Genomic DNA, 115343 nt, shown 5'->3' on the forward strand with positions numbered 1-115343 from the left:
ATGAGAGAAATGGTAATTGGGACATCTATCTATATGATATCTCAACAGGGACAGAGACCCGGATCACTAATGATCCCGCAGATCAGTATCAACCGGTCATATCAGGTGATTACATCGTCTGGCCAGATACAAGAAATGAAAACAATGATATTTATATGTATAACATCTCAACAGAAATTGAGACACGTGTAACTACCGATCTATCAGAGCAGGGATCTCCTGATGTCTCAGGAAACAGAATAGTTTTTGATGATGAGAGAAATGGTAATTGGGACATCTATCTATATGATATTTCAACAGGGACAGAGACCCGGATCACTAATAATCCCGCAAATCAGTATCAACCGGTCATATCAGGTGATTACATCGTATGGGTAGATACAAGAAATGGCAATGAAGATATTTATATGTATGACATCGCAACTGAGACAGTGACTCCTATCACCTCTGACTCTGCAGATCAGCACCAACTAACCATATCAGGCAATTACATCGTCTGGAAAGATACAAGAAATGGCGATGATGATATCTACATGTATGATATCGCAACTGCGACAGAGACACAGATCACCTTTGATCCTGCAGATCAGTATTTACCTGCAATATCAGGAGAGTATATCGTTTGGATAGATAGAAGAAATGGCCCTCGAGAGATTTATATGTATACAGGTTCAGGTGACGGCATAGGAGATAACGCTGACAACTGTCCTGATGTCTATAACCCTAAAGCTGATTGGATAGATATTAATGGTAGTCCTCATATTGATGAACAGCCTGATTATGACCTTGATAATATAGGTGATGCATGTGATCCTGATGATGACAATGACCTAATGCCTGATGATTGGGAGGTGGAAAATGGCCTTAACCCGCTCATGAATGATGCAGGCCTTGATCCTGATAGGGATGGTGCTACTAATTTGGAGGAATATCAGAATGGAACTGACCCGCAATTAAATGCTATGGATGCAGATAATGACGGCATTTTGAATGACATTGATGGTAACGGCATAAGCGGTGAAAATCCATGCAGAGGCGGCAATACTGATAATTGTGATGACAACTGTATTTACGTTGCAAACCCTTTACAGGAAGACAGCGATAATGACGGCTATGGTGATGCATGTACCATTTCTCATTGCGTGAATAACAGCGCAGATCTTCAGCTGGCACTGACCGACGCAGAAAGTAATGGTTCCAATAATCTCATAAAGCTTGTAAAAGGAACTTATAGAACAAGTGAAAACGATAATAGGTTTTTCTATTATTATTCTGATAAACCTTATGGTTTAATTGTCCAAGGAGGATATTCGAGTGATTGCACTGTCAGGGACAATGATGCCTCAAGTACTGTTCTTGATGGTGTGAATATGAGTGACGGGGTTATCGGGTTAGAGGCATATCCTGATTCTGCTGTTCCCACACATGTGAAACTGCATGTAGATGGAGTAGCTATTAAAAATGGATGGTACGGGCTTATGATGTCTTCTGGCAGCGCGCAGTTAGAAATAAGCAACAATATTATCAGGAATAATTATGAAGACCCTTTAGGAGCCTGGTCTGACAGTGGGAATATTGTCGTAACAAATAATTTGATCTATGACAATAACGTGACCATGAAAGGAGAAGCATGTGAGTTATCGATTTATGAAGCAGGAAAGTTATATGTAGCAAACAATACAATTACAGAGAACAATAGTGATAATCGTACTTTTAATGGCCGTTATAGAGGAGCTTTGAATATTTACCTGAATTCCGAGAATGCAAAGGCATCCATTTTAAACAATATCGTTTTCAATAATGGAAGTACGGATATCACTATTAATGGTGTATCAGGAAATACGCCGGACGTGGCTTATGTTTACAACAATTACTATAGATTGTTAAGGCCTTATGGAATAAATATAAATCAGGCGCCAAATATTAACTTAAGTATTATCACTGACCCATTTTTCCAAGACCCGTTATTTGTGAATAAGTTAAATAATGACTATCATCTGTCATCAACCTCACCTTTAATAGATAGAGGGAATGACTCTGCTCGTTTACTTACTGAGGTAGACTTTGAGGGCGATAATAGAAAATTTGGCAATTCCGTTGACATCGGTGCTGATGAATATACATTGTATGATTCGGACGGTGATGGATACCGTTCTGACGAAGATTGCAATGATAACGATATACTGACTTACCCCGGAGCACCGGAAATTTGTAATGGCATTGATAATGATTGTGACGGCATTATCGATGTTGCCGGATGCTCTGTTACATGGGACGGCTCTGAATCAACTTCATGGGATGATCCACTGAATTGGAACCCTGAATTTATACCCTCTGCCAATCATACCGTGATCATTCCTCAAAATGCGTCCGTTTCTCTTAGCGAAGATGTTGAAGTCAATATGTTAACCATCGGGACAGGCAGCAGTTTAATCTTGAACGGCTACAACCTGACAGTCAATGGGGATATCATTATCAACGGCACATTGGATGCTTCAAGCGGAACTTCTGACATCACCATAACAGGCAACTGGGAGAATCATGGTGATTTTATTGCAGGGCTATCTACTGTCAGGTTAGTCGGAACAGGCCAGTCAATATATGGCTCAACCACATTCCACAATTTAGAGAAGATTTCAGATACAGGAGATACCTTGACCTTTGAGGCCGGAAGCACGCAAACCTTTACTGGGGAATTGACGCTCAATGGTACAGATGGCAATCTCCTCTCATTGGAGAGTTCTGAACTGGGTAGGCAGTATACGATTGATCCGCAGAGCACATATCAAATATCTTTCGTGAACATGAGTGACTTATCGAGTACAACTCAGATCATCGCCTATGACTCAGAGAATTTAGGCAATAATGACCATGTAACCCTTGACATACCTCCAATGGCAACAACTAATCCTGCGAGCAATATCAATGGGGATTCTGCTGTCTTGTACGCATCAGTCAATCCAAATGCATCACAAACAACAGTCTATTTTGATTGGGGGACAGATACATCTTACGGACACTCAACTCCCGGCCAGTCCATAGGCAATGGGACAGTGAATACAACAGTTGCCGAGTTCATAACAGGGCTGGCACCAAATACTGTTTATCACTTTAGGGCAAGAGCTGTGAATGCTGCCGGTGAAGTCACTGGTTCAGATGCAAGTTTCAGGACATCTCTGATTGTTTTAAATATAACCTACCCTTCTGACATTGCCGCAATAGAAAGACCGGATACTATGGTCAGCGGAACGATTATCAACGGCACTAATTACGAGACTGGTGTTACCGTCAACGGAGTTGTTGCAGTTGTTTATGGGAATCAGTTCTTTGTGAATCATCTGCCTCTTGTTCAAGGGTCAAATACTATTACTGTAAATGCAGTCGATGTTAATGGTAATACTGTCCAAAAAGAAATAAATGTAGTTGCTGATATAGCACAACCGTATGTGACATTGAACTCAAATATCGAATCCGGCATTTCGCCTATTGATGCATATTTCTCCGTTGATACAGCGATACCGAATTCCGTATCAACCTATCAGTTGGACAATAATTATAATGGGACAACTTTCCATCTTGATTATGATGACGTTAACTTTAATAACGTCATGGTTCAATATACTACCGAAGGAGTTCATTATCCAACCATTGCTGTTACAGATGATCAAAATCCCGGCACTACATACTTTGATATGATTGCAATAGTTGTTCAGAATAAAGCACAACTTGATGAGTTGTTACATGGGAAGTGGGAGGGGATGAAGACAGCACTGGGGAATCAGGATATAGAAACATCTCTTAATTATTTTGTTTATGATGTTCGAGACACTTACAGGCAGATGTTTAATCAATTTGGTTTTGCAAAAATTAGTTCTATTTTATCAAGAAACACTGATTTCAAACTATCTGTAAATTACGGAAGAGTTTTGGAATGCGGAGCCATAAAAACAGAGGATGATGGCACTTCATACTCTTATCCTGTCCATTTCGTTCTTGATGAAAATGGGCTATGGAAGATTGGGGGATTTTAACATGATTATTTTGAGGAGGATTTTCAATATGAGAATTTTATGTCTTGTGCTGATGATGGTCATATTCATGGCTACCGGGTGTTCGGCAGAGCCGAAGATAATTACAGGCACAGTCGTTGATGCTGAAACCGGTTCCCCTATTGAAGGAGCAGTTGTTCTTGTTGAATGGACAAAGGCGGAGGGAGTGCCGGGATTGGCAAGTACAAAATCGGATAAGGTTGTGGAAGTTATTACTGACAAAGATGGGCAGTTTACCGTTGAAGATGTGAAGAAGCTGCTTATTGGCCAGCCGGATGTTGCTGTTTACAAAAAAGGGTATGTGACATGGAGCAGCAGATGGGTTTTTCCTGATCGTCAGAATAGAACAGATTTTAAGTGGAGATCAGGGAATATATATAAACTTGACAAATTTAAGGATACATATAGCTATGTTGACCATCAAGGATTTACTATGAGTGCGGTCAATAGCACTATTGGTGGTCCAAATGATAAACAACTTTTTTTGCGGACATATTCAGATGTCGAAGAGAAGCAGGTAATTCTTGAGCTAAGCGAAAGAGAAAAGAAGAAACGGAGACGTCCATGATAATCAGAATTTATGCAATAATATGTTCTCTCATTATTTTTCATCAGGGTATTGTGTTTGGGTATGACGATCAAACAACACATCCTGATATCACTAATAAAGCAGTGATAGATGCATCCAGTCTTGATACATTTATGAGGACTTCTCTCGGCTTTGAGAAAGGCGTAAATTCACGTTTTCCCTCTAATTCTCAAGATCCAACAACTTCAGCACTTGAACTGCTTATGACTGGCTCCACTGACGAAGACTCCCCAGCCTGTCGCGCATCCAACCATTTTCATGACCCACTAAAAACATGGAACCAGTCAGGCATGAGCGATGAGCCATCGTGGCTGGATGCCAAGTGTTTATTCTGGCTACCCAAGTTTTCAAACATAACATGGGCCACCGGATATTTATCACCACCGCCGGTTGGGCAAAAACAGACATTTTCATCAGATCCTTACTATGCCCCGATTAATTGGGATAAGGCAAGAAATTATTTTTATATGGCATTAACTGCTACTGCAAAAGAAGATAGAGAGGCTAACTTTGCAAGCACATTTAAGACAGTGGGGCATGTCTTGCATCTTTTGGAGGATATGGCTGTGCCTGCGCATGTCAGAAACGATTTCACATCACATGTCGCATTTAACAAAATAACATCTGATGATTTTGTAAAATGGTTCGGTAATCACTATGAATATTATGTTCAGACACACACAAATACTGTAACAAGCATTCCTGCTTCCGATATTAACAATAACTATCCATCCTTTACCAATCCTCGGCTTACAGATTTTTGGGATACGGATCAATACACGGGGGATAATCCTTCTTCCGGGTTAAACATTGGCTTGGCTGAATTTACAAATGCAAATTACCTAAGCGATTCTACCATTCCTTACACACTAAGGATGCCTTATCATATGTACACATATCCGAAAATTGACGACCCAAATAAACTACAGATATGTAGTGATTATGAGCCAGGATCACTTGATAAGAGAGTCTACCTTAGCAGAATCGATAGAGGTCCTTGTCCCCTGATAACCGAAGCACGAACAGTAGATCATTTTGCAGCTCTCGGGTTTTGGAATGATTTTTCTGTAAATACAATAATAGATTCTTTTTTGCATAACGATCCAACTATGCTTGTAACACCCATATCACTTGATGATAATGTACATAAAACTTATGCAAACGATCTCATCCCCCGAGCCGTCGGCTACTCCGCTGGGCTGTTGGATTATTTCTTCAGGGGTGATATCGACCTTATAGAAACAGATCAAGGGAATGTAATAGTTAACAATACCAATGAAGAGATAGATGGAACGTTTGAGCTTTATTATGATGATAACAGGGATGGCTCAAGACATTTTTTGTGGAGCAGCTACCTTTTTATAGAGGGAGATAACAGAAGCACCGACTTCAACTTAATCCCTCCCCCATTTGCAGATCTATCGGCCCAATACACCCTTGTCTTCAGAGGAAGACTTGGGAGTGAAGAAGGTGCGGTCTTCGGCAAGGTCGTTGATCCTTTTTTTGATGTATCAAAAGTGCACTTCATAGTTTTCAGGGATCATGACCGTAAGATAAGAGACAATCAAACACACGAATATAAATACCCCGGATCTATAAGCGCGCCTACACCATATGTGGAGTCAGGTGACGACAGAAGCGGATATTACAACACCCAAAGCATTTTAATGATAACAGCCGCAACAAGGACCGTGCCGGAAAGCTGGGGCTTTGCTAACAACACGCAGTATTACTGGAACGTGCAGCCGGTTTCTGGGCAGGCAATACTCGTTCAGGAGGGAACAACGCCGGGGAATAGGCGGTTATATCATAAAGCGATAGTCAATGTAGGAGATCATAGTTTCACTGTTAATAGAATCGAGAGATCTACTCGTGGATTTCTTAATCATCCAACAGATAGTCACTATGTATATGTCAATTCTACACATACAAGCAGCCCGCTGCATAGCACATATTTTAATGATGGTTATGACGCAATCCCCGATAAATGTGACAGTTCAATTATATTCATGCAGCCATTCTGGTCAGGAGGTAATGCCAATAGTGTAATATGGTTATTCGGGGACCCCTACACGTCTCATTTCACTCCCAGCTATACAGATGTATATGGCGTGGATCGTTTTGGTAGAAATCCAGAATTTACCGGAGATCCTTCATATAGCGCTTTTCCTGGGGAGCTTTGGTTTGGTAATGAAAGCGAACCATGGTTTGTCCATGAGAATGGTAGCGATGTAGGTTGGAGGCAACTATCAACTGAGGAGATCAACGCAGATTGGGTTGAGATGTATTCGGGGCATAACCTGATGTATCCGCCGTTGCCATTTTAAAAGAAATAAGGACGGAGGATATGAACTTATAACTCTATCTCCATACCCGGATATGCGGCAAAGCATTTCAGGTTTGAATTGTTTTCGAGAATGATTTGCTGACAATCATTGACAATACCATCAAGCTCATCATCTGACCTGTTCTGATTATGATGAAAAAGGCCGAACATCTTTGCGTTTGACTCAATAGCAAGTTTAAGCGCATCCTTGTACGTGGAATGGCCGAATCCCCTTGTTTTTATATATTCCCCTTCAGTATATTCCGAGTCATGTATCAGTAAATCCGAGTCTCTCGAAAACTCAAGGTAATCATCGAACTGAAGCCCTCCCGGATGATTGAATGTGAATTCGTTGTCAGTAATAAAGACAAATGATTTTCCATCCTCCTCGATCTTGTAACCAACCCCGAGGTTCGGGTGGCTGAGCTTTATGCGGCTTATCTTTGCCGATCCGATATGAAGAATGCTTTCATATATTTTAGTGAAGCTGATATTGGCGGCAAGGTCTTTAAAGCAGACGGGGAAGAAAGGAGGCCTCATCGTCTTTGACAGGAACCTGTGCATGTCAGCCTGCGCTGTTGGAAATCCGTACAGGTTTATCTGCGACTTTTTCAGATAGATCGGCTTGAAGAATGGGAATCCCAACATGTGATCCCAATGCGAATGAGTAAAGATGATGTGAAACTTGCGGCGGCCTTCAGTTATAAATCTGTTGCCTAACCTTCTGATGCCTGTTCCGGCATCTATGATTATGACCTCATCGTCCTTTGTCCTGACCTCAATACAGGTGGTATCGCCTCCATATTTCAGATACTCTTTTCCTGAAACAGGGATTGAGCCCCTGGCTCCCCAACATCTTATGATCATTATTCAGTCCTTAATAAAACAATTTTAACGCGGCTTCCAATTTTGACAAATCAAAGGATTGATTTACAAGAGGGCTTTCTTTAATGACCGGTATCATATCTTCATAAGTGTGGCGGTTATTCCTGTATATAATTCCAAGCGGTATTCTATCTCCCCACTCCAGCGACCTTTCAAACGCCTTTAACCTGTCCTCAGAATTGTATTCAGGCTCAATGTGATAGACCCTTTCAGCATACCATTTGTACGTATTAACTTTATTAAAAGAAACACAGGGTTGCAGTATATCAACTAAGGTAAAACCTTTATGGTTGACAGCCTCTTTTATCAATCCTTTAAGATGCTCTGAATCGCCTGCATATCCTCTTGCTACAAAGCTGCAATCCAGCGCCACGCCGAGCGCCATCGGGTTAAGCTGTTCCGAGAAGACTCCGAAAGGCTGGTTCTTTGTCCTGGTTCCTTCGGCAGTTGTCGGGGACGCCTGCCCCTTTGTTAATCCGTACACCTGATTGTCATGCACAAAGAGCTTCACATTGATGTTTCTTCTTATGGCATGCAGCAGATGATTGCCGCCCTCTCCATAGCAGTCGCCGTCGCCTGCAACCGCCATGACGATCATCTTATGATTAGCAAGCCTGATACCTGTAGCAACAGGAAGTGTGCGGCCGTGAAGCCCGTTAAAGGTGTTGCATTTTGTGTAATGCGGAAACTTCGCTGCCTGCCCTATCCCTGAGACGATAGTGAATTGATGAGGCTCTATCCCCATCTCCACCATGGCCTCATTAAATGACCTGAGGATATTAAAGTTGCCGCATCCCGGACACCATGCCGGCGTCTGTCCTTTATAATCTTCCAATGCGGGCATTCACCTCTCCTAAAAGTCCGTCTAAAGTAAAAGGCCTTCCGTCGTACTTCTTTATCTCGTTCTCAAAAAAGATGTAACCTGTCTCTGACTTTATCAGTCTGGCAAACTGTCCTGTGGCATTATTCTCAATGCAGACCGCCAGTTTGGAATTATTCAGTAAATTTAAATAATTTAATTTCTTCTCTAAAGGAAAAGGATATATCTCGCTGAAATGAAGCATGGCTATCTTATTTTCATTTGACAGAATATCAACTACCTCTTTTATCACGCCGTATGTCGAGCCCCAGCCGACAAGCAGAATGTCAGGATCCTTATCACCATACAGAAGAGGCGGAGATATCTCTTCTCTTATCAAAGGCATTTTTTTGAAAAGCCTCTTCTCGATCATCCTGTTCCTCGTCTCAGCATCCTCTATGATATGTCCTTCTTCATCATGCTCATCACTGTCTGTGACAACGAGATGTTCTGACGCGCCGGGAACCGCAAGAGGAGAAATACCGCTTTCTGTAAAAGCATGCCTTCGGTACTCAGAGAGTTTTACAAGTTCTGCACCGCGCAGCCTGCGGTCAATATATTTGATCCTGTCAGCAGCAAAACTGTCATACGTCCATTGAGTATCAGCAAGATACTGATCAGAAATAATAAATGCTGGTACCTGATATTTATCAGAGAGCTCAAACGCCTTGTTCGTGAGATAGAATGCCTGCTCGGGGGTGCCGGGCGCAAAGACTATTTTGGGGAATTCACCATGCCCGCTGTGAAGAAGAAAGAGAAGGTCGCCCTGCTCTGTCCTTGTCGGAAGGCCTGTCGCAGGCCCCGGCCTCTGTCCAAGGGCAATGACTATAGGAGTTTCAGTCATACCGGCAAGCGAAACGCCTTCCTGCATCAGTGCAAAGCCGCCGCCTGAAGTGCCTGTCATCGCCCTCACACCGGCAAACGATGCGCCGAGCGCCATGTTTATCGCTGATATCTCATCTTCCGCCTGCTCAACAATTATTCCGTACTCTTTCTCTTTATCGGCAATATAGTTCATTATTCCTGTTGAGGGCGTCATAGGATAAGCTGAATAAAATTTACATCCTGATGATATCGCGCCCAGCCCGGCCGCCTCTGTGCCGGTGATGAGCATTTTACTATTTGACGGTTTCTGTAATGTGAAAGAGCATTGAGCACATCTGGTTTTTGTATACTCATGTCCGGCAACTGCTGCCTTTATATTTCCGCTGATGACATCATCGCCCTTTGTCCTGAACTCTTCCCTGATCAGCCCGATAAGAATATCAGTCTCAATTCCTAACATTCCGAGTATGGCTCCTGTAGCCGCGGTATTGAGCATGACCTTATTGCCGCCATGCTCTAAAGCCAGATCAGAAAAAGGCACATCAAGAAAATACGGCTTATCATGTTTCTGCTTGTGAAATGAGGAGTCATATATAAGGATCCCGTCAGCGGCAAGCTCTGCCTCATGTCGGAGAATGCTCCCGGTATCAAGGGCAACAAGTATGTCGATATCCTCTCTGCTTGCAGAAACAGGTTTATCAGAAAATCTTATCTGATAGAAATTATGCCCGCCCCTTACACGAGATTCATAGTCCTGATGGGTAAATACATGATAGCCGGACCTGGAGAATGTCTTTGCCAGAGTGCCGCCGATGGTCTGTATGCCCTGCCCTGCCTCGCCGCCGATCTTTATCGAATAATCCATTCTTATAATTATTTCATCAACTGCGCGATCAGTTTTATATGGGACTTCTCCTCATTGATTATTTCGTCCACGACCTTCCACTCTATCACAAGGTCGCGCATGCTGTAAAAGTAAAGCAGCGTCTCCTTCTCAAATAAAATCGCATGGCGCAGTGCATCATTGCTTGTCTTAATATTCTGCAGTGACGGCAGCGCTTTTTTGCTTCCAAGAAAGAACTCAGACTCAACAATGGCCCTAAGATAGTGCGATGCCTCATCCCAGTCAACAAGGCTCTTGGTAGAAATCTGATCTTTCAGGCCGATGAAGACCTGCTCATGCTTAAGCTCCTGCCCCGCCAGCAGTTCAAAAAGCCCGCAGAGCTTACTATCATCCCTGAACTTCTCAGCCAGTTTTGTATAAAACTCATACCCGAGTTTCTCTGTCTGCACCGCCTGTTCAACTATCTCCTGAATGGAATAATTCATGTTCATCTCCTCCTGATGAATGTTTATTTAATTTTAAATCAATTGCAATATTTTATCTCAATAAAATTCTTTAACCCTGCCGGATCAGTGATCGGATCAAAACAGGTATTGCCGATACATGGGATGATGCGGCTGTTATCAGCCTCAAAGCTGATTGCTTTATATGGATAAAAAGCTGTTAACGCGGACTTTGCCAGTTCACTTTCAGGAAGAGACTGAACCGTGAGTTCAAGCATGTTAAAGCCTGCGTCCAGCGCTGTGAAATAATGAGCTGAATGAATTCCCGTCTCCTTTGCTCCTGAATAGAAGTATTTCAGTGAACGGTCAGAATATTCCTTATATTTTATATCGCCGGTTATATGATAAAGCTTCATTAAAAGGATGGCGGCTATCGAATTGGCTGAAGGATGAGGAATATCATCAATGCTCTTAATTCGTATATCAAGCAGGCTGTCAGGTGAATCAAGAAATCCGCCCTCTTCCATGTCCCATAACCGTTCAATACATTTATTCATGATCTCTTCAGCAAGTGAAATGTATGAGCCGGAAGCGGTAACTTCATAAGCTGATATAAGTGCGTCTGTAATATGGACATAATCTTCAAGAAAGGCATTAACACCTTCAATGTGATACAGCTCCCTGTCTTTGTAATGCATGAGCATTATCTTGTCGAGGCTTTTTATCGCAATGTTTCGGATATCTTTGTCATTAAGCACCTTGTAAGTATTTAAGAGCGAAGAGATTAGCATGCCGTTTATCGAGGTGTACATGGCCTTGTCAATGAACGGCATAACCCGCAATTCTCTTTGTGAAAGAAGCTTGGCCTTGCCGGCCTTTATAATATCAGCGGCCTTTTTAATGTCAATACCGGTAATTGAAGATATCTCTTCCAATGTCATTGATAAAGACAAGACCATCCTTGAAGGGTCATGATGCATCGCCCCGCCTTTATGCAGGAAATAGAGGGACAGGATCTTGAACTCTTCATCATCAAGAACCTGTCTGAATTCATCTTTCGTCCATGTGAAGTACCCGCCTTCGTCATCAGGAGAGACGTCAGCGTCCTGGCTTGTATAAAATCCGCCCTCAGGGTCATATAGCACTTTCTTTATAAAACCTATGATGCCCTCTGCGATCTCCCTGAAATGTTCATCCTTAAATAGCGCATATGCATCGGCGTAGTTTCTTAAAAGCCACGCATTGTCATCTGCCATCTTTTCAAAATGAGGGATATTCCATGAAGCGTCAACGGAATATCTGTGAAAGCCGCCTCCGAGCTGATCATAAAAACCCCCGTTTGCCATGGAGAGGAGCGTCTTTCTTACCGCGTTAGAAACAGACTCATCCCTTGTAAAAAAATACCTGTTCATGAGTAAACCTATGGCGCCTGGCATGGGGAATTTCGGGAAGGTCCCGAAGCCTCCGTTTACAGGGTCAAGCTCATTAAGAATTTTCAATACCGCGTCATTAATGCTCTTTCTGTCCGGTTCACCCGAAGCTGACAGCCTCTCTTTCAGAAAATCAAGCACCTTAACAGTATATTCATTAACTTCATCTCTTCTGGTTCCGTAGAACTCGGAAACCGCTGCAAGCACCTTCTTGAAACCGGGCCTTCCAAAGCTGTCGTCCTGGGCAAAATATGTTCCGCCGTAGAATGGTTTTTTATCAGGCGTAAGAAAGACGCTTAACGGCCATCCCGATCCGTAGCCCATTGAAGAGACAGCCTGCTGGTATCTCCTGTCCACATCAGGCCTTTCATCACGGTCCAGTTTGATGCATATGAATTTCTCATTCAATATCTTCGCAACCTCATCATCCTCAAAGCTCTCCTTTGCCATTACATGGCACCAGTGGCACCAGACAGCGCCTGTGCTCAGAAATACAGGTTTGTCCTCTACCCCAGCTTTAATAAAAGCTTCATCTGACCAGGGATACCAGTCGATCTTATGGTGAGATGCGTGTTTCAGGTACGCAGAGTTTTCTTTTGAGAGTCTGTTCATTCAGGCTTATATCTTTTTTCAAGCAGATTACCCGTATGTTTCAGGCCGGTTATCTACATCTATATCAGTACAGGATCGGCTATCTCTTAAAATTCTTTATAAACTCGCCTATCTTGATGCCGAGCGAAACACATTTAACGCCGTCCACGCAGTCGTCAGCATCCTTCTTGTCAAGGTAGGCATTTAATTCATGCGCGTCTTTTTTCAGCCTGATGACGTATACATTCCTTTCTTTATCAAAATTAAGATTTACCGATATCCCGTTCTCTGATATCTCCGGGTATATCTCTACCACCTTATCCTTTAACGCAACATTTGAATACCCCATGTGCCCTCCTTTTGATAATTATGGTTTAACCCTCGACAATGCTGTGTTCATCCCACATGAACCAGTTCCCTGTATCCAGCAGAAATGAGTATGTCTCTGCAAAGATATCATAATGATGCCTCTCTTCTTCAATCAGCCTCTTAAATAACTTTTTCTCTATTTGGGACTTGGCCTCAAGTTCCGCTTTTTTGTAAAACTCAATCCCGTCCTTTTCCATCTGCATGGCAATTTTAAAGGCCTCAAGTTCATCATCAGTCGCTTTGATCCTCTGCATCATCTCGTCCTTCATGGCCTCAAAGATAGTCCTGATATTATCTTTGGGATTAACATCTTCTATAATGATCTCCTCGCCTTTAAATATTTTGGAAAGCATCAGCAGATGTCTTTTTTCATCTTCTGCTACTGACAGGAACATCTTCTCTCCGACCGGCGAAGATGTCCTGGCCGCTGCCTCTTTGTAAAAATTAATCGCGTCAGTCTCCATCTTTATCGCTATTTCAACCGCTTTCATGATTCCTCCTGGTTTAGTTTATGATTTAATTGTTAGTTCATAAAGCGTTTTTCCAATAAAGAAATCACCCCAGGCAATGCCGATATCAGGAAGAGTTGATTTAAATATCCAGTCCTGAAGCGGCGCGGATCTTGCGACAAGGTCCGCTATGCTGAAGTGAGCCATAAATACGGTGCCGTATATCACTATCATCCCGTTCAGAAGAAATCCATAAACAACGGTTTTCCTTGAGAGGTAAAGCGCTGTTACGGCAATGACATCGATAAGCGGAAAGATAAATGAGAAAAATCTGGTAATGTCAAAATGCGTGACTCCGGGATTTAATTTATCCGGCACCATAAAGTAATGTATCCTTAAATGCAGCAGCAGGCCTGAAACGGCGAGCAGGAAAAGCGCTGTCAATAATGTTCCTTTTTTCATTTGATCCTAAAAATGGGCTATATGGCCGAGATACAATGTAAGGTAAATTACGATGATATGAAGCACCCACCATCCCGGTTTAAATCTCATAAAATATTTCAGCATCTTACCTCCAGAGCAGGTTCCCTAAAGAATATACCGCGGCAATCCCCGCAAGATGTATCAGCCACCACCATGGTTTTAAAAAACTTGTCAGCTCAAGCAGCTTTTTCCACATATACGCCTCATTTATAGGATTCAAAACTCATGAATTCGTCAATCTCACGCCTGAAGGCCCTTGGGAGAAGAGTTATGCCTGACTTGAGATGCCCGACAGCTATCAGCATCGGGATTATCTTGTCAGCCGGAATACCGAACTCCTTCTTAACCGCCTCCCCGTCAAAACCATCCATAGGGTGCGTCTCAAGCCCAAGCCCTTTAGCCGCCAGCATAATATTCATCCCGAAGAGAGCGGCATTTTTTGCGGCAAATATCTTTCTCGTGATGCTCTCAACTGTGCCATAAAGATTCTTCATCATCCCGAGATATGTCTCGCGCATCTCAGGTTTCATAAATCCAAGCTCCTGCCAGCTGTCAAGCACCCTGCCGCTGTTCTTTTCAACACCGTCAGGATCTGCGATGATTATCAGGACAGCCGATGCCTCCTCAACCTTGGGCTGGTCAAACGCGCACTTTCTCAATGCCTTTTTCCTTTCAGCACCCTTCACTACAACAACCCGCCACGGCTGGAGGTTGAATGAAGATGGAGAAAGGTTTGCCAGTGTGATGAGATCCCTGAGCTTTGCGTCGGAAATATCCTGTCCCGGTTCAAAAAAGTTAATTGAGCGTCTTTCCCTGATCGCCTGAAGTATATCCATTTTACCCCTCCCGTAGTTATCTTTCATCTAAAGGCCATTAGATTAAACAGACAGTAAATAAGATCAATGTCATATAAGGAATTTTATCAGAATATAGATGAAAGTCAATCCGGCATTAAAGGCCGAGATATGCCTTCTTGACATCTCCATTGGAAAGCAGTTCACCGGCTGTTCCCTCAAGAACCACACTGCCATTCTCCATTACATATCCCCTGTGAGCCGTCTGAAGCGCCAGGTTAGCGTTCTGTTCAACAAGAAATACGGTAGTTCCATGCTCTGAGTTGATCTTTATTATGATCTCAAATATCTGTTTTACTATCATTGGAGCAAGACCGAGAGAAGGCTCATCAAGCAGCAGCAGTTTCGGCCTTGCCATGAGCGCCCTTGATATGGCTAACATCTGCTGCTCCCCGCCGCTCAGAGTTCCTCCTGCCTGATGCCACCTTGATGTGAGTATCGGAAAGAGGCCGAATATATATTCAAGGTCTTTCCTGATGCCGTCTCTGTCCTTGCGTAGAAAAGCGCCCATGCGCAGGTTTTCCATTACGGTCAGCTGCGGGAATATATGTCGTCCTTCGGGCACCTGTGATATACCGAATGATACGATCTTATCAGGACTCATCTTATGAATGGACTTGCCGGAGAAGAGTATCTCGCCTGATTGTGGAGGAACAACGCCTGAGATCGACATCAGGGTTGTGGTCTTGCCGGCTCCGTTTGCGCCGATAAGTGTTATTATCTCTCCCTCGGAGATCTTGATATTAACGCCCTTGAGCGCCTGAATATTTCCATAATATGTTCTGACATCAACAAGCTTAAGCAACGAATTCCTCTCCAAGATATGCCTTTATGACGACAGAGTTATTCCTTATCTCATCCGGCGTGCCTTCTGCTATCTTCTTGCCGTAATCCATGACAGCTATGCGGTCGGAGATGCTCATCACAAGCTTCATATCATGCTCAATAAGAAGAATGGCTATGCCATCTTCATCCCGTATCGTCTTTATCATACTGTCAAGCTCCTGAGTCTCACTGCTGTTGAGCCCTGCCGCAGGCTCGTCAAGAAGCAGAAGAAAAGGCTCCGTTGCAAGGGCTCGCGCGATCTCAAGCCGCCTCTGCGCGCCGTAGGGAAGGTTCTTTGCAGCCTCATTCACATATGAACCTAAACCTGTCTTCTCAAGCATCTCGTAACTTCTTTTGACCGTTTCCCTCTCTTCATTCATTGCAGAGCTGCCTCTGAAGAGAGCACCGATAATGTTTGAATGAGTCCGGCAGTGGCGGCCTATCATAACATTCTCAAGCGTTGTCATATTCGGGAAGAGGCGGATATTCTGAAATGTACGCGCCATGCCAAGCTTTGTAATGATGTTCGGCTTCAGCCCGTTTATCTTCTCTCTCTTTTGTTCAGGCGGCGATATGAAGATATCTCCTTTTGATGGTTCATATAATCCGGTTATACAGTTGAAGAAAGTTGTCTTGCCTGCACCGTTTGGGCCGATAAGCGCAAGTATTTCGCCCCTCTTAATATTAAGACTGAGATGGTCGAGTGCCCTTATCCCGCCGAAATCCATAGTCAGATTATTTACTGAGAGCACGTTTTCCATTAAATTAAGATCCATTACCGTATTAGTGTCATTCCGGCTTGTCCGGAATCTTCCCCTAATACACTTGAAAGATAGATTCCGGACAAGCCGGAATGACAGAATTAATATGTAAATGAATTAAAATCAGACTTATTAATCATCCGCCTTTTCAAATTTATAAGTACGCCGCACATTGCTTATTAACCCCTGCGGCCTGAATACCATCATGATGACAAGCACAGCGCCGAAGACTATCATCCTGTATTCAGAGAAAGCCCTCAGGTACTCCGGCAGGAGTATAAGAATTAAAGCCGCTGTGATAACCCCGACTATCGAGCCCATACCGCCGAGCACTACGATGCACAAGATTATCGCTGATTCATGAAATGTGAAGCTGGCAGGATTTATAAATGTCGTCTTTGCCGCGAACATCACTCCCATCATGCCCGCCCATGTCGCGCCGAGGGCGAATGCAGAGAGTTTTGTCTTTGTCTTGTCTATGCCCATCGCCTGGCAGGCTGTCTCATCCTCCCGCAACGCAAGCCATGCCCTGCCTATGCGCGAGTCCGAAAGCCTGTTAACAACGATAATGGTAAAGACCGTAAGTCCGATCATCAGGAAGTAGATATATGTTGTCGTAGACTGAAGTGATAACTCAATGCCGAAGAAGGAAGGCCTCGGAATATTTGCTATCCCGCTCGGCCCGAATGAGAACGCATTCCAGTTCTCAAGTATCAACCTTATGATCTCGCCGAAGCCGAGCGTCACTATCGCAAGGTAATCACCTCTCAGGCGAAGCACCGGAAATCCGAGCAGTATGCCGAAGAGAGCGCCAAGTAAGGCCCCGACAGGCAGGACGGTCCAGAAACCAAGTCCGAAGTGAAGATTAAGAAGCGCGTAACTGTAAGCGCCCACAGCGTAGAATGCAACATATCCGAGGTCAAGCAGACCGGCAAGCCCGACAACTATATTAAGTCCGAGCCCGAGCACAGCGTACATCAGCGCGGTGGTCAATATATTTACCTGATAAGTTGAAAAGAGGAATGGAAATAATGCGGTCAATAATATAAAAGCTATAACAGACGGGATAAAGAAAGCCGTCTTCTTGAATTTATAAAATATTGTAATACCTGCCGCCTCTCCTGATGCTTCACTTTGAACGTCCGCTTCTTTCCTCTTTATCATCCATCTCCATAGAAAAGATAATAAGAAGCTCCCTCCCCCGACAAACGCCATATTCCACCATCTCCATTCAATGGCATTCTCAAGCGGATTGACCCGTATCACCATAATGGGAAATGTCAGGAACATGAACCAAATGGATGCGAGAAGCGATCTTTTTATTTCAGTGATATTGATCATTTATTTAATTTTTCATACCTTCTGCGAACCTGATTTCCCGAGTATCCCCGCGGGCCTGAATATGAGAACCAGAACCAGCAGGGCGAATGCGAATACATCTTCATAGTCGCTTGATACATATCCTGTCGCAAGGCTCTCGACCCATCCGAGGAAGAAGCCGCCCAGGACAGCGCCCGGAATGCTTCCGATACCGCCGAGCACGGCAGCTGTGAACGCCTTGATGCCGACTATAAATCCTATGTTGAAATTTATCTGCCCTATATGGGATGCGATAAGCACCCCGCCGATAGCTGCAAGTGAAGAACCGATAATGAATGTTATCGAGATTATCCTGTTCACATCTACGCCGGCAAGCATCGCCATCTTCTTGTCCTGTGCAGTAGCTCGCATAGCCATCCCGATCTTCGTATATTTAATGACGAGTGTAAGTATCAGCATGACCACAGTTGTGGTGATGAGTATGGCAAGCTCTGCCGAGCTGAATATATGCTCATAATTCTCCATGAACTTGAACTCAGGTATGAGCGACGGAAAAGGGAGAAAGTCAGATGTCTGGGCAAGGCGCACATAATTCTGCAGAAATACAGACATCCCTATCGCGCTGATAAGCGGTGAAAGCCTGGGCGCGCTGCGAAGAGGTTTATAAGCTATCTTCTCAATCGTAAATCCGTAAGCGGATGAGTATATGACAGCTGCTGCAGAAGCGAGAAATAGAATGGATATCTCATTAAAACCCAAGACAGTTAGGACGCTCGCGATGATAAGCGCAGTGAAGGCGCCGATCATGTATATCTCGCCATGCGCAAAATTGATCAGCTCAATAATGCCGTACACCATCGTGTACCCGAGAGCGATAAGCGCGTATATGCTCCCGCGCGTCAGCCCGCCGAGCAGAAGCTCAAAGAAGTATTCCATAACCTCCCTGCACCAGATTGAATTTCAGTATTATATCACGATGTAAACCGGATGATGTTTCACTTTATTCCCATACAATCTGAACCCTCGCTGTGATAAGATTTAAATATGAAGATCAGGGAGATCACCGCAAAGAGTATCCTTTCTAAATCACAAATCTATGACTACGCAATAAACCCATATGTTGGATGCGCGCATAACTGCGCTTACTGCTACGCCAAGTTCATGAAGAGGTTCACCGGCCATACCGAGCCCTGGGGGGATTTTGTCGATGTAAAGATAAACGCCCCTGAACTTCTGGCAAAAGAGATTAAGAAGAAAAAGATCGGCCGCGTCTGGATAAGCGGCGTCTGCGATGCCTATCAGCCTCTTGAGAAAAAGTATATGATCACGAAGCAATGCCTATACATCCTCGCTGAGAACAACTGGCCTTTTACCATTCAGACCAAGTCCCCGCTTGTACTCAGAGATATTGAGATACTGAAGAGAGCAGGCGATGCCGAGGTCGGTTTCACAATAACAACTGCCGATGACAAGATTAGAAAGATATTCGAGCCCGGCGCCCCGCCCATTAATAAGAGGATAGAGGCATTGGCAGAACTTCACTCCGCAGGGATCAAAACCTTTGCCATGATAGCGCCGATTCTGCCGGGCGCTGCGGGGCTGGTCAGCAAATTAACGGGCAAAGTGGATAATGTGCTCATAGACAGACTGAACTATCATTACGCTGACAGGTTATTCAAAGCACACGGGATGATGTGGGCGATGGAGGATGGTTGTTTCCTGAAGACGGGGAAAGAGTTAATGAAAGGATTTAAAAAAGAAGGAATCCCATGTGAGATGCTTTTTTGATTTGATTCATATTTATTGTCATCCCTCTTCCTTACGTCATTCTCGTGCTTACGAAGGCACTTTGACAACCTTATATATCTGATATACAATATATACAAAAGATACAAATTATATCAGGAGGAAAGATATGTCAACTCAGATGATCATAAGGATAGACGATGAGGTCAAGAGCAGGCTTAATAAGCTTGCCAGGATAGAAGGCAAGACTACAAGCGAGGTGGTACGGGAGCTTATAGAAGAGCGTATAAAGGAACGCGACATCGGCGCATATGTTGAGGACCTTTGGAGCAGGATCGGAATTAAATTGAGATCAAAAGGAGTAACGCCCTCGACGATAAATAAGGCGATTAAGGCATCGCGGAAGAAACTGGCATGAGGGTTGTTATTGATACAAACATCTTTGTCTCATCTTTTTTCGGCGGGAATCCAAAGAAGATAACAGACTTTTGGAAGAATGAAAAGATAACACTCTGCCTGTCTCATGCAATTTTAAATGAATATATAGACGTGCTTCACAGGATCGGCCTTAAGGACGAACAAGAACTTGAGGAACTGTTATCCCTTTTCTCAAGAGGTTTCAACATTCTGTTTACTACGAAAACACCAAAAATAAAGATTGTTATGAATGATCCTGATGATGATAAGTTCATCGAATGCGCTGCGGCATTAAAGGCAGATGTTGTTATATCCGGGGATAAAGAAGTCCTTGCAGTAAAGGAATACATGGGTATCAGGATATTGACACCAAAGCAGTTTTTGAAAAACTATCAGGGTTAGTTAAATCCCGCCCTACTTAACTTCCTCATACCCCCCCTTATTCACCTTATACATCGAGAAGCCGACACCCACTGCGTCGCCTCGTTCATCAAAGCGTATCCTCCCGAGCGGAGTATCAACAAACTCAGTTCTCAGTGCTTTTGTGACCGCTGCATAATCTGTGGAGCCTGCCTTTTGGATGGCGTTCATAAGCGCCTGTGTCGCTGCATATGCATTCAGAAAAAATGCGCCGGGGTCTGTTCCATACGCTGCCTTATGGTCGCTGTTTGCCTTGAGCGCGAGCGGGTTCTTTGAGACATCCTTCGGGCCTGTAGCGTAAACTCCCTCTGCGTACTGCCCTGCGACCTTGATGAATGTGTCATCCTTTACGCCGTCGTCAGAGATGAAGTATGTATTCATCTTCTTCTTTCTCATGAGCGTGACGATCTTTGAAGCCTCGGGGTGGTAACCGCCGAATATGACAGCTTCAGCGCCTGAACGTTTGATCTTCTGTACAACAGCGGAGTAGTCGACCGCGCCCGGAGTAATGCCTTCAAACAGCACGACCTCTGCTTTGCCTGAATCCTCAAGGAACTTCTTTGCGAACTCTGCAAGCCCCTTGCCGTAATCTCCCTTGTCATGAAGCACGGCTATCTTCTTTACCTTAAGCGTATTGAGAGCAAAATCAACCTCAAGCTTTGCCTGCGCGTCATCAGATGCTATTGTGCGGAAGAAGTTGGGATAGTCGCCGCTCTGCGTGAGCGGAGGGTTGGTGGCGGACGGAGACATAAGAACTATCTTAGAATCTCTGTATATCCCAAGCGCTGCCTTTGTGGCGCCGCTGCATATATGCCCCATCACAACATCCGCATGCAGAGAGATCAGCTTTGCCGCTGTGTTGGCAGCAATCTCAGGTTTGCACACATCATCTTCGATCAACAGCTCAACCTTTCTGCCGAGTACCCCGCCTTTTGCATTTATATCCTTGATAACAAGTTCAGCAGCATTTACAGACGGCAGTCCGTATGAAGCAAGGTCGCCGCTGTGAGCGCCGGCTATGCCGAGCTTTATGCTCTCGGCGGTATATGCTGATGAAGAGAGGCTTAAATAGGCAAAAATTAGAACTGCAAAAGCGAAAGAAAACCTGATGAAAAGCTTCCTCATAATAATGATATCTCCTTGTTTTTATTGCTTTTAGTAAATAATTATGAAGAAGTGAATGATAAAAGTCAAACACTATGAAGAACGGTTCTGTTATAATTTTAAAGATTTTTTCAAGGAGAGCAATATTGACCAAGATAATTATTGTTGGTTCCGGCGGTTTTTTGGGCTCTGTCGCAAGGTATCTGCTCAGCGGCTGGGTTTATGACACCATGCCCTTTGCAGGATTTCCTTACGGCACGCTCGTGGTCAATGTGCTTGGATGCCTTGTAATAGGTTTTTTAGGCGGGCTTGCCGAGGCAAGAAATGTATTGGGGCCGGAGATCCGCCTCTTCCTGTTTATCGGATTCCTCGGCGGCTTCACGACCTTCTCGACATTCGGCCATGAGACGATGGCGCTCTTCCGCGATGCTGAAAATATAAAAGCCTTTGCAAATATCATTTTTCATATTACAATCTGTCTATCCGCAGTCTGGATCGGCAATGCGATATCACGCGCTATTTAAGGAGGAATGTGATGGAACTTACAGAGACAGGGCATCTGCTGCGAATCTTCATAGGCGAGAGCGACAAGCATGAAGGCATACCGCTTTATGAATGGATAGTGAGGATGGCGCGTGAGAGCGGGCTTGCTGGCGCGACCGTGCTTAGAGGGCTTGAAGGGTTCGGCGCCCACAGCAGGCTTCATACCGCCAAGATACTGAGGCTTTCAAGCGACCTGCCGATAGTGGTTGAGTTAATAGATACCGCTGAAAAGATAGAAGAGTTCCTGCCGATGATAGACGGCGCTGTGAAGGAAGGGCTTGCGACGGTTGAAAAGGTCGGCATCAGATTTTACAGAAGCGGCGAGCGGCTGTAGTTCTTCCCTACTTCTCTTTGCTTCCTCTGTACCTTATCTGAAGATTGTCAGGGATAATATTATTTGCGGCATCCACTACCTTCAGCAGATAAGGAAGAGTCACAGACTTCTTTAACACATCGCTCTCTGACTGCACGAATGTTGAGATAACCCCTGCGATAACCGAGACTATCAGAAGGCCTTTAAGAAATCCGAGCCCGCCTCCTGCGATGCGGTTAGCCCAGCTTAGCCCGACTGCTTCCATAAACCTGTCTATCAGCTTTGAGCTTAACGCGGCAAGGATGATGCAGAAGATAAAAATAGAAAGAAAGATGACTATTCTCGCGGCGCTGTTATCCGGCCCGAAGAAATAGTTTGTGACAGGTTCATACAGTTTTACCGAAAGAAGATATCCCGCAACGATACCGACGATAGAGAACACCTGCTTCACAAGGCCTTTGATAATGCCTGATGCAATAGTGACCCCCATTATTACAAGAATGACTATGTCGAATGAGTTCATAAGATCACTGTGTGATTTTTGATAGCTGATAAGAAGATGACCACATTCTTTTTTATATCTCCTCTGAGTATGGCTGAGCCGACCGCAACTGCGTCAGCGCCTGAACTTAATAACTTTGCCGCAGTATCAGGTGTGATGCCGCCGATGGCGGCTATGGGAATTGAAACATTCCTTCTGACATCTTCCAGCATCTTCAGCCCCTTCGGCCTGCCTGCGTCTTTTGTGGATGTGTGGAATACGGGGCCGAAGCCGATATAATCTGCGCCTTCTTCCTGCGCCTTCAGAGCCTGCTTTACTGAATGCGTGGATATGCCGATGATCTTTCTTTTGCCTAATATCTTTCTTGCCTCTTTCACAGGCATATCATCCTGCCCCAGATGAACTCCGTCGGCATCAACGGCAAGTGCCATGTCTATATAGTCGTTGATGATGAATGTAGCGTTATAACTGCGGGTAAGGGTTCTGATTGATACTGCTTCAGAAAATATCTCTTTTTTGCTGAGGCGCTTTTCTCTGAGCTGAATTACTCTCACTCCTGCTGAGAGCGCCGTCTTCGCGATCTCTGAATGCGAGATGCAGGCTGTATCCCTGTCTGAGATGAGGTATAACGCACGTTCTTTATTGAAGTGTATCTTCAACAGTATCAGTAATGAGCGGCTTCCTGGGGTTTAGGTTTTTCTCAAGAAAATCAGTATTAAAGTTTCCTGCGATAAATTCCGGATTTTCAAGTATTTTGAGATGCAGAGGTATCGTCGTCTTGATGCCTTCTACAATGAATTCTTTGAGCGCGTTCCTGAGCTTGTTTATTGCATCGGCCCTGTCTCTGCCGTGAACTATGAGCTTTGCTATGAGAGAATCATAGTGGGGCGGAACTGTCCAGCCTGTATATGCTGCTGTATCTACCCTTACTCCGCGGCCTCCCGGCGGGATGAAGAGCGTTATCTTGCCCGGTGACGGAATGAACTTCTCCGGGTCTTCGGCATTTATCCTGCACTCGATGCAATGGCCTGTAAATCTGATGTCAGACTGTTTATAAGAAAGCGGAAGGCCTGCTGCAAGCTTTATCTGCTCTTTGATAATGTCAATGCCGGTCACCATCTCGGTCACTGGATGCTCCACCTGTACTCTGGTATTTATCTCCATGAAGTAGATGCTTCCGTCCTTGTCATAGATAAATTCTATCGTCCCGGCATTTCTGTACTTGAAAGCCCTGGCAGCAGCGATCGCAGCCTGCCCTAACTTCGCAGTAAATGCTTTATCGGAAAAGATGAAAGGCGCCTCTTCAAGGAGCTTCTGATGCCTTCTCTGTATGGAGCAGTCACGCTCTCCGAGGTGTATTATCTTGCCTTTATTGTCAGCTAATATCTGTACCTCGATATGCTTCATCTCAGTGATGAACTTCTCTATGTAAAGCTCGCCGTTGCCGAATGCCGCAAGCGCTTCTTTCTGCGCTGTATGGAACATCTTCACCACCTCGCTCTCATCATTCACCACGCGCATGCCTTTGCCGCCGCCGCCTGCCGAGGCCTTTATGATAAGAGGGAAGCCGATCTTCTTTGCCACTTCGACCGCGTCTTCTTCGCTCAGGACAGGGTTATCGCTTCCAGGAACTACAGGTACATTATGCTGCTTCATCAGCTGCCTTGCATTTGCCTTGTCGCCGCCAGCTCGGATATTTTTTGCTGACGGGCCTATGAATGTGATATTTGAGGCGTTGCATGCCTCAACAAATTGGGCATTCTCCGCAAGGAAGCCATAGCCCGGATGAATTGCTTCGGAATCTGTGATCTCGGCAGCGGTTATGATCGCGGGAATATTGAGATAGCTGTGCGTGGAAGAGGCCGGGCCTATGCATACAGACTCGTCAGCGAGCCTTACATGAAGCGCGTTCCTGTCGGCGTCAGAGTATACTGCGGCAGTGCTTATGCCGAGCTCGCGGCAGGTCCTGATTATCCTTACTGCGATTTCGCCCCTGTTTGCTATTAAGACCTTATTGAAGAGTTTCATGAAAGGGGTTCGATGAGAAAGAGTGTCTCGCCGTATTCAACGGACTGGCCGTTTGAAGGGAGTATCTTCTTGATTATTCCGTTGGTATCGCTCTCTATCTCGTTCATGAGCTTCATGGCCTCAACGATGCAGAGTATCTGGCCTTTTTCAACCTTGCTGCCTACCGTTACAAACGGAGGCGCATCGGGAGATGGAGCCGGATAGAAAAATCCAACAATGGGTGATGTGACAGGGACAAGATTCTGTTCCGCAGCTGCCGCAGCTGCCGGTTTCTCAGGTTCAGGCGCTGCATGAAGGGCCGGCTGCATCATCGGCTGCACGGCTCCTGCAGGGCGAAGGTGGCTCTCTTTCTTGATCTTGCACTTTGTCCCGTCTTTTTCAAAGGAGAATTCCGTTACGTCTGTATCCTTCAGCAGGTCTATCAGTTTTTTTATTTCATCAAGTTCCATTATTTCACCCTTTCGATATATTCGGATGTCCTTGTGTCCACCCTTATAACATCGCCTTCATTAATATGGAACGGGACCTTTACAACAGCCCCTGTCTCAAGCACCGCGGGCTTGCTCCCTCCGCTTGCCGTGTCGCCTTTAAATCCGGGGTCGGTCTTCTCTATCTTCAGCTCGACAAATAACGGGATATCAACCGTGAGAGGCTCGTTTTTATAATAAAGTATCTTGACGGTCATATTCTCTTTAATGAACTTAAGCGCGTCCCCAAGCTGCTCCGGGGTAAGAGGAAACTGCTCATAACTTTCAGTATCCATAAAGTAGCACAGATCATCCTGCTTATAAAGATACTGCATAGACTTCTCCTCGAGATTCGGTGTTTCAACCTTCTCCCCGCCCTTGAAGGATTCCTCAAATATGCTGCCGGTCTTGAGGTTCCTGACCTTTGTCTTGACGATAGCGCCGCCTCTTCCCATCTTTATATGCTGAAATTCTACTATCTCATGCGGAGCCCCTTTTATCTCTATCCTGGCTCCTTTTCTAAACTCGCTTGTAGTTATCAATTCTTCACCCCTGTATTATTCTTAATTTCTTCGGCAGCCCGGTCAATACCTCAGCGCCGCTCTTTGTCACAACAACCATATCCTCGATCCTGGCCCCGCCGAAGTCCGGGATATATATCCCCGGTTCCACAGTAAATACCATACCATTTTCCACGGCATCTTTGCTCCGCCATGATACTACAGGTTTTTCATGAATTGCAAGACCTACGCCGTGCCCTGTTGCATGGCCGAAGAAATCATCAAGGTCTTCCAGTTTGATATAGTCCCGGGCTGCCGCGTCAACGGCAGACGCCATAACTCCCGGCCCTACAGCCTTGATAGCCCTCATCTGCGCCTCTAACACGACAGAGTATACAAATTTCTGGTTATTAATATTCCTGCCGTTGAGCAATACCGTCCTTGATATGTCGGAAAAATACCCTTCGCATTCACCGCCCCAGTCAAATACGACCAGATCACCGGCTTTGAGCTTTCTGTTGGTCGGCCTGGCATGAGGAAGCGCAGAGATCGGCCCGGATGCAACTATCGCCCCGAATGGAAGTTTTTCGCAGCCTTCCTCCCTCAGATAACCCTCAAGACGCAGCGCAAGCCCTCTCTCGTTTTCCCCCGTCTTAATATGGGGCAAAAGCCTTTTAAATGCCTTTTCAGCCCTTTTTACAGCTATCCTGATGTTGGACAACTCATTATCGGATTTAATGATCCTGAGCGATTCTACGGCATCACTAAGCGGCTTAAGCTTTATTTTGTTCTTTAAAAGTTTTTTATAAAAAGAATACTTCAGGTCATCCGCCTCAAAACCGAGGGTATTTATCCCGAACTTCTCACAAAGGGCTTTGATCTCTTTTGGCCTTTCGCTATTTTCAATTATTATCCTGAAACCTCTAACCTCTTTTGCAGCCTGCTCTTTATAGCGGAAGTCGGTTATGAAGAGTGAATACTTTTGTGTCAGGATAATGAACGCGGATGAGCCGGAGAAACCTGAAAGGTATCTAATATTGACGAGGTTGGTAATGAGCATCCCGTCAACACAAAGTTCAGGGATAAGTTTTTTAAGAGCTGCCTTTTTTTGCATTTATAATTGATACCGCAGCCCTTAAAGCAAGAAGGTAACTGTTAAATCCAAAACCCGAGATCTGGCCGCATGCAACAGGGGCTATCAGCGATTTCTGCCTGAACTCCTCACGGCTGTGGATGTTGGAGAGATGCAGCTCTATCGCAGGCACATTCACTGCTGCAATGGCATCCCGTATGGCAACGCTTGTGTGAGTGTATGCGGCAGGATTTATGATGATCGCTCCGAACTCTTTTGCGCCCTGGATAATATCAACGATCTCTCCCTCATGGTTGGACTGTCTGATAGATATCTCCACGCCGAGCTCAGCAGCAAGCGCTCTAAGCATTTCATCTATATCATGAAGCGTCTTTGTGCCGTATATCTCTGATTCACGCTGGCCGAGAAGATTAAGATTCGGGCCGTGTATCACTAAAACCTTCATGTTGTCTCCCATAACTCCATCATCCTGTTAAGTATTATATCAGCTATACCGCTCTTCATCATCTTCGGATAGTCTGCCGCATTGCCGTTTCTGTCTATTATCGTAACAATATTGGTATCAACATTAAAACCCGCGTCTTTCTTTGTGATGTCATTAAGGACGATCATATCAAGGTTTTTCTCTTTCAGCTTCTTTTTTGCGCTGGCTATGTCTTTACTGCTTTCTGCCGCAAAACCGACCAGCATCCGCCCGCCCTTCTTCTTTCCAAGCTCCTTAAGTATATCCGGTGACTGCTTTAATTTCAGAGATGCAAGTCCGCCTTTTTTAATCTTGCTGCCGCTCGCTGCATAAGGAGTGAAGTCAGAAACAGCCGCGGTCATTATTAGAGCATTACAGGAACGGAACTTTTTATCGACTGCATCCTTCATATCAGAAGCGCTCTCTACCTTATAAAAAGATACACCGGCCGGAGGCTTGAGCGCTGAGGGGCCGCTGACAAGAGCCACATCCGCGCCGCGCCTTGCTGCTGCGCGCGCTATCTCATAGCCCATCTTGCCGGAAGATCTGTTGGATATGAATCTTACCGGGTCTATAGATTCTATAGTAGGCCCGGCTGTAACAACTATCTTCCGGCCTTTCAGATCCTTGGGAGATAGTTCATTCAGAGCGGCTTCCACTATATCTTCGGGATCAGACATTCTGCCCACGCCGGTGTCGCCGCAAGCAAGAGATCCTGATTCAGGCCCGATAAATTTCACCCCGAGGCCGGAAAGATATTTTATGTTCTTTTTTACAATAGGGTTGTTGTACATCTTTGAGTTCATGGCAGGAGCGATGAGAAGAGGCCCGTCATAGGCAAGCAGTATGGTGGTCAGCATATCATCTGCTATGCCGGCAGCGTATTTACCTATTATGTTTGCGGTAGCAGGCGCGATAAGGATCAGGTCAGTATTTTCCGGCAGGCTTATATGGCTCAGCGGCTCAGCGAAAAGGCCGGAAAATACCTTGTTGCCTGTTACCGCCTCAAATGTAAGTGGAGTGATAAAACGCTCAGATGCCCCGGTCATTACAACACTGACCGATGCGCCGGATTCTGTCAGGCGCCTTGCTATGCCGACAGATTTATATGCGGCGATACTGCCTGTGACGCAAAGGAGTATATTCTTCCCCATCAGTCACTATTCTTGCCGTCTCCGAAGATCTCTTCAATGACCTTTTTACTGTCCCTCTCGCCTTTTTCCGTAAGATAGACCTTAAGGTCTTTCTCGAGCTCGGTAAGGTCTTCAGGGAACTTCTCTGTCTCTCTGGATTCCTCAACAGCGCGCTTCTGCTCAAGTTTCTTTGCTTTTTCCTTTGCCTCTGCCGCTTCCTTGCCGACAAGGACATCAAGATTGCCGGTAGTTATTTCTTCAATGGCGATAGTCGTTACCTTCTGCGATGAGGTGTATATTTCGTGCGGCACCCCTTTTGCAAGTTCCTTGGCCCTGAGAACCGCGGCAGCGACCAGCCTGTAATTCCCTTCTATCCTGGTTTTATCAACATCAATCGGTAATGAAATTATGTCCATTATTCTCCTCTTTCTATAACTGCAGATATTTATTTTGTGATCTTATTTATTCTTCCGAGGTCAGCCCTCTTAATTCTTAATCTCGATGAAACAATAATGCTCTCAAGTTCTTTTAAAGCATCTGCGAGCTTGTCGTTAATAATAATGTAATCATACTTATTGTAGCTTGCCATCTCATCTATCGCCCTTTCAAGGCGTTTTTTTATCTCTTCCCTGGAGTCTGACTTCCGCCCGCTCAGCCTCTCTTTAAGGGCCTTGCCGCTTGGAGGCAGAATGAATATATAATAAGCATCCCGGAACCTGCGCCTCATCTGGGCAGCGCCCTGGATATCAATGTCAAGTATTATATCATACCCTTTATTATTTGACTCTTCCAGCTTTTTGATAGCGGTTCCGTAGAGGTTCCCATGAACCATCGCCCACTCGGCAAACTCATTGTTCTCTATCATCTTCATAAACCTCTTTTTCGTCACAAAATGATAATGAACCTTATCGACCTCCCCCCTTCTTGGAGGCCTGGTTGTATATGACACTGAATGCCTGAGATTCGGGAGTTTCCTCAGAAGTTCATGGCAAAGGGTGGTCTTGCCGGCTCCGGACGGAGCTGACACAATAAAAATATCCCCTTTTTTTTCAGATGCCGCTGTTTCTCTGCTCATATCCATGATCAATTACTGTAAATTTTGCACCTGTTCCCTGATCTTTTCAAGTTCGTCCTTCATCTCTACAACAGAGACTGTGATCTCTATATCAGCGCTCTTGGAGCCTATGGTGTTGACCTCTCTCCGGAGCTCCTGAATAACAAAATCAAGTTTTTTCCCGACCGTGTCCCCTGACCTGATTATATCCTTCATATAATTAAGATGGCTTTTTATCCTGACCGCTTCTTCGGTAATATCTGATCTCTCTGTCAGAATGGCTGCCTCCTGAATCAGGCGCGCCTCATCGATCTGGGTATCCTTCATGATATCTTTTAATCTGTCACGAAGGCTGCTTACGGCAGTTGATGTGATCTTCTTTCTCCTGCTCTCGATCTTCAGCAGGTATTTATTTATTGCCAGCGCCCTCTTATTAATATCAGCCACAAGGGCCTTCCCTTCCTTGCATCTGGAGACCTTCAGCTTCTTCAGCGCTGAATTCAGCGCTGAATTAAAATCAGAAACATTCAGATCAGGATCATCAGACGAAAAAACATCTCTTAACGATGCGAAAAAACTCAATCCGAGATCATCCTTAAGCTTTAATTCTTTCTTTAATGAGAGCAGGGCTTTTTGATACTCCTGCGCCAACCTGGTATTGACATGTATCTTCTTCTCATTGCCGGAACGCCTTGAAACATGAATATCAACGCGGCCTCTGCTGAAACTGTCCTTGGCAAGTTTCCTTATATCAGGGTCAAGGCGGTAAAGATATGAAGGGGCGTTAAAATGAATATCAAGGTTCTTATGATTAACTGAACGCACTTCAACGCTGAAATCACCCTTTTCAGCGCTGCCGAAACCTGTCATTGATTCTATCTGCATTGGACCTCTCTGTCTTTAATAAAAGAATATAAAATAAAAAATATAATTACCTATGAAGATGCTGACACAAAAAGATTTTTATCAGGAAAGGGCATCGGGAACAATTAGCTGGATACAAGCGCTTCAAGGCCGCTCTCAATAAAAACAGGCCTGCCGTCTTCAATAATAACCCTGATATTCTTCAATTCCCTGAATCTTCCCCTGAGTATCTCTTCTGACAGGGGGTCTTCTATATACTTCTGGATCGCCCTTCTCATAGGCCTTGCGCCGTAAGCTGTTTGATAATTATTGTCGATCAGCCACTCTATGGTATCATCGCTCAGTTCTACCGTGATGTCCTGCTCAATAAGCTGCTTATTGAGTTCTATCATCAGAAGGTCAACGATCTTTACAAGATGTGATTTCTCAAGCTGATGAAAGACCACAATATCATCAATGCGGTTCAGGAACTCCGGATTGAATTTTTGTTTAAGCTCGCTGAGAACCCTGTCTTTGATCTCTTTGTATTTATCTTCTGGAGCAGCGTTCTGAAAACCGAGCGGCGTCATATTATCGGTGAACCTGGTGCCTACATTTGATGTCATTATTATTATCGTGTGCTTGAAATCAACTTTCCTCCCGAGATTATCAGTAAGCACACCTTCGTCAAGCACCTGCAAAAGCACATTAAAGACATCAGGATGAGCCTTCTCGATCTCGTCAAAGAGGATTACTGAATAGGGCCTCCTCCTTACAGTCTCTGTAAGCTGGCCGCTCTCCTCATAACCTACATATCCGGGAGGCGCGCCTGTCAGCCTGGAGACATTGAACTTCTCCATATATTCAGACATATCAACTTTTATCAGCGCATTCTCATCATTAAAAAGGAATTTCGCCAAAGACTTGGCAAGCTCTGTCTTTCCCACTCCTGTAGGGCCGAGGAAGAAGAAGGAACCTATTGGACGCTTCCTTGCCTTCAACCCCGCGCGTGAGCGCCTTATCGCCTTTGAAATAACATTAACGGCATCATCCTGCGCGACTATGCTTCTATGAAGCTCTTCCTCCATGCGGAGAAGCTTCTCAGACTCATTCTCTTCAAGCCTGTAAAGCGGGATGCCTGTGATCTTTGATACCGTGTATGCTATATCATCCTCATATACGACAGGGGTCTCATTTTGCTGGTTCTCACGCCATTTTTCAAGAAGGCTGTCATAGAGTTCCCTTATCCTGTCTTCCTCTTTCTTGGCAGCGGCACCCTTTTCAAAATCGTGGATCTTAATATACAGGCCTTTTTCTTTATTGACTTTTTTAAGCTCAGATTCAAGTTCCCTGAGCTCCGGAGACATCATGAACATCTTCAGTTTCATCCTTGCGCCTGTCTCGTCAAGTACATCCACAGCCTTATCAGGAAGCGATCTGGCGGTAATATATCTGTCTGAAAGGTTGACACATGCCTTGATGGCCTCATCACTTATTTTAATTTTGTGATGCAATTCATAGTTACTCTTCAGGCCGTTAAGCATGTCAATTGTTTCCTCAACAGAAGGAGGCTGAACGAATATCGGCTGGAAACGCCGCTCAAAGGCGCCGTCCTTTTCAATATATTTCCTGTACTCATCAGATGTCGTGGCGCCGATGCACTGGATCTCGCCGTTTGACAGAGCCGGTTTAAGCATATTAGACGCGTCGACAGAACCTTCTGCTGCGCCTGCACCAACGAGGGTATGAAGTTCATCGATGAAGAGTATTATATTGTCGGATTGGGTTATCTCCTTCATCAGAAGCTTCAGCCTCTCCTCAAACTGTCCCCTGTACTTGGTGCCTGCTATCAGAGCGCCGAGATCAAGGCTTACTATCCTCTTGTTATAAAGGTTCTCAGGAACGTCTTTGTTGATTATCCTTTGGGCAAGCCCCTCAACAATAGCGGTCTTTCCAACTCCGGGATCTCCTATAATGACAGGGTTGTTTTTGAGCCTCCGCCCCAATATCTGAAGCACCCTCTCTATCTCATTGGTTCTGCCGATAACCGGATCAAGCTTGCCCCTTCTTGCGAGCTGGGTCATATCCCTTCCGAATTCATCAAGTGCGGGTGTCTTGCTCTTCTTGTCCTTGACAGCCTGCTGCACTCCGCGTATTGACAGGTTAATGGCCAACTGGCGGGCTGCGAGAAGGTTAGCGCCCAGGCTTCTGAGTATCTTCCCCGCGATGCCCTCATCTTCCCTGATAAGGCCTGTCAAAAGATGTTCGCTTCCGATATAACTGTGGCCCAGAAGACGGGCTTCTTCTACCGCAAGTTCGAGCACCTTTTTAGCTCGTGGCGTAAAGGGTATATCACCAAAGGCGAGGACACTGGAGCTTGCGGGAAGGTTACGCTCAACTTCGATCCGCAGTTCGCCCACAGAAATTCCCATCTTCTTGAGGATAATTAAAGGGAGCCCGTCCTCATCTTTGAGAAGGCCCAAGAGAAGGTGCTCGGTACCGAGGTAGTCGTTTTGACGTTTCTCAGCCTCGTCCCGGGCATTGATAATGACCTTTCTGCCTTTTTCCGTGAACTTTTCAAACATATATTACCTGTATAAATAATATCTTTATATGATTTTCATTGTCAAGGAAGACAGCATTAAATGATCAACAGCGGATAAGGCAGCGGTGATACGGGGACAGAAAAGCTTATTTATGAAAATAAAGATCCTTTATCTCTTCCATGAACTCTTTTATATCTTTGAACTGGCGGTAGACCGATGCAAACCGCACATAAGCCACCTCATCTATATCTTTAAGCCCAGACATTATCTCTTCTCCGATGAGGGAACTCGGTATCTCCTTCTCGCCGAGCGCCTGGAGTTTCTTTTCGATCCTTGCTGTAAGGGCTTCCCATTTCTCGACGCTGACAGGCCTCTTCTCGCAGGCCTTTTCAAGGCCGTGTATGATCTTCTGCCTGTCAAAGGCCTCGCGCCTGCCGTCTTTCTTGACCACAAGCGGAAGTATCTCCTCTATGCGCTCATAACTCGTAAAACGGCTTGCGCACTTCAGGCATTCCCGCCTGCGCCTTATGACATCGGCCTCTTTGCTTGAACGGGAGTCGATAACCTTGTCTTCGACAAAACCACAGAAAGGGCACTTCATAATTAGTTAGTAAAGCGATCAGAGTTAAATGGTTAAACCTTCAGGTCGCTGTACGCAGGAAACTTCCTGCATAAAGCCTTGACCTTATCTCTGACACGCCTGATATTATCTTTGTCATTTGGTGCCTGCAGCACTGAGTCTATCAGGCCTGCGATAATTATCATCTCAGGCTCTTTCATGCCGCGGGTGGTCACCGTAGGAGTCCCGATCCTGATACCGCTTGTTATTGCAGGCGGAAGCTTGTCATGAGGGATAGCATTTTTATTAAGAGTGATACCTGCAAGGTCAAGCGCTGTCTCCGCATCTTTGCCTGATATCTTCTTGTTGGTAAGGTCAATAAGCATAAGGTGCGTATCTGTCCCGCCTGATATTATCTTGAAGCCTCTCTCTATCAGGGCTCCGCTTAACTCTTTTGCATTCTTGACTATCTGTATCTGATAGTGCTTGAAGCCCGGAGATAACGCCTCTTTTAAAGCAACCGCCTTAGCGGCAATGACATGCATCAACGGGCCGCCCTGAATGCCAGGGAATACCATCTTGTCTATCTGCTTGGCGTACTGCTCTTTGCACATGATCAGCCCGCCTCTCGGCCCTCTAAGGGTTTTGTGCGTGGTAGACGTGACAAAGTCCGCGTAAGGAACGGGTGAAGGATGAACCCCTGCGGCAACAAGGCCGGAGATATGTGCTATATCAGCCATCAGATACGCCTTGCATTCTACGGCAATTTTTGACAGCTTCTTAAAATCGATTATCCTTGAATACGCGCTGGCGCCTGCAACAATGATCTTCGGCTTGATCTTCTTCGCTATCTTTCTTACCTCATTGTAATTTATAGTCCCGGTCTTTTTGCCGACTCCGTAAGAAGATCCTTCATAAACGATCCCTGAAAAGTTTACATGTGAGCCGTGAGAGAGATGGCCGCCGTGGCTGAGGCTCATGCCAAGTATTTTATCTCCGGGCTTTAACATCGCGCAGTAGACAGCCATATTAGCCTGTGTGCCGGAATGAGGCTGAACATTGACATGCTCGGCGCCGAAGAGTTCCTTGGCCCTGTTAATGGCAAGTGTTTCAGCTATATCAACATATTCACATCCGCCGTAATACCGCCTGCCGGGATATCCCTCTGCATATTTATTTGTAAAGACTGTGCCCTGAGCCTCCATGACAGCCCTGCTGGCATAGTTCTCAGAGGCTATCAGTATAAGCTGCTCTTTCTCTCTCCTGATCTCATTGACTATCGCGTCGTATATCTCGGGATCGGCCTTCTGCAATTCAGACATATTTAACGGCATAGCAGTTTATCCTCTATCGCTTTTATTTTATCAAGCCTTCTCTGGTGGCGTCCGCCCTCAAAATCGGTCTGAAACCAGACCCTGACAATCTCAAATGCGGTCTTATTATCCAATGACCTTCCAGGAAGTATCAGCATGTTCGCGTCATTATGCAGCCTGCTCATCCTTGCAGAATCAACATCATGGCAGAGCGCAGCTCTTATGCCCGGGAATTTATTCGCCACGATCGACATCCCGATACCTGTCCCGCAAATAAGTATCCCTCTTTCCGCCTTGCCGCTTGAGACCATCTCAGCAGCTTTAGCTCCGAAATCAGGATAATCAACTGACTCCTCATCTTTAGTGCCGACATCCTCACAGCTTAATTCAAGTTTATCAAGCGCAGGCAGCAGCGCGTCTTTCAATGTAACTCCGGCATGGTCACAGCCAATTGCAACGATCATCATTCCCCCTTAAATAATATCTCTTGAAACACCGGCACGAACAACTCACTAATGGACAGGATTTAAAGTGTTTTTACAGACAAAATATATTATCAGCATCATATATCTAAGTCAAGAAATCGATCTGTCATTCCAGCTTGTCTGGAATCAGTTTTAAGGCAAGATTCTGGACAAGCCAGAATGACACTAATAAGCGAATATGATTACACCCTAAATCTGCTATAATCCACTTATGCCTACCATAGGACTGACAGGCGGATTCGGAACAGGCAAATCAACTGTGCTGAAGCACTTCAAAAAGCTCGGCGCGCATACCGTTGACAGCGATAAACTTGTAGCTGATATTCTCAAACGTCCGGTTATCATTAATAAGCTTGCTAAAATACTTGGCAAAGAGATAACTCAAAAAAGAAACGGCAAACTTATCCTGATAAAAAGCCGTATTGCCAAGATCATCTTTGCTGACCCTGAAAAAAGAAAGGCAGTTGAAAAGATCATTCACCCTGAAGTGCTGAAAGAGATCAAGGCCATCACTAAGAAAATTTACAGTAAAGACAGAACAGCAACCATCGTCATTGAAGTCCCTCTGCTATTTGAGACCGGCTTTGATAAGTATTTTGACAAGACAGTTGTCGTGTACTGCAACAGAGAAATTGCAATTGAGAGGCTCATGGAGAAAGACTTTTCAAAAGAAGAAATCCTCAAACGCATCCGCGCACAGATGCCGCTCTCCAGAAAAAAGAAGTTGGCTGATTATTCGATTAATAACAATAGCTAACCCCTCCCCTTTTCAGATTTACGTTTGAGCATACATCAATATTGATGTTGACATGGTTATAAACTTTACGCTATAATTTTATGAGAGCGCATCATATGAAAAAAACAAATTTCGATCGTTACATGGAAGAGCAGATGAAGGATTCGGCATTTGCCGCCCGCTTTAAAGACGCTGGCGAGGCATGGGATGTTGCTCTGCAGATTACTGCACTCCGCGAGCAGGCCGGGCTTTCACAGAAAGATTTAGCGAAGATACTCAAGACATCACAACAGCAGATCAGCCGACTGGAGTCTCCAAACTACGAAGGACACTCCCTCAGCGCCCTGCGCCGTGTTGCCGAAGCACTTCATGCCAAAGTCCGCGTCATATTCGAGCCGGAGAAAAAAGGGAGCGGGATGCGCGTAGCTGAAGTTGGCGTAACGTACCATTCCAAACGCTCCAAAGCTAAACGGACATAAAGGCTGATAGCTGCCTATTCAACTGATGGGTGAGAAAAGATATAGATGCTGATTGGCTTGAGTTTTTAAGGGCTAACGACTTGTCAGACTATTTTTTATTACTCGGTGAACATGTTACGTTACTTTCAGTTCTGTGACAATCAAAAGCTCGATTTTGTGTCTCACATAATCGCCCTTCAAGAGTCATCGTAATATCTTGACGGTCAATGTACTTAGTAAATTCTTTTAAATACCATTCACCGCAAGCTTCTCTATTAGGAATGGAAAACAATATAGGAACCTTTACCAACTCATTCTTGTTTTCTCTAATCCATGCATAATATTTATAGTTATCTTCATCATCTTGTACAACGAGATATTTTACGTTCTCGTGACGTCCTGTGCTATTGGTTAAAGAAAGTCCATCCCTGATTATATTTTGACCAATTCTCAATGGCCTGTATGAATCTAATCTTCCAATATATTTTCCATTCTCGGAATAAAACCTGATAACATCTGGTTCTGTACAGCATCCGTATTGAATAGTTCCTAAAATTAGGATGTCCTCAAAAGCATCAACAATAACAATATCTTCTCCTGTGACTATTGAAAGAGTTATGTTCGTTGGTTGGATACTAATATCATGAACACATTTACCATAGGTTCCCTCAGTTAGACAAGGTTTTTGACATTGACTAACGACAGTGATTCGCCTCTCTGGTTGTAATTGCGGATCACTAACAAGCAAATATGATCTTTTTGATTTTTCAATGCCGTCTTCAACAGAATATGACCAACCAGAACTATCTTTATGATTCTCGGCTATTGCTATTTGTGGAATAAAAGACCACAGAATAAATGTCAGTATTACATAAAATATTTTCTTCATCGTAGTGTATGTCAAGCTGTTATTATTTAAACATATTGATGATTCCCTTATCGTCTAACAACTAAAATACAGCCGTCCGTATTTTCTATACAAAAAAACTTAATTCCCCTACCCTAAATCCTCAAAATGCGTCAGCCTCTTGAACTCTCTGTACCGCGCTTCTATCTCAGGATAATCAAGTGTCTTGAGCCTGTCCAGGCTGAATGATTCTACATTGAATGATGCCATGACGCTGCCGAAGATTATCGCTTTGCGGATGTTTGCAGGCTCAAAGTTCATCGTGTTGGTGAGATAACCCATGAAGCCGCCTGCGAAGCTGTCGCCTGCGCCTGTGGGATCGAATACCGCCTCAAGAGGATATGCAGGCGCTGCGAATATCTCCTTGCCCGTGAACATCAGTGCGCCGTATTCACCGCGCTTTATTACAAGCGTTGTCGGCCCCATCTTCATGATTATACCTGCGGCCTTCACAAGGTTCGGCTCATTCGCAAGCTGCCTTGCTTCGCCGTCATTGATTAGAAGTATGTCAACGCTCTTAAGCGTTTTAATGAGTGAGTCCTTCTTCCCGCTGATCCAGAAGTTCATTGTGTCGCAGGCAACGAGCGCGGGCTCATTAACCTGGCTGAGGACATCTCTCTGAAGGTCAGGGTCTATGTTAGCAAGAAAGACGACCTTGCGGTTCCTGTAGCTTTCAGGCAGGTTCGGCTTGAATGATTCAAAGACATTAAGCTGTGTATCAAGCGTCTTTGCCTCATTTAATTCATAACCGTATTCGCCCTTCCACCTGAAGGTCTTGCCCTCTTTCCGTTCGATGCCATCAATGTTTATGCCATGACTCTTTAAGGATGTAAGGTGCTTTTCAGGAAAGTCAGTACCCACAACCGCAACAACAGCAACATCCGTGAAGTAGCTTGAGGCTGTTGAGAAGTATGTTGCTGAACCGCCTAATGCCTCATCAACTTCACCGAATGGTGTCTTAACAGCATCAAATGCGACAGAACCTACAACGAGTAATGACATATTATTATCCTCCGAAATTAATTAGCAATTTATATCCGGCTCAAGAATGACCTTTATAGACTCTTTTGCCTCTGCAACAAGCCTGAATCCATCCTGCGCTTTTTCAAGCGGCAGCCTGTGGGTGATCATATCGCTGAAAGATATCCTCTTGCCGCGCATAATATCTATCGACATCTGAAGGTCATCAGGCCCTGCGCCGTATGAGGTCATGAGCGTTATCTCATTTCTCCAGAGATCATTCATCGGGACAGGCACCATCACCTCAGGCTCCGGCACGGCAAAGAAGAGTACTGTTCCTCCGCGCTCTACACATTTGATCCCGTCAAGCGATGCCTGAAGCGCGCCTGCGCATACTATCACGAGATCGGCAAGATGTCCGTCATTGGCATCTTTGATACGGTCATGAATGTTATCTTTAGCATTAAAGACAGCATCAGCGCCAAACCTCTTTGCGGCATTGAGACGATACTCATTTATATCAGTTGCGAAAATTCTGCCTGCGCCGCTCGCCCGTGCAAGTTTTACATGCATCAGCCCGGATATGCCGCTTCCAATGACCAGAACACTCTTGCCCGGCTTCAGTCCTGCGAGCCTCTGCCCGCGCATAACGCAGGCAAGCGGTTCGATAAAGGTTCCTTCTTCATAGGTCATATCATCAGGCAGAACATATACACCGTTCTGAACATTGATCTTTGGAATGCGGATGTACTCGGAAAATCCGCCGGGGTCATAGTTGGTGTTGTGAAGAGTGTCGCACGCTGTATGAGCGCCGCTGAGGCAGTACTGGCATGTATTACATGGGACATGATGGGAGACAAAGACCCTCTGCCCGACATTGTAATCGTCAACACCGTCGCCGACCTCTGCGATATATCCGGTAATCTCATGGCCGAGAACGCGCGGCGCCTTCTTGACGCGGTACCATTCCATAACATCACTTCCGCAGATACCGCTGGCGACAACACGCACGAGTATCTCTCCCTGCCCGATCTTCGGGATCGGCCTTTCTTCTATTCTGACGTCTTTGTTGTTGTAATAAACTGCAACTTTCATATGACTATTACTTCTTATTCTTTATCTCATTGAAGATATCATTTGCTTCTTTAGGTGTCGCCTTCTTGTGGACAACCGCATGCAGCGCCTTCATCATCGCAACCGGGTATTGATGCTGCCAGACATTCCTGCCGAGGTTTATTCCGATGGCGCCTTTCTGAAGGCCGTCATAAACAAACTCCATCACCTCAAGCTCTGTCTCGCACTTCGGCCCGCCTGCCATAACAACAGGTACAGGGCAGCCGTTAACTACCTTATCAAAATCCTTGCACCAGTAAGTCTTTACAACCCTGGCGCCAAGCTCAGCAGCGATCCTGCAGCAGAGGCCGAGATAACGCGCATCCCTCTTCTCAAGCTCTTTCCCGACAGCGGTAACAGCCATTACAGGTATGCCAAAGTCTTCACACTCATTGACGAGCTGTGCCAGATTAAGAAGCGTCTCTTTCTCGTATGGAGTTCCGACAAAAATGGACATCCCTACGGCAGAGACGTTCAAGCGTATCATCTCTTCTATGGATGTAGTGAGCCCCTCATTTGCAAGGTCTTCGCCGACAACACTTGTGCCTCCTGAAACCCTGAGAATGATCGGCTTGGTCTTAACAGGATCAATAGCGTTTCGCAGCACGCCTCTTGTAACGAAGAGTGCATCTGCGTAAGGCAGGAGCGGTTTTATCGTCTCGCCCGGCTTCTCAAGTTTTGATGTAGGCCCCAGAAAATAACCGTGGTCTATAGGCAGGAAGAAGCAGCGGCCGTCAGGCTTGATTATCTGTGCGAGTCTGTTTTCCATTCCCCAATCCATAAAACATCCTCCTTAAGTGATTCAAATAAGTTACGTCATTCCGGACAAGCCGGAATGACAAATTGGTAAACTATTTTATTTACCGGAACTGTCTTTTTTAGTTAAATGCTCGTCCTTTACCTTAAGCGACTGCTCAAGCATCATCACATACTTGATATACATGGCGCCGAATTTGATAAGCGCCACATCATTATTCCTGATATCTTCAACAACAGTTTTATCTATATCAAAGATATCGAGGAACCTGCTTTCAAAGATATATCTTCTAAACCTGTCGAGGTCATAGCTCGCCATGTAGAACTGGAACTGCTTCTTTTCATCGAGCCCCGGTTCATTCGGGAGGTTCTTTCTCATCTGGATGGACTTCCACTCTCTGTTGACCTCATCATACTTATCAACCTCCTGGTCATTTCTCCAGGAAGCGACAGTCCATTCTTTATCCTCTTCAAAACCAAGGCAGTGAGCCTCATTAATTAAAAAATAAAACTCTTCATCAACAGGCCCGTTCTTGCCGTCAACCTTGAGCGTGCCCTGCCCTACAGGATAATAACGGCAGTTTGCCGGCCGGTCTGCATAAACACTGCATCCTTCCTCTGTGACAAAAGGGCACTTTCTCTCCTTGTCATTATTCATCATAAGCATGGCGTAAGGGTGCGAAGAATTATCATCGACCTTCATATATGTATACTTGTCCAGAAACTCTTCTGAAGACAGGCCGAGCCTCTTCTTCAGCCTCAGTACATCATATGGAGTAAGGAGTATATCTATATTGCTGCAGCATTTTGTAAAACACTTGATATCCTTATGGCATCTGAATTTGAATTTGGAACCAAGCGAAAGTTTGGTTTTGACAACAGCATCCATCTTTGACATATAAGCCTCCAGCCCGGAGTTCGGGATCATTCAGGTATTTTATGAAGAGTTTATTTTACTATAACCCCGGCGTATCCTACAACGTGCTTATAGTCACCGCTGACATCACCGGAGGTCATGTACTTGACAAGGCGCGCCTCTTTTGCGCCTAATCTGTTGGCAGCATGAAGCATGGCCGTTACAGGGGCATACCCGCACATTGAGATGTGTTCTTTTTTCACTGTCCTGTAAAGGCCTTCGGCATCAAGGCTCATGATCTTTTGAATCGCCATATTGTCCTTTGCGCGGGCAACAGAGTCTTCCTCGTAATGGCTCATGTCTGAGCTTGCAATGATCGTGACCGGATAATCCGTATCATGTATGGCATCGGCAAGGCTCTCTCCCAACATCCTGCATGACTCAGCCGAATCAGACATGATCGTGACAGGCACGATATTCACCTCTGATGAAAAATGGATGATAAAAGGAAGCTGTACCTCTATAGAGTGTTCCATCGTATGTGCGAGCGTATCTTCTTCAACAAGGCTCGAAGCTTTTAATATTTTCTTTGCAAGGCCCTCGTCTATCTTCAGGCTGCCTGTGGGCAGCTGCCATTCACCTGAAGCCATCATGGAGACAGCGCTTCCAAGGCCGGTGTGGTTAGGACTGAGGATAATGAAGGTACTTGGGAATTTTATCCTTGAATAGACCGCGCCTGCGACGGCGCCGGAATACATGAGCCCGGCATGCGGAGATACTATCCCGATCGCTTTGTCCTTAACCGCGTCATGAACCACATACCCGTTCACTTCTTCTGTGAGATCTGACGGAGATGAGGGGTAAAAACTGCCTGCAACAGCTGGTTTCCTTATCATAATTTGATGTAAACCTTCCGCTGTTTTATTTAAAAGTTTTCAATACCGATAAAGTCTTTGAATTTTGTGTACTTGTCAATAAATGTAAGCTTTTCTCTTCCTGTCGGGCCGTTTCTCTGTTTGGCTATATCAAGCTCTGCGATACCCTGATCAGCAGAGCCCTTACTGTAATATTCATCCCTATAAAGGAACAGGATTATATCCGCGTCCTGCTCGATCGCCCCGGACTCTCTGAGGTCTGCGATCACAGGGCGTTTGTTCTCTCTCATTTCACAGCTCCTGTTCAACTGGCTGATAACGATAACCGGCACTGAAAGGTCTTTTGCAAGCGCCTTGAGCGAACGTGAAATTTCTGATATTACCTGTTCCCTTGCGAAAGGCGTGCCTACGCCGCTCATAAGCTGAAGATAGTCGATAATTATAAGCGCCAGGCCGTGCTCTTTTTTCAGCCTCCTGCACTTGGCTCTGATATCAAGCACCGAGTTGAATGAATCATCGATGTATATTGGAGCCTCAGCAAGCCTGCCTGCGGCATTGACAAGCTTTCTGTAATCTTCTTTACTGTGGTAACCTGAGCGGACGCTGCTGGAACTGACCTCGCCTTCTGAACATATCATTCTTAAGGCAAGCTGCTCCTTGGTCATTTCGAGGCTGAATATCGCGACAGTGGCCTTAACCTCTATACCTACATGCGTCGCGATATTAAGGCAGAAGGCGGTTTTGCCCATACCGGGACGGGCGCCTACAACGATAAGATCGCCCGGATTAAAGCCGGTTGTAAGCTTGTCAAGATCAATAAATCCAGTGGGCAGGCCGGTGATAAGCTCCTTTTTATCGTAGAGCCTGTCTACAAGATCTATCGTATCCTTGAGCACATCCTTAATATGAGTATAGGATTTCCCCGTCTTCTTCTCATTGATGGCGAACATCTTTGTCTCTGCGATATCAATAAGCGCTCCGACATCCTGATCGCCGTCATAGCCCATTGAAATGATCTCAGTGGAGGTCTTAATGAGATTTCTGAAGATAGCCTTCTCTTTGACTATCTTTGCGTGGTATCTGACATTTGCCGCGGTAGGGACTATGCTGACTATGTAGCTTATGTATGAGGCTCCGCCGACTTCCTTGAGCTGGTTCTGTTTTGAGAGCTGCTCAGTAAGTGTTATAGAATCTATCGGTTCGTCTTTCTCGTAGAGATCCAGCATAGCGCTGTAGATCTTCTTATGAGCATCCTTGTAGAAGTCATCTGCTGTAATAAACTCTAAGGCTGAACCGATAGAATCCTTCTCTAACATTATCGCGCCTAACACGGACTGTTCCGCCTCGATATTCTGAGGAGGCACACGGTCGGAAGGAAATTTTATTATCTTATCGTCCTGAGCGCGTTCGAGCATTTATGTTTCTGTTCTTTTGACTTCCAGCTTAATGGTTGTGGCCACATCCTTATAAAGTTTTACAGGCAGTTCATAAGAACCGAGGCGTTTGATCGGCTCGCCGAGAACGATCTTTCTTTTATCTATTTCAACTCCCTGCTTTAAAACAGCTTCAGCAATATCCGCAGCTGTAACCGCGCCGAAGAGCTTGTCCTCCTCACCGGCCTGTGCCTCGATTGTAACTGATATGGAAGAAAGCTTTGAAGCAAGGTCCTTCCAGTTCTTGACAACCTTTGCGGCCTTTGACTCGATCTTCTTCTTCTCATGTTCAAACTGTTTGATATTCTTAGGATTCGCCTCTACCGCAAGGTTTTTGGGTATAAGATAGTTCCTTCCGTAACCCTTTGCTACCTCAAGGACGGCGCCAATCGTGCCAAGATTCTCTACATCTTCTCTTAAAATAACTTTCATGTCATATCTCCTGTTTATGTGATTTATCTGATCTTGCCAGAAAAGAGTATTTATTATACCCAAGAAGGTAAAAAAAATAAAAGAATTCAAACAAGGTAAAAAAACTGAGATCAGGCAGACGGGAAGATCTTCCCCGGATTCATAATGCCACGCGGATCAAAAACATCCTTTATTGCCCTCATTAAACCGATACTTGCGTCAGACAGCTCCATGCGGAGATATTTTGACTTTGTAATGCCAACCCCGTGTTCGCCTGATATTGTGCCGCCCAGTTTCAGTGTCTCCGCAAATATATCCTTAACAGCATAGTTCGCTCTCTGATACTCTTCCTTGTTATTTCTGTCTGTCATTATATTCACATGAATATTGCCGTCACCGGCATGGCCGAAGTTCACGATCTTTAAGTTATACTTTTCTTCAATGAGCTTAATTGACCGGATTATTTGCGGTATTTTAGTTCTCGGCACAACTATATCCTCATTTATCTTGTCAGGCTTAAGGTAATAAAGGGCGGGTGAAAGCGCTTTTCTTGATTCCCAAAGCCGCTCTCTTGCGTATATGCCGTCTGCAATGCTTACATCTGCTCCCATACTGGCGCAGATTGATGCGATCTTGTCAGCGTCTTTCCTGACGAGGTCTGAAGCACCGTCCACCTCTATCAGCAGAAGCGCCTCAGAGTTGCCCGGCAATCCGACAGGCCTGTAGCTTTCCACCGCCTGTATCGCTCCAGAATCCATAAACTCAAGCGTCCTTGGTATTGTTCCTGATGCGACTATCATCGGAACAGATTCAGAGGCTTTCTCAAGGCTGCTGAATGAACATAGCATTGTAATCACCTCTTCAGGCAGCGGGAGCACCTTTAAAAATATCTTTGTGACAGTACAAAGCGTTCCCTCAGACCCGACGATAAGCCATGACAGGTCATACCCGACAACGCCCTTGTGTGTCTTCACGCCTGTCGTGATTACAGCGCCGTCAGAAAGAACGACTTCAAGCCCAAGCACATAGTCTCTTGTCACTCCATATTTTACCGCTCTCGGCCCGCCGGCATTTTCAGCCACATTCCCGCCTATCGTGCAGAAGTTCATGCTTGTCGGGTCTGGAGGATAAAAAAGCCCTAAAGGCTCAAGCTTGTCCTGAAGGTGTTTATTGATAACTCCCGGCTCGAGAGTAACAACCATATTCCGTTCGTCAATATCTATTATCCTGTTCATACCTTCAAGAGAGATGACCATAGAGTCGTTCAGCGGGACAGAGCCGCCTGTCATCCCTGACCCGGCTCCTCTGGGCACAATAGAAATGTTGTTCTCAAAAGCGTACTGCGCCGCCTTTGAGACCTCCTCAGTATTTACAGGCCTGACTACTGCGGAGGGAATCCCTTCTTCTTTTGAAGCATCAAAACCGTAACAGAAGAGTTCCTCTGCCTCAGTGCTGACCCTGCCGGGAAGTATGTCTTTAAGGTCTTTCATGGTTATATCTCAGAAATAAATAAAACTGGAGGATTACAGGATGAAATCAGATAGCTTTCAAGTCATGGATCAGCTTCAATAAATACTGCCTTTCACTCCTGTCGCCCTGAAATGAAATATAGGCTTTTTCAGTTGTAAGATACAATTCCTCTATGTATCCGTCATTATAATCCCTGTTAAATCTGAGCCTTATACATTCCCTGCCTGAGATCTTACACGGACTCTTTTCTACTGTGCCGGGGCTCATGTCACATATATTACTTGCCGGTTCATAATCCATCTGCCTCAAATAGATAGTTGCCTTAAGGGGATCTTTTAAATATGTGGCCTCAACAACATTGTTCTCGCCGATCCTGCCGACCAGGCCCTCGGGTATGGTAACTCTCAAGTTATTTAAAACAATGGGGCCGGGATTTTTTATATGCCATAGATAAGTGTATATCTCAAAACCGAAATTATAAAGTGTAAAAACCACAAAGAATACGATCAACAGCCCCAAAAAAACATACTCGGTCTTTCTATATACCTTGCGCATTATTGATATAACCTTTTTGTAAAATAAAAACCGGAACTACAGGTGAATTTTGATAATATTATAAGTTAAAACCAGCGATAAATCGAGCGGCCGGCAAAAGGCAGGCTAAACTATATCAGCCATATGCATCGAAACCACCTTGGAAGAGCCCGGCTCCTCCATAGTGACCCCGTAGATATAATCAGCCGCCTCCATCGTGATCCTGTTATGCGTAATGGCTATGAACTGAATATTCCTGGACATCTCGGTCAGCAGGTCGATAAACTTGCCTGTATTTGACTCATCAAGAGGAGCATCGACCTCATCCAGGATACAGACAGGGGTGGGCTTTACCAGAAAGCCTGCAAAAAGCAGTGAAAGCGTTGTCAACGCCTGCTCCCCCCCTGAAAGCGCCATAAGGTTCTTGAGCTTCTTCCCAGGGGGCTGCGCCACTATTTCGATACCGGCCTCAAGTATATCATCCTCAGTAAGTATGAGCTCGGCTTTACCATGGCCGAAGAGGGTTGTAAACACCTCTTTGAACTTCTCATTTAAGGCATCGAATGCGTCCCTCAGCCTTTGCTTTGTGCTTTGATTGATCTTTGATATCGTCTCCTCAAGCGCCGTAATTGAACTCACGACATCATCCTGCTGTTTTGCCATGAATTCATATCTGGTCTTAAGCTCTTCATATTCATCAAGCGTGCCGAGGTTTACCTGTCCTATCTCCTCTATCTTCTCTTTAAGATGCGGGAGCCTCTCCTCTTCTTCCGGCGTGACCTCACTATCGATCAAAGCATTTTCTATATCGATCGCATACGACTTCCTGATATCCTCCCTGCGATAGTCGTATTTCATTGAGGATTCCATCTTCTTCACCTCAACATGGCTGAGTTCTTTTCTTATCACATCAAGCTCGGAAGTATAAGTCTTCTGCTGTCTTTCAAGAAGTTCAACTTCAGCCGTCTTTGCTCCAAGTATCTCCTCGATCCTTGAGACCTCGCCCCTGGTCTCTTCTATCTTTATCACCTTTAATTTGAGAGCTTCATTGCCGCTGTATATATCTTCTTCTTTACGGACTATCGACTCTTCCATGGAGTTCCGTTCATTGAGCATTTCAGACTTCTTCTTTTCAATATCCGCTATGGACCTCTCCAGCCTCTCCCTCTCTCTTGTGAAAGAGAGCATCTTTTCGTTTATAGATGTCTGGCCGAGTTTCACCTGCGTCAGTTCTGAACGGAGGGCCTCAAGCCTTGTCCTGTTTGAGGTGATCGAACCCTGCGCAGACGATATCTTCTCCTCGATCGTATTTTTATCATTTAAAAGAAGCTCACATACATGCTTCTTCTCATCAAGCGACTTTTTAAGCGTCTCCTGTTCGCTCCTGCCCTCATCTGTTTCAATAGAGAGAAACTCCAGCTTTCTCAGGTGCCTTGTGTTTTCTTCATCCATCCCGCTCAGCTTTATCTTCAATTCGTGGCAGTACTTCTCTTTATCGGATATCTCGCCGCCGAGCACGATGATATTATTTTCCATCTGGATTATTTCATCTCTTAATCTTTTAACAAGCCCCTCGGACTCCGCGATACGCGCTTTTTTATCGGATATATCCTTCTCAAGCTCCTTTATCTGGCGCTTGATCTTTAAGACGCCTTTTTCCGTGCCGGCAAATACAATGCCTGAAGGTTCAAGCACCTCGCCGTCAAGCGTCACATAATAGGCAGGCGTTGTTCCGTCCCTCCGGCAGGAGAAAGCAGTATCTATATTGTCGACAAACAAAACATCACTCAAAAGCGCGGACGCGACATTGCTGAATTCCTGCTTCACATTGATAAAATCAACAGCCCTTCCGATAACGCCTGCGGCAGCGGGAGCTGCTGCAGTATCAGAATAAGAGAGTTTCGCCTGACTGACAGATATAAAACCGCTTCTCTTGCTCTTCTGTTCTTTAATGTGATTTAAAGCCTTGGCAAGTTCGCCGTGATCCTCAACTACTGAGGCGTTAAGCTTCTCACCGAGTATCGCTTCCAGCGCAATCTCATACTCAGGTGATGTCTCAAATATATCAGAGACATGCGAAAGCACCTTCACGATCTCGTCTATCTTGCTCTTTCTTGAATCATACACCTCATTCAATGACTCGAGTTTTGAGGCCAGCGCGGCAAATTCCTCCCTGTCTTTATATAGCAGGTCCTCGCTTGATGAAAGTTCAGCTTTTCGCATGCCCAGATCATTGATAAGTTTTTGCTTATCGTCAGTCTTGGAATCAAGCACTGCAGCGGCTTCATTATATTTATTCCTTGTATCGTTAATGACATCTTCGAGTGAGACAAGATTGTTTTTGACAGAACTGATATCCTCGGAATTCTTCTCCGTCTTCATATTCAGATTCTCGATCATGACCGAGATCCGGCTTATCTCGTTTCTCGCGGCGCTTATCTCTTCTGCCTTTACAAAAAGCCCTCTCCTGTCCGACTCAAGGGCCCTCTCTGATTCTGAGATATCGCGCTGTACCGATTGGAAGACATTCCCTTTCTCTTCCAAAACTGAATTCAGGCTTAAAAGGCTCTCGCTTATGGCTGCGCTCTCTTTCTTGATATTTTCAAGATTGGCAAGAGCCTCTTCTTTTACAGCCATGGATTCATTATCTCTGACAGTCAGATGGCCTATCCTGTCTCTGAGATTCTCACAGTCCCTCTTTAGCAGCGCTATCTCGCCTTCGCTCTCTGTGACTTCCTTTTCAAGGAGATAATACCGCGACCTCGCCTCGCCAAGCATCTTCTCACTGTCGGTACATGAACGTTTCTTCTCTTCGATAAGTGCCTCAGAAGAATGAAGCCTTGCGGCAACCTCTGCGTCTTTTGCGTTAAGGTCATTTTCTGATGATGCAAGCGCGGCGAGTTCCGCCCTGAGAAGATCCATATCCCTCTTCCCTATCTTGAGATCGATCTGCTTCATTTCTTCAAATAGTTTTTTGTATCTCTCGGCTTTTTTTGCATGCCTGTCTATAGAGCTTATCTGCCTCTTTATCTCACTGATAATATCTGAAAGCCTCTGGAGGTTGGATTTGGATGCGTCAAGCTTTCTGATAGCTTCGGCCTTTCTGACCTTATACTTCATGACCCCGGCAACTTCCTCAATAAGGAACCTGCGGTCCTGCGGCTTGGAATTGAGTATGTGATTTATCCTGCCCTGCTCCAATATGGAATATGCCTTGAGCTCAAGCCCTGTATCCAGAAGTATGTCCTTGATATCCTTAAGCCTGCAGGGGACCTTATTAAGAAGGTAATCGCTCTCGCCGGATCTGTAGAGCCTGCGGGAGACACTTATCTCGCGGGAACCTGAACCGTTGTTGCCATCAGCATCAGAGGGCTGCTCGTCAATGCCCGAGAGCACAAGAGTTACTTCTGCCATCCCCTTGCTCTTTTTATTGGCAGAACCGAAGAAGATGACATCTTCCATGGTGCCGCCCCTGAGGCTCTTTGCGCTCTGCTCGCCAAGCACCCATTTGAAAGCATCCACCACATTGCTCTTGCCGCAGCCGTTGGGGCCTACGATAGAGGTAATGCCGGGATGCAGGTCAAGCACCGTTTTGTCGCAGAAAGATTTAAATCCTATTATTTCAATTCGTTCGACGTGCATTTTAAAAAAGATAAAAAACTGCTGCCTGACTATGGTTTAAAGAGGTGATAAATTAAGTAATACTATATATTAAACAGCTGCCTTCTATCAAGCAATTTATGAGACAAAGAAACAGTAGGAAAATTAATAAAAAAAGGGGACAGTAACCTGTCCCCCTTTTTTAACAAATGTATATCAAAAGATTAAGGATGCCATGATGGTGGTAAAGCAGGAAGAGCAAGATCTACTCTGGGATTAGCACAGGCAACGCCAGGATTAGATATAGCAAGTTCATCACAGTCCCAGTAAATTGAAGTAGCTGCATTACCGCCGCAATCAAAATCACAGTACTGTATACTCCCTCCATTACGTGGTTTTGGAGAGAAGTCATAGGTTGTCGTGGCAGCGCCGCCTTCGTCAAACTTCCAATAGCCGAGCAAGCCGGCATTTTCTTCACCGCAGTCTCCAAAACCAGCTACCAGTTCATTAGTTCTACAGGTTGATATTTGAGTCGCAGTACGTGCTACACCCCAAAACCGTACATCATCAATGATCATAAAATTTTTATCCGCGGCAGTTGGCCCATTGACCCCCCAGTTAGTGAACAGGAGTGTCATCGCCCTGCCTATCGACTCGTTCATTGGGTTTGCTAAATTATCAGTAAAATTAGGGAAAGATCCCAGTTTTTGATATTGAAGAGAATCAAGCTGCCTGCCTTCTGTTGATCCGCAATTTACCCATACCCCATTTACATAGATGTCAGAGTGAGTTGCGTCATCTTCAGCGCCGGCTTGTCCTGTACCGGTACATGTTGGATGAACGCCTAAATGATTCGCTTTAGTAAAGACACCCGCAACATGTACCCACGTGTTATTAGCTACAGCAGCAGCAGACTGAGCCCACAAAATAGGCAAGGTAGAACCGGCTCTATTCTTCCACTTGAATGCCAACGTCGGCTTTCCACTAAATAAATGCAAACTAAAGCCGTCATAATCACCGCCGCGGAAGAAAATTGCAGACTTTGTAGGAACTGTGTCAAGGCTGTATATCCAGGCTTCAACAGTGAACTCCATCCCGGCCATGCTGTCTACGCTCTGCCCAAGAGCAACATTGCTCACTTCAATAGGCGACGTACCAGTATTAGGCGGAACGGTACTGAAATTAATAGCCCAATCACCATTATCTACGGGTATAAAATTCCCTTCATCAGCGCCCACCTTGCTCTCCGGGCCCTGTCCGCAGTTTATGAGGACAAAACTTAAGCTCAAGATTATTAGTATGGATAATATGTTTTTAAAACCGTTACTCAGACCTGACAATTTCCTGTAATACCTCACGATTCCTCCTTGATTCTATCTATTTAATATAATTTAATATATTAAAGGAAAATTATACAATATGTAAGGAAAAGCTGATTATAAATCAAGCTTAAATACAAGCCGTATATATCGCGGTCGTTATTTATTTCTTCTCTGGTGCTTGGTTCTCTTGAGGAGCTTTCTGTGTTTATGTTTGCTCATCTTCTTTTTGCGCCATTTCATTACGTTTCCCAATATCTACCTCCTTTTAAAATATACAAAAATGTTCTATATATTACATACAGAAAAAATTACCTAAAATCAAAATGACTTATATTTTGCAGATTTATACAAATAATATCAACTGTGTAATAAAAAAAAGTCGTTACTGCCCTTCTTTCTTGGCCTCAGACTTCTCCTCGATTATCTTTTTTGCTATATGCTCGGGCACTTCATCATAATGAGACGGAGACATTGAATATACACCGCGGCCGCTTGTTATTGCGTTAAGCTGGTTCGCGTATGTAAGCATCTCAGACACAGGCACAAGCGCCACAACCTTCTGGTTGTCGCCTGCCTGTTCAACTCCCTGCACCTTGCCGCGCTTGGTATTCAGGTCGCCCATTATGCTCCCGAGATATTCATCAGGCACAGTGATCTCAACCTTTACTACAGGTTCAAGAAGTACCGGCCTTGCATCCTGAACAGCTTTTTTAATGGCAAAAGAGCCCGCGATCTTAAATGCCATTTCTGACGAGTCAACCGTGTGATAAGAGCCGTCATATACAGAGGCGCTCAGGTCTACCATGGGATATCCCGCATATATTCCCTGAGCCATCGCCTCAATGATACCCTTCTCAACAGCAGGTATGTACGACCTTGGAATAGCCCCGCCTACGACATTATTTATAAACTCAAAACCCGCGCCTCTCGGCAACGGCTCTATCCTGACCCAGCAGTCTCCGAACTGCCCTTTGCCGCCTGACTGCTTCTTGTATTTGCCCTGCGCGTCCGCCGATGTTCTTATTGTCTCGCGGTATGCTATCTTCGGCGCCTTCATAATGACCTCAGTGCCGAACTTTCTCTTCAGTTTTTCAAGTATGACCTCAAGATGAACCTGCCCCATGCCCGAAAGTATCATGTCTTTTGTCTCTGCATCTCTCGTGAATTTAAGCGTGGGGTCTTCCTCAAGCAGCCTGTGGATGCCTGTGCTCACTTTATCCTCATCTCCCCTGCTCTTGGGTTCGATCGCATAAGAGATCATCGGTTCAGTAAATTTTATAGGATCAAAAATAACAGGCTTTGACACATCGCAAAGAGTATCTCCTGTCAATGTGCTTTTAAGCTTGGCAACCGCTGCGATGCCTCCGGGGCCGATAACCTGCGCAGTGATATGATTCTTGCCCTGAAGATAAAATATGCTTCCCAACTTTTCTTTGATATCATGCGTTGAATTATAGACAGTTGTGTCAGCCTTGAGTGAACCGGAATAGACCCTGAAAAGCGTCAGCTTACCTGCGAACGGGTCGGCAATCGTCTTGAAGACACGGGCTGCTAACGGCCCGCCTTCATCAACTTTTATTATGATTTCCTCTCCGGTCTTTTGATCCTTCGCCTTTACAGGGCCGACCGCTGCTTTTTCAACAGGTGAAGGAAGGGTCTTTACTGCGGCATCCAGAAGCTGAGATATCCCGATATTCAATGTTGACGCGCCGCATAAGACCGGAACTAATTTACCGGCCAATACACCGTTCTTTAAACCCTTGTTTATCTCGTCGGCTGAGAGTTCTTCGCCTTCAAGGTATTTTTCAAGCAGAGAATCATCCGACTCTGCAACGCGTTCAATAAGCCTCGTCCTGAATTCCTCTGCCTGAGATTTTAATGCATCAGGTATCGCTTCCTCGGAAATGGAACCGTTCTTGAATTTCAGCGCCTTCATATTTACGACATCAATAATGCCTTCAAAACCCGGGCCGGAACCTATAGGAATATTAAGCGGAACGACTGAGACGCCGTATGCCTTTTCAACACTGCTGACCGCGTTTGCGAAATCAGCATTTTCCCTGTCCATCTTGCTTATGAATATCAGGCGGGGCAGCTTATAACTGTCAGCGCATTTCCATACCTGCTCATTCTCTGCCTTTACTCCGGTCAAGGCGCTGACAACGGCGATAACCCCGTCGGCTACGCTCAGGCATGCCTTGGAATCTTCGATGAAATTAATATAACCCGGTGTATCTATAATATTGAACCTGCACCCTTGCCAGTCGCAGAATGCCAATGCTGATGAAATGGAGATGGTCCTGCTTATCTCTTCAGGCTCATAATCTGTTGTAGTGGTGCCGTCCTCTATCTTTCCTATCCTGGGAATGGCCTTAGCGGTAAAGAGAAGCGCATCTGTCATTGTGGTCTTTCCAGCCCTGCCGCCGCCGATCACAGCGATATTTCTGATCTTGCCTGTATCAAAGCTCATATATTACCTCCTAATGAATTAAGAATAAATATTATAAGTTGATGACAATAAGTTAAGAGACGATCTCACTAATGACCGGTTTATATTCAGTCTTTGTCTCTGCTTTTCTGCTATATACTTTGGCAAATAAAAATGCGATCAAAAACGCGCTGAATCCAAATATGGCTGCGCACAGGTCTGAATCAAAAGATGTTAAGAATTTTTCACCGATGTTCTTGCCGATAACAGCGCCTGCTATAAGCGCTATCATGGGGAATCCGTAAACAAGCATGGTTCCTTTCAGGTAGGTCATGGACTGTATTGCGACCTTTACAGTCTGGCCGGCCTTGGCCTGAACAGGGTTTAACGCCTCTATCTCCATGCCTTCCTGAGTTGAAGCGCATGTCCCTGTCGCGGTACAGCCTTCACAGGAGCCCCTCTTCTGAACAAGAACGGTTGCCGTTATCCCTTCAGTTCTGATAACTACGCCGGTCTCTTCGATCATATGATCATCCTTTTAAAAGTTTATACTCGATACTGTCCGCAAGCGCCTGCCATGAAGCCTCGATGATATTTTCAGATACTCCGACCGTGCCCCACTTATGGTCTTTGTCACATGACTCGATCAGTACCCTTACCTTTGCAGAAGTTCCAACTCCCGCAGCCAGCACTCGAACTTTATAATCTATCAATTTAACTTCATTGAGCGCAGGATATTTATTTTTAAGCGCCTTTCTTAATGCATTATCCAGTGCATTGACAGGGCCGTTGCCGTTTGCAGCCGTGTAAATCTCCTCGCCCTTCACTGAGAGATGAACAGTGGCCTCGCTGAAGGCATCATCAGATACTTTAAATTCATCTATGACACGAATAGCGATAAGGTCAAAGAACTTTCTGTGGAGGCTGAGCTTCTTCTTCATAAGGAGCTCAAGTGAAGCCTCAGCGCCCTCAAACTGAAAACCCTGATTCTCAAGGTCTTTCACTTCCTTGACGATCTCAGCCACGAGAGGCGAATCAGGGTCGAGCCTGAGATTGAACTCTTTTGCCTTTCTTAAGACATTGCTCTTCCCGCTGAGGTCAGAGACAAGGATGCGCTGATAATTGCCAACAAGTTCAGGCTTTATATGCTCATAGGTGTCAGAATGCCTTTGTATCGCGCTGACATGGATACCGCCTTTATGGGCAAAAGCGCTGTCTCCGACATAAGGCTGTCTCTTGAAATGTCTCAGGTTCGATATCTCTGATACATACCTTGAGACCACCTTCAGTTTCTTTAAATTAGAGGCAGTTATACAGGAATAGTTAAGCTTTAGCTTAATATTGGGAATAATGGATACAAGATTGGCATTCCCACATCTTTCGCCAAGGCCGTTCATCGTACCCTGCACTTGTGATGCGCCAAGCTGTAAAGCGATGATGGAATTAGCCACAGCACATTCAGAATCGTTATGCGCATGAATGCCAACAGGGACCTTAAAGTTATTAAGAACAACCTTTACTATCTCGCCAAGATCATGCGGCAGCATTCCTCCGTTCGTATCGCAGAGGACTAAACAGTCTGCGCCGCCGTCAACAGCAGCTTTGAGCGATAGCAGCGCATACTCTGGGTTTGCCTTGTACCCGTCAAAGAAGTGCTCTGCGTCAAAAAAGACCTTTGAAACCCTCTTCTTCAGGTAAGAGACTGAATTGCTGATAAGGTCCAGGTTTGCCTGCTTGGATATCTTTAAAGCATGCGACACATGGAAGTCCCATGACTTCCCGAAGATCGTGATCACTGAGGCGCCTGATTTTAAAAGGGCAATGATATTCGGATCGTTCGATGCTTTCTTGGATGCGTGATGTGTAGAGCCGAATGCCGAAAGAACAGAGTTCTTCAGCCTGAGCTTCTTTGCCTTCTGAAAAAATTCCGCGTCTCTCGGGCTTGAGCCAGGCCATCCGCCTTCAATAAAATGAATGCCGAGGTCATCAAGCTTTTCTGTTATGCGGAGTTTATCCTCAACTGAAAAAGAGATATCCTCAGACTGCGCGCCGTCCCTCAGAGTTGTATCATACAGTTCGATCTTACGCATAAGTTATTCTAATCCAATCAATCAGAAAATTGAAGGTAATTATTATTCCGCAAGTTCAAAAGCATCATGAAGCGTCTGAACCGCTGTGCCTATCTTGTCGATATCGATGATACAGGATATCTTTATCTCGGATGTGCTTATCATCATTATGTTGATACCCTGCTTTGAAAGGACATCGAACATTTTTGCAGCCACGCCGATGTGCGACTGCATGCCTACTCCCACAATAGAGACCTTTGCGACATCGGCATTCATGGTCACACCCTTGGCTCCAAGCGCTTCAGAGACCTTCCCTGTCACATCAGACGCCTTTTTGCTGTCTGCCTTTGATACGGTAAAAGATATGTCGGTCGCCTGTGTCTCGGTGCTTACGTTCTGGACTATCATATCAATAACAATATTTGCGTCCGCAAGCGCTTTAAATACCTTTGCCGCTATGCCGGGCTTATCCGGCACGCCGAATATAGTCACCCGTGTCTGATTCTTGTCAGCTGTAACTCCTGATATTACTGTCTTCTCCATATCTTTATCCTCCATTGTAACAAGGGTTCCCGGAATATTATTAAAGCTTGAGCGCACAACAAGAGGGACATTGAACTTCTTTGCAAACTCCACTGAGCGGTTATGAAGAACCTTTGCGCCGAGGCTTGCCATCTCAAGCATCTCATCGTAAGATATCTTCTCCAGCTTTCTCGCGTCTTTGACCAATCTCGGGTCAGTAGTATAGACACCGTCAACATCAGTGTATATCTCACACAGGTCCGCCTTGAGCGCGGCTGCTATCGCAACGGCAGTTGTATCAGAACCGCCCCTGCCTAAAGTGGTGACATCAGAAAATTCATTTATGCCCTGAAAACCCGCGACCACGGGAATGACCCCTTCACTAATGGCAGCTTCCAGCCTTCCCGCATCGATACTCTCTATCATCGCCTTTGTGTGGGAGCTGTCAGTCAGTATGCCGACCTGCCTGCCTGTAAAGCTCATTGAAGTAAATCCCAGCTCCTGTATCGCCATGGCTGTGAGCGCGCTTGTTATCCTCTCACCTGAGGAGAGGAGCAGGTCCATCTCTCTCTCAACAGGATAATCAGAGATCTCATGGGCGAACCTCTCAAGCTTGTCTGTCTCGCCTGCCATCGCAGATACAACAACAACGACCTGGTTCCCTTCCTTTGCAGTTGCAACCACCCTCTCTGCAACAGCCTTTATCCTCTCAGTGTTCGCAACGGATGTTCCCCCGTACTTCTGAACTATTAATGCCAATCCCCACCTCCGATAAAATGATCCATAAGCGTGTATCCTTTATCAATATTTAAAATATTTTTCAATCCGCAGATCTTTTCAGAGAACGCCTTTACCCTCGCGCCTGAAGAAACATCATTGTCACTTCTGTATATTACGAACGGCACAGGCTCATCAGAATGTGTTCTTATACTGATAGGGGTCGGGTGGTCAGGCAGCAGAAGGATGCTGTAGTCTTTAAACCTCTTCATGCCTTTAATGATATTCCCGACAACCCGCGAATCGAAATCCTCTATAGCCTGTATCTTCGCATTCATGTCGCCGTTATGCCCAGCCTCATCAGGCGCCTCAACATGCAGGTAGACAAAGTCAACGCTCTTCAATACCTTTAACGCAGCCCTCGCCTTGCCCTCATAATTCGTATCAAGATAACCTGTCGCGCCCCTGACATTCAGAATATCAAAGCCCGCAAGCTTGCCTAAACCCTTTGTAAGATCCACCGCTGATATCATCGCGCCCTTCAGACCGAATTTAGATTTGAATGCCGGAAGCGGGATCTGCTTGCCCTGTCCCCAGAACCAGATGCTGTTTGCAGGAGACAGCCCCTTCTTTATCCTGGCAAGATTGACAGGATGCGACATAAGGATATCTGTCGAATCTCCAATGAGATCTTTAATTACTTTACTGCCGTCGCCTTTCGGAAGATGTCCTGAGACATTCTTCCCTGTAATATCATGAGGAGGCGTGCAATTTATTTTGTCTTTGCCGTTCTTCCATATCATGAGATGCCTATAGCTCATGCCGGGATAGAATTTAATATCCTTGCTCCCGAGCTTTTTGTTTATATCCTGTATAAGAAGCGTTGCCTCTTTTGTTGAGATATGGCCTGCGCTATAATCCTTCATCACAGATGATGAGCTGTTAATAGAATCAGACAAGGTGACAAGGTTGCACCTGAACGCCACATCCTTAGGCCCGAGATTTATCCCTCTGTATGCAGCCTCAACAGGCGCCCTGCCGCTGTAATATTTCTTCGGGTCATATCCAAGTATGGATAAGTTAGCCACATCCGAGCCAGGCTCAAAACCCTTGGGCACTGTCCTGACCTTACCGGCCAAACCTTCAGAGGCAAGCTTGTCCATATTCGGAGTGCGCGCGTATTGAAGGCAGGTCTTGTTGCCAAGCTTCTTCAAAGGCCTTCCAGCCATGCCATCGCCTAATAGAATTATATATTTCATCTTATATCCTTAAGTTTGAGTTTATATAATAATATATATACAGGAAATAATAAATTAGAAGGTCAGAGAATTATTCCCCTCTTTGACAAAGAGGGGTGAGGGGAGATTTTATAATTATTATATCTGACATGCTTCGTCAAGAGTAGTCCCTTTAAAGTACGTCTTTAAATATCCCATAGATGCTTTTTATTTAGCTGTTACGAAAAGACTTTTCTGCCTCTTTCAGGACACTGACCGCTTCATAGGATGACCTGCATGAGGTCAGCTTGATTATGATCGCATCAAGGGGATGGCCGACCTTAGACGACTTTTTATCCATGAACATTGATATCATCTTTGCATAAGAGTCTTTCCCGTCAGTCTTACCAGCGTTAAATTCCCATATCGTCTTGTAAGGGATGATGCCTGCCAGTAGTTTTATGACCTTAATGCTTGGCTCAGGCACATTTGCTATGGATATGAGAATGCGCTCCCTGCTCCTGAACTTTATCTGGCAGAAACATACCTTGTCGGTGTTCTTGTATGCGATGACTTTTGTCATGAAGTATTTCAACAAAGGTGGGGAGGTTTTTTGAATGGGAGTGAATGGAGTCAAGGACTAACTATTAATAGTTAGTCTTAGCATGTTCAGCTTTTTTATGGACTGTACAAAACATCTCTTTCCTTTATGACATAATCGCTTCCGTTCCAGTAAACTTGTTCCATCCAATCTGTGCCAGCTTGAAAAAGAATATCAATATATTGATTAACTCCTGCTATATAAAACACTTTTGCTTTAAATGGAAAATATTTGATTAAATGAAATTCATTCCCATCTTTTTCTAAAATCACGAGATAACTAATACCTTTTCCAGTATCAACACATGCCAAAATCGCATCTTCTTTACCATTTCCATTAACATCTCCATTAAAATAAGAAAACATCCCTTTATTTCGATATTCCTCTAAATTGCTTTGATAAATAAGCTCACCATTTCTTTTACCTATGCCATAGTCTTTAAATATTATGAGATCTTCCTCTGATGCTATTTTGATATTTTTCAATTCAGGAGTCGTTACTTCTTTAAGTACCAGATTCCAATAGGTAATATCTTTTCCGGAATCGGCACAAGCATTACTGCCATAATAAAATATTAGTAACAATAAAATTACTACCTTAAGTTTCATAATATCAATCAAACCTCTATCAGAATTTTGAAAAAGTAATTTTAATACTATAGCTATCAATATGTATTGAGTCAATAAATTTATCACCTCTTCCTAAACCCAACTGTAGCGATAATCAGTCCTATCTATTCATCCCCCCTCTTAGGCTAAGAGGGGGACAGGGGGAGTTACTTAAATCAATTCATTAATAACCCCTACTAACCTCCCCTAAACTAAGAGAAGGAACTTCAGGAGTTATATCATCTCCGCAATCTTGCTCATAACACTCTGTATATCAACCAAGACCTCATGGTTCCAGAACCGCATCACTATAATTTTATGAGCCTTAATGTATTCAGTCCGGGCCGCGTCATATTCTTTGTTATCAATTTGATTATGCTGTCCGCCGTCCAGTTCTATAGCTAACTTCGCAGATGGTGAGTAGAAATCTAAAATGTAAGGCCCAATGCTATATTGACGTACAAATCTTAATCCTGAAAAGCGCTTGTTTCGTACCTGCTCCCAGAATGCCTTCTCAGCATCGGTCTGTCCGTGCCTTAAATCTCTTCGCCTCTGCTTCAGTATCGGATCATTCCGTAGAAAGCTCATAACGCCCCCTTGCCCCCTCTTAACTTAAGAGGGGGGATTCATCATCTCTTCCTTAAACCAACCGCAGCGATGATCAAAACGATCAACGGAGTCAGTGAAACAAGCCCAAGAAGTATTCTCCAAAGAATATCGGAAGTGTTTAACGCAAAAAAGGCAGTCCCTGCGCTCATGCCTAAGGCGAAGATAATCCAGAGGAGAATCTTTATCAGGCAAAATAATCTCCATCCCCACCCTTCTGCATAACTAAGCTCATCAGCCACAAGAAGCATACCCATGAGTACACCGAGTGCGCCAATGGCTGTCCCGATGAGCAGACCGACATGCGGGCCGTCTGTCACCGGCACATGCTTGACAAAGGTTTGGAAGAATTCAGGGATGACAATGGCAGTGGAAATTCCGGCACAGAATATGGAAACCTGTCGCTCGATAAGCATGATGAACTATCATAAACACGGGCTGTATCTTTTTCAAGAACTTTTTGCTTTATCTTTATCTCTGAGAAGTTTATAATTCATTAAGTGATTCCAATTTCTTGAAAAGGAGGTGGAGAAGCATGGGAGACAAGGGTGGAAAGAAGGACAAAGAAAAAGCAGCAAAACAGACAAAAAGCAAAAACGAAGTTAAGAAGAAAAAATAGCTGATATATAAAATTGCCGCGAAGAATATTTAAATGTATTTCTTTTGCGGCAATTTTATTTTTGAATGCAGAGGAATAACATGGGCAGCACGGCATATATACTTTGGGTTATTTTGTTCAGCTCGGTCGGCATAAGCTACATGGTATACGGAAGAAGGCAGCGAAAGGAAATAGCTTTCCTGTCCGGCCTTGCTCTATGTATCTTCCCGTATTTTGTCACTAATATCTTTCTTTTGATCCTTATCGGAATTGCCTGTATGGCGCTCCCATTTTTCATAAAGTTTTAGAAAGAGAAGTTCACTTCAATCGAAAATCAACGCGGCTGTTCTTTACATTCTCCTTCTTTTCCGGCAGAAGATCCTTTGGCTCAATAAGAAATATCCTCTCGGCCTCGACCTTCTCTGACTTAAGCAGATGATCTTGTATAGCAAGCGCGCGCTGACCTGCTAACAGGCGCAGGTCGCTCTCATTCACCTCTATATGTGTAAGCATGAGCTTCTCCATCTCAGGGACAGGCAGATCCTTTGCCATGCCAATGACATTCCTTGGTTTCGGAAACTTTTCATCTTTATATGCCTTCGTAAGGTACTTCTCATATTCATCAGACAGGATCGTCATATCATCAACCTGCACGGCCGTTTCACCTTTCTTGATCATATCCTTCAGCTTCTGGCTCTTGAGCTTTTTGTTGAATATATACTGCCTCAGCCCTTCCATATCATTCTCAGTATCAACATGTCCTTCTATCTCCATCTTGATCGCCGGGCGTTCATATAGAGCCTTTATGACTGTATCAATCTTTTGAAGCGCCTGCTCGCTGAGCGCGTGACTGCCGTACTCGAATTCGACATAACTCAGCTCATCCCCGCCTCCGAAGATAGCGCCGAGCAATGCAAAGGGCGAAGTCGCAGCCTTGACGATAAGATTGAGAAGTATCTTAATAACTATCCTGAAGACGCTGAATTCCGGATCATCAATAGAGCCTGAAACAGGGATGTCGAGATCAATCTCTCCTTTGCGGTTCTTAAGCAAAGCAATAGCAAGACGCACCGGAAGTTTTGTGGCATCCGGGCTTTCAACGCTGTCGCCGAATGTGAACTGGTCTATGAAGACTTTGTTCTGTGAGTCAAGCTTCTTCTTCACGATCAGGTACTTCAGGTCAAGAGAAAGCTTGCCCTTCTGTATCGTATATCCGAGATATTTGCCTGAGTAAGGAGTGACAGGGCTGAGGTCCATATCCTTGAATGAGACATTCAGGTCGACAAAAAGGTCATCACTGAGCGGATTTATCTTGCCTGTGATCTCAAGAGGCGAGTAGTTCTCAAACTTGCCTTTAAGGTCGACCTCTCCTGCAGAATCTTCCTTTGAAGAAAAGCCTGAGATTCGGCCTCCGATCTCTGTCAGGTTAGCAGTATAGTTGGGCTTTACATAATGATCTGTAAAATTAATCGTACCGCCCTGAAGCGTAACCTTGCCGAACTTTACCGGAACCTTCTTTGCAGCAGGTGCAGCATCTTTAGTCCGTAGTTTCCCATCTTTCGGAACTTCGGATTTCGAAACCGCTTCAGAAGTAGACGGCACAATTATCTTCTGAAGATTGAGCGTAGCGTCTTCATTGAATATAATGCGTGAATAAAAATCCGTGAGGGATATATCATTTACATTGATCGAAGGCGGTTCAAGCTTAACATCTATACCGCCAAAATAGAGCGACTTCCATTTCAGCAGATCCTCTGTATTTATTGAATCTACTGAAGCAAAGTCAGTAATCATCGCCTTGCCTTTGTAAGATGCTGAAAGTCCCTTCACAGGCGAATACCCAACCAGAGCAGTTCCTGAGGCTGAAAGATTTCCGCTTGTGAGAAGTATAGCGATCTTATCAGCATAATATGGATGAAGTGAGGGGATATCCGCATTTTTAAGTTCAAATTTAACCTCAGCCGTGATCGGAGTTAAAGTGAAGACGCCAGATGCATTTAAACTCCCTTTCTTTGCAAGTTTTAGAGATAGTGCATCTATTGATGTCTTATTGCCGGGTTCGGTGCTGAATCCGCTCACTTTCATATCTATCTTTCCAATCTCAGTCTTATAGGAAGGCTTAGGCACAAGGTCTGTGAATGATACCGAGCAGTTGCTGATAGTAAACTCGTCAGTATCTAAGACAAATGAACTCTTAACCGGTGCCGTATCTTTTCGGCTGTTATCTTCAGGTATCAGTCCGAGGATGTTGATCTTATTGTCACTGCCGCGCATCAAGGTCAATGAAGGCGAATCAGCAGCTATCCATGCAATATGGACCTTCCGTGAGAAGACGTCTGACCTGGCTATCTTTATATCAGCGCGAGGCATGCTGAAGATATGGTTTCCTGTCAGGTCATTTATCCTGATATTCTCAAGCGAGACTGTCCCTTCTAAACTGAGTGAAGGCTCACTTTCCGAATACTGAATATATGACAGGCTGCTTTTTGCGTCAATTGATCCTGACGCCAGCTTAAAGTTCAACTCAAGCGGAACATAGTTGAGGTAGTAAGGGATATTCAAATCCTTCACATCGATATCAAAAACAGTTTCAAGCGAATCCTTGTACGGTTTTGTTTTGCCGTTAAATACAAAAGGCGTGCCGTTCAAAGTCCCTGACAGAGACGGCTGGACATATGTGTCAACAAAATAAGGCAGGTTTGAAAAGAAGGGGATCATCAGAGAAAGGTTCTTAACCGAGTGTTCTGTCATTTTTGGGTTGTCTATGAAATCTACCGCACCGCTCACTACCTGAATATTATTGAGGGAGAAACGCAGCGGTTGTTTATCAGCTGTTTTGTCTTCCGTTTTTGGCGGAGTAAGAAGATCAGAGAAATTATAGACTGTGCCTTCATTATGAACGATATGCGCATAAGGATTGGTCAGCCTTATTTCATCAACAATAAGGCCGCGCTTAAAGATAGAAACACCCTGGACATTAACAAAGAGATCGTCAAAAGAGATAAAGGCAGAGGAACCATCACTCTCTTTTATTTTGAATCCCTTTATCTCGGCAGTAAGCGCAAAAGGATTGATCTTTATATTTTCAATCGTAACTTCACGGTGGAGCTGCTCAGAGAGTTTTTTAACAGCGAACCATTTCAAGAGAGGCGGCGCGATGAAGAATCCGGCAATTGTGAATATTATCAGGGATAAGACGATCCCGATTGCGATACGTTTTAATGTGAATGCCTTGAGGATGCTCTTCTTTTGCATTATTAAGTATCCACTTCAGTTTCTTTTTAGATTATATGCCATTAAAAGGCAAAAGAATAGAGCGGTCAGATGCTCTATTCTTTGAAATTCTTATATGACTGATGTAGAGGAATGCAGACTACACGTTGAAGAGAAAATGCATTACATCGCCGTTGCAGACAACATACTCCTTGCCTTCAGTGCGGAGCTTGCCAGCTGTCCTTGCGCCTGCTTCGCCCTCATGCTCAATGAAGTTCTCATAAGCTATGACCTCGGCGCGGATAAAGCCGCGTTCAAAATCATTATGAATTACAGCAGCAGCCTTAGGAGCCTTCCATCCGCGTTCGATCGTCCAGGCGCGAACCTCTTTGACACCGGCTGTGAAATAACTTATCAGCCCGAGCGCGTGGTAACCGTGGTGGATGATCTGGGATAGCCCGCCTTCAGATACGCCGAGAGCTTCGAGAAATTCATCGCGCTCCTCATCGCTCATCCCAGACATCTCTTCCTCGATCTTTGCGCAGATCTTCACGGAATGCGCATTCTGCTCAGCGGCAAACTTGTGAACTGCCTTAACATGATCGTTATCTTCTGCAAGTCCATCTTCATCAACATTTGCAGCGTATATAACCGGCTTCAATGAGATAAGGCGAACATCCTTGATCATCTCCACGAAGGCATCTGATTCGCGCTCGCTGAAGCTGATTGCAGGCTTGCCTGTGTTAAGGTGGTCGAGAGTCCTCTTTGCCACATCAAGCAGCGGCTGAACTTTCTTATCACCTTTTGCCTGTTTATCAAGGCGTGATATCTTGTTCTCAAGAGCCTGTATATCGGCAAGCACAAGCTCTGTGTTGATGACCTCAATATCGCGCAGGGGATCAACTGTGCCGTCAACATGTATTATCGATTCGCTCTCAAAACATCTCACAACATGCACGATCGCCGAGGTCTCTCTAATGTGCGAAAGAAACTGGTTGCCGAGCCCCTCGCCTTTTGAAGCCCCCCTTACAAGGCCGGCAATGTCAGTAAACTCCACGATAGCGTTCTGTACTCTTTCAGGATTTACAATGTCAGATAAATGATCCAGCCGTTTGTCAGGAACCGCGACAATCGCCTTGTTAGGTTCAATAGTGCAGAACGGATAATTTGCAGCTGCTGCATTTTGCGCCTTTGTGAGCGCGTTAAAAAGCGTCGATTTCCCTACATTCGGGAGTCCGACGATACCTATACTTAAAGCCATGATGATCTCCTGTTAGTAATTTCTTTGATGATTGAACAATAAAAAAAGGGAGCATGATCCGGTTCCAGCCGAACCATGCTCCCCTATGAATTATATATTACTTGGTCACAATAGTTGAAATGACGGCAACTACACGGCGATTCTTCTGCCGGCCTTCATCCGTATTGTTGTCTGCGATCGGCAGGGACTCGCCGAATCCTTTAGCTGTTAAACGATCGGCAGCTATGCCCTTGGAAACAAGGTAGTTCATTACATTTTCCGCCCTCTTCTGTGAAAGCTTCATATTGTACTCATCCGTGCCTTTACTGTCTGTATGCCCTTCGATCACGGCATTTACATCCGGATAAGTGCTTAGAAAGTTTGAGACCTTTGTTATCTGCTCCTGATAAACACTCTTTACAACAGCGCTGTTGAATTCAAACTCTACATTTAATTCTATGGAAACCTTTTCTTTAATGGGAAGCGGGCAGCCGTTTGCGTCTACCTTTATGTCCGGAAGTGTGCCGGGGCATTTATCAAGATAGTCATATACTCCATCCCCATCACTGTCCAACGGGCAGCCGTTTGCGTCTACCTGAACGCCTGAAGGTGTGTTAGGGCACTTATCATTAACATCCAATACTCCATCGCCGTCGCTATCTAATGGGCAGCCGTTTTCATTTACAGCAGCTCCTTTAAGTGTGCCGGGGCATTTATCAAGGTAATCAACAACTCCATCGCCGTCACTGTCCAGCGGGCAGCCGTTCATGTCTACAGCAGCACCGGCAGGTGTGTTAGGACATTTATCAAGATAGTCGGCTACTCCGTCAGCGTCACTGTCCAGCGGGCAGCCGTTCATGTCAACGGCAGCGCCTTTAGGTGTACCGGGGCATTTATCAAGATAGTCATATACTCCGTCAGCGTCACTGTCCAATGGGCAGCCCATGATATCCACAGAAGTACCGGCAGGTGTGTTAGGACACTTATCATCCGCATCATATACTCCATCGCCGTCGCTGTCAGAAGGAGCCGGAGGCGGGGGCGGCGTAGCCTTATGGCCGCCAATAAGGTATGACAAACCGACAGTATACATGTAGTTAATATTAGATGTTTCCCAGTTAACAATTTGCCTGGCATCTCCCCTGGCAAGCAAAGAATCTGTCAAGAAGAACTTAAGCCCTAATGCGACATGGGACTGAACATCAGTGTTGTCAATTGTTTTATCAACATCAATATTCATGTATCCGCTACCTACAGCGATATACCACTTTGTATCATCTGCCAGGTTTATATTGTATAAAAGGTCCAGGTTGAAAAGGTTAGCGTCTACATTTGTTTTGCCAACTGCAGTATCAGGCCATGATACAACTGTATCAACGTGATCAATTGATGCTTCTATTCCAAAACTCTCTGTAAATCCATACCCGATCCCAAGGCCATAGACAGGGTCATTGTTTATCTGTTCTTTCTTGTCGAAAATATACCCGCCAAAATGCGGGGATAAAGATAACTTTCCTTTTTCCGTTCCTGCCATTACATTGGAAGAAAGTAATGCTAAAAATACTGCAATTCCAATAGCAGCTAAGATCTTGATGCGTTTCATAAGACTGTCTCCTTTTTCTATATTAGAGTTTCACTACCGGTCATAATTAGCTGAAAAACATGTGTAAAGTATAATATATAAAAAACAAACATTACAATCACAAAAAAACTACATCAGACTATATGCAGCATCCTCTTAAAGCGTCCTCGATCGCGGAGATATCAGCCTTGACCTTTATAGGAGGCTCAGAGAGTTTAATAGCATTGTCAGGGTCTTTGAGCCCGTTGCCTGTCAGAGTACAGACGACGGTGCCGCCTTTTGAGAAATAGCCTTTTTTTGAAAGTTTAATCACTCCTGCAAAAGATGCTGCTGACGCAGGCTCGCAGAAAATGCCTTCCCTTGACGCGATGAACTGATATGCCTGAAGGATCTCATCATCGGTAACAGAATCTATGACGCCTCCGGATTCATCCCTCGCATTCTCAGCGCCTTTCCAGCTTGCGGGATTGCCTATCCTGATGGCAGTAGCTATTGTTTCAGGTTTTTCAACGGGATGTCCGAGTACGATAGGCGCGGATCCGGCAGCCTGAAAGCCTAACATCTTCGGCAGTGAAGAGCTTATCCCCGCCTCTTTATACTCTTTATATCCTTTCCAGTAAGCGGTAATATTGCCTGCATTGCCAACAGGCAGGGCGTGAAAGACCGGAGCAAAGCCCAGCTGGTCGCAAACCTCAAACGCCTCTGTCTTCTGCCCCTCTATTCTGAAAGGGTTAATTGAATTCACAAGAGAAATAGGATGCCGTTTAACGATCTCCTTTACAATGCTAAGCGCCTCATCAAAGTTGCCGTCAACCTGGATGACCATTGAACCGTGTATCATCGCCTGTGCAAGTTTGCCCATGGCTATCTTGCCCTCTGGGATAAGCACAATACATGAGATATCAGCCTTTGCAGAGTATGCCGCCGCAGAGGCGGATGTGTTGCCGGTTGAAGCGCAGATAACAGCCTTTGTCCCTTCCTCAACCGCTTTGGTTATCGCAAGTGTCATGCCGCGGTCTTTAAAAGAACCGCTCGGATTAGAACCTTCAAATTTAAAATAAAGGTCTATGTCCGCATTAACGATCTCATTTATACGGGATGCCTTGATGAGAGGCGTATTGCCTTCATTAAGTGTAATGACAGGAGTGGTGTCAGTTACCGGCAGAAATTTTCTGTAGCCCTCTATCAATCCGGGCCAGGGTCTCATGCTCATTCTACGATATCACCTTCGACAAGCTCCACATCAATGCCTTGCTCCCTGAGATAATCAATTCCATTACTGAGGTCGTTCTCTTCCCCATTAAGTTCAAGAACCATCTCACCAACGGTGTCAGTGACCCTTGCCCTTCTTATGCTGGGCAATATATTAAAATCCTTAGCCATCATAAATATTACCGGCTCCTGAATCAGGTGCTGCGGAAATGTCAGCCTAACCCTTCTCTTCATTATTCAACCTCCGATAAAATCGATTACACAGATAAAAGCCCTGAGTAATAATTTATTAGAACCCTCCTGCTATCGCAGGGACTATAGAGACCTCGTCTCCGTCTTTGACTAATGTCTCTTCATTGCTCATGAACCTGATATCTTCTTCGTTGACATAGATATTCACAAACCTTCTGACCTTATCGCCCTCGCATATCCTTTCCGCGATGCCGCTGTACTTCTGATCAAGGCCTTTGATCAGCGACATTACAGTTCCTGCTTCGCCCTCTACTGCTTCCTGGCCCTGTGTCAGCCTCTGAAGCGGTACAGGTATCATTACTTTAACAGACATTTAATTACCTCCCATTATGCAATTACTTTTTTGAACCAGAGTTTATCTTCTCAAGAACCTCTTCAAAAGCATTAAGCTTCGGCTTTATATAATGAGGCTCCGCTGTCTTTCCTATCAATGCTTCCTGTGTCTTCAGGCCGTTGCCTGTAATACAGAGGACCGTTACGTCATCCTTCTTTATATGTCCGCTCTTGATGAGCTTCATGGCAGATGCAAGCGTAACGCCTCCCGCAGTCTCTGCAAAAACACCTTCAGTCTCAGCCATTAACTTGATAGCCTCGACTATCTCATCATCAGAGACATCCGCGCCGTAGCCGCCGCTGTCTTTAATGACCTGTGTCGCATAGAAGCCGTCAGCAGGATTGCCTATGGCAAGTGATTTTGCTATCGTATCAGGCTTAACAGGTTTTATGACATCTATGCCTGCCTTGATGGCGGTCACGATAGGCGAGCATCCTGTCGCCTGCGCGCTGAAGACCTTTGTCTGCATCTCATCGATCAGCCCTATCTTCTTCATCTCTTTAAAGCTCTTCCATATCTTTGTCATCAGAGAACCGCTGGCGCACGGCACAACAACCGCATCAGGGGCCTTCCAGCCTAACTGCTCGATTATTTCGTAACCCTGAGACTTGGAGCCTTCTGCGTAGAACGGCCTTATGTTGATATTGACAAACGCCCAGCGGTACTTGTTCGCAACCTCGCTGCATAGCCTGTTTACCTCGTCATAATTCCCGTCAACTGCAATGACATTAGGCCCGTACACAAGTGAAGCGATGATCTTGCTCTTTTCAAGGCTTGCGGGTATAAAAACGAACCTCTTGAATCCTGCCATTGCTCCGTGTGCGGATACGGAATGCGCAAGGTTGCCTGTAGAGGCGCATGCGACTGTATCAAACCCGAACTCCTTTGCCTTGGCAAGAGCCACGGCGACCACCCTGTCCTTGAATGAGAGCGTAGGATGAGCAACTGTATCGTCTTTAATGTAGAGCGATTTAATGCCGAGATGCGCCGCAAGGTTATCAGCCTTTATAAGAGGCGTATATCCTGTATGCAATGCCGTGGTCGGTTCCCCGGCAATAGGCAAAAGTTCCCTGTAGCGCCAGAGATTTTGAGGCCTTGACTCTATCAGCTCTCTGGTCAGCGTCTTTTTTATCCCGTCATAGTCATAGACAACTTCAAGAGGGCCGAAGCAGAATTCGCACACATATATAGGGTCTACATGGTATTCTCTTCCGCACTCTCTGCATTTAAGACCTTTAACAAAACTCATGATTTCACCTTATCGATCTATATTGAACAGTATTCTTCTTCACTGTCTTTTAATTCAGTAATCGTCGGATTCCCGCCGCAGACCTTGCAGTCGGGATTTTTAGGCACCTTCACCTTTCTGAAGTTTACACCAAGCGCATCATATATCAAAAGCTGGTTCGCAAGCGGCTTGCCCTTGCCGAGAATAAGCTTAAGCACCTCAGTCGCCTGCAGCGCGCCTATCACTCCGGGAAGAACCCCAAGCACACCTGCCTCCTGGCATGAGGGAACAAGGCCCGGCGGAGGCGCCTCTTCAAACAGGCAGCGGTAGCAGTGCCCTTCTCCCGGAATCACTGTAGTCACCTGGCCTTCAAATCGCAGTATGGCGCCGCTGACAAGAGGTTTCCCGGTCATTACACATGCATCGTTTATAAGATACCTTGTGGGGAAGTTATCCGTGCCGTCAACAATAATATCATAGTCAGCTATAAGGCCGAGGATGTTGCCGCTGTTCAGCCTCTCCTTTATGGTGACGACATTAACGTCTGGGTTAAGCCCCTCAAAGGTTCTCTTGCAAGAGTCGGCCTTGTTCACCCCAAGCGTATTGACGCTGTGCGCTATCTGTCTCTGAAGATTGCTGAGTTCAACAAGGTCGTTATCTACCATGCCTATCGTGCCCACTCCGGCAGCTGCAAGATAGTAGCCCACCGGGCATCCAAGCCCGCCTGCTCCTGCTATCAGCACCTTTGCCGCGGAAATCTTCTTCTGCCCCTTTCCGCCGACCTCAGGCAGGATAATGTGCCTGCTGTACCTGTTTAATTGTTCCTCTGTAAAATCCATTAATCCTCAACCTCTTTCTTTATAAACACCACCCACTCTTTATCATTGACCTTTTCTACGCTGAGAACATTATGCCCGTAATTGATCATGGCCTTGGGAATACTTCCTGAAGCCTCAGGATAATCAAGTATTATGCGAAGCACCTGCCCGACCTCAATATCCTCCATGGCAAGTTTTGATTTCACAAGGGTATAAGGACAGACAACGCCTCTTATATCGAGATGTTTATCAGCCTTAATTTCTGACACCTATTCCTCTTCGCCCTCAACTCTTATATATACCGTCTTTTCTGTAACACTTGAGAGTTTATTGATCTCCCTCAGCGCCTTTGTCATATCCTTTTCCCTTGCCTTATGGGTCATCATCACAACCGGCACAGCCTTCTTCTCCCTACCCTTCTGTATCATTGATCTGATGCTTATATTATGTTTTCCCAGGATGCCGGATATCTTTGAGATGACTCCCGGTTTATCCAAAGCTGACAATCTCAGATAGTATGAAGTATTGACATCCTCCATATTCATAAATGTAATATCGGAATTCTCAGGCATACCCAATCCCTGTATTCTCTGATGAGAACAGTTCTTTATGCCCCTTGCTATATCAATTATATCGCTGACAACCGCATTGCCGGTCGGCATCTCTCCGGCTCCTCTGCCGTAGTACAATCCCGGGCCTGCTGCCTCGCTTTCAATGTATACAGCGTTAAGGACACCGTTCACATTTGAAATGAGATAGTCCTTGGGCAGCATCGTTGGATGCACTCTTACTTCGACTTCGCTGCCTGACTGTTTGGCTATGGCAAGAAGTTTTATCTTGTAGCCGAACTCAGTTGCGAACTGAATATCGATCGGAGCAATGCCTGTTATGCCCTCTGTATATATTTTCCTGAAAGAGAATGGAAGCCCGAAACAGAGTGAAGCAAGTATCGCTATCTTGTGGGCTGAATCTATCCCTTCTATATCAAAGGTCGGGTCTGCTTCCGCATATCCAAGCGCCTTCGCCTCATTGAGAGCGGTTGTGAAATCCATTCCCTCATAGGTCATCTTTGAAAGTATATAGTTGGCTGTGCCGTTGATTATCCCGTATATAGACCTGATCCTGTCGCCTGCCATTGACTCGCGCACAATCTTGATTATAGGGATGGCGCCTGCAACAGCTGCCTCAAAACCGAGGGCTACTTTATGCTTCTTTGCGGCATTGAACAGAAGCCGGCCTTCAGTCGCAAGAAGAGCCTTATTTGCTGTGACAACATGCCTGGAATTCGTTAAGGCATTAAGAACAAATTCCTTTGCAGGATGGATTCCTCCAATAAGCTCGACAACTATATCTATCTCAGGGTCGTTAATAACAGCGGACACATCATTGACGAGCACACCCTTGGGAAGTTTTAATCCCCTGTCCTTCTTAATATCAAGATCTGCAATTCTCTTAAGCCTGACCGGAAAACCTATTCTTCTCTCGATCTCCTTAGCCTGCTTCAACAGGATACGCGCCGTTCCTGTCCCTACAGTGCCGAAGCCTATTATGCCTACATTTATTTCTGGTTTACCCGTCATAATCCAAATATCCTTTTATATAGACTATATCTAATTAAATATTGAAGTAGTATTATGCGATAACCCTTTAAATTTATTCAAGAGTTGACACAAAGAAAAAGAGAGATTGTTCAATATTGGAGAGCGGCAGGAAATCCGCGCTTTAACCTGAACCCAATGCCTTCTTAATGCCTCTTGTCGCCTGTCTTATTCTGTGCTCATTCTCAACAAGCGCGAATCTGACAAAACCTTCGCCTGCCTGGCCGAAACCTATTCCCGGAGAGACGGCAACACCCGCCTCTTTTAAGAGAAACTTTGTAAACTCAAGAGAACCCATGCTCTTGAATTCATCGGGTATCTCAGCCCATGCAAACATGGTAGCCTTTGGTGGTTCTATATGCCATCCAGCAGCATTCAGTCCCTGAATAAGCACATCCCTTCTGTGTTCATAAGTCTTTGCTATTTCACCTACACAGTTCTGATCGCCCCTTAACGCGATAATGCTTGCTATCTGTATCGGCTGGAACATTCCATAATCCAGATAGCTCTTTATGGTAGTCAGCGCGCCTACAACTTCAGGATTCCCAACACAGAACCCGACTCTCCAGCCGGCCATGGAATAGCTTTTTGTAAGCGAGAAAAATTCCACTCCAACATCCTTTGCGCCCTTTGCCTGCATAAAGCTCGGCGCTTTATAACCGTCAAACACAAGGTCGGCATAAGCAAAATCATGGATAACGATAATATTATTCTCTTTCGCAAAATCAACGATCTTCTCAAAGAACGGCAGTTCAGTGCATGCGGTTGTCGGATTATGCGGAAAGTTTATGAGCAGCACCTTTGGCCTCGGCCAAGCGGATTTAAAAGCATCTTCCATGCTCTTGAAGAAGTCAATATCTTTTTGAACAGGTATGCTTCTTACATCTCCACCTGCAAGGATAAAACTATATGGATGGATCGGATAAGCAGGCGCAGGCGTAAGAACAAGGTCTCCGGGTTCGATTATCGCATATGCAAGATGGGAGAGCCCCTCTTTTGAGCCGATAGTGACAACAACCTCAGTCTCATGATCAAGGTCAACATCAAAACGCCTCTTATACCATTCAGCCATCGCCAGCCTTAACTGAGTTATGCCTTTAGAAGCTGAATACCTGTGGTTCTTCGGATTCAGAGATGCCTCACAAAGCTTGTCAACAATATGCTTGGGTGTCGGAAGGTCAGGGTTGCCCATTCCAAGGTCGATAATATCCTCTCCCCTTCTTCTTGCCTCCATCTTGATCTTGTTTACAATGGCAAAGACATAAGGCGGAAGGCGTTTTACTCTATTGAACTCGTACATGTAATCAAACCCGTTTAAAATTAAAAGTTATAAGTTAAATGTTGAAAAACAGATCCTGTTATATTTTGATCTCATTGTACATCTCATCAGCATTCATGGAGCTTCGTGTCAGAGGCGATGAAGCAACCGCCTTAAAGCCCATCTCAAGCCCGATCTTTTTATACTGCTCAAAAATCTCAGGCCTCACATATTCTACAACAGCCGGATTATCTCTGCCAGGCCTTAAGTACTGACCGATGGTCAGGAAGTCGCAGTTAACGCTTCTAAGGTCCTCCATGACAGATATTACTTCCGGCCTTTTCTCGCCGAGCCCAAGCATTATTCCTGATTTTGTCCTGATCTCAGGAAAAAAAGTCTTGGATGATTTTAACACATTCAGAGAAATTGAGTAATCAGCCATCTGTCGTATTTCAGCGTATAGCCTGGGAACGGTCTCAAGGTTATGGTTATATACATCAGGCCCTGCGTCAAGCACAGTCTTTAGAGAAGCAATATCACCCCTGAAATCAGGTGTGAGCACCTCGACCTTTATCCCATTTATCTTTCTCCTTAACGAATGGATGGTTGCGGCAAACTGGCCCGCTCCTCCATCAGGAAGGTCATCTCTTGTAACAGAGGTCACTACGACAAATCTCAGCCCGAGCGCATGCGCGGCATCAGCCACCTTCTCCGGTTCGTCAATGTCTACAGGAAAAGGTGGCGCGGATTCAACTGCGCAGAAAGAGCAGTTCCTTGTGCACCTGTCGCCAAGGATCATGAAAGTAGCCACATTACGGGAGAAGCACTTGCCCTGGTTAGGACACCTTGCCTCTTCGCATACTGTTGAGACGCCATGATCTCTCAGCAACTTCTTTGTTTTGTGTGTTCCTGACATTGGAACCTTTATCCAATCAGGATGACGCATTACCATAAAAATCAATATGTACGAATACTTTTGTTTGACAATAAATTGTTCACAATATTCTTGAATTTATCTTTAATTAAGACAGACTCTGAATTTATTGAAAATGGTATTTCACCAAGCATATTCACCTTGCCGATACTTTTTATCATAAACGGGTTGGAACTGACAGACATATCTTTCTCCGCTTTCTTTGAGTGGTTAAGTATCACACCTGTGACAGTTATTCCTTCAGCCCTCGCGGCCTTTAATGTGAGAAGCGTATGGTTTATAGTCCCAAGCCCCGGCCTCGCGACTATTATGAGAGGAATCTCCATTTCTTTAATAAGGTTAATGAACAGATATTTTTTGTAAAGCGGCGCCATCAAACCGCCGGAGCCTTCGACAATCGTGAAATCATATTTCTTTCTAAGCTTATTATAAAAAGCTATTATTTTCTTCTTGCTGATAACGGCATTATCTTCTTCAGCCGCAACTGAAGGCGCAAGAGCATGCCTGAACCTGTACGGATTCACAATATCAAGCGGTTCGCTGAGCCCGGATGCTTCTAAAAGTTCAAGAGCATCAACAGGCACTAAAACACCGCCTCTCATGGCGCAGCCTGTTTCAACAGGCTTGACAGGACAAGCACTGTATCCCATTAAAGTTAATGCCCTTATTATGCCGGCCGCTACAAAGGTCTTGCCTACCCCTGTGTCAGTTCCGGTTATAAAAAAACCTCTTCCGGTCAACTCTTGATTTCAACTCCTAAGCAGTGTGATTTGAGACACAATATAATACAATATTGACAACTCCCATAAATATATGTAGATTAGCTTCAATTATTAATTCACGCAATTCATTATGGCTAAAGATAACAAAGTAAAAAAACCAACAGTCAAAGCAACTTTTAAAGATGACAGCATCTGCATCAAATGCCCGTCTCTCTGCTGCTTCGATCTCACATATACCATCACAAAACCCAGAACAAGGGCTGATATTGATGAGCTTAAGTGGGACCTTCAGTATGACATCGTTAATGTATACATCAAAAACAAAAGGTGGTATGAGACATTCAAAGGAAAGTGCATGTATCTTGACAATAACAATCTGTGCAGGATATATGACAAGCGCCCTAAAAAGTGCAGGGACCACCTGCCCCCGGCCTGTGAAAAATTCGGAGAATATTATGATGTACTGATATCATCTCCTGAAGAGCTGGAAAAATACCTCAAAAAATAAATTCAAGATTTATTAGATATAACCGACTGCCTTTGACGCCCTGCGACATTATTTGCACTAAACTGCCTATCTTTTAAGCATTAATGTATGGATTGTGTGTCATTTCGCACACAAATCTAATTTCAGATACACATAAGTACTTAGATAGCTACTCTTATTTTACCTATAACACCATATGAAATATACCTATTTTCATATTCTTGATTTTAGGCACATAATTTGCTTATAACTATTTACTTTTAAATATTGTTGAATAATTAATGGAAAAAAGAGAATCCAAAAGAGTCAGCTTGAGTGTTGATGCCGAGATAACAACCAGAGGCAATTCATATTCCGTCTCTGTCGAAAACATATCTCAAAAAGGCATGTGCCTGGTTGCCCCGACTTCTGAAACGGTTGAAGACTTTATCCCCGGCACAACATTGGGAATAAGTTTTTCTGCGCCAACCGGTGAAAAGATATCACAGCACTGCGAGATAAAGTGGCTGAGGATAGATGCCGAACCTCTTATCGGCCTGATATACAATATCGGGATGCAGGCGATAGCGCCTCCGCCGATATACAATGAAGTTTACATGAAGCTTTTATAAATCATAACCCTGCTTTGTTCCGTATTGCTCCAAGTGTCTTGACCAAATGCACAATATTACCTTCTTCATGCCCTGCTGTAACAGAGAACCTGATCCTGCACCTTCCTTCAGGAACCGTAGGCGGCCTTACCGGAAGTGCTAATATTTTATTTTTATAAAGCTCCTCTGATATCTCAAGTGTATCTTTTATCTCTCCTGTAAGGATCGGAATTATCGGGGTTTCAGAGCCGAGTGTTTTAAACCCTATTCCTTCAAGCCCTTTCCTTAGCCTGTCTGAATTGTTTAACAGCCTCGCCCTTAGATTCCGTGAGTCAGAATGGACAATATGAATAGCTGTTATAGCTGCTTCGGCAAGTGCAGGAGGAAGTGACGTTGAGAAGATAAAACTCCTTGCTGTGTTGATAAGGTAATCTATCAGTTCCTGAGGGCCTGCTACAAAGGCACCGAAACATCCGAACGCCTTGCTGAGCGTGCCCATCTGAATTATCTCATCATTATCAATACCAAAATGCTCGAGCCCGCCCTTCCCGTTCTTTCCAAGAACTCCGGTAGCGTGGGCATCATCGACCATCAGCATTGCGTCATACTTTTTGCTCAGATTTGAGATATCCTTTAAAGGAGCGATATCTCCATCCATGCTGAATACTGAATCAGTGACGATCAATCGTTTAGCGATCTTATTCTCCGCAGCAGATTCACTTAATAGGCTTTCAAGATGGCTAATGTCCTTGTGCCTGTATATCTTCACCTCAGCCTTCGAGAGCCTTATCCCGTCTATTATGCTTGCATGATTAAGCTCGTCACTGAATATCACATAATCTGAATTCGTTATCGCAGGAATGATCCCTGTATTTGCCGCATAACCCGTGTTAAAGAGAAGCGCAGCCTCTGTTCCCTTAAACCGGGCGATACGTTCTTCAAGCCTTTTGTGCGGGAGATAAGTGCCGGAAAGGAGGCGCGACGAACCTGAGCCGAAACCATATACCCTGACAGCATCAACAAGAGCGTTGACCACTTCAGGATGACTGGATAAATTCAGGTAATCATTAGATGCGAAGTTGATGAACGGCTCTCCGTCTATTATGACCTTTGAGCCGTGAGATGAATCCAGACAGATGAGTTTCCTGAATAGTCCCCTCTCTTCAAGATCCTTCAGCGCGCTCTCAAATCCCTTCATGCTCATCGTGAGCCCATATGTATTTATGGAGCTGAAGCTGGAATCTTACTGAAAGTTTATCCTTTAATATCCAGGATACCAGCGCCTTTGGTTCAAGCATTCCGTATGCCGGGGAAAAGAGTATGTTCTGAAATTTATCAAGCAGGTTATGCTCAGCAATGAAATCCCTTGCCCAGATATAATCGGCTTCATCAAGAATGACAAACTTCAGTTCATCGGTCTTTTTCAGGAGCAGGAAATTCTTGTAGTTTATCCTCTTGCTCATGCCGCTTCCGGGAGTTTTGACATCCATGATTATTCTAAGCCTGTCGTCGAGGCATCCGATACATATGGAACCGTTTGTTTCAATAAGAACGGTATAGCCTTTATCCAAAAGCGTCTTTATAAGCGGCGGAGTATCAGCCTGAAGCAGCGGTTCCCCTCCGGTAAACTCAACAAGCTTCGCCCCGTACTCCTCTATCTTGGAGATTATCTCGTTATCAGAAAGCTCTTTCCCGTCATAACGCGCGTAATTTGTGTCACAGTAGGCGCACTTGAGGTTGCAGCCTGAAAGCCTGACAAATGTGCAGGGAAGCCCGGCATATGTGGATTCTCCCTGGATACTTTTGAATATTTCATTAATTTTTATCATAGGATTTATATATAATAGCACAATAGCCCTGAACTTCAATCAGCGATTTACCGGCATCTGATACAATTGACAGACCCATTTAAATAACTTATTATTCTTCCAATGGCCAGAAGATTTTATCTTACATTCCTTGCACTTGCGGCAATATTTCTTTTCCCTGCCATAACATCCGCTGATGTGATGGTGATCAAGGCAGAAGGTGTTGTAAACCCGGTTATGTCGGAGTTTATAACAAAAAGCATTGATGATGCAGGCGAGTCATCCAGCCCTCTTGTAATACAGCTTGATACGCCAGGCGGGCTTGATACCTCAATGAGATCAATAGTCCAGAAGATCAAAGCCAGTGAGGTTCCGATAGTTGTGTATGTTTCTCCGGGCGGCGCGCGCGCCGCCTCGGCAGGTGTATTCATAACCCTTTCCGCTCATATCGCGGCAATGGCAACAAGCACCAATATAGGCGCTGCCCATCCTGTAAGTGTCGGCGAAAAGATGGATGAGACAACATCAAAGAAGGCAGAGAACGATGCAGCGGCTTACATAAAATCGATAGCTGAAAGCAGAGGGAGAAACGCGGAATGGGCGGAAAAAGCGGTAAGAGAGAGCGTCTCTATAACAGAGAACGACGCGCTCCAATCCAACGTCATTGATCTTATCGCGCCTGATCTTCAAACCCTGCTGAATAATATTAACGGCAGAAAGGTAACTACATCAAAAGGTGAAACCGTCATTAAAACTGCCGGCCAACTGATCACATATAAAGAGAGAAGTTCGAGGATGAGGATACTGGACTTTATAAGCGACCCAAGCGTGGCTTACATACTTATGATGCTGGGATTCTACGGCATATTCTTTGAGATGACAAACCCCGGCGCCCTGTTCCCGGGTGTATTCGGATCGATCTCTCTGATACTCGCATTCTACTCTTTCCAGACACTGCCTGTTAATTACGCAGGGGTATTACTTATCCTCCTCGCTGTCATCCTCTTTATTCTTGAGATAAAGATCATCTCTTATGGCATACTTACTATCGGAGGCGTTATCTCAATGTTAATAGGCTCAATAATGCTTTTTGATTCAACACAGCCCTTCTTCAGGCTTTCATTAAAGGTCATTCTGCCTGCTGTGATTATTACCGTTCTCTTTTTCACACTGACAGCCTCTCTCGCTTTCAAGGCTCACAGAAGAAAGCCGGCAACAGGCAAGGAAGAATTGATAGAGAGCGAAGGAGAGGCAAGGACTGACATACATGAAACAGGAACGGTATTTATCCATGGTGAATTATGGAACGCATGGAGCGATGAACCGATAAAGAAAGGTGAAAGAGTTATCGTAGATGCGGTAGAGAATCTGAAATTAAAGGTACACTTAAAAACAAATAATTCATAGTTCAAAAAGGAGGATAAAATGTTTCAGCTTCCAATGGGATTAATAGCGGGCCTGGTTTTAATAGTCTATTTTTTATCAAGTGCGATACGCATACTTCGGGAATACGAGAGAGGTGTCGTATTCAGGCTCGGCAGGATCATCCCTGTAAAAGGGCCCGGCCTGATCATCCTATGGCCTTTACTTGATAAGCTTGTCAGGGTAGACCTTCGTACAGTTACATTTGACGTGCCTGCGCAGGATATCATAACTAAAGACAACATATCCGTTAAGGTCAATGCCGTTGTCTACTTCAGGGTCATTGACCCGACAAAGGCTATCACAGCTGTTGAAGATTTCCATTATGCGACATCACAGATATCACAGACAACCTTGAGAAGCGTGCTTGGGCAGAGCTCACTTGACGACCTGCTCGCAAAAAGAGACGAACTGAATGCCGAGCTGCAGAAGATAATTGACGAACAGACCGAGCCATGGGGCATTAAGGTCTCTATCGTGGAAGTGAAGAATGTTGACCTGCCTATGGAGATGCAGAGGGCCATTGCAAAGCAGGCCGAAGCTGAGAGAGAACGCAGGGCGAAGGTCATCCACGCAGAAGGTGAATTCCAAGCATCTCAAAAACTCGCTGATGCCGCGCATATAATCTCATCTCAACCGACAGCGTTGCAGTTAAGATTTCTCCAGACACTGACCGAGATAGCGACTGAGAAGAACTCAACTATAGTGCTGCCTATTCCTTTAGATCTGATAGAGCCTTTTTTAAAGAGAATAAAAAAAGAGGTTGAGTAAGAGAAAATCCTACTATTGAAATGTCCTATGTTTGTCATTCCGGCTTGTCCGGAATCTTTCTTCGGAAGGACTCCCGACAAGCGGGAGTGACAGTTAACGGGGATTTTATTTTGCCTTTCATTCCATAATACATAAACAATGAAACATCTCGTCATCAGAACATACAAACAGGCAAGACGCGTCGTCATGGTCGTGGTCGGTTTTACCGTAGTCCTTCTTGGAATCATAATGCTTGTGACACCTGGGCCCGGCCTCGTCGCCATAGTAGCGGGCCTTGCAATGCTGGGCACTGAGTTTCTATGGGCAAGAAGATTACTCAAAAGATTCGGCGACGGAGCAAATAATATCAAGAACTCGGTCTTTAATAATAAGAAGAAGGTTTAAGAATAATCTTCCCTATTAATTTGGTGTCATATGACTAAGAGAAAAGTGACAATTGTTGAACAGAAAATGCTCGAAATTATCGGAGACCCAGATGCAGGTCTTCATGTAACAAAGAAATTCAAGGCGAAATTGGAAGAGAGACTTAAAAAGCCTTCAAAGAGGATTTCCCACGAAGAGGTATTAAAAAGATTTGCATAAGGTTGAATGGGAAATGCAAGAATCAAAACACGACCCAGCACTCAGAACAATGATGATATTAGGATGATAAATATTTTAAGACCGACAAAAAATCATAGTGGTTTATCACTTGTGATTACCTTATTGCTCCTACTTAATATTTTTCATCCTACAAATTCTTCCTTTGCTAATGATACGGTAGCTGAAATCACGCCAAACGGCCTTCAGTTTAAAACAGAAGAAAATATTTCTATTGAACGGGAAGACCTTTACATTAGCCTTAATAAAATTGAGGTCTCTTATATATTTAAAAATCATTCAGACAAAGATATTACTGTCGAGGTAGCGTTCCCTATCCCCCCATACTGGGGACTTGAAGTTGCAAATATTCCCTATAGTCATTATCCGCTTAATTTTAGTGATTTTATTGCCGAAGCAGATGGCAAAAAGATTGATTACAAAAAAGAAGTTCGTGCATTTTCAAATGGTAACAACAAGGTAGATGTTACTGATTTCCCTCTCCTCCTTGAGATTGGCGTTCTCTTTCAGCAGCTTCCTGAACTCTTCATCATGAGGACTCAGATGCCCCTTGCCAGGAAAACTGCCTGCAGGGTCTTCTGTATATTTCCGTTTCCATGTGCGTAACAGATTATGCGATTATGAGTTTATGTTTCGACAATGAACTTACTAAAGCAAGCCCAACTCGTTTTGAGTCACATATAAAAAACTTCGTGCCAGAGAAAGATTTAAAGATTTATTTTATTTCTGGAGATTTTATCCCTTAAACAAATTTAAATACCGCATTAGGAATAACTCCGGCAAAGTCGATGAAGTTGATGGCGAAGTGGGCTAACATAATTGCCGGTAGCGACCGCGTTGTCAGATATGCCGTCATGAAGACCGCGCCGATGATTGACGTGATAACTACGGCGTGCAGGCCGAGGCTCCAGTGGATGAGGCCGAAAGCAGCTGATGAGATTGCGACTATAGCAAACGAATTCTCTGTGTACCTGCTGATGAAGGTGTGCATAAAACCGCGGAAGATGAGTTCTTCAAATATCCCAACCATTAACAGCCCAAGCGTAAGGTCTATCCAATCCCAGGCAGGGCTCGTGATCGCAGGCATACCGCCGAGCGGCAAGTAACCGGGGATGCTCTCTATTAACTGATATCCGTTTTGATCGATCACGGTACCGGCGAGTGCCACGATCAGAAATACCATTATGAATGACGGCACTGATTGAGTTGTCAACCCGAACTCCGAGGCCTGCATTTTCTTATTGGAGATCAACCAAAACGTGACAAGGAAGGGATAAAGCTTTACTCCGGCATAGTCGATAAACAACCAGAGGCGCCAGTCTTTAATATAGATACTCGCGAAATCGTTCAGATAAAACGGACTGGCCAATAAGACTAAAGTTAGGATGTAAAGCGAGGTTTTTCTGTTTGTTCCATCTTCTATCATGGAAAACACCAACTCCTCAGGCGCTTATATCCATCTCGCCTATCAACAGACTCGGGGAACCTATTCTGCCGTAGAACTCAAGGTCGCTGCCGACCTGCTCGACCATTTTGAACATGTCGAGAATATTACCTGATATGACCGCCTCTTTAAATGGATAGGCCATCTGCCCTGCTTCTATCATAAGCCCTGATATGCCGATGGAGAAATCTCCTGAAACAGGGTTTGCCATATGCACGCCCATGACGCTGGTGATCAGAATGCCTTTTGACAGAGATTTAACAATGGCCTCTTTATCATTGCCGTCCTTCTCAGGATTGATATACAAGTTGGTAATGCCGACTCCGGGAAGCCCTTTTGATGAAGACCTGACGGCATTGCCTGTAGATGCAACATTATCCTTTTTAGCTGTATAGGTGTTATGAATGAATCCATTAAGCACACCTTCGGATATCAGAACTTTCTTCTGTGCAGGCACGCCTTCATCATCTGCGGGTGAAGAACCTATGCCCCACGGCAGCAGGCCATCGTCAATAATATTTACCAGAGAGGATGCGACTGTCTTTCCTAACTTGCCTGCAAAGAAAGACCTCTGCTTCTGAACGGCATCAGCAGAAAAAGATGCGCTGAGCACTTCCAGAAATTCCACGGCGATATAAGGAGACAGAACTATCGGGAGCTTCATGGCGGTTATTCTTCTTGAGCCTAAAAGTTCGATCGCTCTTTTTGCGGCGTTAACTGCAACCGGCGTTATCTGTAAGTCAGCCGCCCTTCTCTTAACTGTAAAATCAGAGCCGACCTGACTGTCTCCGTTTTCATTCTCAGCGAATGCAACTATCTGTGCTGAGATATAGCTGCTTTGATATGAGATGCTTACTCCATTGGAATTGACAATTACAGTGCTGGAAACACCGGAACTTACCCCGGCCTTTCTTACTCTCTTCACATTCTTGTCATACGACAGAGAAGACTTTTCTAAAGATATTGCCTGACTGATAAGCTCAGCTTCACTTATCTTGGCGATGGCACTGTCAAATACAGGCACATCTGACGGCGCAAGCATTTGGGGGATGACATTATAGATATCCTCTGCCGGCCACATAGAACCTTCTATCGCCTCATCAATGACCTTATCAGCAACAGAGATATCTGTCGTAAAAGAAAACCCGAGCCTTCCGTTCCTGAAGACCCTGACAGCGATAACGGCATCCAGAGATGCCTCAAGCGCATCGACCTCGCCGTCCTTTACCTCAACTGTGATGCCTTTGCCTGAGCTGACAAACGCCTCTGCGGAATCAGCGCCTTTGCTTAACGCTTTTTTTACGATATCTTCGGCTAAATTCAGATCCATGATATTATCAAATGCTTGAATTTTGTCATTCCGGCGGTTTCGTCCAGCCTACTGTTGGCTTGTCCGGAATCTTTCTTTATTTGCAACGTGAGAAGTCGTCCGATTCCGGACAAGCCGGAATGACAACCAGTTAGTATTTAATTATTTTCAAACAGGACAAAGCTGAAATCATCTACTCAAAATATGTTGCGGAAGATGTCTCAGATTCCCATACTGTCACTGATGTGCAGGAGACGCCTTTATTCTCGAGCTTTTTACTGATCGAGTCGTAAAGCCATTTAGCAATGTTCTCTGAAGACGGGTTGATCTCGGTAAAAGGGAATATCTGATTAAGATAAGAATGGTCAAGGGACATTATCACCTCGTTGGAGATATCCTTTAATTCATGGAAGTCAATGGCCAGCCCAATCTCATTAAGATAAGCAGAAGAGACCGTGACCTGCACTCTCCAGTTATGGCCGTGCATGTCTTCACACTTGCCCTTGTATCCCCTCAATTGATGTGCCGCTGCAAACTGTGATTCTACTGTAAGTTCATACATAAATTATCTCTCTTCAATGTTCATCATTAAACCTGAATATAAGTTCTCCCTCTCTTGTAAGCCCCTGCTCCCTGGCTATCTCCTCAACATTTTCAGGATTCTCCTTCAATACTTCAACCTGCTGCCTGATCTCATTGTTCTGCTTTTCTATCCTGGCGTTTTCAGCCATTATCTGAACTTTATCAGCCTGGAGCTTTCTGTACCTCAGTATCCCTTTTTCACTGAAAACCAGGCTGAGGGTAAGACAGATCAGGAGCAGTATCGCACACGTGAACATGACGAGATCCCGCATCTTTCTGTTCTGGTTGACCTGATTTCTGCGTATGCTTCGCATAGTTAATAATATATTTTTTATCAGAAATTGTAAAAAACCCTCTTTCCGCAATAAACCGCGGTACTGCCCAATTCTTCCTCGATCCTCAAAAGCCTGTTGTATTTGGCAACCCTGTCTGTCCTTGATAAAGACCCTGTTTTGATCTGGCCGGTATTGCAGGCAACACAGAGGTCGGCAAGTGTTGTATCCTCGGTCTCTCCGGACCTGTGAGAGACAACAGCTGTATAGCCCGCCCTCTTTGCCGTCTCAATCGCCTCAAGCGTCTCGGTAAGCGTCCCGATCTGATTGAGCTTGATCAGTATGGAATTTGCAACACCTTTACTGATCCCATCGGACAATATCTCCTTGTTGGTTACAAAGAGGTCATCGCCTACAAGCTGAACCTTATCTCCGAGCTTTTCCGTCATCTTCTTCCAGCCGGGCCAGTCATCCTCTGAAAGGCCGTCCTCTATGGATATGATAGGATATTTTTTAATAAGTTTTTCATATGTGCTGATCATCTCATCAGAAGTGAGAGACTTGCCTTCAAACTTGTATTTCCCGTTCTTGCAGAATTCAGAAGAGGCGCAATCAAGGGCAAGAAAGACATCCTTGCCTGCTTTATAACCTGCGCCGCCGATCGCCTTTATTATCAGGCTGCATGCTTCTTCATTGCTCTTCAGGCTCGGAGCAAAACCTCCTTCATCACCTACAGATACGCTAAGTTCCTTTGACTTCAGCAGGGTCTTGAGGCTGTGGAATATCTCCGCCCCCATCCTTAACGCCTCCCTGAAGTTCGGTGCGCCCGCCGGCATTATCATGAACTCCTGAATATCAAGGTTGTTATCAGCATGTTTCCCGCCGTTAAGTATGTTCATCATGGGCACAGGGAGTTCCTTTGCGTTAACTCCGCCGAGATACCTGTAAAGCGGCATCCCTGCATCCATGGCGGCAGCCTTTGCAACAGCAAGAGAGACCCCGAGTATGGCATTGGCGCCGAGCTTCTTCTTGCTCTTTGTGCCGTCCAGCCTGATCATCAGGCCATCAAGATAAGCCTGTTCATATGCGTCCGCTCCAAGCACATGCGGCGCTATCTTTTCATTAACATTCTTAACTGCCTTTCTTACGCCAAGCCCTGAATAGCGTTTTTCATCATCACGCAGTTCAATGGCCTCTTTCTGTCCGGTTGAAGCGCCGGAAGGAACAGCAGCCCTTCCATACGCGCCGCTTTCAAGAACCACATCAACCTCGACAGTCGGATTTCCCCTGCTGTCAAGTATCTCCCTTGCAAAGATCTCAGCTATCTTGCTCACTCAGATACCTCCGTTTTTTTAATTTGCCTCTCTGTAAAAAGAAGTTTTCGTCCTCTGTATGCAGCCTCAATAAATGAGCTGAAAACAGGATGAGGGGCCAGAGGCCGCGACTTGAACTCAGGATGGAACTGGCATGCAAAAAACCATGGGTGATCCTTGATCTCTATAGTCTCAACCAGCTCCTTGTCCGGACTTGTCCCGCTTACCATAAGCCCTTTCTTCTGAAATGTCTCTTTATATTTATTATTGAACTCATATCTGTGCCTGTGCCTTTCTGATATCTCTTTTTGCCCGTAAGCTTTAAGCGCTATCGTATCATCCTCAAGCGCGCAAGGATACGCGCCGAGCCTCATCGTCCCGCCCTTGTCAGAAGACATATCTCTCTTCTGAATAGTCTTGGCTCTGAAATCATACCACTCTGCCATCAGATATATGACAGGATAAGGCGTCTCTTTATTGAATTCAGTGCTGTTGGCGCCCCGCATACCGCAAACATTCCGGGCAAACTCTATAACGGCACAGTGCAGGCCGAGACAGATGCCGAAAAATGGGATCTTCTTCTCCCTTGCGTACCTCACAGCCTCTATCTTGCCCTCAATGCCCCTGTCTCCAAAACCTCCCGGGACAAGAATAGCGTCTATATCAACAAGTATCCTTTCTACGCCGTTCTTCTCAATATCTTCAGCATCAATATAAAGGATATCCACTTTGACATTATTAGCAATGCCGCCATGAATGAGCGCCTCGTTAAGGCTCTTGTATGAATCTTTAAGCCCGACGTATTTACCGACTATCGCTATCGTAACCGTGTCCTCAGGGTTCTTCAGCTTTTCAATTACATCCTGCCATTTGGAGATATCAGGCTCTTTGGCATTCAGGGAAAGTTTATTGTTGATCAGACGATCAAGCCCCTCTTCTTTAAGCGCGAGAGGCACCTCATATATAGATTCAACATCCATCGCTGTTATGACAGAGTCTATGTCAACATTACAGTGCAGGGCTATCTTCTTCTTGAAATGCTCTGAGAGCAGCCTGTCGGTGCGGCAGAGAAGAATATCAGGCTGAATACCGATGGCCCTGAGTTCCTTAACGCTGTGCTGGGTGGGCTTTGACTTCAGTTCACCGGAGGTCGGAATAAAAGGCACAAGGGTAAGATGAATATAAATCACATTCTCTTTGCCGGCATCATACCTGAACTGTCTTATCGCCTCAAGAAAAGGCAGGCTCTCAATGTCGCCGATAGTCCCGCCGATCTCAACAATTACCACATCATAATCGCCGGATACAGCCTTTATATAACTCTTGATCTCATCGGTTATGTGAGGCACAACCTGAACAGTCTCACCCAGATAATCCCCCCTTCTCTCCTTCTGGATGACGTTATTGTAGATCCTGCCGGTAGTGCAGTTGTTCGTCTGCTGCATCCTTGTTGAAGTGAATCTTTCATAATGCCCGAGGTCAAGGTCGGTCTCCGCACCGTCATCGGTTACAAACACCTCGCCGTGCTGGAACGGGCTTAAAGTGCCGGGGTCAACATTGATATAAGGATCCAGTTTCTGTATGGTCACCCTGAGCCCCCTTGCCTCAAGAAGCGCGCCGACTGCAGAAGCAGCGATACCCTTGCCGAGCGAGGAAACGACTCCGCCTGTTATGAAGATATATTTTGTCTTAGCCATTCTTCCGCCCTCTTAAGATCATCAGCCGTATCAATTCCAAGTGTGTCATATATCGTCTCCTTAACCTTTATCTTCATTCCTGAGTTAAGCGCCCTGAGCTGCTCAAGCCGTTCGATCCTCTCTATTGAGGATTCCCCCAGCCCGGTAAATTTAAAAAGGTCCGGCCTTCTGAATGCATAGATCCCTATATGTTTATATATCGTAATTTTATCCGATAAGGTAATATTATCAATACCTGCCCACTCATCCCTGTGATACGGGATCGGCGACCTTGAGAAATAAAGGGCAAAGCCGTCATCATCCATAACAACCTTCACAACATGAGGCGAAAGCACTTCATGGATATCTGTGATCTTTTTAGCGAGAGTGCCGATCGAAGCCCTGCTGTCTTTGAGCATCATCTCCACAAGCCCGTCTATCATCACCGGCCTTATGAAAGGCTCGTCACCCTGAACATTTACAACAATATCACATTCTAAACCTGCTGCCGCCTCAGCAACCCTGTCTGTGCCTGTGGCATGAGTTCCAGAGGTCATCAAGGCCTCGCCGCCGAACCTTATTACCGTATCATAAATCCTTTTGTCATCCGTCGCAACATACGTCTTATTAACAAGCCCTGCCTTTACAGTCTGTTCATATACATGCTGAATTATTGGTTTTCCATTAAGCAGGGCAAGGGGTTTTCCGGGGAAGCGGGTTGCGTTGAAACGCGCCGGGACTATCGCAACCACTTTTTGCATGTATTAGTTTACACTTTCAAATGCAAAATGTAAATTGCTGATTTGCCTCTTCTCATAGCGTCTGATGACAATATATTGATAGACTTTTTCCGCTCGAACTGATAGTATCTATGCGATGAAACTGCTCCTGCTTTCAGTACAATCAAATGCCTACCTTACAGGCCTGAAATATCTTGCTGCCAATGCTATTGCAAACGGCCATGATACGCAGATACTGCACCTGCCGGTATATTTTGAAGAGAGTCTCGATCCTGAGGTCGAGACGTTCATCAAGGACTTTAACCCTGACCTGATAGGCATAAGCCTCATGTCGATTGAGTTCTATCCCACTGTAAATCTGACACGCCTTCTCCGCGAAAAGTTTCAAATACCTATAATCTGGGGCGGTGTGCATGCTGTTATCAAGCCGGATGAATGCATTAAACACGCTGACTATGTATGCTGCGGCGAGGGAGAGAGGGCTATTGTATCGCTGCTGGATCATTTGAAAGATAAAGGAAGAGATATCCCTCCCGCGATCCCGAATATATGGATGAACCATGACGGAGATATTATTAAACAACCCCCGTCTCTGCCTGAGATAGAACTTGACAGCCTTCCCATTCAGGAATATCTTCCAAAGTATTTTTACGTCCTGCATGAAGGCAAAATATTCAACTATTCGAAGAACCCACGCCTCTTCCGCAAACACGCTCTGTACGGCGGAACATGCCATATGATGATAACCACCAGGGGATGCCCCTTCAATTGCGGCTACTGCGCCAATTCATATCTAAGCAAGGTCTACGGCAGAAAGATCAGAGAGAGGTCTGTCCAAAACTGCATGACTGAATTGATGGAGATAAAGAAAGACCCGTATGTTCTCTATATAAACTTTGAGGACGACTGTTTCTTTTCACACAGCAAAGAATGGATAAGTGAATTTTGCATAGAGTACAAGAAACATATAAACCTGCCCTTCATGGTCCGCGCAATTCCGACATTGCTTGACAGGGAAAAACTGGCGATGCTCGACAAGTCAGCCCTGAGCTGGATCATCATGGGCGTCCAATCAGGAAGCGACCGTGTGAATCTGGAGGTCTACAACAGAAGCATCAAATTCGAAACCGTCAGAAAGGCCGCCGCGATGCTTACGGAATTCAGGGTCGTCCCGTATTACGAGATGATAACCGACAACCCTTACGAGAGTGAAAACGATTCAATGGAGACCATTGATGCAATGTCCAGCCTCAAAAAACCCTATACCATCTCACTTTCACATCTCACATTCTTCCCCGGCACCCCGCTCACAGAGAAGGCTATAAATGACGGCATTGCCGACCCTGACGCATATCTCCAAAGGTATATGGTCGATATAGATAAAACTTACTTCAATAAACTCCTGAGCATGACGCCCTACATCCCGCGCTGGGTAGTCAGATTGCTCAACAAGCCTGAAGCATCAAGAACCGCAATGCACATTTTTTCTCTGAAGACACTCCATTTCATCGTGAAGAGAAGCTTTGAGCCGGTAATTTATTTATATCTGATCATGAGATCACTTGATTACAACATCATCTGGACATTGCGCACCATAAAAGGAAACTGGAGATCAGCTTTCTCAAAGTTCATATCAAACTACCTCGGAAAGAACGACCTGAAATACGGCAGAAAGCTGACATCACTTAAGGAAAAATAGATCGGGAAGTGTAATTCTGCTAATTCTTTAATGTTTTATCAAGAAGCTATGAAACATTAAATAGGAGCTTGCGCAACGCGGGCACTTATATTCTTTTGTAAAAATAAGGAACCTCATCCACCATTGACGACGTTTCCTTGCGAGTTTTACACTGCATTGTTTGCAAACCAGATCTTGCATATTCACCTGTATCCTTACTTCTTTAACCGTCAACGGTTTTATGATTTTATTTATATTACGACTAAATCATAATTTTATATGTCCGAATTAATCTGATTATTTTGTAGGATAAATACTTACAGATTGAGGGAATGTGAACTAACTCTTGCCGGAGTAAAGCCCGATTATCTTCCTGCCTAAATCATCTGCACCAGGCTTTGAAGATGCGGCTTCATCCTTCATGAGAAAAGAATTGAAGAGATAAGAGCATGTGTCAGAGACATCTCCTTCTTTAACCAATGAGAGGCTTACAGGAAAAAAGACCTGGCCGGCTGAAGTTTCTGGCTTTCTTACACATACAGCTATGCCGTCAAAAAGTGTCTTTCCGTCACAGCTCAGCGGCCTGATGATCATATCGGCAGAGGCATAAGCAAGCGAGAGCATCCTGTGGTCGCTATAATCAATAAAAAGAATATTATCTGACATGCGCTGTCCGGTATCCTTGATACCATGCTCAAGCTTACTTGAAAATTTCTCGGAAAAAGAGACGGCAATACCTGTACCGGCATTGAGATACTTTCTTAAAAGAATATCCAGGATATCAAAAGACAAAGAAGGGAATCTTAAATTGGAAAAAAGTATCACCTTCTTCCTGGCCTTTAGCTTCTCAATCTGTATTACCTCATTGCTGTTCATGCCTGACGGTATCTGAATAAAAGAGGGTATCATCGCAAATTTCTCTCTGGACTTGTAATGAATCGAAGCAACTTCATATGTATGTTTGTCACCGCATATGACACGGTTTGAGAGAGAGAAAGAGAGGTGAATGAGCATCTGCCCTCCCATCTTGCTCCTGAGCTGTCCGAAGACGGAGAAGAGCTCGGGATGCAACGTAATGAATGTCCTGCTGAACATAAACCTGCCTAAAAAGATAGCTGTAAACATCTTCATCAGGCCGGGCCGTGTGTATCCTTTGGTCAGGAAATGGATAGCATCTTTCCCGAATCCATAGCGGAGAACCTTAAGTATAAAACCGACATAGTTTCTGTTATCAATAAATCCCTTCTCAATTGAAGGATTATCGGAAATATTAATGGCCGAACACTCATGCCCTTCAGCGATCAATCTATTGAATAGAGAAAGATTGTGCAGGCTCTCTTCTTCATACGGAGGGGCGAAATTACCTATAAGAAGTATCTTCATGGCGATTACCTCAATGAACCGGTAAGGTCACTGACTTTTTCTATGCCCATATCTGACATATACTTTTCTATTCCTTCAAGAACATTCATGGAAGCAAGAGGCGTGACAAAATTTCCTGTGCCGACAGCAACTGCGCTTGCGCCTGCGATGAGGAATTCAACAGCATCTTCAGCAGAGATGATCCCGCCCATGCCGATGATAGGTATCTTCACCGCCTTTGAACATTGCCAGACCATCCTGACGGCAACTGGTTTTATTGCCGGGCCTGAAAGCCCTCCGGTTATGTTCGCAAGCTTCGGGCGTCTTGTCCTGATATCTATCGCCATCCCGACAAGAGTATTGATAAGGGATAATGCGTCAGCTCCGGCGTCCTCTGCGACCTTTGCCATATAAGCGATATCGGTCACATTAGGCGAGAGCTTTACGATAAGGGGAAGCGTTGTCGCTTTTCTTACAGCGCTTACAACATTGGACGTGACTTTCGGGTCAGTGCCGAATACGCTCCACCCCGCCTCTTTATTAGGGCATGAGATATTCATCTCAAGCGCGTGTATCCCTTCATAAGAGGACAGCTTCTCCGCAGCCTGAACATATTCATCAATCGAGTCGCCGAAGAAATTAACAATTACCTTGGTATCCTGCCTTCTCAAAAAAGGGAGCTTTCCGTTGATGAATTCATCGATACCTATATTCTGAAGCCCTATGGCATTCAGCATGCCTGAAGGTGTTTCAACGATGCGGGGCGGTGGATTGCCCTGTTTTGGCTTGAGAGAAAGCCCCTTTACTACAATAGCGCCGAGCCTGCTGACATCGAAATATCCGGCAAACTCATCTCCATAACCAAACGTCCCTGATGCTGTCATAACCGGATTCTTGAGACTTAATTTTCCAATATCAACAGTCAAGTCCATTACCAGATTATCTCCTCTGAAGAAAAGACCGGCCCCTCTTTGCAGACACGTTTATAACCATGACGAGTCTTAACAACACAGCCGAGACATGTGCCGATACCGCAAGCCATATTCTCCTCAAGAGCCATGTAGGCTGTTATTTTATGTTTATCCGCAAGCTCTGATAAAGCAGCGAGCATAGGCTTTGGCCCGCATGAATAAATAATATAATCATCAGACGGATTCGACTTTAGAAAATCACTTAGGTCAGTTACTATATTTCCCTTCTTTCCTGAGGAACCGTCATCTGTAGAGATAACAGGCTCTATGCCGAGAACCCTGAACTCATCTATGCAGAGAAGTTCTTTCTTGGTCCTCGCGCCATAAAAAAGACGCGGCTTACGGCTTGAAAAACTGTCAGCCAGCGCAAGCATAGGCGCAACTCCCATCCCTCCTGCGGCAAGGATAATTTTGGCATCTTTTTTAATATTCTGAGGAAAACCATTGCCGAGAGGGCCGAGCACTTCAATCTGGTCTCCCGGATTCTTCCCTTTCAATATTTTCGTCGCCTTTCCTGCAACTCTGTAGAGCAGTTGAAAGTTACCGTCAAGACATCTGTGAAGGCTGAAAGGGCGTTTAAGAAGCGGGTCAAGGCTATCATCAACAGAGAGCATGAAGAACTGTCCGGGTTTGGGAATGCTGATATCTTTCAAAGGATGGAGTGTCAGAAGAAAATGATTTTCTGTTAAAGGCTTATTCTCTTTTATCGATGCCTTAAATATCTCACTCAAAGGTAATCTCAATGACTTCGTATTCAATCGTTCGTGTAGGAGTGGTTACTGTCGCTATATCGCCTATAGCCTTGCCTATAAGTGATCTGGCAACAGGAGAGTTTATGGATATACGGCCCGCCTTGATATCGATCTCATCAGATCCGACGAGGCAGAATATCTTCTCACTGCCTGTTTCAGTATCAGAGAGCCTTACCTTAGCGCCGAAAGCGACAGTGTCCTGCGATATCTTGGAAGGGTCAATAACATTCGCGTGAGTTATCTTTCCCTGAAGTTCCATTATCCGTCCCTCGATAAAGCTCTGCTTCTCCTTGGCTGCGTGATACTCGGCATTCTCAGAGAGGTCGCCGTGCGCCCTTGCAATTTTTATCGCCATGGTGATAGCCGGCCTTTCAACTGTGATAAGCTTCTCAAGCTCCTCTTTAAGCTTCTTGTGCCCTGTTGGTGTCATTGGTATTTTTTTCATGGTATAATTTTAACAATACCCGGAGCACAATGTAAACCCCGGTATATGGCGGTATTATTCTAACGCAGCAGGGAGGTCACTTTTTATGGTAGCTTTGTACAGACCTGATGTTTACACGCTCTTTCAGAACCGCCTCTATGGCGTTCACCGCAGCGGCAGCGCCTGAAACGGTTGTCGTGTACGGCACTCTCTGCAATAATGCATTCTCCCTGATATAGAAAGAGTCTTTATGTGCTTTTTCACCGGAAACCGTATTTATTACAAAACTGATCTTATCATTCTTTATCAGGTCCACGATATTGGGACGTCCCTCAGTCACCTTGTTCACTGTCTCAACCTCAAGCCCTTTCTCTATGAAATATTCAGATGTTCCCTTTGTCGCGACGAGCGTGAACTTCATCTGAATAAGTTTTTTAGCAAGGGGAATAAGCGCGGGTTTATCCTTGTCCTTAACGCTGATAAATACCATTCCGCTTTTAGGCATCGTATTTCTTGATGATGCCTGTGCCTTTGAATATGCCCTGCCGAAATCTTCATCAATGCCCATAGCCTCGCCGGTTGACTTCATCTCAGGCCCGAGAAGTGTATCAACTCCTGCGAACCTGTCAAACGGGAATACAGCCTCTTTTACAGCTGTATGAGATATCTCTGCTTCTTTTGTGATGCCAAGCTCTTTTAACGTCCTGCCGACCATGACCTTTGCAGCGACCTTTGCAAGCGGAATACCTGTAGCCTTGCTTACGAATGGGATAGTGCGGGATGCCCTGGGATTAACCTCCAGTATATAGATATCATCATCTTTAACAGCATACTGAATATTCATCAGTCCCAATACCTTCAATTCCTTTGCAAGCGCTCTGGTATGCTCCTTGATCTCATCAATGATCTTTTTGGAAAGTGAATGAGGAGGTATGGAACACGCCGAGTCGCCGGAATGAATTCCTGCCTCTTCAATATGCTCCATGACCCCGCCGATAATGACATCAGTTCCGTCACATATTGCGTCAACATCCACCTCAACAGCGTCCTGAAGATATCTGTCAATAAGCACCGGATGCTCAGGAGATGCCTTGACCGCCCTTTTCATGTAATCCCTAAGATTGTCTTCATCATAAACTATCTCCATCGCCCTTCCGCCGAGAACATAAGAAGGCCTGACCATTACAGGGTAATCGATAGATGCCGCGATCTTTACAGCCTCATCAACTGACTTCGCAGTCCCGCTCTCAGGCTGTTTGAGATTCAGCTTATGAAGGACCGCCTTGAACCTCTCCCTGTCCTCGGCCATATCTATTGAATCAGGCGAGGTTCCGAGAATCCTTACCCCTTCCTTTTCAAGAGGGACAGCAAGCTTAAGCGGAGTCTGTCCGCCAAACTGGACAAAGACGCCTTCAGGTTTTTCTTTATCAATTATATTCAGAACATCTTCAAGAGTGAGCGGCTCAAAATATAGCTTGTCAGCCGTATCATAATCTGTGCTCACCGTCTCCGGATTGCAGTTCACCATGATCGTCTCATACCCGAGTTCCTTAAGCGCGAAGACAGCATGCACGCAGCAGTAGTCAAACTCTATCCCCTGTCCTATCCTGTTCGGCCCGCTGCCGAGTATGATGACCTTCTTTTTGTCAGTAGGGTTGGCCTCGCACTTTGTTATAGCTGTCAGCGAATAGCTGTCAGCCGTCAGCGTATCTTTTTTGCTGATTGCTGATTGCTGATTGCTAACCGCTGTCTTATAAAATGGTTTTTCATATGTCGAATAAAGATACGGTGTATAAGCCTTGAACTCGGCAGCGCATGTATCAACCAATTTATAAACAGCCTCTATATTTTTCTTTCTGCGCAGATCCCTTACATCCTTCTCCTCAACATTCAGCAGAGACGCGATCCTCTTGTCAGACATGCCGTATTCCTTCGCCTCTCTCAGAAGTTCTTCCTGAATGCCGCCATCTGAGCGCTGAGCGCTGACCTTCTCCTCCATCTCAACGATCTGTTTTATGTTATAGAGAAACCATGGATCTATACCGGTAAGCTTAAAGACCTCGTCTATGCTGAAGCCTAACCTGAAGGAGTGCGCCACATACCATATACGGTCAGCCTTGGGAACCTTCAGCCTTGCGCTTATATCATCCTTGCTGATATCAACCTTCTCAAAACCATAGCTGTCTATCTCCATGCTCCTGAGTGCCTTGTTAAGCGACTCTTTAAATGTCCTGCCTATCGACATCGCCTCACCGACGGATTTCATCTGCGTGGTCAGTGTATCGTCAGCCTCGGGAAACTTCTCAAACGCAAACCTCGGGAATTTCACAACTACATAATCTATTGAAGGTTCAAATGACGCGGGAGTCTCTCTGGTAATGTCATTCGGTATCTCATCAAGTGTCAATCCGACTGCCAGCTTTGCAGCTATCTTGGCTATTGGAAAACCTGTTGCCTTTGACGCAAGGGCCGAGCTTCTTGAAACCCTCGGATTCATCTCAATGACGGTCATGCGGCCGTTATCCGGATTCAGCGCGAACTGTATATTTGAACCGCCGGTGTCAACTCCGATCTCCCTGATAATGTCCACAGAGGCATCCCTCATCCTCTGGTATTCCTTGTCAGTCAGAGTCTGCGCCGGAGCGACCGTGATCGAATCTCCCGTATGAACACCCATTGGATCGAGGTTCTCAATAGAGCATATGATCACCACATTGTCTTTGCAGTCACGCATGACCTCGAGTTCAAACTCTTTCCAACCAATGATAGATTCCTCGATCAGCACCTGATGCACCGGGCTGAGCTCAAGCGCCCTTTGGAGGTTCAGTTTATACTCCTCGATATTATAAGCGACGCTTCCGCCTGTGCCGCCAAGGGTGAAGGAAGGCCTTATGATCGCAGGGAAGCCTATATCTTCTACAAGCGACATCCCGCTTTCAATAGAAGTAACGATAGCGCCCTTCGGCACCTCAAGCCCTATCTTTTCCATGGCATGCTTGAACTCTTCCCTGTCCTCAGCCTTTTTAATGGCAGGCAGCTTTGCGCCTATCAGCTCTACATTGTATTTTTCGAGTATCCCTTTTTCTGAAAGCTCTACTGCAAGGTTGAGCGCGGTCTGGCCGCCCATTGTAGGAAGCAGCGCGTCAGGCCGCTCCTTTGCGATAATGAGTTCAAGGATGTCAGTATTTAAAGGTTCGATATAGGTGACATCCGATATCTCAGGATCTGTCATGATAGTCGCGGGGTTGGAGTTTACCAGCACGACTTCATACCCCTCGCTGCGCAGGGCGCGGCAAGCCTGAGTGCCTGAGTAATCAAACTCGCATGCCTGTCCTATGATGATCGGGCCTGAACCTATCAGAAGTATCTTTTTAATATCTGTTCTCTTTGGCAAGTTAACTCACTTTCTCCTCTATGAAATCCTGTATCTCTTTTATCGGCATATCAGGTACATCGTTATTAAAAAGCCTTTGAGCATAAAGAAGCCGTTCCGTTCCGTCTGTAAGTTTCAGAGAGAGAGTTGCAAACTCAGCCTCATCTCCAATCCCCGGTACAACACTGCCATGCTGCCTTGATATCTTCTCAACAAACCTGGCAGCATCACGGTCTTCAGGCATGATCAATTCACATCCGGCCTCAACTGTTTTGATAGCTGCAAAAGAGATATCTTCTGTTCTATCACTGAAAATACCCGGGACAGAGATAGTGACTTTTTTTTTACATCGTCAAAAACAGCCTTAAGCTCCTTCTCCCTGAAGATGAACTTTCTGAATAATACAAACAGTGTCATAAATAAAATTATCAGGCATATATAATAGATACCCGTCATCTCAAGATTAAAAGCAAGAAAGGCGTATATGCTTCCGCAAATTGCCATTGATAAAAGCATTGAAGCAAACTCACTATTATATATCCCCTCATGAAGCACACTGCCTTTATCTGCCATGTAAGAAGGCGTCACAAAGATAAGCTGTCCATCCTCTTTTCTTAATGAATACGAGTGATTAACCGGCATCAGCTAAACTCCTCCATCATCTTCTTAAACCTGCTGAATATATAACCTGAATCATTCGGCCCGGGAGCAGCCTCCGGATGATATTGGGACGACATTACGGGCAGCTCTACATGCCTGAGCCCTTCCTCTGTTCCGTCATAAAGATTCCTGTGAGTCAATATCATCTGGCCTTTCAGGCTCTCAAAATCAACACAGTAGTTATGGTTCTGCGCTGTTATCTCGACCTTTCCGGTTGAGAGGTCCATGACAGGATGATTACCGCCGTGGTGGCCGAATTTAAGTTTATAGGTCTTTCCTCCAAGCGCAAGCCCGAGAAGCTGATGGCCGAGACAGATACCGAAGATAGGTTTCCTGCCTAAAAGTTTTTTAGTGTTCTCAATTGCGTATGTGACCGTCTCCGGGTCACCGGGGCCGTTGCTTAGTACAACCCCGTCTGCCTGCTCGATCAAGACTTCAGCTGGTGTCATTGCAGGCGCAACAGTAACATCAAAACCGGCGCTATACAGATGCCTCAGAATATTTCTCTTAACACCGAAATCATAGACAAATATCTTCTTCCTCTTTATTCCCTCATTCACCGGCTGTTGTTTTCCCCATCTCCAGAGATGTTCATCCCACTTATAAATACTTTTAGCAGAAACTTCTTTCACAAAATCAAATGAAGAGATATTCGGATACTTCCTGACTTTTTCCAGAAGGCTTACGGGATCAAAATCTACAGAAGATATAATTCCGTTCTGAAGGCCGTTATCCCTTATATGCTGCGTAAGCGCCCTCGTATCAATGCCTTCAATTCCGACAATATTGTTTTCGCTCAGATAACTATTGAGGCTTTTATTGGAACGCCAGTTGCTCGGAAAATCAACGCTCTCCTTGACTATAAAACCGGCGGCCTTTACAGAGTCTGATTCAACATCTTCAGGGTTAACTCCGTAATTGCCTATTTGTGGATATGTCATTACAACTATCTGGCCTTTATATGACGGATCAGTGAGAATCTCCTGATAACCTGTCATTGATGTATTGAAGACGACTTCGCCGTATGTTTCTCCAACCGCGCCGAAACCTCGTCCCTCAAAAACCGTCCCGTCAGATAAGACTAAAAATGCCTTTACTCCCATTCCTGCACCTTTCCCATTGTTATGGTCTTCATGACCATGCCATTCAATTCCCAGCCGTTAAAAGGAGTATTTTTACCTTTAGATAAAAATTTGGCTGAATCAACTTTATACGTTCTATTAAGGTCAACGATAGCGATATCAGCATCAGCGCCCTCTGCCAAAGTTCCCTTATTGATTCTCATTATCTTAGAAGGTGTTACAGACATCATGGTGATAAGCTGCATCAGGTCAATTACCTTCTCATTTACAAGCCTGAGGCCTAATGAAAATGCGGTCTCCAGTCCTGAAATTCCAAATGCGGCCTTATCAAATTCACAGTTCTTCTCATCATAATGATGCGGAGCATGGTCAGTCGCTATTACATCTATAGTGCCGTCTTTGAGCCCTTCCTTTATCGCCTGAACATCCGCGGCAGTTCTTATCGGCGGATTGACCTTGAAATTCGTGTCATATCCGTTCAGTGATTCATCTGTCAAAGTGAAATAATGAGGGCATGTCTCAGCGGTCAGGTTAATGCCGCGTGACTTTGCGTCGCGGATCATACTGACCGATCCGCGTGAGGACACATGTGCAATATGCAGCCTGCCGCCTGTGAGTTCACATAGAGCTATGTCCCTTGCGACCATGACCTCTTCGGCAGCTCTTGGTATCCCGTGCAGGCCGAGTGTGGTTGACATAAGTCCTTCATTCATCACACCGCCTTCAGATAGCATCAGATCCTCACAGTGAGAGATAACAGGCACATCAAATATCCTCGAATACTCAAGCGCCCTTCTCATGATAAGACTGTTCATCACAGGCCTTCCGTCATCAGAGAAGGCAACACATCCGACATTTATAAGCGCTTCAAGTTCGGTAAGGCTCTCTCCACTCTGACCCTTTGTAATGGCAGCAATCGGATAAACCGCGCATGAACCTTCTTTGGCAGCCTTCTTCAGAATGAATTCAGCAACTGATATCGTGTCATTCACAGGATTCGTATTCGGCATACAGCATACACTCGTAAAACCGCCGCGCGCCGCAGCCATCGTTCCTGTGCTGATAGTCTCCTTATATTCAAACCCCGGCTCCCTGAGGTGTGTATGCATATCAACAAGACCCGGCATGACGATACAGTCTGAAGCATCGATTGTCTTATCAGCCTTTGGCGCCTTGCCCTTTGAGTAGATACCTTTTATCTTCTTCCCTTCAATAAGGATGTCTTTGTTTGAAGAGATATTCTGTGAAGGGTCTATTACCTTGCCGTTTATTATCAATATGCTCATTGTTTAACTCCTGAGAGAAGATACAAAACAGCCATCCTGACGGCGATGCCGTTTGTTACCTGCTCAAGTATAACGGATTGCGGCCCGTCAGCAACATCTGAAGCTATCTCAACTCCCCTGTTCATGGGGCCGGGATGCATTACTATAGCATCTTTTTTCGCAAGCTTAAGCCTCTCGCGTGTCAGCCCGTAAAGGTTAAAGTATTCCTTTAAGGATGGAAGATATCCCTTGCTCTGCCTCTCAAGTTGAAGCCTCAATGCCATCACAACGTCAGCGCCCTTCAGCCCCTCATCAATTGAATGAAAAACATCAACACCGGCCTTGTCCAATTCCGCAGGCATAAGAGTCGGAGGACATATGACCCTGACTTTTGCTCCAAGTTTTATCAAGGCATAAATATTCGACTTGGCAACCCTGCTGTGGGCGATGTCGCCTATTATCGCGACCTCAAGCCCTTTGATATCTTTTTTATAAGACTGGATAGTGAACATATCAAGAAGCGCCTGCGTCGGATGTTCATTTGAACCGTCTCCTGCATTGACCACTGAGATATTCAGAAATTTACTGAGATAGTGAGGCACGCCGGAAGAAGCATGCCTTATGATCACAAGATCCGCACCAAGCGCCTGGATCGTCAACGCGGTATCGAGTATTGTTTCGCCCTTTACAACGCTGCTGTTTGAGACAGAGAAGTTAACTACATCCGCGCTCAGCCTTTTGCCGGCAAGTGCAAACGATGTCCTTGTGCGTGTCGAGGGTTCAAAGAAGAGGCTGACAACTGTCTTGCCTCTAAGCGGCGGAACCTTTTTAATATCTCTCATCAAAACATCCTTGAAACCTGAAGCGGTATCAAGCACGTGATAAATATCCTCAGATGTTAATTCCTTGATGCCGAGAAGATGTTTTGATTTCAGCATATCTTTTTAATCAGACCCGTTGATAAGCATAACAGAGTCATCCTTTGAATTATCATGAAGGTTTACTTCAACCGTGTCACTGAAAGATGTAGGTATATTCTTGCCGACGTAATCAGCCCTTATTGGAAGTTCCCTGTGCCCTCTGTCGATAAGCACCGCAAGCTGTATCCTGGCAGGACGGCCGAAATCTATAAGAGCATCCATAGCAGCCCTTATGCTTCTGCCCGTAAACAGAACGTCATCAACAAGCACGACCGTCTTTTCATTTAATGAGAAGGGAATGTCCGTGGATCTGACCACCGGCTGTTCGTGCTTTGTATTGATATCATCTCTGTACAGAGCGATATCAAGTGAGCCGATTTCATCTATGGATTTGATCTGAGAGGCAAGCCGGTTTGCAACGACCACCCCGCCTCTCTGTATGCCGATAAGGCAGAGGTTGTCAGTGCCGCCGTTCCTTTCAATTATTTCGTGGGCGATCCTTGTGACCGCTTTCTCTATCTCTGTGCTGTTGAGTATCTCTTTGGACATTAAAAAAGCCTCCTGTCCTTTGAGAGGAAGAAGGCTCATAGAAATCCGGCTTAGGAGATGTCTGAGTTAACCTTCCTGGCCTCTCAGGACCAGATTAAAGGTGTTGGCAATATCTTAAAGCAAAGCCCGAACAGATGTCAAACAATTATTATTTTGAATGTCTAAATTCCCACGGCGGCCTTGGATTTGCCTGCTGCCATAAACCTAATCTTCTATTTCTTGCCCCTTCTTCCGCATTGATATAGTCACTTGAGTGCGGCCTGTCGAGATATTGCCGATAAGCCCACGCATACCCCCGCCTCACCATCTCCAGATTAATATCCATACCATTGTTTTCAATAAAACAGACTTCCCGTTTATAAGTTTTATCTCCGTTTAAGATGACTTTTACATCTTGTCCAAGAATGAGGCTTTCAAGTTCCTTGTCAGCTTCATCGCTATACGGCTGCCCGGCCTTCCCTTTCTTTGAAACTTCAGGAGTATCTATGCCGTACAGCCTGCATGTAAAAGACTTCCCGCCGCTGTCAGGCAATATCACAACCGTATCACCATCTTTAACCTTTGTAACCTTGCCTGTGATAGCACTTCCGGTATCTATCTTAGTTTCTGTATGCTCAGCATGTTTGGCAGGTTTGGTATTTAATGGCTTGTCAGGGGTGGTTTTGAAATAGGCAAAAAGAATTGATATGATGACGAGAGTTATAGAGAGTAAAATCTTCCTAAAGGTTCTGGGATTCATTATGAAATCACAAATTGTTAAATTCTTCTATGGTTAGTCCAGCTTGGTTTAATAATTTACGAAGCAAGCCAGGGCCGAGTTCTTTATGCTGGGGGATGGATAACGTCCAATGATAGCCGGGTTTTGTCATCATTACATGAGAGCCTTTTTGGCGGGAGACAGACCAGCCAGTCTTATGAAACTTCTTTATTGCTTCAGAACCGGAGCAGAGTTTTAGACTTTCGCTCATCAGACAGCGACTTCAATAAGTTTGGAGGGATCAAAGGACTGCTTGGACTCCATTACTTCAAACCAGCCTTCAATTGCTTCTTTAATATTTGCAATGGCTTCTTCGTAGGTATTCCCCTGAGAAAGACATCCTGGAAGTGCAGGAACTTCGGCTACATAATATCCTGCTTCATCCTTTTCTATTATTATGTGAAGTTTCATAGTGTCTCCTTTTTAGAAACATTGATATTGAAATCTACCATAGAGTTAATAATGCTGTCAAAAAAGATATGTTTTACCCCACCCCCTCTAAAAAGAGGGGTGCAGGGGTGTGTTGTTTTTTTCTTTGCCGTCATTCCGGCGGCTCCGTTGCTTAAAGTACCTACTTCTGGCCAGCCTACTTCTGGCTTCCCAGGAATCAACAATTATCGGAATCGGATTCCAATAATTTCTCCTTATCAAATGCTTGAAAGCAAAAACTCCTGAAACTCTGGAAGTACATTTTTATTAAGCATAATTTAACTTGCCGTATAACATGGGTGATTTAATATCCATGATATGCGGACAGCGGCATAACATGGATATTACCGGGCAAAGACCGCCATTCTTCAAGATAACATCTTAACCACACCACTATATTTTGTGGTTGTATTTTCATTGTCATACAACTATGATATTCATATTCCAGCAAATACGGATGGCAATATACTAATTGTTAGGGTTAAATAATATGAAGCCAATAATTATGTCACTTCTGATTTCATGTCTATTGTTTGCACCCACAGTAATATACGCCCAAGGGCAAGAGTATCGACCAGGTGGTGATGAATATTCTTCTACATGGTCTCGTTTTTATAACGGTGACCATGAACCCGAGCTTGACGATCCACTTATTGAAGCTGGGGAAAAAATGACATTGGTAATTTGCGAAGCCGTAAACAACAAAGATATGCGTTTTCGCCGCTACGCAATAAGTGCTTTAGGCTATATTGGAGATAAAAGGGCATTACCTACATTAGAAAACATTTTAAAATCAAAAGATGAAATTTATTATTTTCGTGGCGATGCCCTTCAGGCGATTTACCAAATCGATAAAATACTTGGCAAAAAATACGCCCTCGAATTTTGGAAAGAGCATGAATATCTTGAGATGTTACGAAAGGCTATAGAAAAAGACGCTAAGTGGTTAACAGAACCTACAGAAGAATAAGAACCCTAACCAGGCGCTTCACATGACCGGCGCAAGCGCCGGCCTGTGAGCTTGAGCGTTAAGATTGCTCATTGCCATATCCACATTTTCTTTTTCAGCGAGAAGTTGCCTATGAAGATTATCCATAGATTTTCACTCCGGTCTCTTCCACAAGATTGTTAAACAACGTCTTCTTGGAAAGGTCTATCAGGTCAACAGGTTTTGATAAACGCTTAAACAGCTCCGCATAAAATTTAAAAAACAATCGCGGTTCTATCCCTTTTACAGCAATATCTATATCGTTCGCCTCTTTGTCATTATCAACTGACGATCCGAAAAGGAAAACAGAAGCGACATTGATTTTTTTTGCACATTGTAAAATTATATTCTTATCAGCTTCAGTTATCATTATTCTATCCCCCTATTTTTCAATAAACTTCATATTATTATATCAAAGCCCAAAGGAAGAAATATTTCACATCCAACATCTTCCCACCCATCACGACCTCTCCGCTTTCTTCAACAGCTTATATGTATCCTCATATATCCGCTCACGCGGGCCGATGGCGACTATCTCGATCACATTCCTGGCTTCTCTGTAAATGATCCTGAACCTGCCATTATGATAATCACTTGTCAATAGAAAACTCCAATAGACTTATACAATTAGAGAATATGTCTGATATCTGCTATATTAGATTTAAACAATCTGAACATATTTGCATCCTGAAATAACCAGGGATTTAAAATGGAAAACAAGGCTGAAAAAGCAACATTACCTTCTGAGTTACCTTTACAGGCTGGCAACCCTGCGATGCCGGGTAATCAGAACTGTCATGACTGGGAAAACATTCTCGACAACATTACTGACATGATCACCATCCATGATATGAACTACAATATCATTCATGCCAATAAGGCTGCTCAGAAACTGCTGAAGTTGCCATCCTTAAAACATACCGCGGCAAAATGTTTTTTACACTACCACGGGGAAGATACCCCTCCTTCTGGATGCCCAAGCTGCGCATGTATCAATACAAAAGAACCTGTAACCTTTGAAAGGTTCGAGCCGTATCTGAACAAATTCCTTGAGATAAGGGCCATGCCGCAATTTAACAAAGAGAATCAGCTTATCGGTGTGATCCATATTGCCAGAGATATCACTGAACGCAAGCAGATGGAAGATGAGATAACCTCTCTCAAGAAACATCTTCTCACTGGAGAACTTGAGAATGAAGCGGCATTTTCATCGGTTGTTACAAGAAGCAAAAAGATGACGGCCATATTCCAATACATTGAGTCTGTGGCCAAGTCGGAAAAACCGATCTTCATAACCGGTGAAACAGGAGTAGGCAAGGAACTTATCGCAAAGGCTGCTCACATCGCAAGCGGACTAACAGGCAGCTTTATCGCTGTGAACGTTGCCGGGCTGGATGACACCATGTTTTCCGATACGCTCTTCGGCCACAAGAGAGGGGCGTTTACCGGGGCTGACAAGGAAAGGAAAGGATTGATCGTACAGGCATCAGGCGGAACTCTTCTTCTTGATGAGATCGGTGATTTACATATTTCATCTCAGGTTAAACTCCTCCGCCTTCTTGAAGAGCAGACTTACTATCCCCTCGGCTCGGATATTCCGGAGAAGAATAAAGCGCGGATCGTCGCGTGCTCCAATCAGGACATCGAGAAGCAGATGGAAGAAGGAAATTTCCGCAGGGATCTGTATTACCGCCTCTGTACGCACCATGTTCATATCCCGCCTCTGCGCGAACGACTGCAGGACATCCCTTTACTGGTCGAACATTTTCTGAAAGAGATATCATTCTGCATGAAGAAAAAGAAACCGGATGTCTCGCCTGAACTTATAACCCTGCTCTCAAACTATCACTTCCCGGGCAATGTGCGCGAGCTTCAGGCGATGGTGCATGACGCGGTCGCACTGCATAAATCCGGCCACCTGCATCTGGACAGTTTCAATGTTTACATTAAGCAGCGCCGCCCTCTTCCGAAATCAGCAGCAGCGCCGGCTGATGATAACTCCCCTTCCATTCGGGAAATGTTCGGACACTTCCCCACCTTAAAGGAGATAGAGAATCATCTCGTATCAGAGGCTATGAAATTCTCGAATGACAACCAGGGCAATGCTGCGTCGCTTCTGGGTATTACGCGGCAGGCGCTCAACCAGCGGCTCAAGAAAACAAATCAAAACTCCTGATATTCTGCATCGTCATTTTATTTTTCTTCATTGATAGCCATCTTCCTGCAATTTTTCTTGCATGAGCAATAAATATTGCTTTTAAAGAAACATTTATTTACAGGCAGTTAAGTGATATGTACTCTTTTTCCATAAAGTTTTATTTCTGCTCATATAGCAAGAACTAACATTAATAAACCACCCCTAACTCTTTGATTTTAATAGACAGTTTAATGATTATGAATGATTGGCACAGCCTTTGCTTTTACCAAATTGATCTCAAGAAGCAAAACTCGATTCAAAAGGAGAAAACTTATGCCAGTGCAAAAGCAGATCAAAAACAGCAAGCTTCGCATGGAGAAGGCTGATGTCACTGCTACGGAGGTTGACGCTGTCGTGTTCTATGCGCGGAGCGACTTGAAGCTCGGTTCCGGATTCGGGAACGCCATCGCGCTCAGGGGCGGGCCGACAGTAAGAAAGGAGCTGGAAAACCTCGGACCGCTGAATGTTACTGAGGCTGTATTTACCACTGCGGGAACCATGAAGGCTAAGCACATAATCCATGCGTGCGGGCCCAAGTTTCAGGAAAACGGCACAGATCAAAAACTGAAGGCCACTATTATCAACACCCTGAAGGTCGCGGAATCGATCGGCACGGAAAGCATCGCATTCCCTCCTATGGGAGCCGGGTTTTACGGGGTCCCGATAGATACAAGCGCCAAGATCACTATTGAAACGATCACAGATTATCTTAACAGCGGCTCAGAGATAAAAGATGTCATCATCTGCGCAAATGACAAGAGAGAGTATAACGCTCTTTTATCACAAATGAATGTCACGCAAAAAAAAGCAGTTTAAAACAAAATAATGAAAAGGAGAATCCATGAGTAATATATTACATTTTTCAGAACATACACTGCAGGAGATCGCCCTTGTGTTTATGGCAACCGTGTATTTCCTCAGGATCAAATGGTTCCTCAAGTGGACACTGGGTAAGGAGCGCCAGCCTGCGACCGGCATGGGAGATACCAATCCAAAGAAAGGCGCCCGTTATTCCCTGGGCATGATCATTAAGCCCTGGACAATGGAGAGTACCCGCACAAAGCCGTTCATGTATGCACAGTTCGTTCTGTTTCACCTTGGTGTCGTGGCTGCTATCGCGCTCTCATTTATTATCCCTTACGGCCCCGGGCTCCTGAAGTCCGCAGCGCTGGTTTCAGCTATTCAATTCATGACAGGCGCAGCGTTTATTGTTGGAATTATGAGAATTATCAGGAGGATCTCAAATCCGTACATGCGCGCCATCAGTTCTCCGGATGACCATTTTTCACTCATCCTCCTGACCTCATGGTTTGCCTTTGCATCCATGGCAGCCTCAAATGATATCTCCGGAGGTGAAGGCATTATGCAGACCTTTTTCCTTCTGACCGCTTTCTTCCTTATGTACGTTCCATTCAGCAAGATCTCACACTATCTCTATTATCCTTTTACACGCACATATATGGGAAGGAGTTTTGGCCGCAGGGGCGTATTCCCTCTCAGGAAAAAACCGGCTTACGATACGGTATAGAGGCCATAAAATGCGATCACCAAGTTTTAACAATATTAACTAACTGGAGGTTTATATGAATAATGGAAAGGATGTAAGATCTTACAAGGCGCAAAAAGTGATAGACCGCATGGGGCAGAAACTGTCGCGCCAGATCGTCGGCTCTCTGACAGCTTGCGTGCATTGCGGAATGTGCACGGACTCCTGCCACTATGTGCTTGCGAATCCGGGAGACCCTACTTATGCTCCTGCGTATAAGGCTGACCTGATAAGGAAGCTTTTTAAACACCACTATGACTGGACAGGAAAGGTCTTCCCGAAATGGGTAAAAGCAGGAAGCGTCTACACCGACCAGGAACTGGAAGAACTGAAAGACACGGTATTCGGCAAATGCACAAACTGCAGAAGATGCACGATCAACTGCCCGATGGGTGTTGACCTTGCGACCTTCAACCGTATGGCGCGCGGGCTTCTCTGCCACGTCGGCATCATGCCCGAGGGTGTAGAGTATGTGGCAAAGGAACAGTGGGAGATCGGAAACCAGATGGGCGTATTGAAAGAAGATTTTATCGGGACGATTGAGTGGCAGGAGGAAGAGCTGCAGGAAGAGATGCAGGACCCCACAGCTAAAATACCGATCGACAAGATGAACGCCGACATAGTCTATACCGTTAACCCTCGTGAAGTAAAACATGACCCGAGGTCGATACTTGATGCCGCAAAGATCTTTTACATGGCCGGAGAAAACTATACCATGCCGAGCGAAGGATGGGACATGACAAACTTCGGCCTCTTCAACGGCGATGATGACCTGGGCGGCGCTGTCGCAGCCAGGGTATATGACAACGTGAGAGAACTGAAGGGCAAGAAACTGGTTATGTCAGAGTGCGGACACGGTTACCGTTCAACAAGGTGCGAAGGGCCTAACTGGGCAAAACAGGACATTGAATTTGAAGCTGAAAGTTCAGTCATTACCATGCTGAGATACATTAAAGAAGGAAAGATAAAAGTTGACAAAACTAAAAATCCGGGAAGCTATACCTTCCACGATTCCTGCAACAACGCAAGGAGCTGCGGACTGACCGAAGAGCCGCGTGAACTGCTCAGCCTTGTGGTCGAAGATTTCAGGGAGATGTATCCGAACCGCGCTGAGAATTATTGCTGTACCGGCGGCGGCGGCGCTATGTCAATGTCTGAATACAAGTCAAGAAGGCTGAAGTCCGGAAAGGTGAAAGCAGAACAGCTCAGTGCAACAGGGGCAAAAGTCGTGGTCACATCCTGCCATAACTGCGTGGACGGATTAACAGATATCATCGGACACTATAATGTGGGAATGGGCGTTACACAGCTTGTGAACCTTGTGGCGAATGCGCTTGTCGTGGATGACAGGATCAGTGAGAATGCCATGAAGTATGCAGGCGAAGAGGCAGTGACAGCATAAACGCAGTGAAACCATATTCCAGCACTGCATTAAAGAGATGGGTATAACTATCAATGTATCCGGCAAAGCACCCGCAATGCCGGATACATTGATTTAGCAGAAAATGCTCTGATATACTCTTCACATGATTATTATTCCCGCGATAGACCTTAAGGACGGCAAATGTGTCCGTCTCCTGCAAGGCAAAAAAGAAGAGGTCACTGTCTATTCTGATGACCCTGCCTCAATGGCAAAGCACTGGGCAGACCAGGGCGCTGAACTGCTTCATGTAGTTGACCTTGACGGCGCATTCACAGGAGTTCAGAAGAACCTTGATAAGATCGTTGCGATAAGAAAAGCTATCAACATCCCCATTGAAGTCGGCGGAGGTATAAGGGATATTGAAACGATAAAGAAACTCATTGACCTTGGAATCGACAGGACTATCATAGGCACTTCTGCTATAAATCCAGAATTCATAATCAATGCATGCAAAAAATTCCCTGATAAAGTAATTGCCGGGATCGACGCGAAAGACGGCAAGGTCGCTCTCAAAGGCTGGGTTGAGGTCACTGGCCTTGATGCTCTGACCTTTGCAAAACAGATGGAATCCAACGGAGTCGCAGGGATCATTTATACCGACATCTCAAGAGACGGCATGCTGACCGGGCCTAATATCGATGCGATGGCTAAAATGGCAGAGAACGTCCATATCCCGGTTATCGCGTCAGGCGGTGTATCCAAACTTGCTGATATAGGAAGCCTCGCAAACATAAAGAACCTTTGGGGTGTGATAACAGGCAAGGCTCTGTATGAAGGCACTATGAAATTAGATGAAGCTATCGCCTTGGCAAAGGTAAATAATTAAATGTTAGCCAAGAGAATCATCCCATGTCTTGATGTCAAAGACGGCAGAGTGGTCAAGGGAGTTAACTTCCAAAACCTCGTTGATGCAGGTGACCCTGTTGAGAACGCAAAGTTCTATGACGAGCAGGGAGCGGATGAACTTGTATTCCTCGACATAACAGCCTCTCATGAAAAACGCAAAACAATCCTTGATGTCGTAGCACGGACAGCAAATGATGTCTTTATGCCTTTGACTGTCGGCGGCGGGATAAAGACAATAGAAGATATCAGAGACCTTCTCAACGCAGGCTGCGATAAGGTATCGCTAAATACAACAGCTGTTCGCGATCCGTATTTCATCAAAAAGGCGTCAGAGAGATTCGGCAGCCAGTGCATCGTTGTGGCGGTCGATTCTAAAAGGGTCATACCGAATATGGAGTTCGAGCCTGATGAACCATGGCTTAACTGGCTGAGTGATCCATTCTTGAGTGAGGTAAAACTTACCCCCCCTTCGCCCCCCCTTAGTAAGGAGGGGGTATGGGCATTATCAACTCACGGAGGCAGAAAGATGAGGCGGCTTGACGCGATCAAGTTTGCAAGAAAGATGGAGCAGCTCGGCGCAGGCGAGATACTTCTTACAAGTATGGACAGAGACGGAACCAAGATCGGTTTTGATATTGAACTTACGAGGAAAATTGCTGAAGCTGTTTCAATCCCTGTTGTCGCATCCGGAGGCGTGGGCACGCTTGAGCACATGCGTGAAGGGCTTGTTGAAGGCAAAGCAGACGCGGCGCTTGCAGCGTCAATATTTCACTACAGGGAATTTTCTATAAAAGAGACAAAGGAATACTTGAAATCAAAAGGCGTTCCGGTCAGGCTTTAATTCATCACAATAGCGTACTGTTTTAATATCTCATCTGTTGCGGGCTTTACTTTCAGAGGATAAATTTCATCTCCCCTCTTTACCAATACATCTACTTCATCAAGGTTCTTCGCATCAGAATATCTTGCGCATAATGAAGCTGCGGTATTCAGTATCTCATCACTTTGCGCACCTGATACCAATGTGACAGGACTGCCGTAGCCGGGGACATGCATTGTGTAATCGGCATCTTCTACAAGTGATAAGATAGCGTCATTCTCCTCCTTCTTCCTTCCGACGATGACCTTGCATTCAGGAGAAAGCCTGAAGTGCCTGCCGAGCCTGAGGAGATTGATATCCTTGTATGAGGGATCACTTATATGAGAAAAGAGTTCCTTCAGCCTGAAAGAATAATTCGGCTCGGTGAGAAGACATCCGCCTGCAGGAGCAGGATATTCCGTCAGACCAAACTCAGCAGCAAGCGCCATCTGAGGTTTTCTTGACCTGCCGAAAAAATCATAAAGCAGATCACGATTGACCATCCCCTTCTCTTCCGGGATAGTTATCTTTAAATGTTTCGCAGTAAGCGGCCTGAGCACAAGTCCTTTTACATTCGCCTCTCTGTCGATCACAGGAAATGTGTCCCTCCTCTGGCTCATCGGCCTCTGTCCAATGACCTCGCCTGTCACAAGAAAATCAGCGCCAGACATCTCCATCATCGCCTTTGCCTCCCTGAGCATCAGTATCCTGCAGTCAAGGCATGGGTTCATGTTCCTGCCATGTCCAAACTTAGGATTTTTCACTATTTCCAGGAACTTATCAGACAGATGTGAAAGTTTTACGTCAAAACCAAATTTCAGAGAAGCTGAGAACGGATCCTTGGAACATGATGATTTATCCCCGATACTGCACCCGAAATGGTTCATGAATGTAATTGCGGTAACCTCAACACCCTGCTTCATTACTGCGAGTATCGCAAGTGTGCTGTCAAGTCCGCCTGAATATAATGCTATCGCTTTTGCCATGTATGAAGGTAGCAAGTAAAGAGTTTATAAGTCAAGAAAGAGCTGTATGTAGGAGCGACGAGGGCAAGGGATATGCTATGGTGATTAGAGAAAAACTCTGTTGTTAGTCAACTTTTACTTCTTGTTTTTTTTGATAATCTCTTTGTAAATATCACTGGCTGTCTTGTTGTCAAAAAGCTTTTTCTTGATTTCAAGGTAGTCTGTCTTTTGAGACATGGTTTCCCTAAAGAAAAAAGCGGATTTTGTGATCCCTAAATTTTTCATACAGGTGTCAATATAAACTTTCATTTTCCTCTCCCACTGAATATTGCCTTCAAATCGCGTAAGCCTTCCTCCGAACTATTTTAACTGCGTTATCAATATCCTTCATCGTCAATTTAGTTTTCTTAAAAGCTTCTCCTGCGACTTTAAACGCTGCATCAAGCCTGTCCTGCGGGGAGAGAGCGGAAAGAATAAAATCATCAGGATTAATTTTCTTGGCTGTAGCCGTACTCATTTTTGCACCTCCTTTTGGTTATTCTAACATAAACGGGTTTTGCGATTACTGCAAGATGAAAGAGGTTGTTGCAAACATAACTAAATAGATTCCTTGCAATGCCTGATTTGTGTATTGTATTGTAGTTCAGGAGGTGTGTTATGAGAACAGTCTTATCCGTGAGTCTTCCTGAGAACATATCCAAGGAACTCGATAAATTTGCAAAGAACACAGGACGGAACAAGAGCGATATCATGAAGGAATCCTTGAGCCTGTTTCTATGGGAAATGAAGCTCCGTGCAGTACAGAAGAAGCTCGGGCCAAAGGCAAAGAAGCTCGGCATTGTAAGTGAAGAAGATGTTTTTAAAGCGATATCATGATCGCCGTATTTGATACCAACGTACTTATTGCCGCGATTATCAGCGAAGGAATTTGTTCAAAGTTATTGTATAGAGCCCGCGTCAGAGAATTTTCTCTCGTCTCATGCCCCTTTATTATTAAGGAACTCCGGCGCATCCTCTCCAAGAAATTCAAACTTTCCATTGAAGAAACAGCATTGGCTATAGACCCGATAAGTGAAGCGATTGATGAGATCCTTGAGCACAACATCAAGGTCTCAAATATTTGCAGGGATACTGACGATGATAATGTCCTCGCCTGCGCACTCGCGGCAAAAGCAGATTACCTTGTGACCGGGGACGCTGATCTGCTTGTGATAAAGAGTTACAAGGGTATTAAGATCATAACTCCGAGGGATTTTGAGGCGTTGTTTGAGTGATGAAATGCAAACTTACTGGAAAAGAAGGGAAAGGAGTAAGTGCTCATATCATTCCAAAGAGCTTCTACGCCATTGACCCTGATGAAAAACTGCCTACAAAGTTATTAACGAGCACAGAAGGCCACTATCCAAAAAGATGCCCTATCGGTATCTATGATAATACGATCGTCACAGAAGAAGGTGAGAGAATATTTTCCGAATGGGATGATTATGCAGCCGAGATCCTACTTGATAAAAAATCAGATTTCGAGCCAATGAGCCACAATGGTAAAATATTCGCATTTCAGATTTCAGAATATGACTACACCAAGCTGAAATTATTTGTTCTGTCTGTACTGTGGCGCGCCTCTGTTTCCAGCCAGCCCTTTTTCCGAAGGGTGAATTTAGGCCCGTATGAAAAGTTACTCAGAGAAACCCTTCTTTCTGGCAACCCTCAAGATACCAATTGGTTCGCTGTAAGCATAGCAAAATGGTCGGACCATGTAATCGGCCATAGAATGATGGATCCCTTCCGTACAAAATTCGATGGAATAAACTATTATGTAATCTACCTTGAGCAGTACATCGTTTACTGCAAAGTTGATCAACGAGTTGCTGATAAAACATTTCAGGCAATCCAATTGAAGCCAAACGAACCTTTAATTATTGTGGGTAGGGAACTCAGTACAAGTAAAGAGCAAGCGATTATTTATAATATTGTAAGAAAGCATACAAAACAATCTCTCTAAGGTAAACATGTAACCTTTTTTAAGGACTCTTTTTTTTCTTCCACTTAAACCCAATCCCCTCAAGCCGCTTTATCCTCTCAGAATCCAGCTTACCGTTCTTGTAATTTCTTCTCTGAATATATTGCCAAGATTCGAGTTTGAATCCATCGGATGTTTTGTAGTTCCAAGTAGCATTGGCATCACCTATCTGTTCTTTGTATCTCAATGTCTCTTGAAAACCTTTTTCAAAGGATTCTTCTAATAAATCCCATTTAACTCCAATCTGATCAAGCCTTTTTTTCCTCTCATGTGACAGTTTGCCTTTTTTATAATACTGCCTTTGACGGCTTTGCCAGCTTCCGAGGTTATATCCATCGGGTGTCGTGTATTCAAAAGGGGCATTACTGTCGCCCGTCTGCTGCTTATATTTCAGGGTTTCCTGAATTCCTTTTTCAAAGGTGGCTACTATTCGCACCCATTGGAATCCGATTTCTTCAAGACATTTTATCTTTTCAATATAAAGTTTGCCATTCTTGAAGTCTTTTCTTTGTTTAGATTGCCAGTTTCCAAGGTTATATTTTTCAAGTGTCGTGAAGTTTACAGGAGCATTGGGATTGCCTGTTTCTTCCCTATATTTCAATGTCTCCTGAAAACCTTTTTCAAAAAGTCCTTCATATAAATTTCTCTTAAACCCAATCTCCTCAAGCCTTTTTATCCTCTCAGTATCCAGCTTGCCATTCTTGTAATTTTGTCTTTGCTTGCTTTGCCAGTCTCCAAGGATAAATCCATCGGGTGTTTGATAACAAACAGGGGCATTGGCATCACCTGTTTGTTCCTTGTATCTCAATGTCTCTTGAAATCCTTTTTCGAAGGTATCTTCTAATAGCACCCACTTAAACCCAATCTCTTTAAGCCTTTTTATCCTCTTAGCGTTCAGTTTACTATTCTTAAAGTTATGTTTTTGTGTGCCTTGCCAACTTCCAAGGTTAAATCCATCGGGTGTTTTGTAACTTTGAGGAGCATTGGCATCACCTGTTTGCTCTTTATATTTTAATGTCTCTTGCAGGCCTCTATTAAATAATTCATCAAGTTTATTCCATATAAACCCAATATCCTCAAGCCGTTTTATATTCTCAATATCCAACTTGCCTTTTCTGTAGTTTTTTCTTTGCCAACCTTGCCAACTTCCAAGTTTATATCCATCGGGTGTTTGATAACTAACAGGAGCATTGGGATTGCTTGTCTGTTCTTTGAATCTCAATGTCTCTTGGAAACCCTCCTCAAAGGCAGTATCATGTTTACCCCATATAAACCCAATATCCTCAAGCTTCTTTATCCTCTCAGAATCCAACTTGCCTTTTCTGTAGTTTTTTCTTTGCCAACCTTGCCAACTTCCAAGTTTATATCCATCTGGTGTTTGATAACTAATAGGAGCATTGGGATTGCTTGTCTGTTCTTTGAATCTCAATGTCTCTTGAAAACCCTCCTCAAAGGCAGTATCATGTTTACCCCATATAAACCCAATATCCTCAAGCTTCTTTATCTCCTTCGGAGGTTATGTATTTACTAGTAGAATTGGCATCACCAAAATCTTCTTTATATTTAATCGTTAACCCATACCAGAAATCCCATTGTTTACCTATCACCTCTAAGGTTCTTGTCTGAAGCGTATTGATAAACCGTGCCTGGTTAATTCTGGTAGGAAGGTTGAAAACTTCAACCTTTTCGCTATACTCAGCCATAGCATCTTTCCATGCCTGTGTGTCTTCTTCTCCCTTCCCCTGCATAACTCTTAAATTTGAGACCATACTCTCAAGCCTCTGATCCTGATCCATCATCGCCTGAAGAACCTGCCAGACTGCATTGAAATCCGAACTCTCTATAAACTTTTCAGGGTCTTGGGTATCTTCTACAACAACAGGTATGAAGACATAGCCGGTCTTCTTCCACTCTGCATTCCTCATCGCCCTTCCTGTTGCCTGCACTATGTCAATGAGACTTTTCTTGGGGTCTATGAACGCGACAGTATCTACCGCAGGGACATCCACTCCCTCGTTCAGGCATCTGGCGTTGCTCATTATCCCAAGTGCCGCCTTTTTAAACTCCCTCATATAACTGTTTCTCTCACCCGTTGACATTGTGACGTTTACATGAAAGAATCCTGACGCATCGTTTTTAATATCAGGACTGAGCATATTGAATATCCGGTCAATGTCGTATGGTATCTTCGTATCTGTAAAATCTCTGGCCCCTTTTACTCTGCTATGGAATGTGAATATCTTCTTAAGTCCATACGCGTTTATTCCTTTAACAAGGGCGATGCGCTTTGCAAGGGCTTTGGCATCCCACTCTTGACCATCATCTGTGACAACCCTTCCGGACTGCCGTATGGTCTCTCTCACCTCTGAATCAGTAACGCAGATAACAACGATCTTGTAATCCGTGATATGCCCTCTTGCAATGGCTTCGCCAAAGGTCAGTTCATAGAACGGTTTTCCGTAAACAGAAGTGTCATCCATGCTGCATATCAGCACATCGTTCTCTTTTGCTTTCTTTGTGATATGAGGGGCATAGATTCTTGGAGTAGCGGTCATGAAGATCCTTTGCCTGACAGGAACTTTTGCATCATCAAGCGCGGTATTCCATACTCCTGCTTTAGACCCTGTCGTCCTGTGCGCCTCAT

124 protein-coding genes (1 of these 124 running past the window's edge) are annotated in these 115343 nt (G+C 44.9%); 30 read left to right on the forward strand and 94 right to left on the reverse strand.

The annotated features are described in order from the left end of the window. From HY807_05425 to HY807_05435, 3 genes are all read left to right on the forward strand, one after another. Positions 1–4031: right-handed parallel beta-helix repeat-containing protein (locus tag HY807_05425; protein MBI4825845.1), on the forward strand; the 4031-nt coding region annotated here is incomplete at its 5' end. A 28-nt stretch (positions 4032–4059) separates the two neighbouring features. Next, a complete protein-coding gene (locus HY807_05430; GenBank protein MBI4825846.1) occupies positions 4060–4617 on the forward strand; it encodes a carboxypeptidase regulatory-like domain-containing protein in 558 nt (185 codons plus the stop codon). Beyond that, on the forward strand, positions 4614–6965 hold the full coding sequence (locus HY807_05435; protein MBI4825847.1) for a hypothetical protein: 2352 nt from the start codon (positions 4614–4616) through the stop codon (positions 6963–6965). The genes HY807_05430 and HY807_05435 overlap by 4 nt, the downstream gene beginning before the upstream one ends. Positions 6966–6991: 26 nt before the next feature. Here HY807_05435 and HY807_05440 read toward each other — a convergent pair whose 3' ends face one another. The 13 genes from HY807_05440 to HY807_05500 form a co-directional block, all read right to left on the reverse strand. Beyond that, the gene (locus HY807_05440) at positions 6992–7831 is read right to left on the reverse strand and encodes an MBL fold metallo-hydrolase (GenBank protein ID MBI4825848.1); all 840 of its coding nucleotides are present in this window, start codon (positions 7829–7831) and stop codon (positions 6992–6994) included. A 10-nt stretch (positions 7832–7841) separates the two neighbouring features. Next, on the reverse strand, positions 7842–8693 hold the full coding sequence (locus tag HY807_05445; protein ID MBI4825849.1) for a 2-oxoacid:ferredoxin oxidoreductase subunit beta: 852 nt from the start codon (positions 8691–8693) through the stop codon (positions 7842–7844). Continuing rightward, the gene (locus HY807_05450) at positions 8671–10398 is read right to left on the reverse strand and encodes a 2-oxoacid:acceptor oxidoreductase subunit alpha (protein ID MBI4825850.1); all 1728 of its coding nucleotides are present in this window, start codon (positions 10396–10398) and stop codon (positions 8671–8673) included. The genes HY807_05445 and HY807_05450 overlap by 23 nt, the downstream gene beginning before the upstream one ends. 8 nt (positions 10399–10406) lie before the next feature. Beyond that, complete coding sequence (locus HY807_05455) at positions 10407–10868, reverse strand: ferritin family protein (protein MBI4825851.1); 462 nt, start codon at positions 10866–10868, stop codon at positions 10407–10409. Positions 10869–10900: 32 nt separating this feature from the next. Beyond that, positions 10901–12862 carry a thioredoxin domain-containing protein gene (locus HY807_05460; protein ID MBI4825852.1) on the reverse strand — a complete coding sequence of 654 codons (1962 nt, stop codon included), beginning with the start codon at positions 12860–12862 and terminating at the stop codon, positions 10901–10903. Positions 12863–12941: 79 nt separating this feature from the next. After that, on the reverse strand, positions 12942–13190 hold the full coding sequence (locus HY807_05465; protein ID MBI4825853.1) for a hypothetical protein: 249 nt from the start codon (positions 13188–13190) through the stop codon (positions 12942–12944). Between the two features lie 25 nt (positions 13191–13215). Then, positions 13216–13701 (reverse strand): ferritin family protein, encoded by a 486-nt coding sequence (locus HY807_05470; GenBank protein ID MBI4825854.1) that lies wholly within the window; start codon positions 13699–13701, stop codon positions 13216–13218. Between the two features lie 18 nt (positions 13702–13719). Continuing rightward, a complete protein-coding gene (locus HY807_05475; protein MBI4825855.1) occupies positions 13720–14121 on the reverse strand; it encodes a hypothetical protein in 402 nt (133 codons plus the stop codon). Positions 14122–14345: 224 nt separating this feature from the next. Next, positions 14346–14978: a nitroreductase family protein gene (locus HY807_05480; GenBank protein ID MBI4825856.1), complete on the reverse strand. Its 633-nt coding sequence runs from the start codon at positions 14976–14978 to the stop codon at positions 14346–14348. Between the two features lie 115 nt (positions 14979–15093). Next, the gene (locus HY807_05485; GenBank protein ID MBI4825857.1) at positions 15094–15801 is read right to left on the reverse strand and encodes an ABC transporter ATP-binding protein; all 708 of its coding nucleotides are present in this window, start codon (positions 15799–15801) and stop codon (positions 15094–15096) included. Further along, a complete protein-coding gene (locus HY807_05490; GenBank protein MBI4825858.1) occupies positions 15794–16582 on the reverse strand; it encodes an ABC transporter ATP-binding protein in 789 nt (262 codons plus the stop codon). The genes HY807_05485 and HY807_05490 overlap by 8 nt, the downstream gene beginning before the upstream one ends. 132 nt (positions 16583–16714) lie before the next feature. Further along, the gene (locus HY807_05495) at positions 16715–17923 is read right to left on the reverse strand and encodes a branched-chain amino acid ABC transporter permease (protein MBI4825859.1); all 1209 of its coding nucleotides are present in this window, start codon (positions 17921–17923) and stop codon (positions 16715–16717) included. A gap of 12 nt (positions 17924–17935) precedes the next feature. Next, positions 17936–18838 carry a branched-chain amino acid ABC transporter permease LivH gene (locus HY807_05500; GenBank protein ID MBI4825860.1) on the reverse strand — a complete coding sequence of 301 codons (903 nt, stop codon included), beginning with the start codon at positions 18836–18838 and terminating at the stop codon, positions 17936–17938. A 108-nt stretch (positions 18839–18946) separates the two neighbouring features. Here HY807_05500 and HY807_05505 point away from each other — a divergent pair, with 108 nt between their 5' ends. The 3 genes from HY807_05505 to HY807_05515 all read left to right on the forward strand — a co-directional run bounded on the left by HY807_05505 (position 18947) and on the right by HY807_05515 (position 20467). Then, positions 18947–19690 carry a radical SAM protein gene (locus HY807_05505; protein MBI4825861.1) on the forward strand — a complete coding sequence of 248 codons (744 nt, stop codon included), beginning with the start codon at positions 18947–18949 and terminating at the stop codon, positions 19688–19690. 127 nt (positions 19691–19817) lie between these two features. Then, the gene (locus tag HY807_05510) at positions 19818–20066 is read left to right on the forward strand and encodes a ribbon-helix-helix protein, CopG family (GenBank protein MBI4825862.1); all 249 of its coding nucleotides are present in this window, start codon (positions 19818–19820) and stop codon (positions 20064–20066) included. Then, on the forward strand, positions 20063–20467 hold the full coding sequence (locus HY807_05515) for a putative toxin-antitoxin system toxin component, PIN family (protein MBI4825863.1): 405 nt from the start codon (positions 20063–20065) through the stop codon (positions 20465–20467). Before HY807_05510 ends, HY807_05515 begins: the two co-directional genes overlap by 4 nt. A gap of 12 nt (positions 20468–20479) precedes the next feature. On the opposite strand, the gene HY807_05520 is transcribed toward HY807_05515, so the two are convergent. After that, entirely contained in the window at positions 20480–21610 is a 1131-nt protein-coding gene (locus HY807_05520; GenBank protein ID MBI4825864.1) for a branched-chain amino acid ABC transporter substrate-binding protein, read from the reverse strand. Positions 21611–21735: 125 nt separating this feature from the next. Between HY807_05520 and crcB the strand changes: the two genes are divergently transcribed. Together crcB and HY807_05530 are read left to right on the forward strand one after the other, a co-directional pair. Next, positions 21736–22113, forward strand: a complete 378-nt coding sequence (crcB, locus tag HY807_05525; protein MBI4825865.1) for a fluoride efflux transporter CrcB — start codon at positions 21736–21738, stop codon at positions 22111–22113. Positions 22114–22124: 11 nt separating this feature from the next. Continuing rightward, positions 22125–22466: a DUF190 domain-containing protein gene (locus HY807_05530; GenBank protein MBI4825866.1), complete on the forward strand. Its 342-nt coding sequence runs from the start codon at positions 22125–22127 to the stop codon at positions 22464–22466. A gap of 7 nt (positions 22467–22473) precedes the next feature. Here HY807_05530 and HY807_05535 read toward each other — a convergent pair whose 3' ends face one another. The 15 genes from HY807_05535 to rpiB form a co-directional block, all read right to left on the reverse strand. After that, complete coding sequence (locus tag HY807_05535) at positions 22474–22968, reverse strand: CvpA family protein (GenBank protein ID MBI4825867.1); 495 nt, start codon at positions 22966–22968, stop codon at positions 22474–22476. Then, a complete protein-coding gene (gene thiE / locus HY807_05540) occupies positions 22965–23606 on the reverse strand; it encodes a thiamine phosphate synthase (GenBank protein ID MBI4825868.1) in 642 nt (213 codons plus the stop codon). The genes HY807_05535 and thiE overlap by 4 nt, the downstream gene beginning before the upstream one ends. Continuing rightward, on the reverse strand, positions 23587–24975 hold the full coding sequence (accC, locus tag HY807_05545; protein MBI4825869.1) for an acetyl-CoA carboxylase biotin carboxylase subunit: 1389 nt from the start codon (positions 24973–24975) through the stop codon (positions 23587–23589). Before accC ends, thiE begins: the two co-directional genes overlap by 20 nt. Then, positions 24972–25424, reverse strand: a complete 453-nt coding sequence (gene accB, locus HY807_05550) for an acetyl-CoA carboxylase biotin carboxyl carrier protein (protein MBI4825870.1) — start codon at positions 25422–25424, stop codon at positions 24972–24974. Before accB ends, accC begins: the two co-directional genes overlap by 4 nt. Further along, positions 25424–25984 carry an elongation factor P gene (gene efp, locus HY807_05555; GenBank protein ID MBI4825871.1) on the reverse strand — a complete coding sequence of 187 codons (561 nt, stop codon included), beginning with the start codon at positions 25982–25984 and terminating at the stop codon, positions 25424–25426. The genes accB and efp overlap by 1 nt, the downstream gene beginning before the upstream one ends. A gap of 4 nt (positions 25985–25988) precedes the next feature. Further along, positions 25989–27056, reverse strand: coding sequence for an aminopeptidase P family protein (locus HY807_05560; protein ID MBI4825872.1), 1068 nt, complete (start codon positions 27054–27056; stop codon positions 25989–25991). Beyond that, positions 27034–27480 (reverse strand): type II 3-dehydroquinate dehydratase, encoded by a 447-nt coding sequence (gene aroQ / locus HY807_05565; GenBank protein MBI4825873.1) that lies wholly within the window; start codon positions 27478–27480, stop codon positions 27034–27036. Before aroQ ends, HY807_05560 begins: the two co-directional genes overlap by 23 nt. After that, positions 27477–28652: a bifunctional phosphopantothenoylcysteine decarboxylase/phosphopantothenate--cysteine ligase CoaBC gene (coaBC, locus tag HY807_05570; protein MBI4825874.1), complete on the reverse strand. Its 1176-nt coding sequence runs from the start codon at positions 28650–28652 to the stop codon at positions 27477–27479. Before coaBC ends, aroQ begins: the two co-directional genes overlap by 4 nt. Continuing rightward, positions 28652–29047 (reverse strand): DNA-directed RNA polymerase subunit omega, encoded by a 396-nt coding sequence (rpoZ, locus tag HY807_05575; GenBank protein ID MBI4825875.1) that lies wholly within the window; start codon positions 29045–29047, stop codon positions 28652–28654. Before rpoZ ends, coaBC begins: the two co-directional genes overlap by 1 nt. A gap of 29 nt (positions 29048–29076) precedes the next feature. Further along, positions 29077–29706 (reverse strand): guanylate kinase, encoded by a 630-nt coding sequence (gene gmk, locus HY807_05580; protein ID MBI4825876.1) that lies wholly within the window; start codon positions 29704–29706, stop codon positions 29077–29079. Between the two features lie 12 nt (positions 29707–29718). Next, entirely contained in the window at positions 29719–30570 is an 852-nt protein-coding gene (locus HY807_05585; protein ID MBI4825877.1) for a YicC family protein, read from the reverse strand. Between the two features lie 104 nt (positions 30571–30674). After that, a complete protein-coding gene (locus HY807_05590; protein MBI4825878.1) occupies positions 30675–33113 on the reverse strand; it encodes an ATP-dependent Clp protease ATP-binding subunit in 2439 nt (812 codons plus the stop codon). A gap of 106 nt (positions 33114–33219) precedes the next feature. Further along, the gene (nrdR, locus tag HY807_05595; GenBank protein ID MBI4825879.1) at positions 33220–33675 is read right to left on the reverse strand and encodes a transcriptional repressor NrdR; all 456 of its coding nucleotides are present in this window, start codon (positions 33673–33675) and stop codon (positions 33220–33222) included. Positions 33676–33707: 32 nt separating this feature from the next. Then, positions 33708–34955, reverse strand: a complete 1248-nt coding sequence (locus HY807_05600) for a serine hydroxymethyltransferase (protein ID MBI4825880.1) — start codon at positions 34953–34955, stop codon at positions 33708–33710. Between the two features lie 2 nt (positions 34956–34957). Next, on the reverse strand, positions 34958–35410 hold the full coding sequence (gene rpiB / locus HY807_05605; GenBank protein ID MBI4825881.1) for a ribose 5-phosphate isomerase B: 453 nt from the start codon (positions 35408–35410) through the stop codon (positions 34958–34960). Positions 35411–35642: 232 nt separating this feature from the next. On the opposite strand from rpiB, the gene HY807_05610 reads away from it, so the two are divergent. Next, the gene (locus tag HY807_05610; GenBank protein MBI4825882.1) at positions 35643–36188 is read left to right on the forward strand and encodes a dephospho-CoA kinase; all 546 of its coding nucleotides are present in this window, start codon (positions 35643–35645) and stop codon (positions 36186–36188) included. 95 nt (positions 36189–36283) lie between these two features. Continuing rightward, positions 36284–36646 (forward strand): XRE family transcriptional regulator, encoded by a 363-nt coding sequence (locus HY807_05615; protein MBI4825883.1) that lies wholly within the window; start codon positions 36284–36286, stop codon positions 36644–36646. An 88-nt stretch (positions 36647–36734) separates the two neighbouring features. Here HY807_05615 and HY807_05620 read toward each other — a convergent pair whose 3' ends face one another. From HY807_05620 to HY807_05725, 22 genes are all read right to left on the reverse strand, one after another. Beyond that, a complete protein-coding gene (locus tag HY807_05620) occupies positions 36735–37514 on the reverse strand; it encodes a hypothetical protein (GenBank protein MBI4825884.1) in 780 nt (259 codons plus the stop codon). Positions 37515–37622: 108 nt separating this feature from the next. After that, positions 37623–38534 (reverse strand): sugar kinase, encoded by a 912-nt coding sequence (locus tag HY807_05625; protein ID MBI4825885.1) that lies wholly within the window; start codon positions 38532–38534, stop codon positions 37623–37625. Between the two features lie 21 nt (positions 38535–38555). Continuing rightward, entirely contained in the window at positions 38556–39587 is a 1032-nt protein-coding gene (locus tag HY807_05630) for an alcohol dehydrogenase catalytic domain-containing protein (protein ID MBI4825886.1), read from the reverse strand. Between the two features lie 7 nt (positions 39588–39594). Then, complete coding sequence (gene lsrF, locus HY807_05635) at positions 39595–40386, reverse strand: 3-hydroxy-5-phosphonooxypentane-2,4-dione thiolase (protein MBI4825887.1); 792 nt, start codon at positions 40384–40386, stop codon at positions 39595–39597. Between the two features lie 75 nt (positions 40387–40461). After that, positions 40462–41259 carry a YkgJ family cysteine cluster protein gene (locus HY807_05640; GenBank protein MBI4825888.1) on the reverse strand — a complete coding sequence of 266 codons (798 nt, stop codon included), beginning with the start codon at positions 41257–41259 and terminating at the stop codon, positions 40462–40464. 50 nt (positions 41260–41309) lie between these two features. After that, positions 41310–42113 carry an AmmeMemoRadiSam system protein B gene (gene amrB / locus HY807_05645; protein ID MBI4825889.1) on the reverse strand — a complete coding sequence of 268 codons (804 nt, stop codon included), beginning with the start codon at positions 42111–42113 and terminating at the stop codon, positions 41310–41312. 29 nt (positions 42114–42142) lie between these two features. Further along, the gene (dnaB, locus tag HY807_05650; GenBank protein MBI4825890.1) at positions 42143–43507 is read right to left on the reverse strand and encodes a replicative DNA helicase; all 1365 of its coding nucleotides are present in this window, start codon (positions 43505–43507) and stop codon (positions 42143–42145) included. Next, positions 43508–43957 carry a 50S ribosomal protein L9 gene (locus HY807_05655; GenBank protein MBI4825891.1) on the reverse strand — a complete coding sequence of 150 codons (450 nt, stop codon included), beginning with the start codon at positions 43955–43957 and terminating at the stop codon, positions 43508–43510. 110 nt (positions 43958–44067) lie between these two features. Then, a complete protein-coding gene (locus HY807_05660) occupies positions 44068–45426 on the reverse strand; it encodes an FAD-binding protein (protein ID MBI4825892.1) in 1359 nt (452 codons plus the stop codon). A 46-nt stretch (positions 45427–45472) separates the two neighbouring features. Then, the gene (locus HY807_05665) at positions 45473–45961 is read right to left on the reverse strand and encodes a hypothetical protein (GenBank protein MBI4825893.1); all 489 of its coding nucleotides are present in this window, start codon (positions 45959–45961) and stop codon (positions 45473–45475) included. Positions 45962–46066: 105 nt separating this feature from the next. Continuing rightward, a complete protein-coding gene (gene smc, locus HY807_05670; GenBank protein MBI4825894.1) occupies positions 46067–49582 on the reverse strand; it encodes a chromosome segregation protein SMC in 3516 nt (1171 codons plus the stop codon). 182 nt (positions 49583–49764) lie between these two features. Beyond that, complete coding sequence (locus tag HY807_05675; GenBank protein ID MBI4825895.1) at positions 49765–50778, reverse strand: LamG domain-containing protein; 1014 nt, start codon at positions 50776–50778, stop codon at positions 49765–49767. Between the two features lie 240 nt (positions 50779–51018). Beyond that, positions 51019–51114 (reverse strand): aurora kinase A-interacting protein, encoded by a 96-nt coding sequence (locus HY807_05680; protein MBI4825896.1) that lies wholly within the window; start codon positions 51112–51114, stop codon positions 51019–51021. A 130-nt stretch (positions 51115–51244) separates the two neighbouring features. Continuing rightward, positions 51245–53332 carry an elongation factor G gene (gene fusA, locus HY807_05685; GenBank protein ID MBI4825897.1) on the reverse strand — a complete coding sequence of 696 codons (2088 nt, stop codon included), beginning with the start codon at positions 53330–53332 and terminating at the stop codon, positions 51245–51247. A gap of 52 nt (positions 53333–53384) precedes the next feature. Next, the gene (locus HY807_05690) at positions 53385–53816 is read right to left on the reverse strand and encodes a SoxR reducing system RseC family protein (protein MBI4825898.1); all 432 of its coding nucleotides are present in this window, start codon (positions 53814–53816) and stop codon (positions 53385–53387) included. A gap of 4 nt (positions 53817–53820) precedes the next feature. Then, entirely contained in the window at positions 53821–55380 is a 1560-nt protein-coding gene (locus HY807_05695) for a citramalate synthase (GenBank protein ID MBI4825899.1), read from the reverse strand. Positions 55381–55422: 42 nt separating this feature from the next. Beyond that, complete coding sequence (locus HY807_05700) at positions 55423–56640, reverse strand: aspartate kinase (GenBank protein ID MBI4825900.1); 1218 nt, start codon at positions 56638–56640, stop codon at positions 55423–55425. Next, positions 56631–57857 (reverse strand): cofactor-independent phosphoglycerate mutase, encoded by a 1227-nt coding sequence (locus HY807_05705; protein MBI4825901.1) that lies wholly within the window; start codon positions 57855–57857, stop codon positions 56631–56633. The genes HY807_05700 and HY807_05705 overlap by 10 nt, the downstream gene beginning before the upstream one ends. A gap of 190 nt (positions 57858–58047) precedes the next feature. Continuing rightward, positions 58048–58398 carry a hypothetical protein gene (locus HY807_05710; GenBank protein ID MBI4825902.1) on the reverse strand — a complete coding sequence of 117 codons (351 nt, stop codon included), beginning with the start codon at positions 58396–58398 and terminating at the stop codon, positions 58048–58050. A 95-nt stretch (positions 58399–58493) separates the two neighbouring features. Beyond that, the gene (locus tag HY807_05715; GenBank protein ID MBI4825903.1) at positions 58494–59024 is read right to left on the reverse strand and encodes a hypothetical protein; all 531 of its coding nucleotides are present in this window, start codon (positions 59022–59024) and stop codon (positions 58494–58496) included. Between the two features lie 234 nt (positions 59025–59258). Then, positions 59259–59612 (reverse strand): DUF559 domain-containing protein, encoded by a 354-nt coding sequence (locus tag HY807_05720; protein MBI4825904.1) that lies wholly within the window; start codon positions 59610–59612, stop codon positions 59259–59261. 41 nt (positions 59613–59653) lie between these two features. Further along, positions 59654–60046: a hypothetical protein gene (locus HY807_05725; GenBank protein ID MBI4825905.1), complete on the reverse strand. Its 393-nt coding sequence runs from the start codon at positions 60044–60046 to the stop codon at positions 59654–59656. 283 nt (positions 60047–60329) lie between these two features. Here HY807_05725 and HY807_05730 point away from each other — a divergent pair, with 283 nt between their 5' ends. Continuing rightward, positions 60330–60536, forward strand: a complete 207-nt coding sequence (locus tag HY807_05730; protein MBI4825906.1) for a hypothetical protein — start codon at positions 60330–60332, stop codon at positions 60534–60536. A gap of 10 nt (positions 60537–60546) precedes the next feature. On the opposite strand, the gene HY807_05735 is transcribed toward HY807_05730, so the two are convergent. The 13 genes from HY807_05735 to bioD form a co-directional block, all read right to left on the reverse strand. Further along, on the reverse strand, positions 60547–63483 hold the full coding sequence (locus HY807_05735; GenBank protein ID MBI4825907.1) for a DUF748 domain-containing protein: 2937 nt from the start codon (positions 63481–63483) through the stop codon (positions 60547–60549). 118 nt (positions 63484–63601) lie between these two features. Beyond that, on the reverse strand, positions 63602–64702 hold the full coding sequence (ychF, locus tag HY807_05740) for a redox-regulated ATPase YchF (GenBank protein MBI4825908.1): 1101 nt from the start codon (positions 64700–64702) through the stop codon (positions 63602–63604). Positions 64703–64799: 97 nt separating this feature from the next. Further along, positions 64800–66284, reverse strand: a complete 1485-nt coding sequence (locus tag HY807_05745; GenBank protein MBI4825909.1) for an OmpA family protein — start codon at positions 66282–66284, stop codon at positions 64800–64802. A 118-nt stretch (positions 66285–66402) separates the two neighbouring features. After that, entirely contained in the window at positions 66403–67470 is a 1068-nt protein-coding gene (locus tag HY807_05750) for a threonine synthase (GenBank protein MBI4825910.1), read from the reverse strand. A gap of 2 nt (positions 67471–67472) precedes the next feature. Next, on the reverse strand, positions 67473–67709 hold the full coding sequence (locus HY807_05755; GenBank protein MBI4825911.1) for an NIL domain-containing protein: 237 nt from the start codon (positions 67707–67709) through the stop codon (positions 67473–67475). Between the two features lie 55 nt (positions 67710–67764). Continuing rightward, positions 67765–68040, reverse strand: coding sequence for a MoaD/ThiS family protein (locus HY807_05760; protein ID MBI4825912.1), 276 nt, complete (start codon positions 68038–68040; stop codon positions 67765–67767). A 22-nt stretch (positions 68041–68062) separates the two neighbouring features. Continuing rightward, the gene (locus HY807_05765) at positions 68063–69310 is read right to left on the reverse strand and encodes a threonine synthase (GenBank protein ID MBI4825913.1); all 1248 of its coding nucleotides are present in this window, start codon (positions 69308–69310) and stop codon (positions 68063–68065) included. 17 nt (positions 69311–69327) lie between these two features. Then, positions 69328–70128 (reverse strand): molybdopterin-synthase adenylyltransferase MoeB, encoded by an 801-nt coding sequence (gene moeB, locus HY807_05770; GenBank protein MBI4825914.1) that lies wholly within the window; start codon positions 70126–70128, stop codon positions 69328–69330. Then, the gene (locus HY807_05775) at positions 70128–70376 is read right to left on the reverse strand and encodes a sulfurtransferase TusA family protein (protein MBI4825915.1); all 249 of its coding nucleotides are present in this window, start codon (positions 70374–70376) and stop codon (positions 70128–70130) included. Before HY807_05775 ends, moeB begins: the two co-directional genes overlap by 1 nt. Continuing rightward, the gene (locus HY807_05780) at positions 70377–71687 is read right to left on the reverse strand and encodes a homoserine dehydrogenase (protein ID MBI4825916.1); all 1311 of its coding nucleotides are present in this window, start codon (positions 71685–71687) and stop codon (positions 70377–70379) included. Positions 71688–71829: 142 nt separating this feature from the next. After that, positions 71830–73005 (reverse strand): aminotransferase class I/II-fold pyridoxal phosphate-dependent enzyme, encoded by a 1176-nt coding sequence (locus HY807_05785; protein ID MBI4825917.1) that lies wholly within the window; start codon positions 73003–73005, stop codon positions 71830–71832. 58 nt (positions 73006–73063) lie between these two features. Further along, complete coding sequence (gene lipA / locus HY807_05790; protein MBI4825918.1) at positions 73064–73909, reverse strand: lipoyl synthase; 846 nt, start codon at positions 73907–73909, stop codon at positions 73064–73066. Between the two features lie 11 nt (positions 73910–73920). After that, positions 73921–74637: a dethiobiotin synthase gene (gene bioD, locus HY807_05795; protein ID MBI4825919.1), complete on the reverse strand. Its 717-nt coding sequence runs from the start codon at positions 74635–74637 to the stop codon at positions 73921–73923. Positions 74638–74749: 112 nt separating this feature from the next. Between bioD and HY807_05800 the strand changes: the two genes are divergently transcribed. Both HY807_05800 and HY807_05805 read left to right on the forward strand, forming a co-directional pair. After that, on the forward strand, positions 74750–75127 hold the full coding sequence (locus tag HY807_05800) for a YkgJ family cysteine cluster protein (protein MBI4825920.1): 378 nt from the start codon (positions 74750–74752) through the stop codon (positions 75125–75127). A gap of 260 nt (positions 75128–75387) precedes the next feature. After that, entirely contained in the window at positions 75388–75717 is a 330-nt protein-coding gene (locus HY807_05805) for a PilZ domain-containing protein (protein ID MBI4825921.1), read from the forward strand. A 1-nt stretch (position 75718) separates the two neighbouring features. Here HY807_05805 and bioF read toward each other — a convergent pair whose 3' ends face one another. Together bioF and HY807_05815 are read right to left on the reverse strand one after the other, a co-directional pair. Continuing rightward, a complete protein-coding gene (bioF, locus tag HY807_05810; GenBank protein ID MBI4825922.1) occupies positions 75719–76894 on the reverse strand; it encodes an 8-amino-7-oxononanoate synthase in 1176 nt (391 codons plus the stop codon). After that, positions 76881–77525, reverse strand: a complete 645-nt coding sequence (locus HY807_05815) for a radical SAM protein (protein MBI4825923.1) — start codon at positions 77523–77525, stop codon at positions 76881–76883. Before HY807_05815 ends, bioF begins: the two co-directional genes overlap by 14 nt. 102 nt (positions 77526–77627) lie before the next feature. On the opposite strand from HY807_05815, the gene HY807_05820 reads away from it, so the two are divergent. From HY807_05820 to HY807_05845, 6 genes are all read left to right on the forward strand, one after another. Further along, positions 77628–78911 carry a nodulation protein NfeD gene (locus HY807_05820; protein MBI4825924.1) on the forward strand — a complete coding sequence of 428 codons (1284 nt, stop codon included), beginning with the start codon at positions 77628–77630 and terminating at the stop codon, positions 78909–78911. Positions 78912–78929: 18 nt separating this feature from the next. Continuing rightward, the gene (locus tag HY807_05825; GenBank protein ID MBI4825925.1) at positions 78930–79697 is read left to right on the forward strand and encodes a slipin family protein; all 768 of its coding nucleotides are present in this window, start codon (positions 78930–78932) and stop codon (positions 79695–79697) included. 138 nt (positions 79698–79835) lie between these two features. Beyond that, a complete protein-coding gene (locus HY807_05830) occupies positions 79836–80081 on the forward strand; it encodes a PGPGW domain-containing protein (protein ID MBI4825926.1) in 246 nt (81 codons plus the stop codon). 30 nt (positions 80082–80111) lie between these two features. Continuing rightward, positions 80112–80279 carry a hypothetical protein gene (locus HY807_05835; protein MBI4825927.1) on the forward strand — a complete coding sequence of 56 codons (168 nt, stop codon included), beginning with the start codon at positions 80112–80114 and terminating at the stop codon, positions 80277–80279. A gap of 6 nt (positions 80280–80285) precedes the next feature. Then, the gene (locus tag HY807_05840; GenBank protein ID MBI4825928.1) at positions 80286–80903 is read left to right on the forward strand and encodes a DUF4424 family protein; all 618 of its coding nucleotides are present in this window, start codon (positions 80286–80288) and stop codon (positions 80901–80903) included. Further along, a complete protein-coding gene (locus HY807_05845; protein MBI4825929.1) occupies positions 80894–81043 on the forward strand; it encodes a DUF4424 family protein in 150 nt (49 codons plus the stop codon). Before HY807_05840 ends, HY807_05845 begins: the two co-directional genes overlap by 10 nt. On the opposite strand, the gene HY807_05850 is transcribed toward HY807_05845, so the two are convergent. The 7 genes from HY807_05850 to kdsB all read right to left on the reverse strand — a co-directional run bounded on the left by HY807_05850 (position 81040) and on the right by kdsB (position 87654). Then, on the reverse strand, positions 81040–81723 hold the full coding sequence (locus tag HY807_05850) for a CPBP family intramembrane metalloprotease (protein ID MBI4825930.1): 684 nt from the start codon (positions 81721–81723) through the stop codon (positions 81040–81042). The genes HY807_05845 and HY807_05850 overlap by 4 nt on opposite strands. Positions 81724–81739: 16 nt before the next feature. Further along, entirely contained in the window at positions 81740–83071 is a 1332-nt protein-coding gene (locus tag HY807_05855) for a TldD/PmbA family protein (GenBank protein MBI4825931.1), read from the reverse strand. 172 nt (positions 83072–83243) lie between these two features. Then, the gene (gene queD / locus HY807_05860; GenBank protein MBI4825932.1) at positions 83244–83612 is read right to left on the reverse strand and encodes a 6-carboxytetrahydropterin synthase QueD; all 369 of its coding nucleotides are present in this window, start codon (positions 83610–83612) and stop codon (positions 83244–83246) included. A 13-nt stretch (positions 83613–83625) separates the two neighbouring features. Further along, positions 83626–83946, reverse strand: coding sequence for a septum formation initiator family protein (locus HY807_05865; protein MBI4825933.1), 321 nt, complete (start codon positions 83944–83946; stop codon positions 83626–83628). Between the two features lie 20 nt (positions 83947–83966). Then, positions 83967–85238: a phosphopyruvate hydratase gene (gene eno / locus HY807_05870; GenBank protein ID MBI4825934.1), complete on the reverse strand. Its 1272-nt coding sequence runs from the start codon at positions 85236–85238 to the stop codon at positions 83967–83969. Further along, entirely contained in the window at positions 85235–86914 is a 1680-nt protein-coding gene (locus HY807_05875; protein MBI4825935.1) for a CTP synthase, read from the reverse strand. The genes eno and HY807_05875 overlap by 4 nt, the downstream gene beginning before the upstream one ends. Then, entirely contained in the window at positions 86887–87654 is a 768-nt protein-coding gene (kdsB, locus tag HY807_05880; GenBank protein ID MBI4825936.1) for a 3-deoxy-manno-octulosonate cytidylyltransferase, read from the reverse strand. Before kdsB ends, HY807_05875 begins: the two co-directional genes overlap by 28 nt. Before the next feature lie 115 nt (positions 87655–87769). Here kdsB and HY807_05885 point away from each other — a divergent pair, with 115 nt between their 5' ends. After that, positions 87770–89332 (forward strand): B12-binding domain-containing radical SAM protein, encoded by a 1563-nt coding sequence (locus HY807_05885; protein ID MBI4825937.1) that lies wholly within the window; start codon positions 87770–87772, stop codon positions 89330–89332. Between the two features lie 318 nt (positions 89333–89650). On the opposite strand, the gene HY807_05890 is transcribed toward HY807_05885, so the two are convergent. The 14 genes from HY807_05890 to HY807_05955 all read right to left on the reverse strand — a co-directional run bounded on the left by HY807_05890 (position 89651) and on the right by HY807_05955 (position 101837). Next, a complete protein-coding gene (locus HY807_05890; GenBank protein ID MBI4825938.1) occupies positions 89651–90694 on the reverse strand; it encodes a glycosyltransferase in 1044 nt (347 codons plus the stop codon). 5 nt (positions 90695–90699) lie between these two features. Next, complete coding sequence (locus HY807_05895) at positions 90700–91605, reverse strand: dihydroorotate dehydrogenase (protein MBI4825939.1); 906 nt, start codon at positions 91603–91605, stop codon at positions 90700–90702. Next, the gene (locus tag HY807_05900; protein MBI4825940.1) at positions 91605–92375 is read right to left on the reverse strand and encodes a dihydroorotate dehydrogenase electron transfer subunit; all 771 of its coding nucleotides are present in this window, start codon (positions 92373–92375) and stop codon (positions 91605–91607) included. Before HY807_05900 ends, HY807_05895 begins: the two co-directional genes overlap by 1 nt. Continuing rightward, positions 92368–92841 carry a transcription elongation factor GreA gene (greA, locus tag HY807_05905; GenBank protein ID MBI4825941.1) on the reverse strand — a complete coding sequence of 158 codons (474 nt, stop codon included), beginning with the start codon at positions 92839–92841 and terminating at the stop codon, positions 92368–92370. The genes HY807_05900 and greA overlap by 8 nt, the downstream gene beginning before the upstream one ends. A gap of 76 nt (positions 92842–92917) precedes the next feature. Next, positions 92918–96214 carry a carbamoyl-phosphate synthase large subunit gene (gene carB / locus HY807_05910; protein ID MBI4825942.1) on the reverse strand — a complete coding sequence of 1099 codons (3297 nt, stop codon included), beginning with the start codon at positions 96212–96214 and terminating at the stop codon, positions 92918–92920. A gap of 1 nt (position 96215) precedes the next feature. After that, on the reverse strand, positions 96216–96437 hold the full coding sequence (locus tag HY807_05915; protein ID MBI4825943.1) for a hypothetical protein: 222 nt from the start codon (positions 96435–96437) through the stop codon (positions 96216–96218). Between the two features lie 2 nt (positions 96438–96439). Further along, positions 96440–96835 (reverse strand): hypothetical protein, encoded by a 396-nt coding sequence (locus HY807_05920; GenBank protein ID MBI4825944.1) that lies wholly within the window; start codon positions 96833–96835, stop codon positions 96440–96442. Beyond that, a complete protein-coding gene (gene carA / locus HY807_05925) occupies positions 96835–97956 on the reverse strand; it encodes a glutamine-hydrolyzing carbamoyl-phosphate synthase small subunit (protein ID MBI4825945.1) in 1122 nt (373 codons plus the stop codon). The genes HY807_05920 and carA overlap by 1 nt, the downstream gene beginning before the upstream one ends. Beyond that, entirely contained in the window at positions 97947–99221 is a 1275-nt protein-coding gene (locus tag HY807_05930) for a dihydroorotase (GenBank protein MBI4825946.1), read from the reverse strand. Before HY807_05930 ends, carA begins: the two co-directional genes overlap by 10 nt. After that, a complete protein-coding gene (locus HY807_05935; GenBank protein MBI4825947.1) occupies positions 99218–100138 on the reverse strand; it encodes an aspartate carbamoyltransferase catalytic subunit in 921 nt (306 codons plus the stop codon). Before HY807_05935 ends, HY807_05930 begins: the two co-directional genes overlap by 4 nt. Positions 100139–100144: 6 nt before the next feature. Next, positions 100145–100669: a bifunctional pyr operon transcriptional regulator/uracil phosphoribosyltransferase PyrR gene (pyrR, locus tag HY807_05940; GenBank protein ID MBI4825948.1), complete on the reverse strand. Its 525-nt coding sequence runs from the start codon at positions 100667–100669 to the stop codon at positions 100145–100147. Positions 100670–100817: 148 nt separating this feature from the next. Further along, positions 100818–101408, reverse strand: a complete 591-nt coding sequence (locus HY807_05945; GenBank protein MBI4825949.1) for a thermonuclease family protein — start codon at positions 101406–101408, stop codon at positions 100818–100820. A 7-nt stretch (positions 101409–101415) separates the two neighbouring features. Beyond that, positions 101416–101637: a type II toxin-antitoxin system HicA family toxin gene (locus HY807_05950; protein MBI4825950.1), complete on the reverse strand. Its 222-nt coding sequence runs from the start codon at positions 101635–101637 to the stop codon at positions 101416–101418. Further along, positions 101637–101837 carry a type II toxin-antitoxin system HicB family antitoxin gene (locus tag HY807_05955; GenBank protein ID MBI4825951.1) on the reverse strand — a complete coding sequence of 67 codons (201 nt, stop codon included), beginning with the start codon at positions 101835–101837 and terminating at the stop codon, positions 101637–101639. Before HY807_05955 ends, HY807_05950 begins: the two co-directional genes overlap by 1 nt. Positions 101838–102345: 508 nt before the next feature. Between HY807_05955 and HY807_05960 the strand changes: the two genes are divergently transcribed. Beyond that, a complete protein-coding gene (locus HY807_05960; GenBank protein ID MBI4825952.1) occupies positions 102346–102825 on the forward strand; it encodes a HEAT repeat domain-containing protein in 480 nt (159 codons plus the stop codon). Between the two features lie 118 nt (positions 102826–102943). On the opposite strand, the gene HY807_05965 is transcribed toward HY807_05960, so the two are convergent. Both HY807_05965 and HY807_05970 read right to left on the reverse strand, forming a co-directional pair. Beyond that, positions 102944–103213, reverse strand: coding sequence for a nucleotidyltransferase domain-containing protein (locus HY807_05965; protein ID MBI4825953.1), 270 nt, complete (start codon positions 103211–103213; stop codon positions 102944–102946). Positions 103214–103303: 90 nt separating this feature from the next. Continuing rightward, on the reverse strand, positions 103304–103444 hold the full coding sequence (locus tag HY807_05970) for a hypothetical protein (GenBank protein MBI4825954.1): 141 nt from the start codon (positions 103442–103444) through the stop codon (positions 103304–103306). Between the two features lie 462 nt (positions 103445–103906). Here HY807_05970 and HY807_05975 point away from each other — a divergent pair, with 462 nt between their 5' ends. The 6 genes from HY807_05975 to hisF all read left to right on the forward strand — a co-directional run bounded on the left by HY807_05975 (position 103907) and on the right by hisF (position 109696). Then, positions 103907–105019, forward strand: coding sequence for a sigma 54-interacting transcriptional regulator (locus HY807_05975; GenBank protein ID MBI4825955.1), 1113 nt, complete (start codon positions 103907–103909; stop codon positions 105017–105019). A gap of 294 nt (positions 105020–105313) precedes the next feature. Next, positions 105314–105856, forward strand: coding sequence for a macro domain-containing protein (locus tag HY807_05980; protein MBI4825956.1), 543 nt, complete (start codon positions 105314–105316; stop codon positions 105854–105856). A 25-nt stretch (positions 105857–105881) separates the two neighbouring features. Next, positions 105882–106568: a hypothetical protein gene (locus tag HY807_05985; GenBank protein MBI4825957.1), complete on the forward strand. Its 687-nt coding sequence runs from the start codon at positions 105882–105884 to the stop codon at positions 106566–106568. A 55-nt stretch (positions 106569–106623) separates the two neighbouring features. Next, positions 106624–107988, forward strand: coding sequence for a (Fe-S)-binding protein (locus HY807_05990; GenBank protein ID MBI4825958.1), 1365 nt, complete (start codon positions 106624–106626; stop codon positions 107986–107988). Between the two features lie 124 nt (positions 107989–108112). Continuing rightward, entirely contained in the window at positions 108113–108835 is a 723-nt protein-coding gene (hisA, locus tag HY807_05995; protein MBI4825959.1) for a 1-(5-phosphoribosyl)-5-[(5-phosphoribosylamino)methylideneamino]imidazole-4-carboxamide isomerase, read from the forward strand. Continuing rightward, positions 108836–109696, forward strand: coding sequence for an imidazole glycerol phosphate synthase subunit HisF (gene hisF / locus HY807_06000; protein ID MBI4825960.1), 861 nt, complete (start codon positions 108836–108838; stop codon positions 109694–109696). Here the strand turns inward: hisF and HY807_06005 are convergent. The 3 genes from HY807_06005 to HY807_06015 form a co-directional block, all read right to left on the reverse strand. Beyond that, positions 109693–110700: a hypothetical protein gene (locus HY807_06005; protein MBI4825961.1), complete on the reverse strand. Its 1008-nt coding sequence runs from the start codon at positions 110698–110700 to the stop codon at positions 109693–109695. The genes hisF and HY807_06005 overlap by 4 nt on opposite strands. A 114-nt stretch (positions 110701–110814) precedes the next feature. After that, the gene (locus HY807_06010; protein ID MBI4825962.1) at positions 110815–110988 is read right to left on the reverse strand and encodes a hypothetical protein; all 174 of its coding nucleotides are present in this window, start codon (positions 110986–110988) and stop codon (positions 110815–110817) included. Positions 110989–111013: 25 nt separating this feature from the next. Next, complete coding sequence (locus tag HY807_06015) at positions 111014–111196, reverse strand: hypothetical protein (protein MBI4825963.1); 183 nt, start codon at positions 111194–111196, stop codon at positions 111014–111016. 140 nt (positions 111197–111336) lie between these two features. Here HY807_06015 and HY807_06020 point away from each other — a divergent pair, with 140 nt between their 5' ends. The 3 genes from HY807_06020 to HY807_06030 are packed head-to-tail and all read left to right on the forward strand — an operon-like array spanning position 111337 to position 112681. After that, on the forward strand, positions 111337–111555 hold the full coding sequence (locus HY807_06020) for a CopG family transcriptional regulator (protein ID MBI4825964.1): 219 nt from the start codon (positions 111337–111339) through the stop codon (positions 111553–111555). After that, positions 111552–111953 carry a putative toxin-antitoxin system toxin component, PIN family gene (locus HY807_06025; protein MBI4825965.1) on the forward strand — a complete coding sequence of 134 codons (402 nt, stop codon included), beginning with the start codon at positions 111552–111554 and terminating at the stop codon, positions 111951–111953. The genes HY807_06020 and HY807_06025 overlap by 4 nt, the downstream gene beginning before the upstream one ends. Beyond that, positions 111953–112681: a hypothetical protein gene (locus HY807_06030; protein ID MBI4825966.1), complete on the forward strand. Its 729-nt coding sequence runs from the start codon at positions 111953–111955 to the stop codon at positions 112679–112681. The genes HY807_06025 and HY807_06030 overlap by 1 nt, the downstream gene beginning before the upstream one ends. A gap of 19 nt (positions 112682–112700) precedes the next feature. Here HY807_06030 and HY807_06035 read toward each other — a convergent pair whose 3' ends face one another. Together HY807_06035 and HY807_06040 are read right to left on the reverse strand one after the other, a co-directional pair. After that, the gene (locus tag HY807_06035) at positions 112701–114128 is read right to left on the reverse strand and encodes a helicase associated domain-containing protein (GenBank protein ID MBI4825967.1); all 1428 of its coding nucleotides are present in this window, start codon (positions 114126–114128) and stop codon (positions 112701–112703) included. 61 nt (positions 114129–114189) lie between these two features. After that, on the reverse strand, positions 114190–115343 hold the 3' portion of the coding sequence (locus tag HY807_06040; protein ID MBI4825968.1) for a DEAD/DEAH box helicase family protein. 976 nt of this gene lie beyond the right edge of the window; only the last 1154 of its 2130 coding nucleotides appear in the window; its start codon lies off the right edge, out of view; it ends in the stop codon at positions 114190–114192.

This window comes from Nitrospirota bacterium, from assembly GCA_016207885.1.
Classification (GTDB): Bacteria; Nitrospirota; Thermodesulfovibrionia; order UBA6902; family UBA6902; genus JACQZG01.

Excerpts from the sequence above, each read along its gene's own strand:
- HY807_05480 (MBI4825856.1), bottom strand. The coding sequence starts at position 14,978 with ATGGATATACTTCAGGCGATCAGGGAAAGACGCTCAATTAACTTTTTT.
- HY807_05590 (MBI4825878.1), bottom strand. The coding sequence starts at position 33,113 with ATGTTTGAAAAGTTCACGGAAAAAGGCAGAAAGGTCATTATCAATGCC.
- HY807_05630 (MBI4825886.1), bottom strand. The coding sequence starts at position 39,587 with ATGAAAGTTGCAGTTTATTACAACAACAAAGACGTCAGAATAGAAGAA.
- HY807_05955 (MBI4825951.1), bottom strand. The coding sequence starts at position 101,837 with ATGAAACTTCACATAATAATAGAAAAGGATGAAGCAGGATATTATGTA.
- nrdR (MBI4825879.1), bottom strand. The coding sequence starts at position 33,675 with ATGAAGTGCCCTTTCTGTGGTTTTGTCGAAGACAAGGTTATCGACTCC.
- HY807_05505 (MBI4825861.1), top strand. The coding sequence starts at position 18,947 with ATGAAGATCAGGGAGATCACCGCAAAGAGTATCCTTTCTAAATCACAA.
- HY807_05990 (MBI4825958.1), top strand. The coding sequence starts at position 106,624 with ATGAATAATGGAAAGGATGTAAGATCTTACAAGGCGCAAAAAGTGATA.
- HY807_05530 (MBI4825866.1), top strand. The coding sequence starts at position 22,125 with ATGGAACTTACAGAGACAGGGCATCTGCTGCGAATCTTCATAGGCGAG.
- HY807_05440 (MBI4825848.1), bottom strand. The coding sequence starts at position 7,831 with ATGATCATAAGATGTTGGGGAGCCAGGGGCTCAATCCCTGTTTCAGGA.
- HY807_05510 (MBI4825862.1), top strand. The coding sequence starts at position 19,818 with ATGTCAACTCAGATGATCATAAGGATAGACGATGAGGTCAAGAGCAGG.
- HY807_05435 (MBI4825847.1), top strand. The coding sequence starts at position 4,614 with ATGATAATCAGAATTTATGCAATAATATGTTCTCTCATTATTTTTCAT.
- rpoZ (MBI4825875.1), bottom strand. The coding sequence starts at position 29,047 with ATGGACATAATTTCATTACCGATTGATGTTGATAAAACCAGGATAGAA.
- HY807_06020 (MBI4825964.1), top strand. The coding sequence starts at position 111,337 with ATGAGAACAGTCTTATCCGTGAGTCTTCCTGAGAACATATCCAAGGAA.
- HY807_05660 (MBI4825892.1), bottom strand. The coding sequence starts at position 45,426 with ATGAAAGACCTTAAAGACATACTTCCCGGCAGGGTCAGCACTGAGGCA.
- HY807_05950 (MBI4825950.1), bottom strand. The coding sequence starts at position 101,637 with ATGAGCGAAAGTCTAAAACTCTGCTCCGGTTCTGAAGCAATAAAGAAG.
- HY807_05495 (MBI4825859.1), bottom strand. The coding sequence starts at position 17,923 with ATGATCAATATCACTGAAATAAAAAGATCGCTTCTCGCATCCATTTGG.
- HY807_05980 (MBI4825956.1), top strand. The coding sequence starts at position 105,314 with ATGCCAGTGCAAAAGCAGATCAAAAACAGCAAGCTTCGCATGGAGAAG.
- HY807_05715 (MBI4825903.1), bottom strand. The coding sequence starts at position 59,024 with ATGAAACTTAAGGTAGTAATTTTATTGTTACTAATATTTTATTATGGC.
- HY807_05935 (MBI4825947.1), bottom strand. The coding sequence starts at position 100,138 with ATGCTGAAATCAAAACATCTTCTCGGCATCAAGGAATTAACATCTGAG.
- fusA (MBI4825897.1), bottom strand. The coding sequence starts at position 53,332 with ATGAGCTTTGATACAGGCAAGATCAGAAATATCGCTGTGATCGGCGGC.
- HY807_05815 (MBI4825923.1), bottom strand. The coding sequence starts at position 77,525 with ATGATAAAAATTAATGAAATATTCAAAAGTATCCAGGGAGAATCCACA.
- queD (MBI4825932.1), bottom strand. The coding sequence starts at position 83,612 with ATGTATGAACTTACAGTAGAATCACAGTTTGCAGCGGCACATCAATTG.
- HY807_05930 (MBI4825946.1), bottom strand. The coding sequence starts at position 99,221 with ATGAGCATATTGATAATAAACGGCAAGGTAATAGACCCTTCACAGAAT.
- HY807_05600 (MBI4825880.1), bottom strand. The coding sequence starts at position 34,955 with ATGTCTGAATTGCAGAAGGCCGATCCCGAGATATACGACGCGATAGTC.
- HY807_05780 (MBI4825916.1), bottom strand. The coding sequence starts at position 71,687 with ATGACGGGTAAACCAGAAATAAATGTAGGCATAATAGGCTTCGGCACT.
- HY807_05640 (MBI4825888.1), bottom strand. The coding sequence starts at position 41,259 with ATGTCAAAGATGGATGCTGTTGTCAAAACCAAACTTTCGCTTGGTTCC.
- HY807_05690 (MBI4825898.1), bottom strand. The coding sequence starts at position 53,816 with ATGATCGAAGAGACCGGCGTAGTTATCAGAACTGAAGGGATAACGGCA.
- HY807_06005 (MBI4825961.1), bottom strand. The coding sequence starts at position 110,700 with ATGGCAAAAGCGATAGCATTATATTCAGGCGGACTTGACAGCACACTT.
- coaBC (MBI4825874.1), bottom strand. The coding sequence starts at position 28,652 with ATGGGGAAGAATATACTCCTTTGCGTCACAGGCAGTATCGCCGCATAT.
- HY807_05920 (MBI4825944.1), bottom strand. The coding sequence starts at position 96,835 with ATGCCGGTTAATCACTCGTATTCATTAAGAAAAGAGGATGGACAGCTT.
- HY807_05825 (MBI4825925.1), top strand. The coding sequence starts at position 78,930 with ATGTTTCAGCTTCCAATGGGATTAATAGCGGGCCTGGTTTTAATAGTC.
- HY807_05465 (MBI4825853.1), bottom strand. The coding sequence starts at position 13,190 with ATGGGGTATTCAAATGTTGCGTTAAAGGATAAGGTGGTAGAGATATAC.
- HY807_05720 (MBI4825904.1), bottom strand. The coding sequence starts at position 59,612 with ATGAGCTTTCTACGGAATGATCCGATACTGAAGCAGAGGCGAAGAGAT.
- HY807_05620 (MBI4825884.1), bottom strand. The coding sequence starts at position 37,514 with ATGAAGAAAATATTTTATGTAATACTGACATTTATTCTGTGGTCTTTT.
- HY807_05965 (MBI4825953.1), bottom strand. The coding sequence starts at position 103,213 with ATGATAACTGAAGCTGATAAGAATATAATTTTACAATGTGCAAAAAAA.
- HY807_05735 (MBI4825907.1), bottom strand. The coding sequence starts at position 63,483 with ATGCAAAAGAAGAGCATCCTCAAGGCATTCACATTAAAACGTATCGCA.
- kdsB (MBI4825936.1), bottom strand. The coding sequence starts at position 87,654 with ATGCAAAAAGTGGTTGCGATAGTCCCGGCGCGTTTCAACGCAACCCGC.
- HY807_05500 (MBI4825860.1), bottom strand. The coding sequence starts at position 18,838 with ATGGAATACTTCTTTGAGCTTCTGCTCGGCGGGCTGACGCGCGGGAGC.
- HY807_05655 (MBI4825891.1), bottom strand. The coding sequence starts at position 43,957 with ATGAAAGTTATTTTAAGAGAAGATGTAGAGAATCTTGGCACGATTGGC.
- HY807_05585 (MBI4825877.1), bottom strand. The coding sequence starts at position 30,570 with ATGCAGATAGAATCAATGACAGGTTTCGGCAGCGCTGAAAAGGGTGAT.
- HY807_05800 (MBI4825920.1), top strand. The coding sequence starts at position 74,750 with ATGGCTAAAGATAACAAAGTAAAAAAACCAACAGTCAAAGCAACTTTT.
- HY807_05490 (MBI4825858.1), bottom strand. The coding sequence starts at position 16,582 with ATGGAAAACGTGCTCTCAGTAAATAATCTGACTATGGATTTCGGCGGG.
- HY807_05460 (MBI4825852.1), bottom strand. The coding sequence starts at position 12,862 with ATGAACAGACTCTCAAAAGAAAACTCTGCGTACCTGAAACACGCATCT.
- HY807_05730 (MBI4825906.1), top strand. The coding sequence starts at position 60,330 with ATGGGCAGCACGGCATATATACTTTGGGTTATTTTGTTCAGCTCGGTC.
- HY807_05760 (MBI4825912.1), bottom strand. The coding sequence starts at position 68,040 with ATGTCTGTTAAAGTAATGATACCTGTACCGCTTCAGAGGCTGACACAG.
- HY807_05750 (MBI4825910.1), bottom strand. The coding sequence starts at position 67,470 with ATGAGACCCTGGCCCGGATTGATAGAGGGCTACAGAAAATTTCTGCCG.
- HY807_05695 (MBI4825899.1), bottom strand. The coding sequence starts at position 55,380 with ATGCGTAAGATCGAACTGTATGATACAACTCTGAGGGACGGCGCGCAG.
- ychF (MBI4825908.1), bottom strand. The coding sequence starts at position 64,702 with ATGGCTTTAAGTATAGGTATCGTCGGACTCCCGAATGTAGGGAAATCG.
- bioF (MBI4825922.1), bottom strand. The coding sequence starts at position 76,894 with ATGAAGGGATTTGAGAGCGCGCTGAAGGATCTTGAAGAGAGGGGACTA.
- lsrF (MBI4825887.1), bottom strand. The coding sequence starts at position 40,386 with ATGGATTGGGGAATGGAAAACAGACTCGCACAGATAATCAAGCCTGAC.
- HY807_05755 (MBI4825911.1), bottom strand. The coding sequence starts at position 67,709 with ATGAAGAGAAGGGTTAGGCTGACATTTCCGCAGCACCTGATTCAGGAG.
- greA (MBI4825941.1), bottom strand. The coding sequence starts at position 92,841 with ATGAAAAAAATACCAATGACACCAACAGGGCACAAGAAGCTTAAAGAG.
- HY807_05840 (MBI4825928.1), top strand. The coding sequence starts at position 80,286 with ATGGGAAATGCAAGAATCAAAACACGACCCAGCACTCAGAACAATGAT.
- HY807_05445 (MBI4825849.1), bottom strand. The coding sequence starts at position 8,693 with ATGCCCGCATTGGAAGATTATAAAGGACAGACGCCGGCATGGTGTCCG.
- HY807_05830 (MBI4825926.1), top strand. The coding sequence starts at position 79,836 with ATGAAACATCTCGTCATCAGAACATACAAACAGGCAAGACGCGTCGTC.
- HY807_06010 (MBI4825962.1), bottom strand. The coding sequence starts at position 110,988 with ATGAAAGTTTATATTGACACCTGTATGAAAAATTTAGGGATCACAAAA.
- HY807_05475 (MBI4825855.1), bottom strand. The coding sequence starts at position 14,121 with ATGAAAAAAGGAACATTATTGACAGCGCTTTTCCTGCTCGCCGTTTCA.
- hisA (MBI4825959.1), top strand. The coding sequence starts at position 108,113 with ATGATTATTATTCCCGCGATAGACCTTAAGGACGGCAAATGTGTCCGT.
- HY807_05745 (MBI4825909.1), bottom strand. The coding sequence starts at position 66,284 with ATGAAACGCATCAAGATCTTAGCTGCTATTGGAATTGCAGTATTTTTA.
- HY807_05725 (MBI4825905.1), bottom strand. The coding sequence starts at position 60,046 with ATGCTTATCGAGCGACAGGTTTCCATATTCTGTGCCGGAATTTCCACT.
- HY807_05850 (MBI4825930.1), bottom strand. The coding sequence starts at position 81,723 with ATGATAGAAGATGGAACAAACAGAAAAACCTCGCTTTACATCCTAACT.
- HY807_05560 (MBI4825872.1), bottom strand. The coding sequence starts at position 27,056 with ATGCAAAAAAAGGCAGCTCTTAAAAAACTTATCCCTGAACTTTGTGTT.
- HY807_06015 (MBI4825963.1), bottom strand. The coding sequence starts at position 111,196 with ATGAGTACGGCTACAGCCAAGAAAATTAATCCTGATGATTTTATTCTT.
- HY807_05945 (MBI4825949.1), bottom strand. The coding sequence starts at position 101,408 with ATGAATCCCAGAACCTTTAGGAAGATTTTACTCTCTATAACTCTCGTC.
- rpiB (MBI4825881.1), bottom strand. The coding sequence starts at position 35,410 with ATGATCGTTGCAATTGGCTGTGACCATGCCGGAGTTACATTGAAAGAC.
- HY807_05705 (MBI4825901.1), bottom strand. The coding sequence starts at position 57,857 with ATGAAATATATAATTCTATTAGGCGATGGCATGGCTGGAAGGCCTTTG.
- aroQ (MBI4825873.1), bottom strand. The coding sequence starts at position 27,480 with ATGAAGGTTTTAGTGATACACGGCCCGAATCTTAATCTTCTCGGCCAG.
- HY807_05885 (MBI4825937.1), top strand. The coding sequence starts at position 87,770 with ATGAAACTGCTCCTGCTTTCAGTACAATCAAATGCCTACCTTACAGGC.
- HY807_05975 (MBI4825955.1), top strand. The coding sequence starts at position 103,907 with ATGCCGCAATTTAACAAAGAGAATCAGCTTATCGGTGTGATCCATATT.
- gmk (MBI4825876.1), bottom strand. The coding sequence starts at position 29,706 with ATGAGCAGAGAAACAGCGGCATCTGAAAAAAAAGGGGATATTTTTATT.
- moeB (MBI4825914.1), bottom strand. The coding sequence starts at position 70,128 with ATGGATTTTACAGAGGAACAATTAAACAGGTACAGCAGGCACATTATC.
- hisF (MBI4825960.1), top strand. The coding sequence starts at position 108,836 with ATGTTAGCCAAGAGAATCATCCCATGTCTTGATGTCAAAGACGGCAGA.
- HY807_05820 (MBI4825924.1), top strand. The coding sequence starts at position 77,628 with ATGGCCAGAAGATTTTATCTTACATTCCTTGCACTTGCGGCAATATTT.
- HY807_05515 (MBI4825863.1), top strand. The coding sequence starts at position 20,063 with ATGAGGGTTGTTATTGATACAAACATCTTTGTCTCATCTTTTTTCGGC.
- HY807_05625 (MBI4825885.1), bottom strand. The coding sequence starts at position 38,534 with ATGTCATTACTCGTTGTAGGTTCTGTCGCATTTGATGCTGTTAAGACA.
- pyrR (MBI4825948.1), bottom strand. The coding sequence starts at position 100,669 with ATGTCCAAAGAGATACTCAACAGCACAGAGATAGAGAAAGCGGTCACA.
- HY807_05895 (MBI4825939.1), bottom strand. The coding sequence starts at position 91,605 with ATGGACTTGACTGTTGATATTGGAAAATTAAGTCTCAAGAATCCGGTT.
- HY807_05665 (MBI4825893.1), bottom strand. The coding sequence starts at position 45,961 with ATGCGCAAGGTATATAGAAAGACCGAGTATGTTTTTTTGGGGCTGTTG.
- HY807_05535 (MBI4825867.1), bottom strand. The coding sequence starts at position 22,968 with ATGAACTCATTCGACATAGTCATTCTTGTAATAATGGGGGTCACTATT.
- HY807_05985 (MBI4825957.1), top strand. The coding sequence starts at position 105,882 with ATGAGTAATATATTACATTTTTCAGAACATACACTGCAGGAGATCGCC.
- HY807_05855 (MBI4825931.1), bottom strand. The coding sequence starts at position 83,071 with ATGGATCTGAATTTAGCCGAAGATATCGTAAAAAAAGCGTTAAGCAAA.
- amrB (MBI4825889.1), bottom strand. The coding sequence starts at position 42,113 with ATGATAAGGAAACCAGCTGTTGCAGGCAGTTTTTACCCCTCATCTCCG.
- lipA (MBI4825918.1), bottom strand. The coding sequence starts at position 73,909 with ATGCGTCATCCTGATTGGATAAAGGTTCCAATGTCAGGAACACACAAA.
- carA (MBI4825945.1), bottom strand. The coding sequence starts at position 97,956 with ATGGGAGTAAAGGCATTTTTAGTCTTATCTGACGGGACGGTTTTTGAG.
- HY807_05890 (MBI4825938.1), bottom strand. The coding sequence starts at position 90,694 with ATGAAGATACTTCTTATAGGTAATTTCGCCCCTCCGTATGAAGAAGAG.
- HY807_05835 (MBI4825927.1), top strand. The coding sequence starts at position 80,112 with ATGACTAAGAGAAAAGTGACAATTGTTGAACAGAAAATGCTCGAAATT.
- HY807_05875 (MBI4825935.1), bottom strand. The coding sequence starts at position 86,914 with ATGGCTAAGACAAAATATATCTTCATAACAGGCGGAGTCGTTTCCTCG.
- HY807_06025 (MBI4825965.1), top strand. The coding sequence starts at position 111,552 with ATGATCGCCGTATTTGATACCAACGTACTTATTGCCGCGATTATCAGC.
- HY807_05765 (MBI4825913.1), bottom strand. The coding sequence starts at position 69,310 with ATGAGTTTTGTTAAAGGTCTTAAATGCAGAGAGTGCGGAAGAGAATAC.
- HY807_05470 (MBI4825854.1), bottom strand. The coding sequence starts at position 13,701 with ATGAAAGCGGTTGAAATAGCGATAAAGATGGAGACTGACGCGATTAAT.
- HY807_05430 (MBI4825846.1), top strand. The coding sequence starts at position 4,060 with ATGAGAATTTTATGTCTTGTGCTGATGATGGTCATATTCATGGCTACC.
- smc (MBI4825894.1), bottom strand. The coding sequence starts at position 49,582 with ATGCACGTCGAACGAATTGAAATAATAGGATTTAAATCTTTCTGCGAC.
- HY807_05845 (MBI4825929.1), top strand. The coding sequence starts at position 80,894 with ATGTGCGTAACAGATTATGCGATTATGAGTTTATGTTTCGACAATGAA.
- accC (MBI4825869.1), bottom strand. The coding sequence starts at position 24,975 with ATGAAACTCTTCAATAAGGTCTTAATAGCAAACAGGGGCGAAATCGCA.
- HY807_05865 (MBI4825933.1), bottom strand. The coding sequence starts at position 83,946 with ATGCGAAGCATACGCAGAAATCAGGTCAACCAGAACAGAAAGATGCGG.
- dnaB (MBI4825890.1), bottom strand. The coding sequence starts at position 43,507 with ATGCTCGAACGCGCTCAGGACGATAAGATAATAAAATTTCCTTCCGAC.
- HY807_05960 (MBI4825952.1), top strand. The coding sequence starts at position 102,346 with ATGAAGCCAATAATTATGTCACTTCTGATTTCATGTCTATTGTTTGCA.
- accB (MBI4825870.1), bottom strand. The coding sequence starts at position 25,424 with ATGGAACTTGATGAAATAAAAAAACTGATAGACCTGCTGAAGGATACA.
- HY807_05915 (MBI4825943.1), bottom strand. The coding sequence starts at position 96,437 with ATGCCTGAAGACCGTGATGCTGCCAGGTTTGTTGAGAAGATATCAAGG.
- HY807_05785 (MBI4825917.1), bottom strand. The coding sequence starts at position 73,005 with ATGTACGAGTTCAATAGAGTAAAACGCCTTCCGCCTTATGTCTTTGCC.
- HY807_05615 (MBI4825883.1), top strand. The coding sequence starts at position 36,284 with ATGAAAAAAACAAATTTCGATCGTTACATGGAAGAGCAGATGAAGGAT.
- HY807_05710 (MBI4825902.1), bottom strand. The coding sequence starts at position 58,398 with ATGACAAAAGTCATCGCATACAAGAACACCGACAAGGTATGTTTCTGC.
- HY807_06030 (MBI4825966.1), top strand. The coding sequence starts at position 111,953 with ATGAAATGCAAACTTACTGGAAAAGAAGGGAAAGGAGTAAGTGCTCAT.
- HY807_05805 (MBI4825921.1), top strand. The coding sequence starts at position 75,388 with ATGGAAAAAAGAGAATCCAAAAGAGTCAGCTTGAGTGTTGATGCCGAG.
- HY807_05610 (MBI4825882.1), top strand. The coding sequence starts at position 35,643 with ATGCCTACCATAGGACTGACAGGCGGATTCGGAACAGGCAAATCAACT.
- HY807_05450 (MBI4825850.1), bottom strand. The coding sequence starts at position 10,398 with ATGGATTATTCGATAAAGATCGGCGGCGAGGCAGGGCAGGGCATACAG.
- HY807_05455 (MBI4825851.1), bottom strand. The coding sequence starts at position 10,868 with ATGAACATGAATTATTCCATTCAGGAGATAGTTGAACAGGCGGTGCAG.
- HY807_05520 (MBI4825864.1), bottom strand. The coding sequence starts at position 21,610 with ATGAGGAAGCTTTTCATCAGGTTTTCTTTCGCTTTTGCAGTTCTAATT.